Annotated in this window: 93 protein-coding genes (2 of these 93 only partly in view); 48 read left to right on the top strand and 45 right to left on the bottom strand. The window is 72.6% G+C overall.

Annotation, left to right across the window (positions count from 1 at the left end; translation table 11 throughout):
- Nucleotides 1-1,220: the 5' portion of an FAD-dependent oxidoreductase gene (locus tag ACSU6L_RS07395; protein WP_437054743.1), read on the bottom strand. It extends 436 nt beyond the left edge of the window; the window shows 1,220 of its 1,656 coding nt (coding positions 1-1,220); its start codon is at nt 1,218-1,220; its stop codon lies beyond the left edge, outside the window.
- The gene (locus ACSU6L_RS07390; protein ID WP_073942463.1) at nt 1,217-1,786 is read right to left on the bottom strand and encodes a DUF5987 family protein; all 570 of its coding nucleotides are present in this window, start codon (nt 1,784-1,786) and stop codon (nt 1,217-1,219) included. Before ACSU6L_RS07390 ends, ACSU6L_RS07395 begins: the two co-directional genes overlap by 4 nt.
- Nucleotides 1,787-2,171: 385 nt before the next feature.
- Between ACSU6L_RS07390 and ACSU6L_RS07385 the strand changes: the two genes are divergently transcribed.
- A complete protein-coding gene (locus ACSU6L_RS07385) occupies nt 2,172-2,888 on the top strand; it encodes a helix-turn-helix transcriptional regulator (protein WP_073942727.1) in 717 nt (238 codons plus the stop codon).
- Between the two features lie 60 nt (nt 2,889-2,948).
- On the opposite strand, the gene ACSU6L_RS07380 is transcribed toward ACSU6L_RS07385, so the two are convergent.
- From ACSU6L_RS07380 to ACSU6L_RS07370, 3 genes are all read right to left on the bottom strand, one after another.
- A complete protein-coding gene (locus ACSU6L_RS07380; RefSeq protein WP_437064806.1) occupies nt 2,949-4,244 on the bottom strand; it encodes a cytochrome P450 in 1,296 nt (431 codons plus the stop codon).
- Between the two features lie 65 nt (nt 4,245-4,309).
- Nucleotides 4,310-5,290, bottom strand: coding sequence for a DUF1702 family protein (locus tag ACSU6L_RS07375; RefSeq protein ID WP_437054741.1), 981 nt, complete (start codon nt 5,288-5,290; stop codon nt 4,310-4,312).
- Between the two features lie 45 nt (nt 5,291-5,335).
- Nucleotides 5,336-6,328: a DUF1702 family protein gene (locus ACSU6L_RS07370; RefSeq protein ID WP_437054739.1), complete on the bottom strand. Its 993-nt coding sequence runs from the start codon at nt 6,326-6,328 to the stop codon at nt 5,336-5,338.
- Nucleotides 6,329-6,508: 180 nt separating this feature from the next.
- Between ACSU6L_RS07370 and ACSU6L_RS07365 the strand changes: the two genes are divergently transcribed.
- From ACSU6L_RS07365 to ACSU6L_RS07340, 6 genes are all read left to right on the top strand, one after another.
- Entirely contained in the window at nt 6,509-7,309 is an 801-nt protein-coding gene (locus ACSU6L_RS07365) for a TIGR03084 family metal-binding protein (RefSeq protein WP_437054737.1), read from the top strand.
- A gap of 385 nt (nt 7,310-7,694) precedes the next feature.
- A complete protein-coding gene (locus tag ACSU6L_RS07360; RefSeq protein ID WP_437054735.1) occupies nt 7,695-9,683 on the top strand; it encodes a CRTAC1 family protein in 1,989 nt (662 codons plus the stop codon).
- A complete protein-coding gene (locus ACSU6L_RS07355) occupies nt 9,680-10,681 on the top strand; it encodes a hypothetical protein (protein ID WP_437054733.1) in 1,002 nt (333 codons plus the stop codon). The genes ACSU6L_RS07360 and ACSU6L_RS07355 overlap by 4 nt, the downstream gene beginning before the upstream one ends.
- A complete protein-coding gene (locus ACSU6L_RS07350; RefSeq protein ID WP_437054731.1) occupies nt 10,678-16,548 on the top strand; it encodes a type I polyketide synthase in 5,871 nt (1,956 codons plus the stop codon). The genes ACSU6L_RS07355 and ACSU6L_RS07350 overlap by 4 nt, the downstream gene beginning before the upstream one ends.
- 7 nt (nt 16,549-16,555) lie before the next feature.
- Nucleotides 16,556-17,056: an acyl-CoA thioesterase gene (locus ACSU6L_RS07345; protein WP_437054729.1), complete on the top strand. Its 501-nt coding sequence runs from the start codon at nt 16,556-16,558 to the stop codon at nt 17,054-17,056.
- A 4-nt stretch (nt 17,057-17,060) separates the two neighbouring features.
- A complete protein-coding gene (locus tag ACSU6L_RS07340) occupies nt 17,061-17,621 on the top strand; it encodes a flavin reductase family protein (protein WP_079186896.1) in 561 nt (186 codons plus the stop codon).
- An 83-nt stretch (nt 17,622-17,704) separates the two neighbouring features.
- On the opposite strand, the gene ACSU6L_RS07335 is transcribed toward ACSU6L_RS07340, so the two are convergent.
- Complete coding sequence (locus ACSU6L_RS07335) at nt 17,705-18,310, bottom strand: TetR/AcrR family transcriptional regulator (RefSeq protein WP_437054726.1); 606 nt, start codon at nt 18,308-18,310, stop codon at nt 17,705-17,707.
- A gap of 122 nt (nt 18,311-18,432) precedes the next feature.
- Here ACSU6L_RS07335 and ACSU6L_RS07330 point away from each other — a divergent pair, with 122 nt between their 5' ends.
- Nucleotides 18,433-19,776, top strand: a complete 1,344-nt coding sequence (locus ACSU6L_RS07330) for a carotenoid oxygenase family protein (protein ID WP_437054724.1) — start codon at nt 18,433-18,435, stop codon at nt 19,774-19,776.
- Nucleotides 19,777-19,782: 6 nt separating this feature from the next.
- Here the strand turns inward: ACSU6L_RS07330 and ACSU6L_RS07325 are convergent, their stop codons facing one another.
- The 13 genes from ACSU6L_RS07325 to ACSU6L_RS07265 all read right to left on the bottom strand — a co-directional run bounded on the left by ACSU6L_RS07325 (nt 19,783) and on the right by ACSU6L_RS07265 (nt 34,616).
- The gene (locus ACSU6L_RS07325) at nt 19,783-20,322 is read right to left on the bottom strand and encodes a carboxymuconolactone decarboxylase family protein (RefSeq protein ID WP_437054722.1); all 540 of its coding nucleotides are present in this window, start codon (nt 20,320-20,322) and stop codon (nt 19,783-19,785) included.
- A 104-nt stretch (nt 20,323-20,426) separates the two neighbouring features.
- Entirely contained in the window at nt 20,427-20,969 is a 543-nt protein-coding gene (locus ACSU6L_RS07320) for a hypothetical protein (RefSeq protein WP_437054720.1), read from the bottom strand.
- Nucleotides 20,966-21,526 (bottom strand): hypothetical protein, encoded by a 561-nt coding sequence (locus ACSU6L_RS07315; protein ID WP_437054718.1) that lies wholly within the window; start codon nt 21,524-21,526, stop codon nt 20,966-20,968. The genes ACSU6L_RS07320 and ACSU6L_RS07315 overlap by 4 nt, the downstream gene beginning before the upstream one ends.
- A gap of 82 nt (nt 21,527-21,608) precedes the next feature.
- Nucleotides 21,609-22,763 carry a putative PEP-binding protein gene (locus tag ACSU6L_RS07310; protein WP_437054716.1) on the bottom strand — a complete coding sequence of 385 codons (1,155 nt, stop codon included), beginning with the start codon at nt 22,761-22,763 and terminating at the stop codon, nt 21,609-21,611.
- A gap of 51 nt (nt 22,764-22,814) precedes the next feature.
- Nucleotides 22,815-24,683, bottom strand: coding sequence for an FAD/NAD(P)-binding protein (locus ACSU6L_RS07305; protein ID WP_437054714.1), 1,869 nt, complete (start codon nt 24,681-24,683; stop codon nt 22,815-22,817).
- A 188-nt stretch (nt 24,684-24,871) separates the two neighbouring features.
- On the bottom strand, nt 24,872-25,375 hold the full coding sequence (locus ACSU6L_RS07300; RefSeq protein ID WP_437054712.1) for a hypothetical protein: 504 nt from the start codon (nt 25,373-25,375) through the stop codon (nt 24,872-24,874).
- A gap of 527 nt (nt 25,376-25,902) precedes the next feature.
- Nucleotides 25,903-26,622, bottom strand: coding sequence for a DUF2306 domain-containing protein (locus tag ACSU6L_RS07295; protein ID WP_437054710.1), 720 nt, complete (start codon nt 26,620-26,622; stop codon nt 25,903-25,905).
- Between the two features lie 52 nt (nt 26,623-26,674).
- On the bottom strand, nt 26,675-27,451 hold the full coding sequence (locus ACSU6L_RS07290; protein WP_437054708.1) for an SDR family oxidoreductase: 777 nt from the start codon (nt 27,449-27,451) through the stop codon (nt 26,675-26,677).
- A 22-nt stretch (nt 27,452-27,473) separates the two neighbouring features.
- Nucleotides 27,474-28,997 carry an FAD-binding oxidoreductase gene (locus ACSU6L_RS07285; RefSeq protein ID WP_437054706.1) on the bottom strand — a complete coding sequence of 508 codons (1,524 nt, stop codon included), beginning with the start codon at nt 28,995-28,997 and terminating at the stop codon, nt 27,474-27,476.
- A complete protein-coding gene (locus tag ACSU6L_RS07280; RefSeq protein ID WP_437054704.1) occupies nt 28,994-29,935 on the bottom strand; it encodes an O-methyltransferase in 942 nt (313 codons plus the stop codon). Before ACSU6L_RS07280 ends, ACSU6L_RS07285 begins: the two co-directional genes overlap by 4 nt.
- On the bottom strand, nt 29,925-31,241 hold the full coding sequence (gene hppD / locus ACSU6L_RS07275) for a 4-hydroxyphenylpyruvate dioxygenase (RefSeq protein WP_437054702.1): 1,317 nt from the start codon (nt 31,239-31,241) through the stop codon (nt 29,925-29,927). Before hppD ends, ACSU6L_RS07280 begins: the two co-directional genes overlap by 11 nt.
- On the bottom strand, nt 31,238-33,019 hold the full coding sequence (locus ACSU6L_RS07270; protein WP_437054700.1) for a non-ribosomal peptide synthetase: 1,782 nt from the start codon (nt 33,017-33,019) through the stop codon (nt 31,238-31,240). Before ACSU6L_RS07270 ends, hppD begins: the two co-directional genes overlap by 4 nt.
- Nucleotides 33,020-33,041: 22 nt before the next feature.
- On the bottom strand, nt 33,042-34,616 hold the full coding sequence (locus ACSU6L_RS07265) for a 4-hydroxyphenylacetate 3-hydroxylase family protein (RefSeq protein WP_437054698.1): 1,575 nt from the start codon (nt 34,614-34,616) through the stop codon (nt 33,042-33,044).
- Between the two features lie 197 nt (nt 34,617-34,813).
- Here ACSU6L_RS07265 and ACSU6L_RS07260 point away from each other — a divergent pair, with 197 nt between their 5' ends.
- Complete coding sequence (locus ACSU6L_RS07260) at nt 34,814-36,151, top strand: extracellular solute-binding protein (protein ID WP_437054697.1); 1,338 nt, start codon at nt 34,814-34,816, stop codon at nt 36,149-36,151.
- A 57-nt stretch (nt 36,152-36,208) separates the two neighbouring features.
- Here the strand turns inward: ACSU6L_RS07260 and ACSU6L_RS07255 are convergent, their stop codons facing one another.
- Complete coding sequence (locus ACSU6L_RS07255; RefSeq protein ID WP_437054695.1) at nt 36,209-37,585, bottom strand: condensation domain-containing protein; 1,377 nt, start codon at nt 37,583-37,585, stop codon at nt 36,209-36,211.
- 192 nt (nt 37,586-37,777) lie between these two features.
- Between ACSU6L_RS07255 and ACSU6L_RS07250 the strand changes: the two genes are divergently transcribed.
- The 6 genes from ACSU6L_RS07250 to ACSU6L_RS07225 all read left to right on the top strand — a co-directional run bounded on the left by ACSU6L_RS07250 (nt 37,778) and on the right by ACSU6L_RS07225 (nt 43,883).
- Nucleotides 37,778-39,016: an acyl-CoA dehydrogenase family protein gene (locus ACSU6L_RS07250; protein WP_437054693.1), complete on the top strand. Its 1,239-nt coding sequence runs from the start codon at nt 37,778-37,780 to the stop codon at nt 39,014-39,016.
- Nucleotides 39,017-39,276: 260 nt separating this feature from the next.
- The gene (locus tag ACSU6L_RS07245) at nt 39,277-40,662 is read left to right on the top strand and encodes an FAD-binding oxidoreductase (protein ID WP_437054691.1); all 1,386 of its coding nucleotides are present in this window, start codon (nt 39,277-39,279) and stop codon (nt 40,660-40,662) included.
- Between the two features lie 116 nt (nt 40,663-40,778).
- Nucleotides 40,779-41,138 (top strand): YciI family protein, encoded by a 360-nt coding sequence (locus ACSU6L_RS07240; protein ID WP_437054689.1) that lies wholly within the window; start codon nt 40,779-40,781, stop codon nt 41,136-41,138.
- A 93-nt stretch (nt 41,139-41,231) separates the two neighbouring features.
- Complete coding sequence (locus ACSU6L_RS07235; protein ID WP_437054687.1) at nt 41,232-42,422, top strand: acyltransferase family protein; 1,191 nt, start codon at nt 41,232-41,234, stop codon at nt 42,420-42,422.
- Nucleotides 42,423-42,456: 34 nt separating this feature from the next.
- Nucleotides 42,457-43,674 carry a cytochrome P450 gene (locus ACSU6L_RS07230; protein WP_437054685.1) on the top strand — a complete coding sequence of 406 codons (1,218 nt, stop codon included), beginning with the start codon at nt 42,457-42,459 and terminating at the stop codon, nt 43,672-43,674.
- Between the two features lie 11 nt (nt 43,675-43,685).
- Nucleotides 43,686-43,883, top strand: a complete 198-nt coding sequence (locus ACSU6L_RS07225) for a ferredoxin (protein ID WP_437054683.1) — start codon at nt 43,686-43,688, stop codon at nt 43,881-43,883.
- A gap of 232 nt (nt 43,884-44,115) precedes the next feature.
- Here the strand turns inward: ACSU6L_RS07225 and ACSU6L_RS07220 are convergent, their stop codons facing one another.
- The 7 genes from ACSU6L_RS07220 to ACSU6L_RS07190 all read right to left on the bottom strand — a co-directional run bounded on the left by ACSU6L_RS07220 (nt 44,116) and on the right by ACSU6L_RS07190 (nt 52,101).
- Nucleotides 44,116-45,660 (bottom strand): MFS transporter, encoded by a 1,545-nt coding sequence (locus ACSU6L_RS07220; protein ID WP_437054681.1) that lies wholly within the window; start codon nt 45,658-45,660, stop codon nt 44,116-44,118.
- 116 nt (nt 45,661-45,776) lie between these two features.
- Nucleotides 45,777-47,030, bottom strand: coding sequence for an RNA polymerase sigma factor (locus ACSU6L_RS07215; protein ID WP_437054679.1), 1,254 nt, complete (start codon nt 47,028-47,030; stop codon nt 45,777-45,779).
- 187 nt (nt 47,031-47,217) lie between these two features.
- On the bottom strand, nt 47,218-48,006 hold the full coding sequence (locus ACSU6L_RS07210) for an SDR family oxidoreductase (RefSeq protein WP_437054677.1): 789 nt from the start codon (nt 48,004-48,006) through the stop codon (nt 47,218-47,220).
- A 94-nt stretch (nt 48,007-48,100) separates the two neighbouring features.
- Nucleotides 48,101-48,469, bottom strand: coding sequence for a YciI family protein (locus ACSU6L_RS07205; RefSeq protein ID WP_073942495.1), 369 nt, complete (start codon nt 48,467-48,469; stop codon nt 48,101-48,103).
- Between the two features lie 167 nt (nt 48,470-48,636).
- Nucleotides 48,637-49,653 (bottom strand): alcohol dehydrogenase catalytic domain-containing protein, encoded by a 1,017-nt coding sequence (locus ACSU6L_RS07200; RefSeq protein ID WP_437054675.1) that lies wholly within the window; start codon nt 49,651-49,653, stop codon nt 48,637-48,639.
- Nucleotides 49,650-50,888, bottom strand: a complete 1,239-nt coding sequence (locus tag ACSU6L_RS07195; protein ID WP_365518086.1) for a cytochrome P450 family protein — start codon at nt 50,886-50,888, stop codon at nt 49,650-49,652. The genes ACSU6L_RS07200 and ACSU6L_RS07195 overlap by 4 nt, the downstream gene beginning before the upstream one ends.
- Before the next feature lie 37 nt (nt 50,889-50,925).
- Complete coding sequence (locus tag ACSU6L_RS07190) at nt 50,926-52,101, bottom strand: acyl-CoA dehydrogenase family protein (protein ID WP_437054672.1); 1,176 nt, start codon at nt 52,099-52,101, stop codon at nt 50,926-50,928.
- 206 nt (nt 52,102-52,307) lie between these two features.
- On the opposite strand from ACSU6L_RS07190, the gene ACSU6L_RS07185 reads away from it, so the two are divergent.
- The 4 genes from ACSU6L_RS07185 to ACSU6L_RS07170 all read left to right on the top strand — a co-directional run bounded on the left by ACSU6L_RS07185 (nt 52,308) and on the right by ACSU6L_RS07170 (nt 57,010).
- Entirely contained in the window at nt 52,308-52,724 is a 417-nt protein-coding gene (locus tag ACSU6L_RS07185; RefSeq protein ID WP_437054671.1) for an SgcJ/EcaC family oxidoreductase, read from the top strand.
- Between the two features lie 40 nt (nt 52,725-52,764).
- Nucleotides 52,765-54,156 (top strand): FAD-dependent oxidoreductase, encoded by a 1,392-nt coding sequence (locus tag ACSU6L_RS07180; RefSeq protein ID WP_437054669.1) that lies wholly within the window; start codon nt 52,765-52,767, stop codon nt 54,154-54,156.
- An 11-nt stretch (nt 54,157-54,167) separates the two neighbouring features.
- Nucleotides 54,168-55,325: an epoxide hydrolase family protein gene (locus tag ACSU6L_RS07175; protein WP_437054667.1), complete on the top strand. Its 1,158-nt coding sequence runs from the start codon at nt 54,168-54,170 to the stop codon at nt 55,323-55,325.
- 89 nt (nt 55,326-55,414) lie between these two features.
- A complete protein-coding gene (locus ACSU6L_RS07170) occupies nt 55,415-57,010 on the top strand; it encodes an outer membrane protein assembly factor BamB family protein (RefSeq protein ID WP_437054664.1) in 1,596 nt (531 codons plus the stop codon).
- A gap of 75 nt (nt 57,011-57,085) precedes the next feature.
- Here the strand turns inward: ACSU6L_RS07170 and ACSU6L_RS07165 are convergent, their stop codons facing one another.
- The 11 genes from ACSU6L_RS07165 to ACSU6L_RS07115 form a co-directional block, all read right to left on the bottom strand.
- Nucleotides 57,086-58,486: an alkaline phosphatase family protein gene (locus tag ACSU6L_RS07165; RefSeq protein ID WP_437054662.1), complete on the bottom strand. Its 1,401-nt coding sequence runs from the start codon at nt 58,484-58,486 to the stop codon at nt 57,086-57,088.
- Complete coding sequence (gene eboE / locus ACSU6L_RS07160) at nt 58,483-59,586, bottom strand: metabolite traffic protein EboE (RefSeq protein ID WP_437054660.1); 1,104 nt, start codon at nt 59,584-59,586, stop codon at nt 58,483-58,485. Before eboE ends, ACSU6L_RS07165 begins: the two co-directional genes overlap by 4 nt.
- Nucleotides 59,583-60,443, bottom strand: a complete 861-nt coding sequence (locus tag ACSU6L_RS07155; protein ID WP_437054658.1) for a TatD family hydrolase — start codon at nt 60,441-60,443, stop codon at nt 59,583-59,585. Before ACSU6L_RS07155 ends, eboE begins: the two co-directional genes overlap by 4 nt.
- A complete protein-coding gene (locus ACSU6L_RS07150; RefSeq protein ID WP_437054656.1) occupies nt 60,440-61,069 on the bottom strand; it encodes an EboA domain-containing protein in 630 nt (209 codons plus the stop codon). Before ACSU6L_RS07150 ends, ACSU6L_RS07155 begins: the two co-directional genes overlap by 4 nt.
- A 2-nt stretch (nt 61,070-61,071) precedes the next feature.
- Complete coding sequence (locus ACSU6L_RS07145; protein WP_437054654.1) at nt 61,072-61,938, bottom strand: sugar phosphate isomerase/epimerase family protein; 867 nt, start codon at nt 61,936-61,938, stop codon at nt 61,072-61,074.
- A complete protein-coding gene (locus ACSU6L_RS07140) occupies nt 61,935-62,855 on the bottom strand; it encodes an SCO3242 family prenyltransferase (RefSeq protein WP_437054652.1) in 921 nt (306 codons plus the stop codon). The genes ACSU6L_RS07145 and ACSU6L_RS07140 overlap by 4 nt, the downstream gene beginning before the upstream one ends.
- Complete coding sequence (locus ACSU6L_RS07135) at nt 62,852-64,015, bottom strand: inositol-3-phosphate synthase (protein WP_437054650.1); 1,164 nt, start codon at nt 64,013-64,015, stop codon at nt 62,852-62,854. Before ACSU6L_RS07135 ends, ACSU6L_RS07140 begins: the two co-directional genes overlap by 4 nt.
- A gap of 58 nt (nt 64,016-64,073) precedes the next feature.
- Nucleotides 64,074-65,363, bottom strand: coding sequence for a PQQ-dependent sugar dehydrogenase (locus ACSU6L_RS07130; protein WP_437054648.1), 1,290 nt, complete (start codon nt 65,361-65,363; stop codon nt 64,074-64,076).
- A 158-nt stretch (nt 65,364-65,521) separates the two neighbouring features.
- Nucleotides 65,522-66,769, bottom strand: a complete 1,248-nt coding sequence (locus ACSU6L_RS07125; protein ID WP_437054646.1) for an LLM class flavin-dependent oxidoreductase — start codon at nt 66,767-66,769, stop codon at nt 65,522-65,524.
- 152 nt (nt 66,770-66,921) lie between these two features.
- Nucleotides 66,922-67,101 carry a hypothetical protein gene (locus ACSU6L_RS07120; RefSeq protein WP_437054644.1) on the bottom strand — a complete coding sequence of 60 codons (180 nt, stop codon included), beginning with the start codon at nt 67,099-67,101 and terminating at the stop codon, nt 66,922-66,924.
- Nucleotides 67,098-67,307 carry an ATP-binding protein gene (locus tag ACSU6L_RS07115; RefSeq protein WP_437054642.1) on the bottom strand — a complete coding sequence of 70 codons (210 nt, stop codon included), beginning with the start codon at nt 67,305-67,307 and terminating at the stop codon, nt 67,098-67,100. The genes ACSU6L_RS07120 and ACSU6L_RS07115 overlap by 4 nt, the downstream gene beginning before the upstream one ends.
- A 21-nt stretch (nt 67,308-67,328) precedes the next feature.
- Here ACSU6L_RS07115 and ACSU6L_RS07110 point away from each other — a divergent pair, with 21 nt between their 5' ends.
- The 3 genes from ACSU6L_RS07110 to ACSU6L_RS07100 all read left to right on the top strand — a co-directional run bounded on the left by ACSU6L_RS07110 (nt 67,329) and on the right by ACSU6L_RS07100 (nt 71,699).
- A complete protein-coding gene (locus ACSU6L_RS07110) occupies nt 67,329-68,510 on the top strand; it encodes a GNAT family N-acetyltransferase (RefSeq protein WP_437054640.1) in 1,182 nt (393 codons plus the stop codon).
- Between the two features lie 310 nt (nt 68,511-68,820).
- Nucleotides 68,821-70,740, top strand: a complete 1,920-nt coding sequence (locus ACSU6L_RS07105) for an ABC transporter ATP-binding protein (RefSeq protein WP_437054638.1) — start codon at nt 68,821-68,823, stop codon at nt 70,738-70,740.
- 470 nt (nt 70,741-71,210) lie between these two features.
- Entirely contained in the window at nt 71,211-71,699 is a 489-nt protein-coding gene (locus ACSU6L_RS07100) for a GNAT family N-acetyltransferase (protein WP_437054636.1), read from the top strand.
- A 227-nt stretch (nt 71,700-71,926) separates the two neighbouring features.
- Here the strand turns inward: ACSU6L_RS07100 and ACSU6L_RS07095 are convergent, their stop codons facing one another.
- Entirely contained in the window at nt 71,927-73,612 is a 1,686-nt protein-coding gene (locus tag ACSU6L_RS07095) for a ribonuclease J (protein WP_437054634.1), read from the bottom strand.
- 436 nt (nt 73,613-74,048) lie between these two features.
- Between ACSU6L_RS07095 and ACSU6L_RS07090 the strand changes: the two genes are divergently transcribed.
- The 6 genes from ACSU6L_RS07090 (at nt 74,049) to ACSU6L_RS07065 (ending at nt 78,389) form a co-directional block, all read left to right on the top strand.
- Nucleotides 74,049-74,207, top strand: a complete 159-nt coding sequence (locus ACSU6L_RS07090) for a hypothetical protein (RefSeq protein ID WP_437054632.1) — start codon at nt 74,049-74,051, stop codon at nt 74,205-74,207.
- A gap of 370 nt (nt 74,208-74,577) precedes the next feature.
- Nucleotides 74,578-74,781 carry a cold-shock protein gene (locus ACSU6L_RS07085; RefSeq protein ID WP_014670069.1) on the top strand — a complete coding sequence of 68 codons (204 nt, stop codon included), beginning with the start codon at nt 74,578-74,580 and terminating at the stop codon, nt 74,779-74,781.
- Nucleotides 74,782-75,235: 454 nt separating this feature from the next.
- A complete protein-coding gene (locus ACSU6L_RS07080; protein ID WP_437064805.1) occupies nt 75,236-75,562 on the top strand; it encodes a transposase in 327 nt (108 codons plus the stop codon).
- A gap of 13 nt (nt 75,563-75,575) precedes the next feature.
- Nucleotides 75,576-76,883, top strand: coding sequence for a bifunctional 3-oxoadipate enol-lactonase/4-carboxymuconolactone decarboxylase PcaDC (gene pcaDC, locus ACSU6L_RS07075; RefSeq protein ID WP_437054630.1), 1,308 nt, complete (start codon nt 75,576-75,578; stop codon nt 76,881-76,883).
- Nucleotides 76,884-76,916: 33 nt separating this feature from the next.
- Nucleotides 76,917-77,552, top strand: coding sequence for an MBL fold metallo-hydrolase (locus tag ACSU6L_RS07070; protein WP_437054628.1), 636 nt, complete (start codon nt 76,917-76,919; stop codon nt 77,550-77,552).
- A gap of 57 nt (nt 77,553-77,609) precedes the next feature.
- Nucleotides 77,610-78,389: an exodeoxyribonuclease III gene (locus ACSU6L_RS07065; protein WP_437054626.1), complete on the top strand. Its 780-nt coding sequence runs from the start codon at nt 77,610-77,612 to the stop codon at nt 78,387-78,389.
- An 18-nt stretch (nt 78,390-78,407) separates the two neighbouring features.
- On the opposite strand, the gene ACSU6L_RS07060 is transcribed toward ACSU6L_RS07065, so the two are convergent.
- Complete coding sequence (locus ACSU6L_RS07060) at nt 78,408-80,207, bottom strand: GDSL-type esterase/lipase family protein (protein ID WP_437054624.1); 1,800 nt, start codon at nt 80,205-80,207, stop codon at nt 78,408-78,410.
- A 132-nt stretch (nt 80,208-80,339) separates the two neighbouring features.
- Between ACSU6L_RS07060 and ACSU6L_RS07055 the strand changes: the two genes are divergently transcribed.
- Nucleotides 80,340-80,747: a DUF6278 family protein gene (locus ACSU6L_RS07055; RefSeq protein ID WP_437054622.1), complete on the top strand. Its 408-nt coding sequence runs from the start codon at nt 80,340-80,342 to the stop codon at nt 80,745-80,747.
- Nucleotides 80,748-81,069: 322 nt separating this feature from the next.
- On the opposite strand, the gene ACSU6L_RS07050 is transcribed toward ACSU6L_RS07055, so the two are convergent.
- Nucleotides 81,070-82,638, bottom strand: coding sequence for a CocE/NonD family hydrolase (locus tag ACSU6L_RS07050; protein WP_437054620.1), 1,569 nt, complete (start codon nt 82,636-82,638; stop codon nt 81,070-81,072).
- A 114-nt stretch (nt 82,639-82,752) separates the two neighbouring features.
- On the bottom strand, nt 82,753-83,508 hold the full coding sequence (locus tag ACSU6L_RS07045; protein ID WP_437054617.1) for a hypothetical protein: 756 nt from the start codon (nt 83,506-83,508) through the stop codon (nt 82,753-82,755).
- A 116-nt stretch (nt 83,509-83,624) separates the two neighbouring features.
- Between ACSU6L_RS07045 and ggt the strand changes: the two genes are divergently transcribed.
- The 4 genes from ggt to ACSU6L_RS07025 all read left to right on the top strand — a co-directional run bounded on the left by ggt (nt 83,625) and on the right by ACSU6L_RS07025 (nt 89,761).
- Nucleotides 83,625-85,433 carry a gamma-glutamyltransferase gene (gene ggt / locus ACSU6L_RS07040; protein ID WP_437054615.1) on the top strand — a complete coding sequence of 603 codons (1,809 nt, stop codon included), beginning with the start codon at nt 83,625-83,627 and terminating at the stop codon, nt 85,431-85,433.
- 124 nt (nt 85,434-85,557) lie between these two features.
- Nucleotides 85,558-87,012, top strand: coding sequence for a hypothetical protein (locus ACSU6L_RS07035; RefSeq protein WP_437054613.1), 1,455 nt, complete (start codon nt 85,558-85,560; stop codon nt 87,010-87,012).
- 110 nt (nt 87,013-87,122) lie between these two features.
- Complete coding sequence (locus ACSU6L_RS07030) at nt 87,123-88,412, top strand: AAA family ATPase (protein ID WP_437054611.1); 1,290 nt, start codon at nt 87,123-87,125, stop codon at nt 88,410-88,412.
- 143 nt (nt 88,413-88,555) lie between these two features.
- Complete coding sequence (locus ACSU6L_RS07025) at nt 88,556-89,761, top strand: vWA domain-containing protein (protein WP_437064804.1); 1,206 nt, start codon at nt 88,556-88,558, stop codon at nt 89,759-89,761.
- Between the two features lie 51 nt (nt 89,762-89,812).
- Here ACSU6L_RS07025 and ACSU6L_RS07020 read toward each other — a convergent pair whose 3' ends face one another.
- Together ACSU6L_RS07020 and map are read right to left on the bottom strand one after the other, a co-directional pair.
- Nucleotides 89,813-92,347, bottom strand: coding sequence for an ATP-dependent Clp protease ATP-binding subunit (locus ACSU6L_RS07020; RefSeq protein WP_437054610.1), 2,535 nt, complete (start codon nt 92,345-92,347; stop codon nt 89,813-89,815).
- 188 nt (nt 92,348-92,535) lie between these two features.
- A complete protein-coding gene (map, locus tag ACSU6L_RS07015; protein WP_437054608.1) occupies nt 92,536-93,303 on the bottom strand; it encodes a type I methionyl aminopeptidase in 768 nt (255 codons plus the stop codon).
- 33 nt (nt 93,304-93,336) lie between these two features.
- Here map and ACSU6L_RS07010 point away from each other — a divergent pair, with 33 nt between their 5' ends.
- The 9 genes from ACSU6L_RS07010 (at nt 93,337) to ACSU6L_RS06970 (ending at nt 104,690) form a co-directional block, all read left to right on the top strand.
- A complete protein-coding gene (locus tag ACSU6L_RS07010) occupies nt 93,337-93,600 on the top strand; it encodes a helix-turn-helix domain-containing protein (RefSeq protein ID WP_437054606.1) in 264 nt (87 codons plus the stop codon).
- A gap of 114 nt (nt 93,601-93,714) precedes the next feature.
- Nucleotides 93,715-95,592: a hypothetical protein gene (locus ACSU6L_RS07005; protein WP_437054604.1), complete on the top strand. Its 1,878-nt coding sequence runs from the start codon at nt 93,715-93,717 to the stop codon at nt 95,590-95,592.
- A 158-nt stretch (nt 95,593-95,750) separates the two neighbouring features.
- Nucleotides 95,751-96,593 (top strand): nitrilase-related carbon-nitrogen hydrolase, encoded by an 843-nt coding sequence (locus ACSU6L_RS07000; protein WP_437054602.1) that lies wholly within the window; start codon nt 95,751-95,753, stop codon nt 96,591-96,593.
- Nucleotides 96,590-97,876: an aspartate aminotransferase family protein gene (locus tag ACSU6L_RS06995; RefSeq protein WP_437054600.1), complete on the top strand. Its 1,287-nt coding sequence runs from the start codon at nt 96,590-96,592 to the stop codon at nt 97,874-97,876. The genes ACSU6L_RS07000 and ACSU6L_RS06995 overlap by 4 nt, the downstream gene beginning before the upstream one ends.
- 23 nt (nt 97,877-97,899) lie before the next feature.
- Nucleotides 97,900-99,465 (top strand): PucR family transcriptional regulator, encoded by a 1,566-nt coding sequence (locus tag ACSU6L_RS06990; protein ID WP_437054599.1) that lies wholly within the window; start codon nt 97,900-97,902, stop codon nt 99,463-99,465.
- Between the two features lie 164 nt (nt 99,466-99,629).
- Nucleotides 99,630-100,472, top strand: coding sequence for a nitrilase-related carbon-nitrogen hydrolase (locus tag ACSU6L_RS06985; protein ID WP_437054596.1), 843 nt, complete (start codon nt 99,630-99,632; stop codon nt 100,470-100,472).
- A 106-nt stretch (nt 100,473-100,578) separates the two neighbouring features.
- Nucleotides 100,579-101,982 (top strand): dihydropyrimidinase, encoded by a 1,404-nt coding sequence (hydA, locus tag ACSU6L_RS06980; RefSeq protein WP_437054594.1) that lies wholly within the window; start codon nt 100,579-100,581, stop codon nt 101,980-101,982.
- Between the two features lie 11 nt (nt 101,983-101,993).
- Nucleotides 101,994-103,016 (top strand): TIGR03842 family LLM class F420-dependent oxidoreductase, encoded by a 1,023-nt coding sequence (locus tag ACSU6L_RS06975; RefSeq protein WP_437054592.1) that lies wholly within the window; start codon nt 101,994-101,996, stop codon nt 103,014-103,016.
- Nucleotides 103,017-103,142: 126 nt separating this feature from the next.
- On the top strand, nt 103,143-104,690 hold the full coding sequence (locus ACSU6L_RS06970) for an NCS1 family nucleobase:cation symporter-1 (protein ID WP_437054591.1): 1,548 nt from the start codon (nt 103,143-103,145) through the stop codon (nt 104,688-104,690).
- Between the two features lie 19 nt (nt 104,691-104,709).
- Here the strand turns inward: ACSU6L_RS06970 and ACSU6L_RS06965 are convergent, their stop codons facing one another.
- Nucleotides 104,710-105,375, bottom strand: coding sequence for a hypothetical protein (locus ACSU6L_RS06965; protein ID WP_437054587.1), 666 nt, complete (start codon nt 105,373-105,375; stop codon nt 104,710-104,712).
- A 236-nt stretch (nt 105,376-105,611) separates the two neighbouring features.
- On the opposite strand from ACSU6L_RS06965, the gene ACSU6L_RS06960 reads away from it, so the two are divergent.
- From ACSU6L_RS06960 to ACSU6L_RS06935, 6 genes are all read left to right on the top strand, one after another.
- Nucleotides 105,612-107,627 (top strand): outer membrane protein assembly factor BamB family protein, encoded by a 2,016-nt coding sequence (locus ACSU6L_RS06960; RefSeq protein WP_437054585.1) that lies wholly within the window; start codon nt 105,612-105,614, stop codon nt 107,625-107,627.
- Nucleotides 107,628-107,684: 57 nt separating this feature from the next.
- A complete protein-coding gene (locus ACSU6L_RS06955; RefSeq protein ID WP_437054583.1) occupies nt 107,685-109,949 on the top strand; it encodes an outer membrane protein assembly factor BamB family protein in 2,265 nt (754 codons plus the stop codon).
- Between the two features lie 42 nt (nt 109,950-109,991).
- Entirely contained in the window at nt 109,992-112,166 is a 2,175-nt protein-coding gene (locus tag ACSU6L_RS06950) for a protein kinase domain-containing protein (protein WP_437054581.1), read from the top strand.
- 75 nt (nt 112,167-112,241) lie between these two features.
- A complete protein-coding gene (locus ACSU6L_RS06945) occupies nt 112,242-113,336 on the top strand; it encodes a fatty acid desaturase family protein (protein WP_437054579.1) in 1,095 nt (364 codons plus the stop codon).
- A gap of 61 nt (nt 113,337-113,397) precedes the next feature.
- A complete protein-coding gene (locus tag ACSU6L_RS06940; RefSeq protein ID WP_437054577.1) occupies nt 113,398-115,224 on the top strand; it encodes a gamma-glutamyltransferase family protein in 1,827 nt (608 codons plus the stop codon).
- Between the two features lie 100 nt (nt 115,225-115,324).
- Nucleotides 115,325-115,343: the 5' end (the start) of an inositol monophosphatase family protein gene (locus tag ACSU6L_RS06935; RefSeq protein WP_437054575.1), read on the top strand. Its footprint extends 827 nt past the window's final position; the window shows 19 of its 846 coding nt (coding positions 1-19); its start codon is at nt 115,325-115,327; the stop codon falls past the right edge of the window.

Genomic DNA, 115,343 nt, shown 5'->3' with positions numbered 1-115,343 from the left:
CCTCGGCCGAGCATCTGCTGCGAGATCCGGACCGCGTTCCCGGTGGGCGGCGGCGGACCGAAGACGCCCTCGTTGTCGTCCTCCACCATCGTGAAGATCGTCAGCCAGGAGCGCCAGCGCCGGACCAGCTCGGTCTTCTCCACGCCGAACCACGTGGGGCCCTGGGCGTCGGGCACCTGGGCGAGGATGGTGCCGAAGCCGGGCGGGAAGTACAGCTGCTCCAGGGAGAACCGGGAGTGCTCGGGCAGCCGGCCGTCGAGGTTGTCCCAGCTCGCCACGACCGGGCCCTTGCCGATCTGGTTGGCGAGGTAGGCGGTGCCGTCGCCGCGGTCGAGGCCGAGGAGGTCGCGGGCGCGGTCCTCGTCGACTACGGCGGTGTTGAGCCGTTCACCGTTGCCGGAGAAGTACCGGCCGACGGCGTGCGGCATGGCGCCGAGGTCGGCGGCGGAGCGCTGCAGGATGACGGGGGTGGCGCCGGCGCCTGCGGCGAGGACGACGATCTTGGCGTCGATGGTGCCGCTGCCGTTGTGCACCCGGTAGTCGGTGTCGTCGACGACGTTGTAGTGCACCCGGTAGCCACCGCCGTCGGTGCGGGTCAGTTTCTGCACCTCGTGCAGTGGCCGGATCTCGGCGCCGTGGGCCAGCGCGGCGGGCAGGTAGTTCAGCAGCAGCGACCGCTTCGCGTCGAACCGGCAACCCGCCATCATCCAGTTGCAGTTGGTGCACTTCGCGGTGTCGACGGCGGTGGGCACGGGGTTGGCGGTCCGCCCGGCGTGGTCGCAGGCCGCGGCGAACAGCCCGCCGGCGTAGGTGACGTCCTGCCAGCTCTGGGTGGTGACCGGCAGGGCGTCGCTGACCACGTCGTACCAGGGGTCGAGCGTGTCGCGGTTGATCGAGGAGGGCCACATGCGACGGCCGATGCTGCCGGTGCGGTCGAAGACGAAGCGCGGCGCGCGGGGCATCGCCGCGAAGTAGACGACACTGCCGCCGCCGACGCAGTTGCCGCCGAGCAGGCTCATGCCGTCGCCGACGACGAAGTCGAAGATGCGGGTGTAGGAGGACCCCAGGAGGAAGTCGTGCTCGAAGTCATTGGATTCCAGCCACGGCCCGCGTTCGAGAACGGTGACTTTCGCGCCGCCCGCCGCCAGGTGGTACGCGGCGATGGCACCGCCGAAGCCACTGCCCACGACGAGTACGTCGGTGCGTTCGGTGCCGTTCATGCCAGGCTCCCGGAAGGAGTGGTGTCGGGGTGGAGGCGGGCGAGCGGACGCCCGTAGGAGAAGTCGGGGAAGCGCCACAGCCCGTCGGGATCCGGGGCGGCGAAGCCCATGGCGGCCAGCCCCGGATGGCCGGCGGCCATCGCCTCGGTGGTGTGCAGATGGGCGCCGGTGTCGAAGGCCATGTTGCTGAACAGGGCGAGGCTGACCCACAGATCGCGCTCGGGGTGGCCGGGCGCCGTCAGCGCGGTCACCAGGCCGGTGCGGTCGGCGAAGGACAGGGCCACGAACGGGGGCACCTCGGGGTCGAGGGAGATCGCTCGCTGGGCGGCGAGGGCCACGGCGTGGCCGTTGAGCGCGTGGGCGAGGTCCTCCAGGGATTCGGCCAGACCGGTCGCGGGGTTCTGCAGCAGTTCGAGGGCGCCCGCCGCGACGGCGCCGGGGCCGGAGGTGGCACCGGCGACCGCACGGTCGTCCGGATTTCGCTTCTCTCCCGGGACTATGGTGTCGGCGAAGGCTTCCAGTGTGCTAATTGTGTCCTGTTTCGGGGCTGGTTGATCCAGTCGCATCGCTGTACCTTTTCGGCCTGTGGGACGTCTAAGCATCCTGTTGGTTGAATTTGATTCCAGCGGGTGCTGCACTGCTGTCGATGGTCCACGGTCCGCGTGGTGGGGGGCATCTCTGTCATTGCTGTCGGCGAGGCACCGGGCAAAGTGGCGGTATATTCCCGCAGCATGTACCGGCCAAACATCAACGGCCTTCTTGTTCGGGCGCTGATCGGCCGCTAATAATGACATTCGGCGGAGCCGCTTCCGCTTCAGAGACGGTCGCTGCAAGCGCCACCGGCCCAGGTTCTGTCCATCGGCATTTCGTCTCGGCTTCGGAGGACAAATGGCTAGTACAGGGTGCGCGGTCACGGGGATCGAAAGGGCGGTGGAGCGGTCGATCGAAGACATGAAGAGAAGGCTCTCGGAGCCGCTGAGCATTGATGACATGGCGCGTTTTGCCATGTATAGCAAGTTCCACTTCTCGCGGGAGTTCCAGCGGATCACCGGTATCTCTCCCCGGCGTTTTCTCTCCGCGTTAAGGATCCAGGAGGCCAAACGACTCCTGCTGACCACCAGCATGACCGTGACGGAGATCAGTTCCACGGTCGGTTACAGCAGTGTCGGCACATTCAGCTCGCGCTTTGCGAGCAGTGTCGGTCTGCCGCCTTCTGCATACCGCAGACTGGGTGGGTTCGTACGCAAGGTGAACGCCGCGGAAAGGGGCGGGGCCGGAGGGTCGGTATACGGCGCGGTGAGCGCCCCGGTGGGTGCCGACCCGGGCCTCATATACCTCGGCCTGTTTCCCACCAGAGTGCCGGAGGGAAAACCCGTCAGCTGTACCGTGCTGAGCAGGCCGGGCCCATTCGAGATACGGGACGTGCCGATGGGCGCGTGGTACTTGCTGGGGCACTCGGTGCCGGCCTCCGCCCATGAGGCGCTCACCGACGACCAGGCAGTCCACGTCGGTTCCGTCGGCCCCCTCGAGATACTCCCCCGAGTGGCACGTCATCGCATCGATTTCCGGCTGCGCGAGGTGAGTGTGCTGGACCCGCCGGTGCTGATGGCGCTCCAGCGGGTACGGTCGGGCACCTTCACGGCCAATCTGGTCAAGGCGGCCGGGTGACCGGCCGGGTGCGGTGGAGCGACTCCATCGCACCCGGCGCATGCCACGGCGTACCGTTCCTCACCGCACCGTACGGACCGTCACCCGCAGCCCGCCGCGCACCCCGAGCGACAGCATCGGCTCCGGGGCCACGCGAAGACCGGCCACCTTCTCCAGACGGAGCTCGCGGCACAGCAGTGCCACCGTGAACACCGCCTCCATCAGCCCCAGGCTGCTGCCGACACACACCCGCGGGCCCGCGCCGAACGGGATGTGCGCGTAGCGCGGGCGGTCACTCCGCTCCCCGGGCGTGAAGCGCTCGGGCCGGAACTGCCCCGGCGCCTCCCAGAAGTCCGGATGCCGGTGCAGGGTGTAGGGGCAGATCAGGACATCCGCGCCGGCCGGGACGTGATAGCCGCCGATCTCGTCGGCGGCCTGCGCCTGCCGGGGCAGGATCCACACCGGCGGATACAGCCGCATGGCCTCCTCGACCACCATGGCCGTGTAACTCAGCGCGCGCAGATCCTCGTGGCGCGGCAGCCGGTCGCCCAGAACCTGAACCGCCTCCTGGTGCAGCCTGTCCCGCACCTCCGGGTGACGGTCGATCAGGTAGCAGGTCCAGCCCAGGGTCGAGGCGGTCGTCTCGTGGCCGGCCAGCAGCAAGGTGATCAGCTCGTCCCGCAGCCGCCGGTCGCCGACCCGCGGGTCCGGCTCCGCGCGCACCGAGGCGATCAACCGGGACAGCGCGTCGTCCCCCTGCCCGATCGCACCCCGCGCGATCCGCTCCGCCGCCAGCTGCTCGACCACCCGCTGCAGTCGCGCCCGGGCCCGCCGGAAACGCATCTGGTGCGGCAGCGGGATCCACATCGGCACCGCGCCCATGGTGACCATCTCGAACATGGCCTGTTCCTGGACCGCCTCGAAGGCATGGCCGAGGTCGGCGAACTCGTCCAGACCCGTGTCGAGCAGCGTGCGGCCCAGCACGCCCAGCGTCAGCCCCGTCAGCTCCCGCGTCAGGTTCACCGGGCCGCGCCCCTCGTACCGGCGCAGCCGCTCGACCAGCGCCGCCGCCTCCTCGGCGACCGCCCCCGCCTGCTGGGCGATCCGCCGGTGCTGGAAGGCGGGCTGGATGACCTTGCGCTGCCGGCGCCACAGGTCGCCCTCGCTGGTCAGCAGCCCGTCGCCGAGGGCGCGCCGGGACTGGGCCAGACCGATGCCCTTGTGGTAGTTGGCGGCGTTGTCCGCCAGCACGTGCTTGGCGTGGTCGGGGTGGTTGAAGAAGTACAGCGTCTTCGGGCCGAGGGACAGCCGCACCGCGTCCCCGTACCCGGCGGCGGCCGTCATCATCGCCAGGCGGTCCCCGGCCAGTTGCCGCATCAGGGACGGCACGGCACGCAGCGGCGGCGACGGGGGGACCCGCCGGTCCGCACGGGTCACGGCGGTCACCGGTGCTCCGTCCCGGCGGCGATCCGTTCGGCGATCGCCCGCCGCCACAGTTCGTACGCCGGCAGGGGCCCCGACCCGGCGGCCTCCCGCGGCCGGACCTCCTGGGTGATGCGGGCCGCCTCCTCCGGCTCCATGCCGCACAGCACCCGGGTGGCCTCCGCCGTGTGCGGCACCAGCAGCCCGGCGCGCAGCCGCGCCTCCGCGGCGAACGCGCTGCCCTGCGCCAGCGCGCCCCGGTGCGGCCCCGCCTGCTCCCGCAGCAGCGCCAGCTCCTCCTTGTCGCACCCACCCGCGTACGTGGCGGCGAGGCCCGCGCCGCTGTAGAGATCGGCGCGGCGCTCCTTTGGGAAACCCTCGATGGTGGACGCGACGAGACCGGCGTCGGTGCCGCACACGAACCACAGGGCACGGCCGACGCCCTGGTCGATCGCCTGGCCGGTGTAGGACGGGAAGTCGTGCGCGGGCCACGGGAACCGCTCGTCCCGGTACTTGCGGTGCACGTACTTGTCGGTGCGGAAGTACGCCTGGTGGAAGCCGTACCCGTCCAGGACCAGCCAGCGCAGCAGCGGATCGAGCGAGTCGACGTCCGCCCACCGGAAACGCGGCAGCCGGGCCATCGCCCAGCCGATGCCGACGTACACCATGTAGACGTGCGCGCCGCCGCGGCCGGCCAGCAGCCGCTCGACGCCGTTCCGGCCGCCTCCCGGCAGGCCGTCGCGGACGGCGTACCCCATGCCCGCGCCCTCGTAGGCGAACCCGCGGAACCGCTCCGGGATCGCCTCCAGGTGCTCCTCGGCCTCCGCCGTACCGCCGGCGGCCATGGCATGGCCGTAGCCCTCCAGGAACCGGCTGCCGATCGTCTCCAGCAGCTTCTGCGCCTCCGGCGTCTTCCGGTGGAAGCCGCGCGTCTCCAGCAGGGTCTCGGTCACGCTCGGCGTCAGCAACCGGCGCCGCAGCCTGCCCATGGTGCTCGGCATGGAACTCCCCTTCTTGTCGGCTGTCCCTGGGCGTGCGCCGAGGTGCTATCGGCGGGCGGCCACTTCGGGACGGAAGTGAGCACGGATCGCGCGCCGCCAGTGCTCGTAGGCCGGGACCTGGCCCGGGCCACCCGCCGGCGGGGCGCTGTCGTCGGCGAGCGCCACGGCCGCCTCCACCGACAGGCCGGTCAACGCCCGCGTCGCCACGGCCGTGTGCTCCGGCACGAACCCGGCGAGGTCGCGGGCCCGGACCGCGAACACCGCTCCCTGCGCCAGCTCCGGCACATGCCGCCCGGCCAGCCGCCGCAACTCGGCGAACGTGTCCGCGCCGCAGCCGCCGGCGAACGCGGAGGCCAGCCCAGCGCCGCTCCACAGGTCGGCCTGCCGGTGCTCGGCGAACGCGCGGATCGCGGCGTCGACGCGCTCGGGCCGGGCCCCGTGGATGAACCACAGGGCGCGGCCGATGCCCTGGTCCACGGCGCGCGGGAAGTAGTCGGGCGCGCCCTGCCACGGATGACTCGCGGGCACCCGCTGCTCGTCGACCCAGCGGCGGGTGTGGAAATAGGCCAGGTCGAACCCGTAGCCGTCCACCGCGAGCCAGCTCATCACCGGGTGGAACGGCTGGTCGGTGAGATCGGGCAGCACCTTGCCCCACAGCACGCGCGGCAGCCGCGCCATGGCGAAGCCGACGCCGATGTAGGCGAGGAGGATGTGCGGGCGGCCGGGGCCGTCCAGCAGCCGACGGGTGCGGTGGCCGCGGCGGCCCATCACGTCCAGCACGGTGAGCGCCATGGTGGCGCCCTCGTAGCCGAAGCCACGCTGCTCGGGATCCAGGAGCTCCAGACGGTGCGCGATGTCCTCGACGCCGCGTTCCTCCATGGCCCACTCGAAGCCGCACACGACGGCGCGCGGGACGTCCTGGAGACGAGCGGCGGGACTGCCGGCGGGCAGCGGCGGGAAGCCGCGCCGGGCGAACGACACCTCGGCCAGTTCGGGGGCGAGCAGTACGCGCCGGAGCGATCTCAGAGTCCTCGCCACATTTCCCTCCACGAACGACTCGACTGCCACACCATCATCGGCACCCAGGGGACACCGGTGCTTCTTCACGGTTGCGCCTCCCGCCGGGCCGCGCGCCAACAGCACGGTCGGAGAAGTGGACGCGCCCCGCCTCGTCTGAGACTGGGCCCCGCGACAAGCCGCCCGGAGAGAGGACGAGGCATGACACAGCACAGGGACCCCTACGGCGATCTGGTGGCGGAGGGCGACGCCCTCGACGCCCTGCTCGTGGATCTCGACGAGGCCGAGTGGGCGCGGCCGACACCGGCCGAGGGATGGACGGTCCGGCACCAGGTCGGCCACCTGACCATGGTGTTCGGCATGGCCGAGAAGGCCGCCGGGGACCCCGCCGCGTTCAAGGAGTTCGTCGCCAAGGTCACCAATTTCGACCAGGCCGTCCAGCAAGGACTCAAACCGTATCTGCCCCTCGACGGCAAGCAGTTGCTGGACGCCTGGCGGACACAGCGGGCGGCGACCGAGCGGGCGCTGCACGGCGTGCCCCCGGCGCAGCTGGTGCCGTGGCTGGTCCGGCCGATCCCGGCGGCGGTGCTGGCGGCGGCCGGGATGATGGAGATGTTCGCGCACGGCCAGGACGTCGCCGACGCCCTCGGAGTCACCCGCGAGTACACCGACCGGATCCGGCACGTGGCCGAATTCACCGCGATCACCTGGCAGTTCGGCTACCAGTCGCACGGCCTGCCGGAGCCCGGCGAGGGCTTCCGTTTCGAACTGACGGCGCCCTCGGGCGAGGTGTGGACGCTCGGCGTGCCCGACGCGGAGCAGAGGATCACCGGACCCGCCGTCGACCTGTGCCTGCTCGCCACCCGGCGCCGGCACCGCGACGACCTCGCCCTCACCGCGTCCGGACCGGACGCCGACCAGTGGCTGGACATCGCCCAGGCGTACCGCGGCCCGGCCGGTCCCGGGCGCAAGCCCGGCCAGTTCGCCACGCGGGCCCGCTGAGCACGGCCGGCGGGCCGGAGAGTTCGTGTCACCCGGAACCGGGTGACACGGACACCGCCCCGCGGGGGAGCGCCGGAAACCGACGGGGGGCGCATTCCACAGGCGCACGGAAATTCGCGCCCCGAGAGCATGTGAACAGAATCCCAATTGATTCCACAAGCCGCATTCAAAAGGCCGGCGGTGACGAGTCCCGGGCTGTGGCCGAGGATTTTCGCGACGGCCCGCCCGCGGCGCTTCTTCGAGCTTGCCGACTGCCCTGACGTGCGCAGTCCCGGCTAGCAAGCCGGGAGATGCCGACCGCACGGTAATCCCGGATCGTAGCTGTGGAATCAAATCTCGATTCGCACGCCGACCCTGACATCCACCAGAGAGAGGGGGGAGCACCGTGGCGTACAGCCAGCGGATTCGCAGGCTTGTGCCGGGGCTGGTGACGGTTCTCATCGCGGCAACACTGTTCTTCGCGACCCGGGAATCGGTCGCCGCTCCCGACGGCACGAAGGTGGCCGCCGCCTACCGCTTCAAGGAAATGCCCATCGCCATGCCGCCGGGCTACGACAAGCTGCCCAAACGCACCGTGCGCGAGGTCAACCCGGCCTACGAGAAGATCCGTTCCTGGATCTCGTCGGTGGGCGCGAGCATCGCGATCAACGACGTCACCGGCAACGGCCGGGCCTCCGGCATGTGCATCGTCGACACCCGGACCGACCAGGTCACGGTGACGTACACGCCCACGGCACGAAAGGCCGACCGGTTCACGCCGTTCCTCCTCGACGCCGCGCCGCTGCCGGTGGACAACACCATGGCACCGACCGGCTGCACCTTCGGGGACTTCAACGCGGACGCGCGCATGGACATCCTGGTCAGCTACTGGGGACGCACCCCGATCCTCTTCCTGGCCCGCTCCGACGCGCGCACACCGTCGAACAGCGCCTACGTGCCGCGTGAGCTGGTGCCCTTCCAGTCGCGGGACGGCAAGTACCACGGCCCGCGCTGGAACACCGACGCCGTGCACGTCAGCGACCTGGACGGCGACGGCCATCCGGACATCGTCATCGGCAACTACTTCCCCGACTCCGACGTCCTCGACCCCCACGGCCTGAAGAACGTCGTGATGAACGACTCGCTGTCCCGCTCCGAGAACGCCGGCGGCGACCGCGTGCTGCGCTGGACGTCCGCCACCTCGGGCACCGAGCCCACCGCGCACTACACCGAGGACTCCAAGGCCATCCCGTACGACGCCGCCACGGGCTGGACGCTGGCCATCGCCGGCGCCGACCTGACCGGTGACGTCCTGCCGGAGCTGTACATCGCCAACGACTTCGGCCACGACCACCTGCTGTACAACCGCTCCCGTCCCGGGCAGATCCGGTTCACCGAGGCGGTCGGGGAACGCACCCCCTCCACACCCAAGTCGTTCGTGCTCGGCAAGGGCTCCTTCAAGGGCATGGGCGTCGACTTCGGCGACCTGGACCGCACCGGCCGCTTCGACATGGTGGTCAGCAACATCACCGCGGCGTGGGGCCTGGAGGAGTCCAACTTCGTCTGGAAGAACCGCACCTCCGACGAGGCGGAGATGGAGCGCAAACTCGCCGACGGCGTCGCCCCGTTCACCCAGGAGGCCCGCGAGTACGGCCTGGCGTGGACCGGCTGGAACTGGGACGTCAAGATGGGCGACTTCCGCAACTCCGGCAACCAGGACGTCGTCCAGACCGACGGCTTCGTCAAGGGGGAGATCGACCGCTGGCCGTGGCTGCAGGAGATGGCCATGGCCAACGACCTTCTGCTGTCCAACCCCGCCATGTGGCCCAACGTGCAGCCGGGCGACGACATCGCCGGGGACGACAAGCTGGCGTTCTACGCCCGCACCGACGACGGCACCTTCGCCAACATCAGCGAGCAGCTCGGCCTCGCGGTGCCCACCCCCACCCGCGCCCTGGCGACCGGCGACACCACCGGCACCGGCGCGCTGGACCTCGCCGTGGCCCGGCAGTGGGGACAGCCCGCCTTCTACTGCAACACGTCCCCGGAACTCGGCAACCACCTCACCCTGAACCTGGTGCGGCCCTCCGAGGACCCGGCCGCGAAGGGCTCCGACGACGGCCTGTCCGGCGCCGGCACCCCCGCCTACAACGCCACGGTCCGCGCCACCACGCCCGACGGCACGGAGATCGCACAGCTCGACGGCGGCAGCGGCCACAGCGGCTTCCGCAGCTTCGAGGTCCGCTTCGGACTCGGCTCCTACGACGGACCCGTGAACCTGGACATCCGGTGGCGTGACGCCGACGGCAACGTCCACCAGCAGGAACGCCGCCTCGACCCCGGCACCCACACCCTCATGCTCACCGGCGACGCGCAGGAGGTACCGAGCACATGACCGCGACGGTGACCCAACCCGCCGCGGGGCAGGCACCGCAGGCCGGCGCGCCGCGCCCGGCCGGCAAACCCGACCCGCGCTATCTCGCACTGCGCAACTTCGCGATCTCCATCAGCGTGTTCAACGTCTTCGGCTACACCCTGCTCGGTTTCGAGCAGCCGTGGCTCTGGCCGATCCTGGCCGTGCTCTGCGGCTACGCCACCGAGATCGGCCTCGAACTGATCAGCGCCTGGGCGTACAAGCGCGCCCCGCGCTTCCGGGGCCGGGGCGTCCGCGGGGTCTACGAGTTCCTGCTGCCCGCCCACATCACCTCGCTGGCCGTGTCGATGCTCACCTACGGCAACGACCTGTTCCTGCCGGTCCTGTTCGGCGTGGTCGTCGGCGTCGGCGGCAAGCACGTGTTCCAGGCGCCGATCGCGGGCCGGATGCGGCACTTCATGAACCCGTCGAACTTCGGCATCACCGTCTCGCTGCTGTGCTTCGGCACCTGGTTCAGCATCGCGCCGCCGTACCAGTTCACGGAGAACGCGAACAATTTCTTCCGGATGGCCATCCCGCTGATCATCGCGACCGCGGGAACCGTCATCAACGCCATCCTGACCAAGCGCGTCGCGCTGATCGTCGGCTGGCTCGGCGGCTTCGCGATCCAGGGCGTGATCCGGCACTTCGTCTGGGACGTCGCGGTCTACTCGGCGGTCGGCACGATGAGCGGCGTCGCCTTCGTGCTCTTCACCAACTACATGATCAGCGACCCGGGTACCACGCCGACCAAGGCCCGCAACCAGTTCATGTTCGGCGCGTCGGTCGCGATGGTCTACGGGGTGATGATGCTCTTCAACGTCGTCTACACGCTGTTCTTCGCCACCACCGCGGTGTGCGCCCTGCGCGGCATCGGCTGGTGGGTGGCCCACCTCAGGCAGCGCCGCCGCGAGCGGAACGCCGCCGTGCCGTCCGCGACCGCGGGCACGGCCACCGGATCCGAGGCGGTGGCGGCATGACCGGAGCGCCGTCGCGTATCGCCGTCGTCGGGATGGCGTGCCGCTATCCCGACGCCGAGACGCCCGAGCAGCTGTGGCAGAACGTCCTGGCCGGGCGGCGCGCCTTCCGCCGCCTCCCGGACGAGCGGATGCGCCACGAGGACTACTACTCGCCCGACCCCGCCGCCCCCGACCGCCACTACGCACGCAAGGCGGCCGTCCTGGAGGGGTACGAGTTCGACCGCGTCAGGCACCGCGTCGCCGGCAGCACCTTCCGCGCCACGGACATGACGCACTGGCTGGCCCTCGACACCGTCGCGCGGGCCCTGGAGGACGCGGGGTTCCCCGACGGCGGGGGCCTGCCGGCGGCCACCACCGGCGCCGTCCTCGGCAACAGCCTGACCGGTGAGTTCAGCCGCGCCAACCTGATGCGGCTGCGCTGGCCGTACGTCCGGCGCACGGTCGGGGCGGCGCTGCGCGAGCAGGGCTGGTCGGACAAGGAGCTGGCCGAGTTCCTGGCCGGTCTGGAGGAGCGGTACAAGCAGCCGTTCCCGCCGATCGACGAGGACAGCCTGGCCGGCGGCCTGGCCAACACCATCGCCGGACGCATCTGCAACCACTTCGACCTCGGTGGCGGCGGGTTCACGGTCGACGGTGCCTGCTCCTCCTCGCTGCTGTCCGTCGCCACCGCGTGCGACGCGCTGGCCGCCGGGAAGTGGGACGTGGCCATCGCGGGCGGTGTGGATCTGAGCATCGACCCGTTCGAGGTGATCGGCTTCGCCAAGACGGGAGCCCTGGCCACCGGCGAGATGCGCGTCTACGACCGCGGCTCCAACGGCTTCTGGCCCGGTGAGGGCTGTGGTGCCGTGGTACTGATGCGGGACGAGGACGCCGTGGCGCAGGAACGTTTCCGTTACGGGGTGATCGCCGGCTGGGGCTGGTCCTCGGACGGCCGCGGCGGCATCACCCGCCCCGAGGCGAGCGGCCACCGCCTCGCCCTCGACCGGGCTTACCGCTCCGCCGGGTTCGGCCTGGAGACCGTCTCCTACCTGGAGGGCCACGGCACCGGTACCGCCGTGGGCGACGCCACCGAGCTGCGCGCCCTGTCCGAGGCCCGCCGGGCCGCCGACCCGGACGCGCCGCCCGCCGCCCTCGGCACCGTCAAGGGCAACATGGGCCACACCAAGGCCGCGGCCGGGATCGCCGGCCTGCTCAAGGCACTGCTCGTGGTGCGCCACCAGATCATCCCCCCGGCCACCGGCCACCACGACCCGCACCCCGAACTGCTCGGCGAGCGGCCCGCGTTGCGGGTGCCGCGCCAGGCCGAGGCGTGGCCCGACGGCGCCCCGAGGCGAGCCGGGGTCTCCTCGATGGGCTTCGGTGGCATCAACGCGCACGTCGTCGTCGAGCACGCCGACGGGGTGCGCCGCACCGCCCTGCCCCGGTCCGCCGTCCGCCTGGTCCGCTCCCGCCAGGACTGCGAGCTGCTCCTGGTCGACGCGGACGACACCGCCGGACTGCGCGGGCGGCTGGCCGGGCTCGCCGCCCTCGCCGGACGCCTGTCCTACGCCGAACTCGCCGATCTGGCGGCCTCGTTGCAGGCCGAGCTGGCGGGCCGTGCGGTCCGGGCCGCCGTCGTCGCCTCGTCGCCGGAGCAGGCGGAGGAGCGCTTCACGGAGCTGCTGGCGCGGGTCGACGGGGGTGCGCGCACCGTCGTCGAGCCGGCCGGCGGGCTGTTCCTCGGCCGCCGTACCGACGTACCGCCCCGGATCGGATTCCTCTTCCCCGGGCAGGGCGCCGGCCGCGGCGGCGACGGGGGCGCGCTGCGCGCCCGCTTCGCCGCCGTCGACGAGCTGTACCGGGACCAGGCCCTCCCGGTCGGCGGCGACCAGGTCGCGACCGAGGTCGCCCAGCCCCGGATCGTCACGGCCTCCGCGGCCGGGCTGCGCGTGCTGGCGATGCTCGGCATCACCGGCACGTCCGCCGCGGGCCACAGCCTGGGCGAACTGACGGCCCTGCACTGGGCCGGGGCGATGGACGAGGCCGGGCTGCTGCGCACGGCGGCGGCGCGCGGCCGGGTGATGGCCGAGGCCAGCGACGGCGGGGGCGCGATGGTGAGCATCGCCGCGGGCCCCGCGTCGGTGGAGCCGCTGCTCGCCGGTGAGCCCGTGGTGATCGCCGGGTACAACGGGCCCCGCCAGACCGTGGTCTCGGGGCCCGCCGCCGCCGTCGAGCGGGTGAGCGCGCGGGCCGTCGCCCAGGGGCTCGGCGCGCAGCGCATCAACGTCTCGCACGCCTTCCACTCGGCCGCGGTCGCCCCGGCGGCGCGCGCGTTAGCCCGGCATCTGGCGGAGGAGCGGCTCGCGCCCCTGGAACGGCGGGTGGTCTCGACGGTCACCGGCGCGCCGCTCGCCCTGGACACCGACGTGGCGGAGCTGCTGTCCCGTCAGGTCCTCGCGCCGGTGCGGTTCACGGAGGCGGTGCGGGGTGTGGCGGCCGAGAGCGAGCTGCTGCTGGAGGTCGGCCCGGGGCGCATCCTGAGCGGTCTCGCCGCGGAGACGGTGGACGTTCCGGTGATCGCCCTCGACACCGACGGCAGGTCCCTCACGGGGCTCTTCCAGGGGGTGGCCGCGGCGTGGGTGCTCGGCGCCCCGGTGCGCCACCGGGAGCTGTTCCGGGACCGCTTCACCCGGCCGCTGCCGCTGGACAAGGAGTTCCGCTTCCTGGCGAGCCCGTGCGAGTCGGCACCGGACGGGGACCTGCCGCTCCCGGCGGACACCGGGACGGACCCCGTCGCCGCGGCGGCCGTACGGCCGCCGGCCGCGGACTCCGCCGAGGACGGCGCGAGCACGCTCGACATCCTGATGCGGCTGGCCGCGGCCCGTGCCGAGCTGCCGCCGTCGGCCGTCTCGCCGGACACCAACCCGCTGGACGAGCTGCACCTCAGCTCGATCACGGTCGGCCAGATCATGAACGACGCGGCCCGTGAACTGGGCGTCGAGGCCATCGCCACGACCTCGGCGTTCGCCACGTCCACGCTGGCCGAACTGGCGGCCCTGCTGGACGAGCTGTCCGGCACGGCCCTGCCGTCCGACGCGGACCGTACGACGGCGGCGGCCGGTGTGGCGCCGTGGGTCCGCGCGTTCTCGGTCGACCTGGTCGAGGCCGCACCGGCGGCCGTGGCCGGGCAGGCCGCCTCCGCCGCTGGCGACGGGGCGGACTGGGCCGTGTTCGCACCCGAGCGGCATCCGCTGGCGGGGCCGCTCGCGGCGGCGCTGCGCGACGCCGGGCTCGGCGGGGGCGTGCTGCTCTGTCTGCCCGCCGACTGCGACGACGAGCACGCCGCGCTGATGCTCGCCGCCGCCCGCGCCGCCCTGCACCCCACCGCGCCGGCCGCCCGGTTCGTCGCGGTCGGCGACCGGCGCGGGGCCGCCGGGCTGGCCAAGACGCTCCACCTGGAGGCGCCCGCCACCGCCACGACGGTGGTCACGCTCCCGCTCAACAGCCTGTCCGACGTGGCGGGGCTGGTGCGCCGGGTCGTCGCGGACGTCGCGGGGACCAGCGGGTTCAGCGAGGTGCACTACGACGCGGCGGGCATCCGCCGGGTGCCGGTGCTGCGGGCCCTGCCGCCCGTCGACGTCACCGGCACAGGCAGCGGGGCCCGGGTCCCGCTGACCGTCGCCGACGTCCTGCTGGTCACCGGCGGAGGCAAGGGCATCACCGCCGAGTGCGCCCTGTCCCTCGCCCGTGAGTCCGGCTGTGCGATCGGTCTGCTCGGGCGGTCCGACCCCGAGACCGACCGGGAGCTCGCCGCCAACCTCGGCCGGATGGCGGCCTCGGGCGTCCGCTTCCACTACGCCCGAGCCGACGTCACCTCGGCCGGTGACACCAAGGCCGCCGTGCAGGAGATACGTGAACGGCTCGGCCCCGTCACCGCCGTGCTGCACGGCGCGGGACGCAACGAACCGCGCGCCCTCGCCGACCTCGACGAGGCGTCGTTCCGCCGCACCCTCGCCGTCAAGATCGCCGGGCTGGAGGCGGTCCTCGCCGCCGTCGACCCGGCGGACCTCAGGCTGGTCGTCGCGTTCGGCAGCATCATCGGCCGCGCCGGACTGCGCGGCGAGGCCGACTACGCCACCGCCAACGACTGGCTGACGGAGCGGATCGCGCGGCTGCGCCGGGACCTGCCCGGCTGCCGGTGCGTCTCGCTGGAGTGGTCGGTGTGGTCCGGCACCGGGATGGGGGAGCGGCTCGGGGTGCTCGAGTCGCTGCTGCGGGAGGGCATCGAGCCGATCCCGGCCGACGAGGGCGTCGCGATGCTCCGGCAGGTGCTGGCCGACCCGGACATGCCCGACACCCTGGTCGTCATGGGCCGCGCCGGCGGCCTGCCGACCCTCACCCTGGAGGAGCGCGAACTGCCGCTGCTCCGGTTCGTGGAGGGCGTCCAGGCCCACTACCCCGGCGTCGAACTCGTGGCCGACTCCGAGCTGTCCGCCGCCACCGACCCCTACCTCGCCGACCACCTCCTCGACGGCACCCTGCTGCTGCCGGCGGTGCTCGGCATGGAGGCCATGGCGCAGGCCGCCGCGGCGCTCACCGGCCGCACCGGCGGCGACGCGGTGCCCGTCCTGGAGGACGCCGAGTTCCTGCGTCCGGTGGCGGTGCCACCGGACGGTACGACCACCGTGCGGGTGGCCGTGCTGGCCACCGGCCCCGACACGGTCCGCGCGGTGATCCGCAGCAGCGAGACGGACTTCCGCGCCGACCACTTCCGCGCGGTGCTGCGCTACGGGCCGCGCCCGCTGCCGGCGGACGGTCCGGTCCCGCCCGAGGGCGTGCCCCCGACGCTGGACCCGGCGCGGGAGATGTACGGGCCGGTGCTGTTCCAGGGCGCCCGCTTCCAGCGGCTGCAGGGCTACCGGCACCTCGCGGCCAAGGAGTGCGTCGCGGACATCTCGACGTCCGCCACCGCGCCCTGGTTCGCGGGCTTCCTCTCGCCCGACCTGGTGCTGGCCGACCCGGGCACCCGGGACGCGCTGATGCACTCCATCCAGGCGTGCGTGCCGGACGCGACGCTGCTGCCGGTCGGCATCGAGCGGCTGCACCTCGCCGACCCGGCCACGGCGGCCGCCGGCGACCGGGTGGTCCTGCACGCCGTCGAGCGCTCCCGGGACGGCGACACCTACGTCTACGACCTCGACGTCCGCGACGAGCACGGCGCGGTCGTCGAGCGCTGGACGGGCCTGACGCTGCGTGCCGTCCGCAAGCTGGACGGGTCCGGCCCCTGGGAGCCCGCGCTGCTCGGCCCCTACCTGGAGCGGCGCGCCGAGGCGGTGCTGTCCGCGCCGGTGCGGATCGCCGTCCACCCGGACGGGGACGACGCCGACGGCGGCCGGGACGCGCGGCGGGCCCGCACCGCCCACGCCCTCGGCCAGGCGCTCGGCCGCCCGGTGACGCTCAGGCACCGCCCGGACGGGCGTCCCGAGGTGGACGGCGGCCCGTACGTCTCCGCCTCCCACGGCGCCGGCGTGACCCTCGCCGTGGCGGGGGACCGGCCGGTCGCGTGCGACGTGCAGCGCGTCGGCACGCACGGCCCGGACGACTGGGAGGGGCTGCTGGGCGCCGGCGGGTTCGCGCTGGCCCGGCTGATCGCGGCCGAGCACGGCGAGGACCTGCCGCTCGCCGCGACCCGGGTGTGGGGCGCCGTCGAGTGCCTGCGCAAGAGCGGCCGGGCGCACGTCGAGCTGACCGTGGACGGCGGCCCCGGGGCCCCGGAGCGGTGGGTGGTGCTGCGGTGCGGCGCGGCCCGGATCGCCACCGTCCCGGCCGTCCTGCGCGGCGCGCCGGAACCGGCGGTGTTCGCCGTGCTGACAGAGAAGGAGGGGTGAGAGACCGATGGGCGCAGAACGCCCCTACTACGAACTGCGTCACCTGGTCGGCTTCGAGGAGACCAACCTGGTGGGCAACGTCTACTACGTCAACTACGTGCGCTGGCAGGGCCGGTGCCGGGAGATGTTCCTGCGCGACCGGGCCCCGGACGTGCTGGAGGACATCCGGGGCGACCTGAAGCTGTTCACGCTCTCGGTGGGATGCGAGTTCTTCGCCGAGATCACCGCGTTCGACCAGCTCTCCATCCGGATGCGGCTGGAGGACCTGACGCAGACGCAGATCGGGTTCACCTTCGACTACGTGCGGCTGCGCGGCGAGGACGGGGCGGTCGCCGAGGACCTGGTCGCCCGGGGCCGCCAGCGGGTGGCCTGCATGCGCGGTCCCAACACCGACACCCGGCCGACCCGGGTGCCCGAGGCGCTGCGCCGCGCGCTGGAGCCGTACGCGCTCCCGGCGTCCGGCTCCGTTCCCCCCGGGCAGCTCGCGGCGACCGCGGGCGGGGGGTGACGGCATGGACGACGGCCGCGCGGACGGTCCGCGCACGCCCGCCCCGGACGGGGCGCCGGCCGCGCTGCTGGAGAACCATCGCCGCGCACTGCGGGGTGTGCTCGGCTCCTTCGCGACCGGCATCACCGTCCTGACGGCGGGCCGGGAGCTGCCGAGGGGCATGACGGCGAACTCGTTCACCTCGGTCTCGCTGGACCCGCCGCTGGTGCTGGTGTGCGTGCTGCGCACGGCGGCGCTGCACGACCTGGTGCTGGACGAGAAGGCCTTCGCGGTATCCGTCCTCGCCGCGGGGCAGGAGCCGATCGCGCGCCGCTTCGCGGACCGTGCGCGGCCGCGCGGCGCGCGCGAGTTCGAGGCGGTGGACACCGAGCCGGGCCGCCGTACCGGCGCCCCGATCCTGTCGGGCGCGCTGGCCTGGCTGGAGTGCGGGCTGGAGGCGGTGTACGACGGCGGGGACCACTCCATCCTGCTCGGCGCCGTGCTCGACGCGGGGCGCGGGCCGGACACCGACGCCCTGCTGTTCTACGGGGGCGCCTTCCACCGTCTGGCGCCCTCCACCGTCTGAGACAGGAGCAGGGAGCCACACCCGTTCGGGCCGCGGTCGCCGTTCGCGACGACCGCGGCCCGACGGCGTTCACGCCCTCGCGGTCACCTGGCCCCGACGGGTACGCCGAGGCGTTCGAGGGAGCGCCGGGCCCGTGCCGGGTCGTCGCCCGCGCCCACCAGCAGCCCGTACACCTGCGCGGCGAAGCACCGGTCCGCGTCGTACGGCCGGACCAGGAAGCCGCCCAGCTCCAGCGTCGCCAGCCCGTGCAGGGCGATCCACATCTGATGGGCCACCAGCCGCGCGTCGCCCTCGTGGAACCGGCCCGCCGCCATGGCCGCCGACACCGCCCGGGCCACGGGTTCCAGGGTGTAGCGGCCGTGCTGCTGGTCCTCCTCGGTGAGGCTGAACCCGCCGAATCCCACGCCGCCGAACATCACCCCGTACAGGTGCCGGTGCTCACGCGCGTTGTCGCGGTAGGCGAGCCCCAGCGCCGCGATGTCGGCCACCGGGTCGCCGCTCGCGGTGACCTCGCTCATCCGCCGGTCGAGCCGGGCGAACCCCTCGTGGACCATCGCCCGCACCAGATCGTCCATGCCGCCGAAGTGGGTGTAGACGGCGGTGGTCGAGGAACCCACCGCGGCCGCGAGCCGGCGGGTCGTCAGCGCCTGCGGCCCCTCGTCGGCGAGCAGCCGCGCGGCGGCCTCCACGAGATCGCCCCTGAGCCTCGGATTTGCCTGTCGTGGACTCACTCTTGACGCCCCCTCGGTCGTCCGACACCCTGATACGTAACCATGTTACGTAACGGCGATACGCTACGTAGGGCGGAACGATGATCGCATCGAAATCCGAACCGGTCGACCTCACCGCCGTTCCCCCCGTCGCCCGAGAGGTGGTCGTCTCAGCGCCCCCCGTACTCGGTGCGCTCCCCCCGGAGCTGGACGGCACCTTCCTCACCATCGGCCCCAACCCGCTACGACGACCGCGCGACGAGCACCTCTTCGCGGGCGACGGCATGGTGCACGGGCTGCGGCTGCGCGACGGCCGCGCCGAGTGGTACCGCAACCGCTGGCTGCGCACCGACCGCGCCGCCCGCATCCTCGGCGAACTGCCCGCCCCCGGTCCCCGGCACGGCCCGAACGACAACGCCAACGCCAACATCGTCCGCCACGCCGGCCGCACCCTCGCCCTCGGCGACGGCGGCCCGCGCCCCCTGCAGCTCGACGCCTGCCTCGACACGGTCGCCCGCGTCGACTTCGACGGAACGCTGCCCGGCGGATTCGCGGCACACCCGCAGCACGACCCCCTCACCGGCGAGCTGCACGCGGTCGCCATGTCCCACGAGCCGCCCTACGCCGCCTACCTCGTGGTCGACGTGCACGGCAGGGTGCGCCGCTCGGTCCCCGTGCCCCTGAAGCGGCCGGTGATGATGCACGCGTTCTCCCTGACGGAGCGCCACGCCCTCGTCTACGACCTCCCCGTGGTCTTCAGCCCCGCCGCCGCGGCGGCCGGCTCACGCGTCCCCTACGCCTGGAACGACGGCCACGGCGCCCGCCTCGGGCTGCTGCCGCGCGACGGCGGGCCCGACGACATCCTCTGGGTCGAACTGCCGCCGTGCTTCGTCTTCCACCCCGTCAACGCCTACGAGACGGGCCGGCACATCGTCGTCGACGTCATCCGCCACCCGCGCGTCTTCGACCGCGACCCGCACCGCCCCGGCGAGACGCCCCCCGCCCTGGTCCGCTGGACGGTGGACGCCGTCGGGGGCACGGTCGTCGAGGAACAGCTCTCCGACGCCCTCCAGGAATCCCCGGTGATCGACGACCGGGTGCGCGGCACCCGGCACCGCTTCGCCTTCACCACCGCCCTCGACCCGTCCGGCGGCGAACTGCTGGGCGGCCCGGCGCTGCTGCGCCACGACCTCGCCGCCGGACGGACCGACACCCACGCGCTGCCCCCGGGCCGCACCGCCGGCGAGGCCGTCTTCGTCCCCCGCGAGCCGTGTGCGCCCGAGGGCGACGGCTGGCTGCTGAGCATGGTCACCGACGGCCGGACGGGGCGCGGCGAGCTGATGGTCCTGGACACCGCCGACTTCACCGGCCGCCCGGCCGCCGTGGTGCCGCTGCCGGTCCCGGTGCCGCACGGCTTCCACGCTGCGTGGGTGGACGGCGGCTGAGACGCGTCAGCCGCGGCCGGTGTACCCGCGGGTGGTGATCAGCTTCGCCGCCTCGTCGAAGTAGCCCGGGTCCTCGGGCAGTTCGGTGTCGAGACCGGTGACGTAGCGGTTGAACATGCAGAACGCGGCGGCGATCAGCACGGTGTCGTGGATCTGCCGGTCGTCGGCGCCCGCCGCCCGCGCGGCGGCGACGGTCTCGGACGCGACCGGCCGCACCGGACCCCGCACCTCCGCCGCGATCCGCAGCAGCGCCCGCAGCCGCGGCGTGATCGGCGCGGTGTCCGGATCCGCGAGCACGGCGTCGACGAGGTCGTGCCCCTCCTCAAGCTGAGCGGCGGCGAACGCCCCGTGCGAAAGGGCGCAGTACGGCGTGGAGTTGAGGTGGGACGTGTAGGCGGCGATCAGCTCCCGCTCGCCGCGCTCCAGCGACAGGGGGGAGCGCAGCAGCGTCTCGGCCAGCCGGCCGAGCGGTGCCGCGGTGTCGGGGCGATGGGCCATCAGCCCGCGAATGCCGGGCTGATCGTTGTCGAGATCGATGTGCGGCACGGTGGCAGTCCTCTCCCGAGCGGAACGACACGGCCGTCGTCGACGGCCGCTTCATGCTCCGTCCCCAGCGGGGGAGCCGGCCACTCCCGGAGTGCGGAGAGGACTTACGGGAGCCGGTGCGGCTCGGCGCCCGCCAGGGTCTCCTCCCGGGTCGCGTGCTTCCCGGGGAGCGGGCCGGAGGCCTCCTTCACCGTCGCCGGGCCGGCGCGGCGGCCGCCGCCCGGTGCGGGCGGCGGCATGAGGTGGCGCTTGGCCACCAGGGCGAAGAGGGCGTAGCCGGCGAGCAGCAGCAGGCCCGTGAAGATCCATTCGCGGGAGCCTCCCGGGCCGTAGACCCGGCCCGGGAGGCCCACGTCGACGGCCGCGACCCGCCGGCCCTCCGCCAGCGAGTCGCGGCCGCGGCCGTACATCCTGACCGACTCGAGCGCGGACGTGCCGTCGGCGGAGCGGAAGGAGCCGACCCACTCGCACGTCTCGTGTCCCGGATGCCGTACGCAGGACAGCTGCCGGGCGGTGAACGTCCCGGGGACCCCGTCGGCCGTCGCCGCGCGCAGCACGTTGCCCACGTTGGGCAGCGCGACCCCCAGCAGGGCGCACGCCGCCACCAGCAGCACCAGGGACACGAAGCCCGACGGCCGTCGTGTCATGCCTCGGCCGCGCAGGTGCAGCGCGCGCCCGCGTTGTCGGCCCGGTCCGCCCGCACGTGCAGGACCATGGCGACCACCATGGGCAGGGTGACCAGCGCGTTGTAGAAGAGGTGCAGTTCCACCCGGGGCGCGAACAGCTGGACGATGCTGGTGGGCGCGGCACGGCCGGCCAGGTACGCGCCGGAGAGCGCCTGGACCAGCAGCAGCAGATGCTCGAAGTGGTGCCAGATCTGGACGCCGAGGGTGACGTTCCACCAGGTGCGCGACGCGCCGGTGAATCCCGGGCGCAGCACCACGAAGCCGACGAGCATGATCAGGGCGTACCCGTAGTGCATCCACTCCGAGGTGACCAGCCACGGGAAGGGAACCCCGAGCACCCCTCGGGCCTCGGGCACCGGCCAGCCCAGGACGTAGATCTGGACGGCCTGGGTCAGGTGCTCCGCCCAGTGGGCCAGGACGATGACGGCGAATATCCTCAGCCCGATCTTGTGGAACCGGCCGTTGAGGACGCCGATGCCGTCACGGATCCGGTACGCGGTTGCGGTGCTGGCTGACATAGGGAACCTCCCTGGTCCACGTCGCCGCCCATCCCAGCAGTCGGCCGGGCCTCAAGTCTTCTTTCTGCATGCGGAGTTGACGTCACGGGGTTTCCGCGGGCAGGAGCACCTGCAGCAGTTCGGCGGTGCACATCATGTAGCCGTCCGGGGTCGGCAGCCGCTCCAGGTAGTGGGCGAAGTCCGAGCCCAGCGTGAACACCCGCACCGGGGTGCGCGAGGCACGCGCGGCCTCCACCACGGTCCGCACCCCGTCCAGGACGGCCGGATGGCGGGTCTGGTAGGTGCCGGCCACGAGATGGTTGCTGCGGTCCGCGGCGAGATAGAACTGCACCAGGTCCTTCATGCCGAGGAACAGCTCGCTGGCGCCCGCCGCGCAGAGCGCCGGGCTGGCGTGCACCGCCGCCGGCGTCTCGACGAACGCCGACATGGGCAGGTCGGCCGGCAGTTCGAGGTGTGCCCTGAGCCGGACGAACTCCTGCTCGTCGGTGAGGAACGGGGCCGCTAGGCTCACCCGGCCCGCGTCCTCGCCGAGCCGTTCCGCGAGGAGCGTGAGCAGGGCGTGCAGGGCGTCCCGGTAGGCGGTGGAGCCGAGCAGCCAGCGTGCGCCGTGCAGCCCCAGCTCGGGGTTGGGCTCGACCGCGACCCGGGCCTGCTCGGTGACGTCCGCGGCGTGGTCGGAGCGGAGGTCGAGCATCCTCAGCACCAGCCGCTGGCCGGGCAGCAGCGCCTCGACGAAGGCGCACAGCCGGTCGGCGAGGGCCTGCCCGTAGGCCGCGACGTCGGCGGGGCCGCCCGCCAGGGCGTCGAGCGGCCGCAGGTTCGCCGCCAGGCACAGGAACTCCTCACGGATGAAGAAGGACTCGACCCGCTTCGCGTCCGGCCCGCAGGAGTTGACGGTGTGGATGTCCCGCAGGTCGGCGATGACCGCGCAGGCCGAGCCCAGGTCGTCCGGTGAGGGCGTCCTCGGGGGTGTGTCGGGGCCGACGACGACCGACTGGCTGTCCAGGTCGAGCGTCACCTCGCCGGCCAGGCCGGCGAGGTCCGCCTGGTCGACGAGGAGCACGGGAATTCCCCGGCCGCGGCAGATGGACTGCATGTGGCCGGTCAGCCCGCCCGAACCGCACACGACGGCCCGGGCCGCCAGCATCGCGTCGTACAGCCCGGCTTCGAGTCGAGGCGCGACGAGAATGGACCCCTCGAGTGGATTTCTGGTGCGGTTGCAGATTCCGCGCACCACCCGGTGCGGTCCACTGGTCAGGAGAGATCCAAGAATCCGTCGCCCGTTCAACTACTCCTCCAGGTATTCGGAGTTCTCCAGGTCCAACTCCCGACGCAGCTGCCGTGGAGTCACGGACACGTCGGTGAGTCGTTCGACGGCAGCCCGGTTGACGACCACCCTCAGCAGACGGCGGCGCCGGGAAGCATCCTTCGGAAGGACCGGAAGTTCGCCGATGGACCGAATGCAGGTGTCCAGCCGGGAATCCAGCAGTTCCCGCTCATTCCGAGAACGTGTGGCGAGCCTCCGCACCTCCAGAAGTACAGCTTCTTCCCAGCGCGCCCGGACCGCATCCTCTGTATTGCTGACAAGGCGTACGAACGGTGAATGGTTTTGAGCCGGACCGTCGCCGGATTCCAGTCTCTCGAGCACCCGCGCGGCGACCGCTATCGACTGGTTCTTGATGGCGGCGAGATTGAAGGCGAACGCACCGGTCCGGCCGTTCCGCACGATCTCGTCGCCCTCCCTCGGCACGCCGACCGCCGAGAGCGGGCCGGCCGGCCTGCCGTCGCGGCCGAGCAGAGCCCCCTTCGCGTCGACCTCCACGCCCCGTCCGGTGCGGTCGTGGGGTACGGCGATCCCCTTGCCGACGAGATTCCGCCAGAGCGGCTGACGGGCCTTGCCGTAGTCCCATTCCCTGCCCACGTTGCACACGACCAGGTCGGCCTCGATGCGGTGCGGTCCCTCCGGGGCCGCGACCGAGACGGCCAGCCGCCCGGACGCCGCCGGTCCGATCCCGTCCACCCTGCCGACGACCACCCTCACCGACCCGTCCGCGGCGGCCATCGCGCGCTCGATGACGGCCATCGTGTACTCCACCGCACCGACCCGGAAAGCGGCTATCGCGGTGCTGAATTCGTCCAGCAGGCTCCGTAATTCCGCGGAGGGAATACGCTCGATGATCTCGGGAAGATACGGCTCCCACGCTTTCGCAACCCGCTCCGCGACCACCGCCGGGGCGATTTCTGGATGGTGCCGGGCGACCGACGCGCACGCCGCCTCCCACTCGTTCCGCACCCGGGCGAGAAACGCTTCGCGGCCGCCGTACGGCGCGAGTAACGATTTCGGACAGGGTAGTCGTAAGACTTCGTGTTCGTGGCCGTCCGGATACGTGCGGAAGATCGTCCCGCTTCTCGAGATCAGATGAATGGGGCCGGTGTGGCCCTGGCGCAGCAGAAGGCCCGCCGAGTCATATGCGCTCAGCACGGTGCCGACGATCGCGACGGTCGCCTCGGGCGGAAGTTCCGTGAGTTTTCGGACACCGGCCGCGGAGTACGGATTCCGCACGAAGGACGGGTGGGTGAGCACCTCGGTGGCGAACGGCGGCTCCTTGAGTTCGAGACCGGTCGCGAGCACGACGTGATCGGCGGGCATCACCTCGCATTCCGGCTCGCGCCCGTCCTCGGTCGCCCGCCGCACGGTCACGTCGGCGCCCGAGGGGCGTACGTCGACGTCCACCGCCTCGCCGTCCTCCTCGACGAGCACGACGCCGGGAGCGGCCTCCCGCGCGGCCTCGGCCAGCCGGTCGTTCAGGTAGTCCTGGAAGATCCGCCGGGGTGCCGGACCCTGCTCGGCGAACTCCAGCCCGGCCCAGGGGGCCGGCCAGTCCCGGCGGTCGGCCTCGGCGTTCGCCCAGCGGACGAAGTCGAGGACGTCCTCCCGGAACACCGACATCCGGCCCGCCTGGATGTTGAAAACGTGGTCCCAGGGATTGCCGTCCCGGTGGTAGGCGATGCCGGCGGACCGGTAGTCGGAGCGCCGTTCGAGCAGGACGATCTCGACAGGCCGGCGCGCGAAGCGGAGCAGACGAATCGCCGTGGCGGTGCCGGCCAGGCCGGCACCGACGATCAGCACCCTCGGTCGGTTGCCCGTTCGACTCACAGTGGATCCCTCCCCGTCGAGCGATGCGAGCCCGGCCATGTGGTCCCAACCAGGCCTCGGAAAGGGGCTGTTGACGCCTCGTCAGCGGCACGGCCCGCGCACCAGGCTAGAGGGTGGAGCGGGCGCGCCGCCCGCGAAACCGGGGCGGGCCGCCGGCTGCGGCACGCCCCGGTTTCGCGCTCAAGGGATCAGGAATGGGCCGGACGATCGATCGAGATGCTGTGCCGCTGTCCGCGGGCCGGGGCGCAGAAGAGGGGAAGAACGGCGACGCCGTGGTCGGCGGCGTGCTCGATCAGCTCATGGTAGTCCCGCTCGTAGTCGGAAATGGACATGATCACAATGATGCCGGAGCCCTGGGCGGCCATGCGCTCGGCGACGGTTCTGACGGCCGTCAGCTGGGCGGCGTCGCCGTCCTCGCCCCGGATCGCCACGACGGCGACGTCGATGCCGCCGGTCCATTCCACCAGCTCGGCGGTGTACTCCTCGATCTGGCGGCGGTCGAAAAGGTCGACTTCGGCTGCTTCGGCGACCGCGCCGGCATCAATCATCCGGCGTGCGGCCGCCTCGGCCGCATCTCGTGAAGAATCTGCAAAGAAAATCAAAGAGCGCTGGCCGGCGAACGCTCTGACCAGCGCAGCGCTGTGCGCTGCCGAAGCACCGTATACCACCACCGTCTTGTCCTCGAGGAGCATTGAAAAACACTTCCTATCCATGTCCGCAGCTGCGAGAACCGCACCGCCCCGACCTTGGTAACGACGGCTACCTTCCCACGTTGCGTCGGCGGTCTTGCTCCTTTTCGGACGGCTCGCCGTGCAGCCTCCTTTCGAAAGCGAGTCGGAATGATTAGGGGAACGCTGGTTCCTCAAGTCGGGAGATGCTGGTCACAGAGGATCGTGTCGGCGTCCGGTGCGGTATGTCGGCATGTGCACGGTGGTGGCTGGGTAGTACAGGAGAGGCCGAATCAGTACCCATCGGTAATCTGCGATCCGTGTCAAGATCACACCGAGCAGGTGATCTTACGCGCCGTCGGCGTTATGCGGAGAAATCCGGGCGAGCCACGCGAACTCCGAAAAGCGCCGGATCCCCCTTCCCCGCGCCCCGCGTCAAAAGGAATCACCGGTGGTATTGAATAGCGAAGCTCCGGTCGGCGGGGTGACCCGGGAAGGTCACCCCGCCGACCGGAGCTTCGTAATTCGGTCGACCGCCTTGTTTTTCCGGGCTACCGCACCAGTTGGGCCGCCCGCGGGGCCGTGTACTCGAGCCACCAGTGGGCGAGCAGCAGGTTCATGACCCAGCTGCCCCACATGGAGAGTTCGAGGATGAACGAGAGGCTGACGTGCATGCCCGGGAAAGCCTGCATCAGCTCGGCCAGCACGCGGCCCCAGGTGGTCCCCAGGGAGATCGCGAAGCTGTAGACCATCCAGCGGCGGTGGTCGACGTACCGGCGCTGCCGCGCGGCCCGGTAGCCGAGCATCGTGGTGACGATCCACAGCACCCCCGACAGCGTCAGCCCGAACGCCCCGAAGGGGGCCTGGCTGTAGGGCACGAGGACGAAGGCCAGCACGGTCGTGGGCAGCGCGGCGGCGAAGATGTAGATCCTGCCGCTCACCCGGTGCACCCGCGGGTGGTGACGGCGCACCCAGGGCAGGACCTGGAGGAAGACCGTCACCAGCGCGAGGTTGCCGAGCACGGCGTGCAGCACCACGACCAGGAAGTGCTGTGAGAAGCCCGGGTCCAGCGGGATGCGGGACTGCTCCGGATCCCCGGACAGGTAGCGCGGGAAGGCGTACAGCAGGTTGAAGACCACGATGACGGCCAGCGCCGCCGCCCATGGACTCTGCCACCAGCTCGGCGCCGGGCCCGCCGCGCGCCGGGTGCCCGTTGCGCGGTGCCCCACCGTGGTGGTCGGAGCACCGGTTCCCTCTCTGTTCTGTGTCACCGCGGAGCCTCAACTTTCCTCTGGGGCGGGGAGTGGTTCGGGGGCATCCCGGTCAGTGGTGGAACTCGCCGGCGTTGGCGTCCAGGCAGTGACCGGTGACGGCGCGGGACATGTCGGAGACCAGGAAGAGCACCACGTCCGCGATCTCCTCCGGTTCGGGCAGCCGGCCGAGGTCGAGGGTGGCCGCGATCTCGTCGTAGATGTCCTGCACGGTGACGCCGCGCTGCCGCGCCCACTGGCCGAAGCCCTCGCGCAGGGCGTCCGCCCAGATGTAGCCGGGGGCGACGGTGTTGACCCGGATGCCCTGCGGGCCGAGTTCGGTGGCCAGGCTCTGGGCGAGGGACAGCAGGGCGGCCTTGCTCATCTTGTAGGCGCCGAAGAGCCGCTTGGAGTGGCGCAGCACCGCGGAGTTGACCATCACGACCGATCCGCGGCTGTCCGCCAGCGCGGGCGTGAACAGCCGGGTGAGCCGCAGCGCGGCGTACACGTTGGTCTCGAAGCCGGCGCGTACGTCGGCCAGGTCGACGTCGAGGAGGTCGGTCAGCGGCGGGACGGCGAAGGCGTTGTTGACGAGCGCGTCGACCCGGCCGAAGGTGTCCGTCACCACCTTGGCCAGGGCGGCGGCCGACGTCTCGTCGGTGATGTCGGTCGGCACGGCGAGGGCGCGGCGCCCGGTCTGCTGCTCGATCTCGGCGGCGATCTCCGTCAGCCGGGGCTCGGTGCGGGCGGCGAGTACGACGTCCGCCCCCGACCCGGCCGCCCGCAGGGCGACGGCCCGCCCCAGGCCCGGTCCGACTCCGGATACGACGACGACCTTGTTCTCGAGCACGGTGAACCTCCGGAAGACGGACCTAGGCGGACGGGAGTTCGATCGACAGTGCGTGGCGGAAGACGTTCCGCGGGTCGTAGCGCCCCTTGATCCTCCGCAGCCGCGGGTAGTTGGCGCCGTAGTAGATCGTCGACCAGGGCACGCCCGAGGTGTTCCAGGCGGGGTCGGCCAGGTCGGCGTCGGGATAGCCGATGTACGCCCCGGCGTTGACGTCGTCGGGTACGGGCACGCCGCCGGTCCCGGCGTAGACGTCGCGGTAGAACCGGCGCATCCACGCGATGGCGGCCTCGTCCCGGTCCTCGGACTGCCAGACCCCGCCGCTGTAGACGACCTTGAGGACGGCGTCCCGCTGGACGGTGGCCGTGGCCCCGGGGGCGACCGTGTTGACCTTCCCGCCGTAGCCCGCGAGCACGACGCACGTCGTCGGATTGGACTGCTCGGGATCGGTCAGATAGCGGTGGATCACCTTGCGCTGGCGCTCGGTGAAACCCTTGCGGAGGTTGCCCGACTTGTCCTTGTAGCGGCCCTGGGGGTCGTTCGGGAAGGTGTAGGAGGGCATCCAGGAGCTGAACCAGGGGACGACCTCGGCGGTGTGCATCACCGGGGGGACGTCGACGCCCCGGGTGACGGACTCGTACTGCTCGTGGAAGACGCTCTCGGCGTCCGGCCCGTCGTGGTCGATCACCACCGTCATCCCGAACATCCCGGAACTGCGGTGGGTGGCGATCAGGTTGCTCCACAGCCCCGCCGCGGGGCTGTCGGCGTCGTCGTGCTTCTCGTACCAGGCACAGTAGTTGCGCAGCAGGGTGTCGAAGGCCTTCTCGGTCATCCCCTCCCAGGGCCACATGACGGTGCGCTTCCACACCCGGGCCGGGGCCTTGGGCAGGAGCGCGGCCGGGTCGTCGGAGTCGGCGCCCGGGGTGCGCAGCCAGTACCGCGTCACCACCCCGAAGTTGCCGCCGCCACCGCCGGTGTGCGCCCACCACAGGTCGTGGTGCGGGTCGTCGGGGTCGGCGGTGGCCACCACGGCCCGGGCCCGGCCCGACTCGTCGACGACGACCACCTCGACGGCGTACAGATGGTCGACCACCAGGCCGTCGCGGCGGGAGAGATGGCCGTAGCCGCCGCCCATGACGTGCCCGCCGGCACCGACGTCGAAGCAGGTGCCGCCGGGGACGGTCACCCCCCAGCGTTTGAACAGCGTGCGGTAGACGTCGCCCAGCGTGGCCCCAGCCCCGATCTCGATGGCGCGGCGCCGCCGGTCGTGCGCGATGCCGTTCAGCTGGGACAGGTCCAGCAGCACCGCGATCTCGGGGGCGGCGGTGAAGTTCTCGAAGCAGTGCCCGCCGCTGCGCACCGCGATCCGCTTCCCGGCGGTCACCGCGTGCTGGACCGCCGCCACCACCTCGTCGGTGTCCACGGGCAGGCACACCCGTTCGGGCCGGCCCGTGAAGCGGTGGTTGTAGCCCTGGACGAGGTTCTCGTAGCGGGCGTCCCCCGGCTCGATCACCAGCAGGGACGTCGGTTCAACGGCCGTGTCCGTCATGCTTGTTCGCGCCTTCCTGTGTCCGGTGCAGCAGACGTTCGCACGGCGGCGGCACGGCTCACATCTCGTGCCTTGCGCAGATCCTCCGACGGCCCGCCCGGCCGGCCCGGGGCGGTGAGCGACCTCGCCAGCGTGAGCGCGTCCGCGCGCACCCGGCCCCCGAGCCGCGGCCGCTGTCCGGTGTCGGAGTACTCCCTGGGCGTGGCGCCGCTGGTGCGGCGGAGCACGGTCATGCTGTTCTGCCGCAGCTTGTGGCTCTCCAGCAGGCTCAGCACCTCGAACTCGCCGGGCCGCAGCCGCTGGCTCTCGGCGATGTACCGGAGGATCGCCTCCCCCTCCGGGTACGTCATCAGATAGTGCATCACCACGATCCCGCCGTCGGGATCGATCAGCTCCCAGCAGTTCTCGAAGAAGTAGAGGCAGTCCCAGGCGTCCACCCACGCGAAGTCGATGGGTCGCCACTCTTCGGGCAGCCGCTCCACGGCGTTGCGCAGATCCGCGTTGACCACCGTCACCCGGTCGGCCAGCCCGAGTTCGTCCAGTGCCCGCGTCACCTGGGGGGCGGACGAGCCGGAGTCGGAGAAGTCGTCGATCGCGACGAGCCGGGGCCGGAAGGGTTCGAGGTACTCGGACGGCGTCAGCAGCGCGGGCTCGGCCTCCACCCACTCCTCGTCCAGCTCCCGGCCGTCCGCCAGATACGGCAGCGTCTTGCGGGCCAGCCCCTCGGTCTCGGCGGCGACCAGCTCCTCGACCTCGGCCAGCGCACGCGCGAGGTACGGGGTGGTGTGCCCCATGCCGATCTCCAGCACCCGCCGCGGCCGCACCAGATGGATCAGGGAGGCGAGGAGCGGCGCCACCACCTCGGTTCCCATGCCCGGCATCCGCAGCCGTTCGACCACGGCTCGGAACCGTTCGTCGGACGCCGCCTCACGTGGCATTGCCGGTACCCCTGCCCTGCTCGTACTCGACGGCCTGGTAGAGCGCCTTGATGTTGCCGCTGCCGAAGGAGCGGGCCCCCATCCGCTCGATGACCTCCAGGAACAGCGTGCCCTTGGGGTGCACGGACCGGGTGAAGATCTGGAACAGCTGGCCGTCGTGGTCCTCGTCGATCAGGATGTTCAGGCGCTCCAGCTCGTCGACCGAGTGCCTCAGCGGTGTCAGGCGCTGCGGCAGCACGCGGTAGTAGGCCGACGGGGTGGGCAGGAAGTCGACGCCCTGCGCGGCGAGCGTGTCCACGGACCGCACGATGTCGTCGGTGGCGAAGGCCATGTGCTGCACGCCGGGCCCGTTGTGGCTCTTCAGGAACTCGTCCAGATGCCCGGTCGCCTGGGACTGGTCCGGCGCGACCAGGGTGAAGGTGACCGCGCCGGAGCGGCTCTCGACCACCTTGGTGATCATGACCTGGTCGTCCACCTCGATCCGCTCGGTGAAGATCAGCTCGAAGTCCAGCACCGTGCGGTAGAACTCGACCGTCAGGTCCATGTCCGCGGGCTCGACGGCGATCGCGAAGTGGTCGATCTCCCGCAGACCGGAGTCCACCGGGCTGCCGCCGTCCCCGGCCGGCGACAGACCGGGCAGCGCGCGGTCGTCGCCGCCGTCCGCGCGCTGCACGAACGTATGGGTGATGTCGCCGACCCCCGAGATGGTGGCGGTGACCAGGTCGCCGTGCGTGGCCGGCGCCGACACCGGCCGGGCGCCGCGGCGGACGGCCTCCGCGAAGGCGGCGGCCGCGTCCGGGACACCGAGGGCGATGTCGGCCACTCCGTCACCGTGCTTCTCCACGTACTCCGCCCCGGGGTGTGTGGCCGCGACCGGCTCGCTCAGCACCAGCCGGACGTCGCGCCGGCCCAGCGCCACCGAGCGCGCCCCGGACGCCTCCGCCTCGCCGTCCGACCGCGCGTACACGGTCAGGCCGTAGCCCTGGGTCAGCCAGTCGGTCGCGGTCGTGAGATCGGTGACATAGAACTTCACATGGTCCAGGCCCATACCTGATAAGCCGGCCGCTTCCGTCCGTCCGCTCATCGTCGTCTCCTCCAATGTCCGCAGGCGCCGCGCGAGCGTGCGCGGCCTGAGGTCCGTCCAGTGCTCGTTCACATAGGCCAGTGCCGAGGCGCGGTCGCCCGGAGGGCGGGCCACGGTCCAGCCCTTCGGCACCTCCGCCGTGGCCGGCCACAGCGAGTGCTGGCCCTCCGCGTTGACCAGGACCGAGAACATGGCGTGCTCGTCGTCGAAGGGATCGGTCATTGTCGTGCTCCTTCCGTCCGCTCCTCCGGCACCGGTCCCGTCGGCCCCAGCAGGTCGTCCAGGCCCAGCACCGTCGGCGCGTCGAAGAACTGGGTGATCGTCAGGTCCGTGCCGAACAGCGACCGGATACGGCTGACCAGGCGCATCGCCGCCAGCGACTCCCCGCCCAGGTCGAAGAAGTTGTCGTCGATCCCGACCCGGGGCACCTCCAGCGCCGACGCGAACAGTTCGCACAGCGTCCGCTGCCGCTCGCTCACCGGCTCCCGGCCGGGGGAGTCCGCCTGCGGCCCGGGCTGCGGCAGCGCCCGCCGGTCCACCTTGCCGTTGGGGGTCAGGGGCAGCTCCGGTACGGTGACGAAGGCCGCCGGCATCATGTAGTCGGGCAGCAGCGACGCCAGGTGCGCCCGCAGGCCGGCGACGTCGACGGCGTCGCCCGCCGGCACGTGGTACGCCACGAGCCGCCGCTCCCCGGACTCCGACGCCACCCCCGTCACCGCCGCGTGACGGATGCCGGGGAAGCGTGCCAGCGCCGCCTCCACCTCGGCCGGCTCGACCCGGAAGCCCCGCACCTTCACCAGCTCGTCGGCCCGGCCCAGATACTCGAGCAGGCCGTCGTCGCCGAGCCGGACGAGGTCGCCGGTCCGGTACATCCGCTCCCCGGGGGCGCCGAACGGGTTCGCCACGAACCGCTCGGCCGTCAGATCCGGCCGCCCCAGGTAGCCGCGGGCCAGCCCGCGCCCCGAGATGTGGAGTTCACCGGCCTCACCGGCCGGCACGGCGCGCAGGTCCGCGTCGAGGACGTGCAGCCGCACGTCGTCCATGGGGCGCCCCACCGGCACCGGGCCCTGGAGCCGAAGCGGGGCCGTCATCGGCAGATGGGTGCTGAACAGGGTCGCCTCGGTCGCGCCGTACATGGCCCGCACCACGAGGTCCGGGTTGTGCTCCAGCGCCCGGCGCACCGCGGCCGGCGCGATGACGTCGCCGCCGGTGAGCACCTCGCGCACCCCGGCCAGACACCCCGGATCCTCCTCCATCAGCACCCGGAACAGACCCGCGGTCAGATGGACCCCGGTGATCCGCTCCTCGGCGATCAGCCGGCGGATGTCGGCCACGCCGAGGTCCCCCGCGGGCGGCACCGCGATGGTTCCGCCGTGCAGCAGCGGAACCCACAGCTCGTAGGTGGAGACGTTGAAGGCGTACGGCGCCAGTGTCAGCACCCGCTCGTGCCGGCCGCTCTCCCAGATCGAGTCGAGGGCCAGGCCCAGCGCCTCCTTGTGGGTGACGGCGACCCCCTTGGGCACACCCGTCGAGCCCGAGGTGTGGATCACGTACGCCAGCTGCGCCGGGTCGACCGGGACGGACGGGTTGCCCGCCGGGTACTCGGCGAGTCCCTTCTCCCCGTCGACGGTCACGACCGCCGCACCCTCCGGGACGCCGCGCCCGCGCGTCTCCTCGTCCACCAGCAGGACGGGCACGGCACAGTGATCCATGATCGCCTGCATGCGGGGCAGCGGGTACGCGGTGTGCAGCGGGAGGTAGCAGCCACCGGCCTTGAGCACGGCCAGGATCGCCACCACCACGTCCACGGACCGCTCCATCAGCACCGCGACCGGCGTCTCGGTGCGCACCCCGAGCTGTCCGAGCCGGTGGGCGAGCCGGTTGGCCCGCTCGTCCAGCTCCCGGTAGGTCAGACGGTGTCCGGCGGACGAGAGCGCGACGGAATCCGGCGTCCTGAGTGCCTGTTCGGCGAAATGCCCGTGGAGGGAAGGGGAAGCCATGGTCTTCTCCGATGTGTGGAAATCAGCTGTCGAGAAGGTCCTGGACGGACTGCCGCAGGTCGGGGAACGAGGAAAGGTCCGGCACGGTCCATCCGTCGAGGTCGTACTCCGCCATGCACTCGTCGACGAGCGCCTTGTAGGAATCCACCTGTCCGTGGGCCAGCTGCGAGAACAGCAACTCGATCCGGGTGTTCTCGTGGTTTCCCGCGTAGTTGCGCTCGTAGAGTTCATGGCGCCCGCCGAACTCGCTGCCGACGGCGTCCCACAGCAGTTTCATCAGCTTGACGCGCTCGACCGCCTCGACACCGCCGGAACCGCGGACGTACTTGTCCAGGTAGGGCCGGATCTCCGGATGGGCGAAATCCCTGGCACCGGAGTTCACATAGATCAGCCCGCTGGCCACGTCCTGCAGCACGATCTCCCTGATCCGGGGATAACCCACCTGCATGAACCAGCGGTACGCCAGTCCGTACTGCGGGTTGGGCAGCACCGCGCCGTTGTGCCAGTCGACCGGGTTGCGGGCGGCGGCGTCCGACAGCCCCCAGAACAGATTCCGCCAGGCCAGCACCTCGCCGATACGGCTCTGCACACCCCGGAAGTCACTCGTTCCCGTGATCTCCAGGGCCTTCATCAGTAGGCCGGCGATGAACTCCAGCTTCACCGCGAGCCGGGTGCAGCCGTGGAAGGTGAAACGCTCGATGAAGCCCGACTGGCCGGTGAACATGCGGATCTTCTCCGGCTGGCCGTAGACGAAGACGTTCTCCCAGGGGATGAGCACCTTGTCGAGCACCAGGATGGTGTCGTTCTCGTCCAGCCGTGAGGACAGCGGATAGTCGAAGGGGCTGCCCGTCGCCGCCGCCGTCGCCGTGTAGGACGTGCGGCAGATCAGCTTCATGCCGGGGGCGTTCATCGGCACCGTGGCGACCAGCGCGAACCTGCGGTCCTTGATCGGCAGACCGTAGTGGGCGATGAAGTTGTAGTGCGTCAGCGCCGACCCGGTCGCCACCACCTTCGCCCCGGACACCACCAGGCCGGCGTCCGTCTCCCGCTCCGCGTGCACGAACACGTCGGCCACCTGGTCCGGCGGCAGGGAGCGGTCGACCGGCGGGTGCACGATCGCGTGGTTCCAGTACAGGACCTTCTCCTGCGACTCCGCGTACCAGCGGCGCGCGTTGTCCGCGAACGGCTCGTAGAAGTCCGCGTTCGCGCCGAGCGTGCCGAGGAACGACGCCTTGTAGTCGGGGCTGCGGCCCATCCAGCCGTAACTCAGGCGCGCCCAGGCGGCGATGGCCTGCTGGGCGCCGACCAGGTCCTCGCTGCTGCGGGGCGTGGTGAAGAACCGGTGGGTGAAACCGTCGCTGCCGGAATCGGTCGGCGACGTCAGCACCGGGCGCTGCCGCGGATCGTGCAGGGCGTCGTAGAGCCGGGCGACCATTCGGGCCGGATTGTGGAATGCGGGATGTTCGGTGACGTCCTTGACGCGCTCTCCGTAGAGGTAGATCTCGCGGTCGTCGCGGAGGCTGTCGAGATATTCCCGACCGGTCAACGGGCGGGTCTTCCGCCCGTCCCCGCCACTGCTGTCGCGACCCTCGGCCATCAGACGCCTCCTCATGCCGCCGCCTCGAAGGAACACCTCAGAGCGTGGCATCCCGAACGGCCGCCGGGCTTCTCCCAGCATGCGCGGCCGAACGCCGTGACCCGGCCGACTCGGCAGTCTCGAAGATGCTCCGGCGGGGGCCGCTGCAAATCATGGGCAGGGCCCGTCCGGCAAGACCTCCGAAGGAGAACACCGGAATGCGGAACCGCATCGACATTGACATCTGGGTGCCGCTCTACCCGTTCATGCCGTACTTCCTGGACCGGACCCGTGAGTTGGCCGGACAGTTCGTCTCGGCCCATCCCGAATACCGGATCCGGGTCACCGGAAAGGACTGGTTGTCGCTGCCCCAGGCCGTGCACGACGCGGCCCGCGAAGGTGCCGCTCCGACCGTCGCGCAGTACTTCTACACCTCGACCCAGGAAGCCCGCGACGCCCGCGGACCGGACGGTGGACCGCTGTTCACCCCGGTCGAGCGGGCGATCGCGGGCCGCACCGAGATCCTCGGCGAACCCGTGGTCCTCGACGACGTCACCCCGGCGGCCCGCCGGTACTACACCTTCGACGGCGAGGTGGCGGCCATGCCCCCGCTCACCTCGACCACCCTGCTCTACGCCAACACCGACCTGCTGGCCCGGGCCGGGATCGACGACGTCCCCGAGACCTGGTCGGAGCTGGAGGCCGCCTGCCGGGCCGTCGTCGCCCTGCCCGACGGTCCCGCGTACGGGGCCAACTGGCCCAACCACGGCTGGTTGTTCCAGCAGGCCGCGGCCCAGCAGGGCGCGCTGCTCGCCGACCACGACAACGGCCGCTCCGGCCGCGCCGAGACCATGGCACTCGACTCGGAAGCGATGCTGGCCTACTTCCACTGGTGGCGACGGCTGCACCGGGACGGGCTGTACCTCTACCGCGGCAGGCCCACCGCCGAACGGAGCGACTGGGACGCCAACTTCCGCGCCTTCGCCGAGCAGCGGGTCGCCTTCACGCTCACCACCTCGGTCGAGGCCGAGCGCATGATCGGAGCCGGCCGCGACGGCGGCTTCACCGTCCGGGCCTGCCGGATGCCCTACAACGAGCAGGTGCCCTACGCCGGCAACGTGATCGGCGGGGACGCCCTCTGGCTGCGGTCCGGCCTGGACCCGGACACCCTCGACGGGGCGCTCGCCTTCATGCAGTTCCTCAACGCGCCGAGGGCCGCCGCCGACCGGCACCGGGACACCGGCTTCATCGCGGTCACCGACGGCGCGATCCGGCTGCTCGACGAGGAGGGCTGGTTCAAGGAGAACCCGCACTTCCGCACCGCCCTGGACCAGCTCGCCGCCAACGACGGCTCACCGGCCGCGCAGGGCGCGGTGCTCGGCGACTTCGCCGGGATCCAGGACGTACTGACCCGGGCCATGCACGACGTCCTGGTCTCCGACGTGGACGTGCGCGACCGGCTGGCCCGGGCCAACGCCCAGGCCCAGCGGGTGCTGGAGGACTACGACGCGGGCTGCCGCGGGATCCGCCCCAAGGGCCCGATCCGGGTGGGCTGACCGGACGAGGCGCGGGGCGGCCGGACCGGCCGCCCCGCACCCGTCCTCCCCTCGGAGCTACGGCGCGCCCGGCAGGTCCAGTGGCGCGTCCGGCGCGCCGACCACCTCCGACAGGATCTGCCGGAACCGGTCCACCATCGCGGCCACCGAACTCTCGTCGTACAGGTTGCTGTTGTACTGGATGCCCGCGACGACGTCACCGGCCGGATCGAGGTTGAGCGTCCACAACGCGCCGTTCGGCACGTCCGAGCACACCGGCTGGGAGTCCAGCCGGCGCCGTATCTCGGTGTACTCGACGTCACCGATCCGCTCCCCGTCCAGCACGAACGGGAACGGGAACACCTGGAAGACACACGCGGCGCGGTCGTCCTCCATGACCGGCTCCATCAGCTCCGGCGCCTGCGCCAGGATCTGCACGAACGGGATGTCGTGCGAGTACGCCTCCAGGCAGCTGGCCCGCACCCGGGCGACGACCTCGCGGAAGTCCCGGCAGCCGGCCAGCTCGGTGCGCAGCGGCAGCAGGTTCAGGAACGGGCCGACCGTGTGCTGGAACTCCTCCCGCTCGCGCCCCGGCGAGAAGGTCGGCACCACCACGTCGGTGCTGCCGCCGGTCCGCCGCACCAGGAGCGCGAAGGCGCCGAGCAGCACCATGAAGGGCGTACTGCGCAGGGACCTCGCCAGCTCCAGCGCCCGCGACACCAGGGGTGCGTCGATGGTGAAGCGGTACACCGCCGTGGTCTCCGGCAGCCCGGACGACTTCGGCCGGTCCGTGGGAACGGACATCACGCGGGCGCCCGCGAGCTTGTCCCGCCAGAAGTCCCGCGACCGCTGCGCCGCCTCGCTCTCGGAGAACTCCCGCTGCCAGGCCACGAAATCCCGGTAGGGGAGAGCCGGCGGCGGCTCGGGTACGGCGCTGCCGCGCCGCGCGGCATAGCGCAGCGCCAGATCGCGGATGATCCGCCGGACCGACCAGCCGTCGGCCGCGCTGTGGTGCACGATGAGCGCCAGAACCGCGGTCTCCTCGTCGAAGCGCAGCAACGTCGCCTTGAACAACGGCAGTTCACGCGCGTCGATGGTGCCGGACTCGACCTCGGTCACCAGCCGCAGCGCGGCCCGGTCGCGGGCGTCCGCGTCCAGGCCGGCCGCCGCCTCGCGCACTTCCAGCCGCCCCGGCATCGGCGGGTGGACCCGCTGGTACCACTCGCCGGCGTCGCGGACGACGACCGTGCGCAGCGCCTCGTGCCGCGCCACGACATCGTCCAGCGCCTGCCGCAAGGTGTCGACGTGCACCTTTCCGCGCAACCACCAGCCATGGACGATGTGGAACCGCGGACCGAACGGCCCCTCGTCGTCACCCCGGTCGAATCCGTAAAGGAATTCCTGGTTGAAGGAGAGCGGAATCCGGCCGACGGATTCGCCGGCCTGTGGCTTCATGTCAGGGCTCATGGGGGTTTCGTCCTCCCGCCGGGAACGGCCGAACTTTCCGGGGAACCCTAGCCGCCGGCAATTCACCGGGGTTTCTTCCGGCATGCTGGCAATCCGAGAGATGTGCCGTCGCACCGCCGCGTGTGACCGTGGCTGCCAGCCCATCCATCCATGGCAGAACGGCTAAGGAGCTGCGCTGGAATGACGGCCGCCACGATTCGCGCTTCCGAACCGCCCTCCCCGCCCGAACCCGATGTGACACCCGCCGAGATCATCGCCAGGGCGGAGGCGATCGCGCCCACGCTCGTGGCCCGCCAGGCCGAGACCGAGCAGCGCACCTACTACGCCCAGGACACCCATGAGGCGTTCGCCGGCGCCGGCTTCTACCGCATTCTGGTGCCCCGGCGCTACGGCGGCTACGAGTTCGGCATCGACACCTTCCTGCGGGTGGCGACGGCACTCGCCCGCGGCTGCCCCTCGACCGGGTGGATGTTCTGCCTCGGCGCCACCCACGCCCTCCCGGTCGCGTCGTTGTTCGACGAGCGGGCCCAGGCCGAGCTGTTCCGCCAGGGTGACTTCATCTGCCCGGCGACCATCGTGCCGAGCGGCACGGCACGGCGGACCCCGGACGGGGACTGGGAGATCGACGGAACCTGGAAGTACTGCTCGGGATCGCCGTACGCGACCCACTTCCTCGGCCACGTCCTCACCGCCGGCGACGACGGTGAGCCGCCGGCGCCGATGCTGTTCGTCGCCCCGCGCAGCGCGTTCCGCCGGCTCGACGACTGGGGCGGCCAACTCGGCCTCAAGGGCAGCGGCTCGCACAGCATCGTCCTGGAGAACGCGACAATCCCGGCGCACTACACGCTGCCCGGTACCCACATGAGCGAGGTCGACACCAGCCGGGGCACCCCCGGCAGCCGGCTGCACGGCAACCCCGAGTACGGCGGCGGACCCCTCAGCTTCATGCTGCTGGAGGTCGCCTCGCTCGCGGTCGGCATGGCCCAGGGCGCCCTCGACGCCTACGAGGAGCTGATGCGCTCGCGGACCACCCTGTTCCCGCCGGTCACGACCCGCGCCGAGAACCCCGACTACCAGTACTGGTACGGCGAGGCGGCCGGGCTCGTCACGACCGCGGAGGCCGCCGTCCGGCAGGCGGTCCAGCAGTGGCACGAGCTGTGCGCCGCCGGTCCGGGCGCCTTCAGCCGGGAGCACGACCTGCGTCTCGCCACCCTGTGCCGCGAGGTGATCCGGATGTGCTGGCGCGCCGTGGAGGGCCAGCTGTTCCCCACGGCCGGTTCCAGCGCGGTCCGGGAGGGCGAGCGCGTCGAGCGGGTCTGGCGCGACCTGTCCACGCTCCACAGCCACGCCGGGGTCGGCGTCCTCCTGAGGTCGGTGACCACCCGGGACCTGGCCCGCGCCCGGTTCGGCATCGCCTAGGGGGTGTCTTGCCGATCATGCCGGGCTCGCGGCGCCTGGTGCCGCGCCTCGCCGCGTTGTCGTCGGTCCCCGATTCCCCCAAGCTCTCGGCTCCGCTCGAGCAGGGAGGGACCCCCATCGCATCGGCTCCCTCCTCCGCCTTGCGATGCACGGCACCAGACGCCGCTCCCTGATCCGGCCTGATCAACGAGACACCCCCTGGAGCCCGCCTCCCCGACAGCCCCCGCCCAGGCCCAGCCATCCACGAAGGGAACCGTCGCATGACCCGGACCGAGCCGCCGGCCCTGACGATCGCGCGCCCCGGACAGGCGCCGTTCGCCGCGGCGACCGCCGTGTTCAACCTGGCCGCCCCGGTCCGCCCCGCCGCGGCGGTCACGGTCCGCACCGCCGAGGAGGTGCGGGCCGCCGTGCGCCACGCGGTGTCCGAACGACTGTGGGTGCGACCGCTCACCAGCGGCCACGCCTCCTCCTCCGCCCGCCCGATGCGCGACTCGCTGCTGATCCGCACCGAGCCGGCGGGACCGGTCGAGATCGACGCCGCCGCCCGCACGGCCCGCGTCCCGGCCGGGACGCGCTGGGGCGCCGTCGTCGAGGCGGCGGCCGAGCACGGACTGGCGGCCGCGCACGGCACGTCGGCGACCGTCGGAGTCGTCGGCTACCTGCTGCGCGGCGGCATCGGCGTCTACGGGCGGCACACCGGGCTCGGCGCCAACACCGTCCGGGCGGTCGAACTCGTCACCGCGGACGGAGCGATGCTCCGCGCCGACGCCACCTCGGACCCCGAGCTGTTCTGGGCGCTGCGCGGCGGCGGGGGCGGCTTCGGCGTGGTCACCGCGGTCGAGATCGAGCTGTTCCCCGTGACGCGGGTGATCACCGGTGCGGCGTTCTGGCCCGCGGCGCACGGCCAGGAACTGTTCACCCGCTGGGCCCACTGGACCCGCGACGCGCCCTCGACCGTCACCACGGCACTGCGGGTGATGAACCTGCCGGACGTGCCCGGCATCCCGCCACAGCTGACCGGGGGACCGGTGGTGTGCCTGACCGGCACCGTGCTCGGCCTCACCGGCTACGACGAGGCGACCGCCCGGCAGTGCGCCGAGGACCTGCTCGGACCGCTGCGTGGTGTCGCCGAGCCGCTGCTCGACACCTGGGGCGTCGCCGCGCCGCCCGCCGTGGCCGCCGCCCACATGGACCCGCCCGACCCCGTGCCCGTGGCCGGTGACCACCTGCTGCTCTCCTCGCTCGACCCGGACGGCATCGACACCTTCCTCCGGCTGCTCGGTGAGGGATCGGACTCGCCCCTGGTCAACGCCGAACTGCGGCAGCTGGGCGGCGCGTTCGCGGCGCACCCGCCGAACGGCGGTGCGCTGAGCCGCCTCGACGCGGCGTTCGCCTTCACGGCCGGCGGGCTGGTGACCGACCCGGCCGCGCGCGCCGCGATCGAGGCCCACTGCGCCAAGGTCCGCTCGGCCCTCGCCCCGTGGGACACCGGGTGGACCGCGCCCACGCTGGTCGAGCGGCTGGACCAGCCCCAGCGGCACCTGTCGCCCGAGGCGGTCACCCGCGCGGACGGCGTCCGCCGCCGCGTCGACCCGGCCGGTATCTTCCGCCACGACATCCCTCCGGGCGCCTCGGCCCGGTACTGAGAAACGGATCAACGCGGGGCCCCGGCGATGTCGAATCCCGGCCATCGGCACCGACTTACAGACGAGTGACGTCTGTAGGGGGCGTCCGGGACGTCAGGAGCGCAGGTGTGAAGTACATGCTGATACTGCACATGGACCCCGCCGCGTGGGACGCCCTCGCGGACGACGCCCGCGAGGAGTTCGTGCAGGGACACCGCGCCTTCCACAAGAGCGTCGCGGAGGCGGGCGAGCTGGTCGCCGGACACACCCTCGCCCACGTGTCGCAGAGCACGGTGGTCCGGGTGGCCGACGACGCCGTGTCGGTCTCCCACGGTCCGCTTCTGGCCAACCCGGTCCAGTTCTCCGGCTTCTACCTGATCGATTGCGAAACCGCCGAACGGGCCCACGAACTGGCCGCCCTCCTGCCCGAGGCCCGGATGGCCGGGCTGGGCATCGAGGTGCGGCCGATCATGCTGCCGTCCGGCATCGAGATGTGACCTGGCGGGCGCGCGCCGACGTGGCGGCGCGCGCCCACCGGGGGTTCGAACCGTGTCGCCCAGCCGTCCATGACCTGGAGAAAGAGGTTGCACATGAGTTCGCCGTCAACGGCCCCACCGAGAACACTGCGCTCGCTGGAGGGCCTGCGGGCCATCGCCGTGATCTTCGTCTTCCTGAGTCACGCCCTCGTCCTCGGGGCCTTCACCGACCAGGACGCCTTCTCCGTCCTCAACACCCTGACCGGTGAGGGGCGCATCGGATTCCTCGCGGTGTCGTTCTTCTTCGTCCTCAGCGGATTCGTGCTCACCTGGTCGGCCAAACCGGGGCAGACGGCGGTCGGCTTCTGGCGGCGCAGGCTGATGCGCATCGGCCCCTGCCATCTGCTGATCGCCGTCATCGCGCTGAGCCAGTTCGCCGCCGCGGGCGAGACGATCCGATGGGGTCCCGCGGTGGCCAACCTCTTCCTGGTGCAGAACTGGTGGCCCGAACAGGACCTGATCATGTACCAGTTCAACGGCGCCACCTGGACACTCGCCGTCGAGCTGCTGTGCTACGCCTTCTTCCCCCTGCTGCTGCGGCTGGTCAACCGGCTCAGCACCCGGGCGCTGTGGTACGGCGTCGGCGGCCTGGGCCTGACCGCCATCCTGCTGCCGGCGGTCAGCTACCCGCTGCTCTCCGGGTTCCCGCCGAGCGAGTTCTACCCCGCGGGCTCCTGGCCGCAGCTGTGGGCGCTGTACTTCTTCCCGCCCGTCCGGTCGATCGACTTCATCATCGGCATGTTCCTCGCCCGGATCGTCGCCACCGGACAGTGGCCGAAGATCCGGATCATGCCGGCCGTCCTGGTCAACCTCGGCGTCTTCCTCCTGCTGTTCCACCTGCCCATCCCCTTCGGGATCGCCGCGCTCTACCCGCTGCCGACGGCGATGCTGATCGGCGCGCTGGCCACCCGCGACCTGTCCGGCAAGGGCACGTTGCTCAGCGGGCGGTTCATGGTGTGGCTCGGGGAACTGTCCTTCTCCTTCTACATCATCCACCTCACCGTGATGTTCGCCGTGCACGCGGCGTTCGCGGGCGACCTGGTGGGATACGCCCATGCGTACACCCGGACGCCGTTCGGCACGGCGACCGCCGTCGCGTTCATCATCGGTCTCTACGCCCTGTGCGTCGCCCTCGCCTGGGTGGTGAGCAACACCGTGGAGCGGCCCGCCATGCGGCGGTGGAGCCGCCCGGCGTCGCAACGCGCCCCCCGCCGGCCGGAACCGGCACCCCAGCCCCAGCCCTGATCCCTGAGCATCCCCCCCACGATCGGAGACCGTCATGGCCGACGCGGCCGACATACCCGAGTCCACCGACCACCCGTCCTACCCGATGCGCCGGACGTGCCCGTACACGCTGCCGGACGGATACCGCCGACTCCGTGAACGCCCGACCATGGGCAAGGTCCGGCTGCCCAGCGGCCGGCTCGCCTGGGCCGCGACCCGCTACGAGGACGTCAAGGCCATGCTGGGCGACAACCGGTTCAGCTCCGACCTGCGCCACCCGGGCTACCCGGTGATGATGGACCACCAGGTCCCCGCGCCCGAGTTCTCCACCTCGCTGGTGGGCATGGACCCCCCGGAGCACACGCTGGCCCGGCGCGCGGTGGCCAACGACTTCACCCCGCGCAGCGCCAGACGGCTGCGGCCCCGGGTCCAGGAGATCGTGGACGAGTACATCGACCGGCTCCTGGAGGGGCCCCGGCCCGCCGATCTCATCGAGGCGTTCGCCAACCCGGTGCCCCTGCTGCTGATCTGCGAGCTGATCGGCGTGCCGTTCGCCGACCGCGACTTCTTCCTGCGGATCTCGCACACCGTCATGAACGCCACCACGCCCGAGGCCGGCGTCGAGGGCATGGCGGAGCTGATGGGCTACATGGACAAGCTGGTGACCGACAAGGAGCGGGAGCCCACCGACGACGTGATCGGGCGGCTGGTGGTACGGCGCGGCGAGCCGGGTGTCCCCGACCACCGCGACCTCGTCGCCATGGCGTTCATGCTGCTGATGGCCGGCCACGAGACACCCGCCAACCTCATCGGCCTGGGCGCCATGATGCTGCTCGACCGCCCGGACCTGCGCAAGGCGCTGAGCGAAGACCCGTCGCGCTGGCCGGCGGCCGTCGACGAGCTGCTGCGCTACTTCACCATCGCCGAGATCGCCAACTCCCGGGTGGCGCTGGCCGACGTCGAGATCGGCGGAGTGCGGATCGCGGCCGGCGAGGGCGTGATCGGCCTGACCGTGGGAGCCAACCGGGACCCGGAGCGCTTCCCGGACCCCGACACCTTCGACCTGGACCGCGGGGACCAGCGCAGCCTCGCCTTCGGGTACGGCGCGCACCAGTGCCTCGGCCAGCACCTGATGCGGATGGAGCTGGAGGTGGCCCTGTCCACCCTGTTCGCGCGCGTCCCCGACCTGCGGCTGGTCGACCCCGTCGAGAAGCTGCGGTTCAAGGAGGAACACGTCAACTACGGCCTGCACGCGCTGCCGGTCACCTGGTGAGGGGGGAGCGCATGCGGATCCGGAGCAACCGGCACACCTGCATCGGCGCCGGCCGCTGCCACCTCGCGGCGCCCGAGCTGTTCGACCAGAGCGAGGTGGACGCCACCGTCGTCGTGCTGGTCGACCAGGTGACGGGCGACCGGCTGGAGAGGGCACGCGAGGCGGTCGACGACTGCCCGACGCGCACGCTCCACCTGATCGAGGACTAGGGGGTGTCTCGTCGATCAGGCCGGATCAGGGAGCGGCGTCTGGTGCCGTGCGTCGCAAGGCGGAGGAGGGAGCCGAGAGCTTGGGGGAATCGGGGACCGACGACAACGCGGCGAGGCGCGGTGCCAGGCGCCGCGAGCCCGGCCTGATCGGCGAGACGCCCCCGAGGCACCGGACGACCGGGAAACGCGACGACGCGGGGCCCTCGGGCCCCGCGTCGCTCATCGGGTCAGGTCACTCGCCGGCGGCCGCGCGGTTCGCCCGCTGGAAGTAGACGCCGGCCAGCACCGCCAGCAGGACGAACACGGCGGTGGAGACGGCGGCCACGGCGTTCAGCCCGCTCACGAACGCCGCGTGCGCCGAGTCCAGCAGCGCCGCGGACGCGTCGGCGCCGAGGTTCGAGGCCTCGGCGGTGGCCCCGGCGACGGTCTCCCGCGCGCTGTCCGCGGCGGCGTCGTCCATGCCCGCGGGGATCGCGTCGTCGACCTGGTGGCTGTACACCGCGGAGCCGATCGTGCCGAGGACGGCCAGCCCGAGCGCACCGCCGAGGTAGTTCGCCGTCTCCGCCATCGACGCGGCGGAACCCGCGCGCTCCGGGGGCACCGAGCCGACCACCAGACCGGTGCCGAGCGCGAACAGCGGACCCGCTCCGAGGCCGATGATCGCGGTGCCGAGCACGGGCAGCCAGGCGCCGTGGCCGTCGTTCACCACGATCAGCACCGCCGCGCCGACCGCGGACAGGAACATGCCGCCGATGATCGCGGTCCGCGGCGTGATCGCCCGGGTCAGGGCCGGCGTGGACATGGTGCCCACCGCCATGAACAGGCCCATCGGCATGAACCACAGGGCCGATTCCAGCGCCGAGTAGCCGAGCACCGTCTGCAGCTGCTGGGTGACGACCAGCGCCGTTCCCGCCAGCACCATCCCGGCCAGCGCCAGCGCGGTCAGGATCAGCGTGAACGAGCTGTTCGCGAAGAGCCGCAGGTCGAGCAGCGGGTCGTCGCCGCGCAGCTGACGGCGCACGAACAGGGTGCCGAACACACCGCCCACCACGAGCGCCACGCCCGCGGCGACGGTGCTGCCGCTGCCCAGCGAGAGCACCTTGATCGCGTACACCAGCGGGAGGATGCCCAGCAGGGAGAGCACGACGCTGGTGATGTCCAGGCGCCGGGCCTGCTCGGGACGGAACTCCGGCAGCAGCACGGGCCCGGCGATCAGCACCACCGCCGCGACCGGCACGGCCAGCAGGAACACCGCGCCCCACCAGAACGGGACGAGCACCACGCCGCCCAGCACGGGCCCGATGGCCGCTCCGGTGAAGGTGCAGGTGGCCCAGATCGAGATGGCCTTACCGCGCTGGCGGTCGTCACGGAAGATGTTGGTGATCAGGGCGAGGGTGGAGGGCATCAGCGTGGCGCCCGCCATGCCCTGCACGCCGCGCGCCACGATCAGCATGATCGGGCTGGTCGCCCACGCGCAGGCGAGCGACGCCAGCGCGAACACGGCCATACCGATCATGAGGAGCCGACGGCGTCCGATCCGGTCGCCGAGCGTGCCCATGGTGATCACCAGGCCGGCCACCATGAAGCCGTACGCGTCGGTGATCCACAGCTGCTGGACGTTGCTCGCGCCCAGGTCGGCGGTGAGTTCGGGCAGCGCCAGGAGCAGGACGTTCGCGTCGAGCGCGACCAGCAGCGTCGGAAGCGCGAGGACCGCGAGCGCCCACCAGGGCCGTGCTCCGGTTTGTGTGGGGCTGGTCGCCGCCGCAGTGACGGTCATGTCGAGTTCGTCCTCTCGCTCGTCAGAGTGTCGTTCATGACGTCGTCGGAGCGGGGAGCGGAATATTGCGCTCGATCGCGGAACTTTTTTGCCGGGAGGTCCGCGCGGCGCCGAAATCACCCGTTCGGCTTACCCAGACGGTCCGCCCGGGACTCCAGGAAGCGCCGCTCCGGGAGGCTGGCCGTGCGCCGCGCCGCCTCCCGGTAGTTCTCGCGGGCCGCGTCGTGGTCGCCGGCCATCTCCAGCAGATGGCCGCGCACGGCGTGCAGCCGGTGGTGGTCGGCGATCCGGTCGTCCTCGGCGAGGGGGCGGAGCAGGTCGAGACCGGCCTGCGGGCCGTGGGCCATGGCCGCCGCGACGGCGTGGTTCAGGGTGACCATGGGATTCGGGGACACCTGTTCGAGGAGGCGGTACAGGATGACGATCTGGCGCCAGTCCGTCTCGTCGGCGCTCGGCGCCTCGGCGTGCACCGCGGCGATGGCGGCCTGCAACTGGTAGGGCCCCATCGGCCCGCGGGCGAGCGCCTCGGCGGTGAGCGCGATGCCCTCCTTGAGGGCGGCCGCGTCCCAGCGGGTGCGGTCCTGCTCGGCGAGCGGGATGAGGTTCCCGTCGTCGTCGGTACGCGCGGGCCGCCGGGCGTCGGTCAGCAGCATCAGCGCCAGCAGACCCGTCACCTCCGGGCTGTCCGGCAGCGTGCGGCGCAGCGCGCGCGTCAGCCGGATCGCCTCGCGGGTCAGCTCGACCTGGTGCAGATCGGCTCCGGAGGTGCTGGTGTACCCCTCGTTGAAGATCAGGTAGAGCACGTGCAGGACCACGCCGAGCCGCTGCGGCCGGTCCTCGGGCGGCGGCAGCTCGAACTCCGCGCCCGCCGCCCTGATGCGCTGCTTCGCGCGGCTGATGCGCTGCGCCATCGTCGCCTCCGGCACCAGGAAGGCGCGGGCTATCTGGCTGGTGGTCAGACCCCCGCACGCCCGCAGCGTCAGCGCCAGCTGGGACGACGGGGACAGGCTCGGGTGACAGCACAGGAAGAGCAGGATGAGCGAGTCGTCCTGGTCCGACGGGTGGAGCTCGGCGGGCCCGAACTCCACCGGCTCGTCCGCGCGGACCATGGCCGCCACGGTCGCCTCCCGGCGCCGGCGGGCGATGTCGCTGCGGGCGCGGTCGGCGAGCCTGCGGTGGGCGACCCTGGTGAGCCAGCCCAGCGGGTTGTCGGGGACGCCGTCCTTGCGCCACTGCACGATCGCGTCGAGCAACGCGTCCTGCGCGGCGTCCTCGCACTCCTCGAACCGGCCGTAGCGGCGGACCAGCGTGCCCACCACCTGGGGGATCAGCTCCCGCAGCGGCGTGCCGACCTCGGTGTCGCGGTTCACCGGGATGCCCGGCGAGGAGCCGGGAGCGCGGAGCGGAGAAGGGTTACGGCAGTCATACGAACTCGGACCATCCCCTGTCGAGCGGCTCGCGGCACTGCCGATCGCCCGGCAGCCGGTGCCGACACCGTACCCCAGGGCGACCGGGCGATGTGCCTGTGAACCCGCGAGAGCTCGGAGGATGGCCGAGTCAGTGGTGGTACTCGCCGCAGTTGACATCGAGGCAGTGACCGGTGACGGCGCGCGCCATGTCCGACGCCAGGAAGATCACCGCGTCGGCGGTCTCCTCGGGGCTCTGCAGACGGCGCAGGTCCATGTCGGCGGCCACCTCGTCGTAGCCCTCCTGGAGCGACATGCCGCGCGCGGCGGCGAGTTCCCCGATGAAGCCCTTCACCTTGTCGGTCCACATCGGGCCCGGCGCCACCGTGTTGACCCGGATGCCCTCCGGGCCGAGCTCGGTGGCCAGGCTCTGGGCGAGCGCCAGCAGCGCCGACTTGGCGATCTTGTATGCGCCGCAGGCCCGCTTGGAGTGCCGCAGCACCGAGGAGTTGACCATGACGATCGAGCCGCGGCTGTCGCGCAGCGCCGGCGTGAACAAGCGGGACAGCCGCAGTGCGGCGTAGACGTCCACCTCCATGCCGAGGCGGATGTCGTCCAGCGAGGTGTCGGCGAGCTCGGTGTGGGGCGGTTCCACGAGCGCGTTGTTGATCAGGGCGTCGACCCTGCCGAACGAGTCGAGCGTGGCGGCGACGAGCGCCTCGGCGGCGGCCTGGTCGGTGATGTCCGTCGGCACCGCCAGCGCGCGGCCCCCGGCGTCCGCCACGGCCTTGGCGACCTCGTCGAGGTAGGGCGCGGTACGTGCCGCGAGCACCACGTCGGCCCCGGCCTCGGCGCACCGCACGGCGAGTGTCCGGCCGAGCCCGGAGCCCACACCCGACACGACGACGACCTTGCCGCGAAGCAACTCGGGAACCTTCATCTGCGTACGTCCTCTCGAAAGCTCGGCACAGAGCGGGCGGACTCCGGGGGAGGCAAGCGGGGCCCGGGGGCGCGACGGCCCCCGGGCGGGGGAGTCACGCCGACGCGTCCTCGCTGAAGATGATCGGCCGGACCTCGATACCCAGACCCTCGACCGCGGCGTCCGGGATCATCGCGGCGACCTCGTGCGCGCGGTCCCGGTCCTTGACCTCGATGACGTAGTAACCGCCCATGAGTTCCTTGGACTCGGCGTACGGACCGTCGGTCACCGCCGGCACACCGCCGCGCACGCGCACCACGGAGCTGTCGTCCGCCCCGCCCAGGGCCACGGTGCCCACGAACTCGCCGGTCTCCTTGATCTTCGCCATGAACTCGCCGTGGCCCTGGAACACGGCGTTGCGCTCCTCCTCCGACAGGGCGTCCATGACCTCGGCGTTCGGGTACATCATGATCAGGTACTTCACGGTGCTGCTCCTTGCTCACGAGAGGCGTCCAGCGCGCCTCTTCACCTCTTCGTCGGTGCCGAAGCGCGGTTCTCTACATCGGCGGGAGAAATTTTTTCGCGCGGTGGATCACGCGTCCAAACGGACGCGCCCGGCCCGCCGCGCGATGGCGCGAACCGGCCGCCGGATCAGTACGTGACGACCGCCCGGAACCGGACCTCGCCGGCCGCCGCCCGGTCGACGGCCTTCGCGACGTCCTCCTTCGGGAACACCTCGACGAGCGGTGTGACCGATCCGCGCGCGACCATGTCGAGGGCCTCCGTCAGATACCGCAGGCCGTTGTGCGTGGCGCCGATGACCTGCTGGCGGAGCGACCAGAACGGGCTGCCGGGGGCGATGGTGAACGAGTCGTTCGGGTCGATCGTGGCCAGCACGATCCGCCCGCCCGGCCGCAGCCCCTGGAGGGCGTCGGTGGCGGACCGGTAGGAGATGCCGGTGACGAGGATGACGTCCGCGCCGCCCGCGTCCCGCAGTCCGGCGCCGTCGGCCACCACGGTGCCGGCGCCCAGCTGCGCGGCCAGGTCGTGCTTGTCGGGCGAGCCGGTGACGGCCACCGTGTCGAAGCCGCAGGCGTGCGAGAACTGCACGGCCAGGTGCCCGAGCCCGCCGATGCCCAGCACGGCGACCCGCTCGTGGGGCTGGGGCCGGGCCGCGCGCAGGGCGCTCCACGAGGTGTAGCCCGCGCACAGGACCGGCGCGGCCGCCGTGTAGTCGAGGCCGTCCGGGAGCAGCACCGTGCTCGCCGCCTTGACGCACAGGTACTCGGCGTGCCCGCCCTGGGTGTTGAGCCCGGTCATCACCGACGCGGCGCAGTTCATCCCCGACTGCCCGGTGAGGGGCAGGTTGCGGCGGCAGTAGTCACAGCGTCCGCAGGTCTCCTGCACCCATGTCGTCCCCACCCGGTCGCCGACCCGCCGGCCGGTCACTCCGGGGCCCAGTGCCACGATCTCGCCCGCGGCCTCGTGACCGGTGACCGCCGGACTGAAGGGCGGGAACGGGAAGACGCCCTGTGCGGTCCAGACGTCGTTGTGGCAGATGCCGCAGGCGCGCACCCGGACCAGGACCTCGCCCGGCCCCGGCTCGGGCGTCGGGACCTCGCGGATCTCCCAGGCGGCCTTCGGCGCGGGGATGACGGCGGCCTTCATCCGCGGTCTCCCTCCGGTCCGAGGCGCACCGGCAGCGACTCCAGCCCGTTCATGATGAACGTGCTCTGCGGCTTGATCTGCTCGGGGCGTACGGCGAGTTCGAGGTCCGGGAAGCGCCGGAACAGCGCGGGCAGCGCGATCTGGAGTTCGGCGCGCGCCAGCGGCATGCCGATGCAGCGGTAGATGCCGTGCCCGAAGGCGAGGTGGGTCTTGTCCTCCCGGGACAGCTCGAACCGGTCGGCGCCGGCTCCGTGGACCGACGGGTCCCGGCCGATCGCGGCGAACGCGACGAGCACGGGCTCGCCCTGCCGTATCGTCACACCGCCGAGCTCCACGTCCTCCGTGGCGAACCGGAACGGCAGATGGGCCACCGGGGCCTCGGCGCGCAGCGTCTCCTCGATCACGTCGTCCCAGGACGCCTCCCCCTTGCGCACCAGCTCGTACTGGTCCGGGTGGGTGAGCAGCGCGTGGACGGCGTTGCCGATGAGGTTCATCACCGGCTCGGTGCCCGTCGCGAGCATCAGGTGCAGGGTGCCCACGAGTTCGGACGGGCTCAGCCGGCTCCCGTTCGCCTCCTGGGCGGCGATCAGGTCGCTGGTGAGGTCGTCGCCGGGGCTGCGGCGCTTGCGTTCCACGAAGTCGTGCATCTGCTGGTGCCAGCGCTCGACGTTCGCCGCCGCCTCCTCGGGGCTGGTCGTGGTGTCGACGTTCACCTCACCGCCGCGCAGCAGTTCGGCGCGTTCCTCCTCGGGGACGCCGAAGAGGTCGGAGATGACCCGGGCGGGCAGCGGATGGGCGAAACGCCGCTTCAGGTCCACGGGCTCGCCGGGTGCCACGCCGGCCAGCTCGTCCAGCAGCTCAGCCGTCGCCCGCTCGATCATCGGGCGCATCGCCTCGACCCGGCGCGGTGTGAACGCCTTGGCCGTCAGCCGCCGCAGCCGGCTGTGGTCGTTGCCGTGCGCCGTCGTCAGGTTGTCCATCAGCACCCACCCGATCAGCGGGAAGTCCTCGCCGATCTCGCCCCGGCGGAACGCGGGCCAGTGCTTGCGGGGGTCCTTGGAGAACCGCGGGTCGCCGAGGACCCGCAGGGCGGCCTCGTAGCCGGTCACCGACCAGGCCGGTACCGACCCGGGCAGTTCGATCCGGGCCACCGGGCCCCGGCGGCGCAGCGTGGCCAGCTCGGCGTGGATGTCGGAGCCGGTACGGTCGATGACGAGCGGGGGATGTTGGGTCACAACGGCCTCCGGAGATGAGGGCGCAAGCCCGCGTCGGCTACACGTAGAGGGTGTTCGGCTCGAGCCCGCAGGCGACCCGCCCGTACAGCTCGAAGTTCGTGTTCGGGTGCAGGATCGCGTGCAGGTTGAGCGTCTGGACGTCGCGCTCGATGCGCTGGATCGGCACCGTGGTGAAGACCGACGAGCCGCCGCTGGCGTCGTTGAGGATGTCCACGGCCTCCTTGGCACGCCGGCAGACCGACCCCAGGTCGAGCCGCACACGGGCGCGCTCCTCCAGCGTCCACGGCTTGCCGGCGGCGGCGTTGGCGTCCACCAGGTCGGCGGCGCGCCGGGCGTGGAACTCCGCCTCGTCGATCCTGGTGACGGCCTCGGCGACCTGGAGGTGCGTCACGGGCGCCTCGGCCTGGTTCTCGTACGTGGTGTAGGTGATCTTCCGGCCCGGCAGCCGCTCGAAGAAGTTCTCCTTGGCGGCGCGGGCCAGCCCCACGGCGGGCGCGGAGATGGTGGCGCAGGCGGTGGCCATGAACGGCGCCCGGAACACCGGCGAGTCGGCGTTGGCCTGCGAGCGGTGCTGCCCCTGCAGGACCGGGCCCATGGGCAGGACGCGCGCCTCGGGGACGAACAGGTCCCGGGCCACCGTGGTGACGCTGCCGGAGGCGCGCAGGCCCGCCGTGTGCCAGTCGTCGACGATCTCCAGGTCCGCGACCGGGATCGCCACCATGACCGGCTGCGGGCCCTCCGGGGTGAGCAGCACCGCCGCGTTCGTGTTCCACGAGCTGTGCAGCACACCCGAGTTGAACGACCACTTGCCGTTCAGCAGGACGCCGCCCTCGGCCGGCACGGCCGTCGCGGTCGGGCTCAGGATGCCGGACACCCGCACGCCGGGCTTGGCGAAGATCTCGTCCTGGACCTCGTCGGGGAACAGCCCGGCCATCCAGGTGCTGATCGCGAAGACCGACATGACCCAGGCGGTGGAGCCGTCGCCGCGGCCCAGCTCGGCGATCACGTCGACCACCGTGCGCATGTCGGACTCGTAGCCGCCGTACCGGGTGGGAACCCGCAGGTTCAGCAGCCCGGACTCGGTCAGCGCGTCGAGGGTCTCCTCGTGGAGGCGCCGGTTCTCCTCCCCCCACAGCGCGTTCTTCTGCAGCAGCGGCACCAACTCCGCCGCGCGGTCGATCAGTTCCTGCCGGGACGGGATTTCGTTCGGCATCAGCGGGTCTCCTCCGGGACGACATGGCCGGGTGATCGGCCCCGTCGAGGCTGGCATCCGGGCGGAGCACCCGCATCTCCCTGGTTGCGGCGCCCCGCGCGGCCGGGCCGTCCGTGACCGGGCGCAATCGGGAAGATGCAGCCCGCCGTGGCGGCGTGTGAGCCTGACCGTCGTCCGGAAGTCGACCGCTGCCGAAGGAGAGACCCATGGCCGCCACCCCGTCGTTGGACACCGGCGACACCGCCGCGCTGCGCGCCGTCCCGCAACACATCATCGAGGCCTGGGCGGAGCACGACGCCGACCGGTTCGCCGAGGTCTTCACCGAGAACGCGACCCTGATCCTGCCCGGCGACGTCTTCCTGACCAGCCGTGAGGAGATCCGGGCCTTCATGCGTGAGGCCTACTCCGGCGCGTTCAAGGGGACCCGGGTGACCGGCGAACCGGTGTCGGTCCGGCTGCTCGGGCCCGGCGTCGCCGCGCTCGTCACCCGGGGCGGGGTGCTGGCCCCCGGGGACACCGAGCCGGCGCCCGCCCGTGCGATCCGCGCGACCTGGGTCCTGGTGAAGGAGGGCGCCGACTGGCGCATCGCCTCCTACCAGAACACCCCCATAGCCGCCGCGTGACCGGGTCCGGCGGGCAAATCCGCGGAAGGAGGTACCGGCGATGGGCCGCCATGTAGGGGATCGCGCGGTCGTGCTCGGCGGCAGCATGGCCGGGCTGCTGGCCGCCACCGTACTGACCGAGTCGTACACGGAGGTCCTGGTCGTCGACCGGGACCGGCTGGACGGCGTCACCGAGGCACGGCGCGGCGCCCCGCACGGACGCCACGCGCACGGCCTGGTGGCCCGTGGCCAGCAGATCTTCGAGGAACTGTTCCCCGGACTGACCGAGGAACTGAGCGCGGCGGGTGTCCGGCCGGGTGACTTCGGCAGCGCCATCCGCTGGTACTTCAACGGCCACCGGCTCGCGACCGGCCACTCGGGACTGCTGTCGGTGCCCGCGACGCGGCCGGTGCTGGAGTACCACGTCCGCCGCCGGGTCCAGGACATGCCCCAGGTCACCTTCCTGGAGGGATACGACATCCTCGGCCTGGAGACCTCCGTGGACCGGCGCCGGGTCACCGGCGCCCGCGTCCAGCGCCAGGACGGCGGATCCCCCGAGGTGCTGGCGGCCGACCTGGTCGTCGACATCACCGGACGGGGCTCGCGCACCCCGGTCTGGCTGGAGGAGCTCGGCTACGCGCGCCCCGAGGAGACCAGGATCAAGATCGACCTAGCCTACACCACCCGCCACTTCGCCCTGGACACCGACCCGTTCGGCAAGGAGCTGGCGATCATCCCGGTGGCGACCCCCTCGCATCCGCGGGGCGCGTTCTTCTACCGGGTGCCCGGCGACGACGGCCAGGTGCAGCTGTCGCTGACCGGCATCCTCGGTGACCATCCGCCGTCCGACCTGGACGGGTTCCTCGCCTACACCCGGTCACTGCCGGTGCCGGACATCTACGAGGCCGTCCGCCGGGCCACCCCGACCCTCGACTCGGGAACGTTCAAGTTCCCCGCCAGCGTGCGCCGCCACTACGAGCGGCTGACCCGCTTCCCGGAGAACTTCCTGGTCATGGGCGACGCCGTGTGCAGCTTCAACCCCGTCTACGGGCAGGGCATGTCCGTCGCGGCACTGGAGACGCTCGCCCTGCGGCGGCAGCTGAGGTCCGGCACACCCGGCTTCCGGCGCTTCTTCCAGGAGGTCGCGACCGCCGTCGACGCGCCGTGGGAGTTCGCAGCCGGCGCCGATCTCGGCTACCGCGGCGTCGAGGGACACCGGACGCCCCGCATCCGGATGGCCAACGCCTACGTCGACCGGCTGCACCGCGCCGCCACCCACGACGCCGAACTCACCAACGCGTTCATCCGCGCCGCCGGTCTGATCGACCCCCCCGCCGCGCTCATGCGGCCCAGGACCCTGTTCCGCGTCCTGCGCCACTCGTTCCGCCGCCCGGCGGGCGCGGCCACCCCCGCCACCTCCGAACCGACCCAGGTCGTACGACGGCCCAGCTGAGAGGCGTTGCCATGCGTCCCTTCCATATCGCTGTCCCGCAGGATGCCGTGGACGACCTGGAGCGCAGGCTCGCCGCCACGCGCTGGCCCGACGAGCTGCCCGGCGCGGGCTGGCAGCGAGGCGTCCCGGTCGGCTACCTGAAGGAACTCGCCGAGTACTGGCGCACCGGCTTCAAGTGGCGCCGGGTCGAGGAACACCTCAACGCGTTCCCGCAGTTCCTCACCGAGATCGACGGCGTCGACATCCACTTCCTGCACATCCGCTCGCCCGAGCCGGACGCCATGCCGCTGATCGTCACGCACGGCTGGCCCGGCTCGGTCGCCGAGTTCCTCGACGTGATCGGGCCGCTGACCGATCCGCGCAGCCACGGCGGGGACCCCGCCGACGCGTTCCACCTGGTCATCCCCTCACTGCCCGGCTACGGCTTCTCCGGCCGTCCCCGGGAGGCCGGGTGGGACACCGCGCGGGTCGGCCGCGCCTGGGCCGCCCTGATGGAACGGCTCGGCTACCGGCGCTACCTCGTCCAGGGCGGCGACTGGGGCATGCCCGTCTCGCTGCGCACGGCACTGGCCGACCCCGAGCACGTCGCGGGCGTCCACCTCAACATGCTCGCCACCATGCCGCCACAGGACCCGGCCGAGTTCGCGCGGCTGGACCCCGAAGACCGGGCCCGGCTGGAGTTCGCGGCCCACTTCGAGCAGGACGGCGCCGGGTGGCGGAAGATCCAGTCCACCCGTCCGCAGACCCTCGCCTACGGACTCACCGACTCCCCGGTCGGCCAGCTGGCCTGGATCGTCGAGAAGTTCAAGGAGTGGACGGCGGCCGAGTCGGCGGCGGAGATCCCGGTGAGCCGCGACTGGCTGCTGACCAACGTCTCGATCTACTGGTTCACCGCCTCCGCCGGCCCGAGTGCCCAGCTCTACTACGAGTCCAACCGGCTGGACGCCGACTTCCTCCGCACCTGGGCGGGCCCGTGGCCGCTGGCCATGCCCGCCGGGGTGGCCGTGTTCCCCGACGACGCGGTGCGGCCGATCCGCCGCTGGGCGGAGCGGATCCTCCCCACGCTCACCCACTGGTCCTCCTTCGACCGGGGCGGGCACTTCGCCGCCCTGGAGCAGCCGGACCTGTTCGTCGGCGATGTCCGGGCGTTCGCGCGCACGCTGCGCTGAGCCCGCGGCCGTCCATCCCACCCGGGACAGCAAGAGCACTTCGACCAGCCCGGATCCATGGACCGGCACCGGGCGGAAATGAGGCCGGCTTGACAGCCAACACAGACAAAGGCGCCCGCGGGACCCGCCGGGGCAGACAGATCACGGGAGGCCGGATCACCCTGACCGGGCTGGCCGTCCTCGCCCTGCTCGTCGGATCGGGATACACCGGTCCGCAGAGCGCCGGGGCACAGGCGGAGGAACCGCCGGCCTCGTCCCGGCACGGGCGGGCGACCGACTGGCCCATCGCCAACGGCGACCTCTCCAACACCCGGGCCACCACCCGGACCCCGATCAACTCCAAGAACGTCGACGACCTGAAGGTGAAGTGGCGGCTGCCGCTGAAGGGCAACCCCACCTTCGCCGGCCTGATGGCCTCCAACCCGATCGTGGTGGGCTCGACGGTCTACGCCATCGACCTCAACTCGAACATCTACGCGGTCGACAAGGAGACCGGCAAGGTCCGCTGGAAACGCGAGTTCGAGGACCCCAACGTCGGCCCGAACGGCGTCGCCTACCGCGACGGGCTGCTCCTCGGCACCACCTTCACCAGCGCCTTCGCCCTGGACGCGCGGACCGGCCGCACCCTGTGGACGAGGAAGCTGATCGACGCCGGCAAGGGCGGCATCGACGTCGCCCCCCAGGTCTACGGCGACACCGTCGTGGTCAGCACCGTCCCGTCGACCTTCGGCGAGTACGTGGCCGGCACGATGGGCATCGTCTGGGCCCTCGACATCGCCACCGGCGAACCCAAGTGGAGCTTCAACACCGTCAAGGACGGCGACCTGTGGGGCCACCCGGAGATCAACTCCGGCGGCGGCCTGTGGTTCCCGCCCGCCATCGACAAGAAGGGCCGGATCTTCCTGGCCGTCGGCAACCCGGCGCCCATGCCCGGCACACCCGAGTACCCCAACGGCTCCAGCCGGCCGGGCCCCAACCTGTACACCAACTCCCTGGTGGCCCTGGACGCCCGCACCGGGAAGCTGCTCTGGTACCAGCAGGCCCTGCCGCACGACATACGCGACTACGACCTCCAGATCTCGCCCATCATCACCACCGTCCCGGTCCGGGGTGTGAAGACCGAGGTCGTGATCACGGCGGGCAAGATGGGCAAGGTCTTCGCCTACCGCGCCGACGACGGCAAGCCGCTGTGGACCCGTTCGCTCGGCATCCACCAGAACGACGTGGGCCCGCTGCCGAACGAACCGGTCACCATCTATCCGGGCGTCCTCGGCGGGGTCGAGACACCGATGGCCGCCGCGCGGGGACGGGTCTTCGTGCCCTGGGTCGACCTGCCGGCCGAGATGAGCGCCACCGGTGGCATGACCTACCCGGGCACGGACGGGGGCCGCGGCGGACTCGCGGCGCTCGACACGAGGACCGGCGAGGTGCGCTGGAAGGTCGATCTGCCGCAGATGCCGCTCGGCGCCGCGACCGTCGCCAACGACGTGGTCTTCTGCAGCACCTACGACGGCCAGATCTTCGCCTTCGACACGCGTACCGGCGACACCCTGTGGCGAACTACCGCGTCGGCCGGCATCAACTCCTTCCCCGCCATCAGCGGCGACACGCTCCTGGTGGGCGCGGGCGTCGCCGGTGACTCGAAGGACGCGCGGCCCGAACTGATCGCCTACTCGCTGGACTGAGCGCCACCACAGAGCACGAGTGAGCGTCCGCACCGGCCGGTGCGGACGCTCATCTCTTCCAGGAGGCCGGCAAGCTCACTCGCGAGCCGCGGACGGCAGTCCCTGAAGCCGCAGCACCAGGTCCGCCACATCGACCGCGCGGACCTCGCCGGCGGACGTCAGCTCGGGCCGCCAGTCCGGTTCGGAGCAGAGCACGACGGGGCCGTCGGACGGCGAGTCCGGGAGGCGGCCGTGCGACCCGCGGACGCAGGACGGGTCCAGCGGCACCGCGTTCATCGTGTAGCGCAGGCCCAGCTTCTTGCGGGCCAGACCGATCGCCGCCTTGGCCCTGACCAGCCGGTCCGCCGGGTCGAAGAACAGTTCCGCCGGGTCGTAGCCCGGCTTGCGGTGGATCTCGACCGAGCGGGCGAAGTCGGGCGCCCGGGCGTCGTCCAGCCAGTAGTAGTAGGTGAACCAGGAGTCCGGCTCGGCGACCACGACCAGCTCACCGGAGCGGGGATGGTCCAGCCCGTACGCCGCCTGCTCCTCGCGGCCCAGTACCTCGGCCACGCCGGGCAACCGGGTGAGCAGGTCGCGCACCTTCGGCACGTCGGCGCCGTCGGCGACGTACACGTGCGCGGTCTGGTGGTCGGCCACGGCGAACGCCCGCGACGCCCACGGGTCGAGGTACTCCATCCCCGCCTGCTCGTACACCTCCAGCCAGCCGTCGCGGCGCAGCGCCCGGTTGACGTCCACCGGGCGGTCGACCGGGGTGATGCCGTACTCGCTGAGCGCGACCACGGCCGCGCCCTCCTCGTCGGCCTGTTCCAGCAGCGGCGCGAGTTCCGCGTCGACGGCGCGGGCGGCGGCCGCGGCCTGCGGGGAGTGCGGGCCGAAGCGCTGGAGGTCGTAGTCCAGATGCGGCACGTAGACCAGCAGCAGGTCGGGGCGCTCGTTGCGCAGGATGCGGCGGGCCGCCGTGATGATCCACCGGCTGGAGGCCAGCCCGGCGGTCGGCCCCCAGTACCGGAACAGCGGGAAGGGGCCCAGCTCCGCGGTGAGCCGGTCGTGCAGCGCGGGCGGCCGGGTGTAGCAGTCGGGCGACTTGCGTCCGTCGGCGTGGTAGACGGGGCGCGGGGTCACGAGAACGTCGGTGGAGGCGCCCATGGCGTACCACCAGCAGACGTTGGCCGCGCGGTAGCCGGGACGCGCGGCGCGGGCGGTCTCCCACAGCTTCGGGCCCTGGACCAGCCGGTTGTGCTGCCGCCACAGGTGGACCTCGCCCAGCTCGCGGAAGTACCAGCCGTTGCCGACGACTCCGTGTCCGGCGGGCAGCCGCCCGGTGAGCAGCGTGGACTGGACGCTGCACGTCACGGCGGGCAGGACGGTGCGCAGCGGCGCGGACCCGCCCCGCGCGGCGAGGCGGGACAGGTTCGGCATGTACGGCAGCAGACGCGGCGTCAGCCCGACCACGTCCAGGAGCACCACGGGCCTCATGTCCCCTGCCCTCCGATCGGCAACTCGCGCTGCGCCCAGGCGAGTTCTGCGGCGATCCCGTCCACGGGGTCGGATCCGTCCGGCAGCACCTGCCAGGTGTACGTCTCCACCTCGACCACGGCCGGCTCCCGTACGGCCGCCACGGCCCGGCGCAGCACCTCGGTGGTGCTCCGCAGCGGACGCGCGGGCGCGGCGTGCAGCGGGATATGGAAGTGCACCCGCCACGGGCCCCGGCCGGGCAGCTCGTCCAGCGCCTGCGGAAGGTCGTCGGCGGCGAGCACCCGGCCCTCGTCGCCGAGCTCCCGCACCTGGTGGAGGTACCGGGGCTCGGCGTACCCGGCGAGCAGCCGGCGGGCCTGCGGGTCGCGGGGGTCGTCGACGTGCAGGGCCGCGGACGCCTGGACCTTCACGACGGCGAGGCCGGCGCGCTCGATCGAGGCGACGGCCTGTTCCGGGTCGGCGAAGGAGACCGCGAGATGGGCCGTGTCCAGGCAGATCCCGACGACCTCGGGGTCCACCCGGGGCGCGAGCCAGCGCACGGCGTCCGCGACGGTGTCGAGGACGCAGCCCGGCTCCGGCTCGACCGCGAGCCGCAGCGGGCGCCCGGCCTGCGCGGACGCCTTGCGCAGCTCGCCCGCGGTCCACCGCAGCGCCGACTCGGCGGCCCGGTCGGCGGTGGGCGGCCAGGGCGTGCGCCAGCCGAGCGGCAGCGTGGACAGGCTCCCGCCGTCGGCGTCGTCGGGCAGCAGCCCGGCCAGCACGTGCGCGCAGTCGGCGGTGTAGCGGGCCCGGGCCGGATCGGTCCAGTCCGGGCGGTACACGGTGTGCTTGACGACCTCCTGGTGGAAGCCGCCGTAGGGGAACGCGTTGAGGGTCAGCACCGCCAGGCCGCGGGCGTCCAGCTCGGCGCGCAGCCGGCGCAGCGCGGCCGGGTCGGCGGCCAGTTCCGCGGCGGCCTCCGCCGCCAGCCAGAGCCCGAGGCCGAGCCGGTCGTGCCCGAGCCGTTCGCGCACCGGGACCGCGTGGGTGTCGAGCTGACGGAGAACACCGGCCACGTCCTCGGCGGGGTGGACGTTGGTGCAGTAGCACAGCCGCGTCACGACTGGCCCCGCAGCACCGAGTTGCCCTCGTACAGGGCCGCCCCGGTGCCGTCGTCCCGCTCCACGTCGAGGACCAGCCGCCCGCTCTGCCCGTAGAACTCGACCGGGTTGCGCCAGAGCACCCGGTCGACGTCGGCCTCGCCGAACCCGGCCGCCAGCATCGCCAGGCCGACCCGGTGGGTCTTGAGCGGATCCGAACGGCCCCAGTCGGCCGCCGAGTTCACCAGGATCCGGTCCGTGCCGTACTCCTCGAGCACGGCGACCATGCGGTGCTCGTCCATCTTCGTCTCGGGATAGATGGAGAAGCCCATCCAGCAGCCCGAGTCGGCGACCATCCGCACCGTGACCTCGTTGAGGTGGTCCATCAGCACCGCGCCCGGGTCGATCCCGGACTCCCGCACCACGTCCAGGCTGCGGCGGGTGCCGACCCGCTTGTCCCGGTGCGGGGTGTGCACCAGGACCGGCAGCGACCGCTCGGCGGCGAGGGCCAGCTGGCGGGTGAAGGCCTCGTCCTCCGCCGCGGTCATCGAGTCGTAGCCGATCTCCCCGACCGCGACCACGCCGTTCTTGCCGAGGTAGCGCGGCAGCAGGTCCAGCACCTCCGCGCAGCGCGGGTCGTTGGCCTCCTTCGGGTTCAGGGCGATCGCGCAGTTGTGGCTGATGCCGAACTGCGCGGCCCGGAAGCGCTCCCAGCCGATCAGGCCGTCGAAGTAGTCGACGAAGGACGTCGGTCCGGTGCGGGGCTGGCCGAGCCAGAACGCGGGTTCCACCACGGCCCGCACACCCGCCGCGTGCATGTTCTCGTAGTCGTCGGTGGTCCTGGAGGTCATGTGGATGTGCGGATCGAAGATTCTCATCGGAACTCGTCCTCTCCTCGCGACGGCACCGGGGCGGGCGGTACGGCGACACCGAGCAGCGCCCGCAGGTCGGGGCCGATCTCCCGCCCGGCGGCCCGGCGTTCCTCGGCCAGGTCGTGGGCCATCCGCAGCAGCTCGGCGTCGGCCCGCCGCTCCAGGTCCGCCACCGCCGCCAGCGGCACCCCGGCGAACAGGCACTTCAGCACGCCGTGCCGCCACGCCGGCTGGTCCAGGTGCGCGGCGGCGAACGGTCCCATCGCCGCCGCGACCAGCCGCGGGTCGTTGCTGCGCAGGCCGTCCGCGACCAGCGTCAGCCCGAGCCGGACCGACGAGGCGGGCAGCACCGGCAGAGCGCGCAGCACCCCGCGCCGCTCGGCGTCGTCACCGTGCCGGTAGAGCCGCTCCGTCTCGCTCTCCAGCTCCCCTTCCGGCAGCACCTCGGCCAGCACCGCCAGCAGCCGCGCCCGGGCCCGGTCGTCGTCGGTGCCGAGGACCAGCGCGTCGGGGCCGGTGCCGTGCCGCACGGCGGGCCGGCCCGCCAGCGGGAACTCCTCGTGGATGGCGGAGGGCCGCTCCCGGACGCGGCGCTCCGCGGCCGCGAGCCGGTCGTCCCGTGGTGCGTCCATGGTCAGCGCGCTCCCCTCGTGGACGGCACCGGCGCCCCGTCGCGGGCCCGGCGCAGCGCCGCCATGGCGTCGGCGGCGACCAGGGGCGCGGCATGGCTGTGCCGGGGCAGCTCGACGGCGGCGACACCGCGGTAGCCGATCCCGTCGAGGGCGGCCAGCGTGCCGGCGAGGTCCAGCTCGCCCCGCCCGAACTCCAGGTGCTCGTGCACACCCGGCAGCATGTCGTCCAGCTGCACGTTGAACAGCAGCGGCCCGGCCCGGCGCACGCACTCGGCCGCGTCGACCGGCTCCACCGCGACGCAGTGCCCCACGTCCAGGGTGATGCCCAGCGGCTCCGGCTCGCCGAGCGCCCGGCGCAGCTCCAGCGCCTCGTCGAGCCGCTGGACGACCATGCCGGGTTCCGGCTCCAGGGCGAGCCGAACGCCGCGCCGCCCCGCCTCGGCCAGGACCGGCTCCAGATGCCGGATCATCCGGCGGCGGTTGTCCGGCCCCGGCACGCCCGGTTCGCCCACGCCGGACCAGAAGGACACGCAGGAGGCGTCCAGGGACTGGGCGATCCGTACGGCGCGCCGCAGGAAGTCGATCCGCGGCCCGGCCTGCTCCGAGACCAGGGTGGGATGGTGCTTGCGGGACGGGTCGAGCAGATAGCGGGCGCCCGTCTCCACCACACAGCGCAGGTCCAGCGACGACAGCAGCGCCGCGAGCCGGTCGGTGGCGCGGGCCAGGCCGGGCGCGAAGGGGTCGAGGTGGTGATGGTCGAGCGTGAGGCCGATCGCGGTGTAGCCGAGGTCGGCGATGACCCGTACCGCGTCGTGCAGCCGGTGGTTCGAGAAGCCGTTGGTTCCGTAACCCAGGTCGAACGAGTTCATGTCGGACTCCGTACCGAGGACAGCCGCCGGACGAGGGGCAGGACGCCCAGCACCAGCGCGGCGGCGCCGAGCGAGCCGGACCGTGCGGCCAGCGCGGCCTGGAGCGGCACCATCCCGTGGATCCCGGCCACCGTGGCGGTCCGTACGGCAGCGGCTTCGACCGGGCCGTCGGCGGTGGGCCGGGCGCGGGCCGCCGCGAGCTGAGCGGTGGCCGTGGTGCCCGTGTGGACGAGGGCGCACAGCACGGAAGCGGTCCGATGCCGGGCGGAGGACGCGGGTCCGCCGCAGGCCAGGGCCGCGGAGAGCAGTGTCGTGGTCAGCGCCACCCGGACGTCGGCGCGGCGCCCGCCGTGGACCTCGCCCCGGGAGAGCGCCGTCACCCCGAACGTGTGGGCCGCCATCGCCAGCGCCGGTGTCCGCGCGGACGGCCCGCGCCCGGCCCCGGCGCCGAGCAGGACGTCGAGCGCGCGGCAGGCCGCCATGCCCAGCGGCGCGGCCCGGGTCGGCTTGAGCACGGTGTCGTACGCCCAGATCGCCGCGGTCAGCGGCACCGCGACGCGCAGCGCGTCCGAGCCGCCGGCGAAGGCGGCCAGGGCGAGCCCGGCGCCACTGAGCAGGGCGGCCCCGGCGAGGGCCGCCCCCGGCGTGATCCGTCCCGACGGGACGGGCCGCTCGGGGCGTTCGGCCGTGTCCACCTCGCGGTCGGCCCAGTCGTTGAGGGCCATGCCCGACCAGTACAGGGTGGCGGAGGCGAGCGGCAGCGCCAGCCGCCGCCCGCGCAGCGGACGCCCCGCGGCGGCGGCCCCGGCCACCGCGTCACCGAGCACGGTGAGGGCGGCGGGCGCGCGGACCAGCTCCAGCCAGTCGGCCGGCCGGCGGACCCGGCCCGGCGGCCCGGGCCGTGTCCGAGCGCTCACCGGGACACCGCGAGGCGCCGCACCCAGGCCACCAGGTCCCGTTCCTGCTCCGCGAGCCGGTGCTCGTCGCTGCCGACCGGGTCCTTGAAGAAGAAGGCCAGCGCCCCCAGCGGCCCGGACTCACCGGCGGCGTGCGCGCCCGCCACGAGCCGGGCGAGGTCCAGGACCAGCGGTGCCGCCAGCGCCGAGTCGTGGCCCTGCCAGGTCAGCTGGAGGCTCATCCGGGTGCCGAGGAAGCCCTCGAAGGAGACGTGGTCCCAGGCCACCTTGCGTTCCCCGAGGTCGGGCACGTAGTCGATGTGCAGCGGCGCGTCCGCCTTGCCGCCGAGCAGCGCCTCCAGCCCCCGGGACTTGGCGGCCAGCTTCCCCGCCGCGCGGCCCTCCAGGGCGAGGTTCGCGCCGTCGCCGCCGCCCAGCAGGTTGGTGCCCGCCCACGACCGGACGTGCAGTCCACGGGCCACGAACATCGGCGCCAGCGCGCTGCGCAGCAGGGTCTCGCCGGTCTTGCCGTCGCTGCCCGCGTACGGCAGGTCCCGGCGGTTCGCCAGTTCGACGACGGCGGGGAGGCGCAGCCCGGGGGAGGGCGTGAAGTCGACGTAGGGACAGCCGGCCGAGAAGGCCGCGTAGGCCGCCAGCGCGCTGGGCGGCAGCACCCGCCGGCCGGGAGCGGCGAGCGCGCGGTCCAGGGCGGCCAGGTCGGCGTGCTCGGGCAGCGGGCGGACGGGGGGTTCGGTGCTGGAGACGTTGACGACCACGACCCGGTCGAGGGCGTGGGCGCGCCGGAACTCCGCGATGTCGGAGGCGAGGTGCTCGGCGGCGTCGATCTGGCGGGCGGGCCCGTCGACACCGTCGTACCCCGGCCGTATCTCGCGGTCGGCGGCCTCCAGTTCGCCGGCGACCGCCGCCGGCAGCCGGGCCGGCAGCACACCGGCGGCGGCCAGGTCCTCGGCCCGCTTGCGCAGCGGGGTCCGGGATATGTCGTGGCCGCCGACGACCAGCTCGGACCAGCCGGGGAAGACGGCCGGGTCCGGGTCGAGACGCTCGCTGACGGATCCGGTGGCCGGGGACAGCCCCGCCCTCAGCGCGGCGAGGCCGCAGACGGCGGTGGTGGCCACCGAGCCCCTGCCGCCGATCAGCCACAGACCGCTTCTGCCTTTCATCGTGCGACTCCCTTTCACAACCGGGTGAGCGATGACGTCCCGAAGCCCGCGGGCCGGCTCAGCCGCCGGTCCGGGAGGGCCGGTCCCAGCCGTCCCAGCGCAGCAGCCGGCCGGTGCCGGCCTTGGCCTCGACCCCGTGGTCGGACATCTCGAACGCGCCGAAGTCGAGGACGAACAGCGCCGGATCGCCGGGCGCGAACCCGACGTCGATCGGCCGGTGCAGGTCGGGCTCGTCCGGCAGACCGCGGGTGGACCAGCCGTCCGGGTCGACCATCAGCAGATGCCGGCCGAGCTTCGGCCCGCCCGGCGGGAGCGTCATCGGTGCCTCGTCCCCGAACAGCGTCACGACCAGCTGCCCGGCGAGCGGTGAACTCGGCGGCGCGACGGCGAACTTCGTCGCCGCGACGTGCGCCTCGAAGTCGAGCACGGGACGCTCCGGACGCGGCAGCCGGTCGTGGCCGGCGAGCAGGAACGTCGGCTGGGGGCCGCGCTCCGGCTTGAACCGCGGGTCGGTCACCGGGATCCCACCGACGAAGTCCGGCCAGCCGTACCAGGCGCCCTCACGCACCTCGAGCAGCAGGTCGGGCGCGTTGCCGATGGGCCGGCTGCCCCGGTCGTCCGCGCCCTGGTCCACCGCGAGCAGCCGGCCGTCCGGCAGGAACCCGAGCCCGAAGGCGTTGCGGATGCCCCAGGCCACCAGCTCCAGGTTCCCGCCGTCCAGGTCGCAGCGCATGACGGAGGCGGTGCAGGGCAGCGCCGCCTCGATCCGCTGACCGGGCCGGGTGGGAGTGCCGAACGGCACGAACGCGCCGGTGACGGCCTGCGCGTCGGGGGCGCCGCTCAGCGGGTCGCGGGTGGTGACGTTGACGCCCGTCAGCTCCACGTCCAGACCGGGAAGGTCGTACGAGTGCGGGAGCCGGCCCAGCCAGCCCAGCTCGTAGGCGTCCAGTCCGATGATCCCCAGGTTGGACATCGCTCCCTGGGCGAAGTACAGCTTCTCGTCGGGGCCCACGACGGCCATGCCGACGTGGTAGTTGCCGGGACCGGGCAGGCCGTCGACGATGACGGTGCGCCGCCGGTCGGGGCCGATCCGGGTGATCCGCCCGGCACCGCCCTCGGACACGTACAGGAAGCCCTCGTGCCACAGCAGCCCGGTCACCGGCTGGGCCAGCCGGTCGGCGACGAGCCGGCGGTCGGTGCCGTCCGTGCCCAGGCGCCAGATCCGGCCGCCCGGCGCGGCGCCCCCGAACGGCAGCCCCGACTCGGCCACATACACTCCGTCGTCGTTGTCGAAGGCGAGGCTGGTCGGGAAGTCCAGCCCGTCGGCCACTGCGGTCGGTGCAGACACGAAGGCTCCTCCAGAGGGTGCGCCCGGACGGCGGCGATCGGCGGAAATCAGAGATTCGCGGGAAAAGCGGGCCGGCACGGCCTCACTCGGGAGACCGCCCGCACCCGGCGTGCTCGAACGCCTGGGCGGCGGGACGGAATCCGCGGGCGGCGCACCGGTCAGGCGGCCACCTCGTCCAGGCCGGACTTCGCGGCGGAGAACAGGTCGGGTGCCACGTCCCGGGCCATGGCGGTCGCCGACTGCCAGCCGATCTCGTGCGTGTTGCCGACGCCACCGCACAGCAGCACGAACCGCTTGAACCCGGCGGACACCAGCGCGTCCAGCTTCGCCTTGACCGTCTCGGCCGACCCGACGAGCGCGAACGGATTCCTCAGGTAGGAATCCGCGGGAGCCTCGAACACCCCTTGCACGCCGGTGTCGCCCTCCTTCGCGAGCGTTTCCAGCGCGCCCTCGGCGGGAGACGCCCCGGCCAGCCGTGCCAGATGCCCGCCCGCGGCGGCGACGTGCGAGGCGAAACCGTCGCGCACGAGCTCGGCGGCTTCCATATCGGTGTCCGCGACGACGGTGAAGCAGCTCGCCGCGACATTCGACATGGACAATTCGTGCCCGTTCTCCTGCCCGATCTCGAAATACCGGTGCAGGCGCGTGACCATTTCCTCCACGCTCACCTTCGACATCCCGCCGGCGGCCGGGTCGAGGTTGAGTCCCGTGAACACGTTCCAGCCGCGGCGGGCCGCGGTGGCGAGGGATCCGTCCGTCTCCGCCGCCACCCACAGCGGCACGCGCTGCTGGACGGGCCGGGGCCACACGGTGACCCTGGCGGTCTCCAGCTCCTGCGCGAAGGGCGCCAGCGCCGGCGTCAGGTCGGCCTTCGGCACCGGGTGGTCGATCCCGTTGAGGACGCCGTCGATGAGGTCGGCCGCGTGCTCGAAGGCGGCCCGGTCACCGCGCCGGCCGAGGCCCACCTCGAGCCGCCCGCCGGACAGCACGTCGATCATGGCGAACTGCTCGGCCAGGTGCAGCGGATTGTGCAGCAGGGCCAGGTTCACGCCCGAGATGATCCGCGCCCTCTTCGTCCGCGCGGCGAGCGCGGCCAGCATGATGTTGGGGTGGGTGACCAGTGAGGACGGGCCGAAGTGTTCCGGCATGCTGAGCCCGGCGTAGCCGAGCCGCTCCGCCTCGACACAGTGGTCGAGATAGGTCTCGTAAAGGTGGGCCCCGAGTCCGGCGTCCCACTTCTCCGGGTCCGTGGACCCCGGCGGCGCGTAGGTGAGGTTGTCCCAGTAGATGAACTTGACGTTTTCCGAGTCGTCGCCGATTTGGCTCATTCCGCCAACGCCCCTCTGTTCGCAGTAAGGACCGTCCTGGACGTGCCTCAATTTATCCGCGCGGTGGGGACCGGCCATCTTCCATATTGCCCAGGGGACTTCACATGGCGGCGGGTGTCCGGTGAGTCTCACACATGCTCGTGACACGACGAAGCCCCGGCAGGCGAACACCACCGCGCCGGGGCTTCTGCCGTTGCGTGCGTCAAGCGTCGCGGTCCCGCAGTCTCTCCTCACGGGTCGATCACCCGCAGCCGCTCCGGCCGCCGCGACGTCCACCGGCCCGGCCCGCACTCCGGCCGCAGCACCCACGTGACACCGCCGCGCACGTCCGCGACGACGCCGCGCCGGCCGGCGTCCTCGTCATGGATCAGGTCACCCACCCACGCGCGCCGCTTCTGCTCGCCGGTCATCCGTGTCCCTTCCCGTGCAGTTCCGCCCACACCCGTTTCCCCCACGGCAGCGGCTCGGCGCCCCAGTGCTGCGCCGGCGTCGCCACGAGCGTGAGACCGCGTCCGCCTTCGTCCTCGGGACCCGGCACCTTGCGCACCGGCGGGGCCTTCGAGAAGTCCACGACGCCGACGCGCACGCACGCCGTCCCGGGCCTGACGACAACCACCTGGACGGATCCCCGCCGGGCATGCCGGACCGCGTTCGACACCAGTTCGGTTCGGAGAGGGCGATCCAGGTGGCCATGGGGTCGCCGGCGCCGGCTGCCTGCCGCGGTTCCCGCGGAAAGGAAGACAGACCGGCCGGGACCTCGATCCTCGGGTATGCCGCCGGACCGTTCGCCTCGCCTGCGCGGCACCGCCGTGGTGCGATGGAACGGGGGCGGGAAGGAGAGAGAGCGATGGCCCCACCAGCAGCGGAGCGCAAGACTAGCGCGGCCCCAGTGTCAGTCCGCCCGCTGGGTGAGCCGGACCTGGACCGGGCCGATGAGATCTGCAGGATGGCCTTCGGGACGTTCCTCGGGGTCCCCGCCCCCTTCGGGACCGTCGACTACGTCCGCACCCGCTGGGCGGCAGATCCGCGTGCGGCGTTCGCGGCGACGGTCGAGGGCGAGCTCGCCGGATCGAACTTCGCCACCAACTGGGGCAGCGTCGGTTGTTTCGGCCCGCTGACCGTGCGTCCGGATCTGTGGGACCAGGGCATCGGCAGGCGTCTGATGGAGCCGGTCATGGACTGCTTCGACGCCTGGGGGAACCGCCACCTCGGCCTGTTCACCTTCTCGCACAGTCCCAAGCATCTTGAGCTCTACCGCCGGTACGGTTTCTGGCCTCGCTTCCTCACAGCCATCATGAAGAAGCAGGTCGCAGACGGTGCCGCGGTCCCCGGCCGGGTGCTCTACGGCGAACTGCCCGCCGCCGAGCGGCCCGACGCGCTGAGCCGCTGTCGCGCACTGACCGGAGCCGTGTACGAGGGCCTGATCCTGGAACGCGAGATCGTGGCCGTGCACGCGCAGGGACTCGGTGACACCATCCTGCTCCATGGTGCCGGCTCGGAGCTCGATGGCCTGGCCGTCTGCCACTGCGGAGCCGGGTCGGAGGCGGGCACCGACGTGTGCTTCGTCAAATTCGGCGCCGTACGTCCTGGTCCGGAGGCCGCTGACCGGTTCGAGCGACTGCTTGACGCGTGTGAGCGGCTGGCCGCCGAGCGCGGACTGGGTGAGTTGGATGCCGGAATGAACCTGGGGCGCCCGGATGCATACCGGCGCATGATCGACCGCGGTTTCCGCACTTGGTTGCAGGGCGTGACCATGCACAGGCCCAACGAACCCGGATACAGCCACCCCGACGCGTATGTGATCGACGACTGGCGCTGAGACCACCGCCGCGCTCGGCCGGCCAGGAAGGCCCTGAGCCCGGGAGCCCTTTCCTGGTCGGACCCATCCTGGTGGGTGACGCCTGTCGTTGACGGCGCGCGGCTGCGGACCTCGATCACGGGTCCGCCGCCTTCGTGCAGGCCCTGAACTGCGACGACGACTACACCGAGTACCGCAAGCTCACCATCGGACACGTCCGCCGCGTCCGCTGGACGCAGCGCTGTCCGGTTCTCGCCAGTCCGCGGTAAATGCCTGGACTGAGAACCTCCCCTGACGGGAAACTTCCGACTTCCGAACCTCCGGGAGTGTGATGGGGACAACAGATACGCGAGGGCCGACGCCGGGCAGGAGCGCGGTCGTTCTGGCACTGCGCCGCTACGGCCGGGAGCTGATGCGACTACGACTGCTGGCCCTGCCCGCGTTGCTGCTGCCGGCCGTGGGCAACATCGGCATCCGCTATGTCGCCCCCCTGCTGATCGCCAAACTGGCAGGACAGGCCGCCGACGACGGCGGCCTCACCCTCGCCTCGGCGCTGCCGTACGTGGTGGGCTTCGGCGTGACGATGCTGCTCGCCGAGGCGGTGTGGCGGGTCGGGCAGCACTGCCTGAACCGGGTGGACGCCCTCGGCATGGAACACCTGTACGTCAGCGGCATGGACGAACTCCTCGCCAAGGACGCGGCGTTCTTCCACGACAACTTCGCCGGCTCCCTGACCAAACGGGTGCTGAGCTTCGGCAAGCGCTTCGAGGACTTCGTCGACACGGTGACGTACCGGATCGTGGGCAGTCTCGTCCCCCTGGTGTTCGGTGCCGTGGTGCTGTGGAGCTACGAACCGATGCTCGTCGCCGGCCTCCTGGTGATGATCGCGCTGACCGTGGTGGCCGCGACACCGCTGATCCGTCGCCGGCAGCGGCTCGTCAACGACCGTGAGGCGGCGATCGCCCGGGTCTCCGGCCACGTCGCCGACAGCCTCGTGAACATGGAGACCATCCGGGCGTTCGCGGCCGAGCGGCGGGAGGCCGACGAACATCGCCGCCGTGTCGCGGACTCCCGGCGCCTGACGCTGAGGTCGTGGGACTATGGAAATCTGCGCGTCGACACCCTGATCGCCCCCATGTCCGTACTGACCAACGTGCTGGGTCTGTTGGTCGCCATCGCCCTCGGTGGCTCGGGCCAGGGAGTGGAGGAGGTCGTCGTCGCTTTCACCTACTACTCCAACGCGACCCAGATCATGTTCGAGTTCAACCAGATCTACCGGCGTCTGGAAAGCTCGATGACCGAGGCCGCGCAGTTCACGGAGCTGCTGCTGGATCCGCCCACCGTGCTCGACCCGGCGAAACCCGAACCACTCGCACCGCGGGACACCGGCATCCGCTTCGAGGCCGTGACCTTCGCCCACGCGGGTGCGAAGCCGATTTTCCGGGGACTCGACCTGGACGTCCCCGCAGGTGCACGGATCGGTCTGGTCGGCAGGTCCGGCGGCGGCAAGACCACACTCACCCGGCTCCTGCTGCGGATGTCGGACATCGACGACGGACGCATCCTGATCGGTGGTCAGGACATCAGCCGGCTGCGTCAGACCGACCTGCGCTCACTGATCGCCTACGTCCCGCAGGAGCCCGCCATGTTCCACCGCAGCCTGCGGGACAACATCGCCTTCGCCCGGCCCGGCGCCACCGACGACGAGATTCACGCGGCGGCCGTGGCCGCGCACGTCACAGAGTTCGCCGACCAACTCCCCGACGGCTTCGCCACCCTGGTCGGGGAGCGGGGAGTCAAACTCTCGGGCGGCCAGCGCCAGCGCGTCGCCCTCGCCAGGGCCATCCTGCGGGACGCCCCGATCCTGCTGCTCGACGAGGCGACCAGCGCGCTGGACTCGGAGAGCGAGATCCTCGTCCAGGACGCCCTGTGGCGGTTGATGGACGGGCGTACGGCCCTCGTGGTCGCCCACCGTCTGAGCACCGTCGCCGGCATGGATCGTCTCGTCGTCCTCGATCGCGGAAGCGTCGTCGAGCAGGGCACCCACGAGGAGCTGCTCGCGGCGAACGGTGCCTACGCCAAGCTGTGGCAGCACCAGTCGGGCGGCTTCCTCGGCGAGAGCACCGAGTCGGCCTTCGGACGCCCGGTCCCAGGAGCCGTCCTCAGCGGGCTGCCCGGACCGGCCGAACCGGCGCCGGACGGGGACCGCACAGCGTCGTCGCACGCGCGTACGGGCACCGGGTCCACGTAACCGAGTCGGTTTCCGGACATCCTCGACCGCAGGGACCGGCCGACGGAGCAGTCGGGAGGGAGGGCATTCCCTCTCAGTCGATCATTATGGTCCGGGGGAGTCGACGCAGTCTGTGATAGGCGCGTGAGAGCGGCGTTCGACGAAAAGCCCCGCAGGCGCTGCCCGGCGAGGGTTCCGAGTGGGTGGGTTTACGAGCCAGGCCGTTACGTTCGCTCTTGCAAAGTCCAACGTCTGTGAAGGCGATTGCGGCACAGCCTGTCCCCTCGGGGCTGCGCGGAGCGCGGGGAAGGGACCACGGGGATCCCGTGCGCGGCCTGTTCATGGCCGGCTGCCGGCGAGCGACCGATTCGGCGGCAGTGACGTGGCTGATCGCGGCTTGGTCGAGAGGTTCCCGGGAGCAGTGCAGGAACGCCTTCCCGAGCAGTCGACCCGCCGCACGAAGGTACTCTCCGGTGCGAAATACTCTCCCGATGAGTTCACGTACTTCCCCGACAAGCCGGCCGATCACGATACGGAGGGCCGTCGCGCGGGATGCCAGACGGCTCACGCGGCTCGTGCGTGGCTCAGGCGCCTACGAGGGCAAGTACGCAGCCGCAGTCGCGGGCTACCGGGTCGGTCCTGATTACATCGAGGCCCACCGCGCCTTCGTAGCCGTCGGCGCCGAAGAGCATGGAGGCCGGGTCCTCGGGTTCTACTCGCTCGTCCTCGCTCCACCGGAGCTCGACCTGCTGTTCGTCGCTGACGAAGCCCAAGGGCAGGGCATCGGACGACTGCTCGTCGCGCACATGCAGTCCGAGGCCCGTGCCGCCGGGCTCGACCGGGTCAAGGTCGTGTCGCATCTGCCCGCCGAGGACTTCTACCACCGCGTCGGTGCAGTGCGGACCGGGACCGCGCTCGCGAACCCGCCCGCCGTGCCCTGGGACCGTCCCGAATTCCAGTTTCGCATTCCTTCGGAATGACGCGGTGTGCCGCTTCGCAGGGCACCGGGTTCGCCTGCATGGTGGCCGGCATGCAGGAGCCGCTGGACGCTGAGCGCTCCGTGTGCGCCGTCGTCCAACACATTGTCCGATGGCCGTCACGTCCTCCTGCCGGAGACCGCCCCGCAGCTCTCGGACTGACTCCCGTGCCCGACCTTGATGCCGGCGGGGCCGCGACCGGAACGGGGACCGTGCTGCCGCGCTGTGGCTCAGGCGTCGATGATGACGGGGATGATGAGGGGCTTGCGACGGTGGGTGCGGAACGCCCAGTTCGCCACGGCGCGGGCGACGAGTTGTTCGAGTTGGTGGGCGTCCCCGACACCTTCCTCGGCCGCGGTGGCCAGGGTCTTCTCGATGACGGGGATGACGGGCTCGAAGGTGGTGTCGTCGTGGACGAAGCCACGGGCCAGGAAGTCGGGGGCCTCGGCGAGGGCGCCGGTGTCCGCGTCGACGATCGCCACCACCGTGACGACGCCTTCGGCGGCGAGGGTGAGGCGGTCCTTGAGGGAGGCTTCGGTGGCGCCGCCGACTTCCATGCCATCCACGTAGACGTTGCCGGCGGGGACCTTGCCGGTCACGGACGCGCGCCCGTCGACCAGGTCGACGACGACGCCGTCCTCCGCGATGACGACCCGCTCGGGGTCGACACCGGTACGGATGGCGAGGTCGGCGTTGGCCCGCAGGTGGCGCCATTCGCCGTGCACGGGCATGACGTTGCGGGGTTTGACGATGTTGTAGCAGTAGACGAGTTCGCCGGCGCTGGCATGCCCGGAGACGTGCACCTTGGCGTTGCCCTTGTGGACCACGTGGGCGCCCCACCGGGTGAGTCCGTTGATCACCCGGTAGATGGCGTTCTCGTTGCCGGGGATGAGGGAGCTGGCGAGCAGGACGGTGTCGCCCTTGCCGATGCGGATCATGTGGTCGCGGTTGGCCATCCGTGACAGCGCGGCCATCGGTTCGCCCTGGGAGCCGGTGCACACCAGAGTGATCTTGTGGTCCGGGAGCTTCTCCAGCTCCCTTGTGCTCACGACCAGACCGGACGGGACCTTCAGATAGCCCAGGTCACGGGCGATGCCCATGTTGCGGACCATCGACCGGCCGACGAAGGCCACCTTGCGGCCGTGCTGGTGGGCGGCGTCCAGGACCTGCTGGATGCGGTGCACGTGGCTGGCGAAGCTGGAGACGATGACCCGGCGCGGCGCGGTGCGCATCACCTGCTCGATCGCTGGGTTCAGCTCCCGCTCGGAGGTGGTGAAGCCGGGTACTTCGGCGTTGGTGGAGTCGGTGAGGAACAGGTCCACGCCCTCCTCGCCGAGTCGGGCGAAGGCGCGAAGATCGGTGATGCGGTCGTCGAGAGGGAACTGGTCCATCTTGAAGTCGCCGGTGTGCAGCACCATCCCGGCCCGGGTGCGGATCGCGACCGCGAGGCTGTCGGGGATGGAGTGGTTGACCGCCACGAACTCGCAGTCGAAGGGCCCGAAGCCGCGCCGGTCGCCCTCCCGCACCCGCACCGCGCGCGGCCGGATTCCGTGTTCCTTGAGCTTGGCCTCCAGGAACGCCAGCGTCAGCTTGGAGCCGACGACGGGAATGTCGGACCGCTCGCGCAGCAGGTACGGCACGCCGCCGATGTGGTCCTCGTGGCCGTGGGTGAGTACCACGGCCACGATGTCGTCCAGCCTGTCCCGGATCGAGGTGAAGTCCGGCAGGATCACGTCCACGCCGGGCTGGGTCTCCTCGGGGAACAGCACGCCGCAGTCGACGATGAGCAATTTGCCCGCGTGCTCGAAGACGGTCATGTTGCGGCCGATCTCACCCAGGCCGCCCAGGGCGATGACCCGCAGCCCTCCTTCGGGAAGGGGCGGGGCGGCTTTCAGCTCGGGGTGCGGATGACTCATACCCTGACGGTACCCGCAGAGCGGGACGGGTGATCCATTGCCTGTGCGATCTCCTTTCACCGGCGGAGCGGGGCACCCGCAGTGGGTGCCTCGGCACGATCGGATCACGCCGGGTCGGCCAAGGCGGCGAAAGCGGACAGGAAGAAGGCCCGTTCAGGCCGACCAGATCGACCCGCACACCGGTACCGGCCGGAGCGTCATGGTCACCGGTCCGGCCACCCCGATCACCGCCCACTGGAGGTGGTCCCTCAGGGGGACTCCTCCTCCCCTGGGCCGATATGGACGTGGACCGCGTCGTCGGCATTCTCGCCGAGCTCGTCACCGGCTACCGCCTTCAACGCTGGTCGCGCCCCAAGCAGGTTGTGACAGGCTCTCCGACCCTGGAGCGCCGTTGGCAGGGTCGCCGCTCTGGCCCGCGCCGGAGCCCGCTGCGAGAGTGGCCGTCTCATCGAACGCCGGCCGCGCCCGCCTGGAGCAGGCAGTGCCGACCCACTCCGGTATCGGCCGCGGCCTTGTCTTCGATCGCCTTGAGCGCGAAGGCGTCGACGTGGCCGAGCTCGCGGCCGTCTGGCAGCGCGTGGACCAGCCGACCTGATCCGCGTTCGTGTGGGGAGGGGCCGGTCACGCATGATCGGTGAGGCCCACCCGGAAAACAGTCGGCGGCGGGGAGAGGCCATGCCTCGCCGCCGCCTTGTGCAGAAGAAGGGCACGAAACTGCTGGATCACCACCGGCCGAGCCTCACGGGCGATCCAGCCCCTTCGTTCCGGTCGGGATGCTGGCGCGTTTTCGCTGGCGGCTTCCGTAATGCCGGTATAGCGTTGTGATCAGCAGTCGTGGTTCCGAAGTTCCGTTCGCCCGTGATCGCCATCACGGGCGTTCTTGCTGTTCAGCGCCTCTCCGGACCAGGGCGATCACCTCCCGGTCGCGCAGGGTGCGTGCCCGGTTTCCCTCAACGGAGGCAGTCATGGCCAAGGGCACAGTGAAGTGGTTCAACAGCGAGAAGGGCTTCGGCTTCATCGAGCAGGAGGGCGGCGGCCCCGACGTCTTCGCCCACTACTCCAACATCGCCAGCCAGGGCTACCGCGAGCTGCAGGAGGGCCAGAAGGTCGAGTTCGACGTCACGCAGGGCCAGAAGGGCCCGCAGGCTGAGAACATTCGCCCCGCCTGATCGCGCGCCCCGGTAAGGGCCCGGCATCCCGGCTTCGGGACGCCGGGCCCTCACCGTCTGCCGCAGTGGTCAGCGGGCCGGAGCCGATCGGTGTCTCGCGTGTCCCAACCGGCCCGACCGCACGGCCCGCCGGTTGCTCGGCAAGTCGGACCCGATCGACGCACATCCGCCGCGCGGGCCGTGCTCAGCGGTCACGCCCGGGCCCGGGCGAAATCCGGCGAAGGTCCGGTGCACAGCGCCCGGACGCTCAAGCCCACCAAGGAATCCGCGGTCGAGGCCCGCACCCGGGCGATCAACCAGCCCAAGGCCGTCCTGGTCATAGCCGACCCGCCCTGCGAGAGCGGTTGTCGAGCTTGGGCAATGCCGACTTGTCCCGCACCTGCGCGCGCCTCGGCCTACGTGAGGTGAGGGCGACGATGACGTGGTGGCCCGGGCCACCCACACGACGTTGCGCATGCCGGCCGAGCGCATCGAACAGCTCACCACGCAGATCGATGAGCTGAACCAACGCCTGACCCGGCTCGGTCGAACGCCATGCCACGCAGCCGCCGGCGCCAGTGGGTATTGGTCCGGACAGTGCCGCCGCCCTGCTGATCACGATGGGGACGATCCCAGGCGGCTGGGCACTGGGGCGTCGTTCGCTGCGTTGTGCGGGGTCAGCCCGGTCGAGTATTCGTCGGGCCTTCGGGCCTCGCGCCGACGATATGCCGCCCGAGAGGTCTTCAACCTGGTCAAGAAGGTATCCAGCGTCCCCCGTCATAGGGGCGTCCGTGATACGTGAGAGGGTCTGACGCGTGAGTGACACACCACCGAACACCCTGCAATACCGCTTCGACGGGCCAGAAGACGCCCCGGTTCTGATCCTGGGTCCCTCACTGGGTACGACATGGCACATGTGGGACCGGCAGGTCCCGGAGCTGGCCGAGCAGTGGCGCGTCTGCCGGTTCGACCTTCCGGGCCACGGCGGTGCGCCCGCCTACCCCGCGGGCTCCGTCACCGAGCTCACCGCCCGGCTGCTCGCCACGCTCGACGGCCTCGGCGTGCAGCGCTTCGGCTTCGCGGGCTGTGCCCTCGGCGGCGCGATCGGCGTCGAGCTGGCCCTGTGCCACCCGGAGCGGCTGGCCTCCCTGGTGCTGATCGCGGCCTCCCCCCGCTTCGGCACGGCGGACGAGTTCCGCCAGCGCGGGGTCGTCGTCCGCACCAACGGCCTGGACCCGATCGCCCGCAGCGCGCCCGACCGCTGGTTCACCTCCGGCTTCGCCGCCGCGCAGCCCGCGATCACCGACTGGGCGGTGCAGATGGTGCGCACCACCGACCCCGGCTGCTACATCGCCGCCTGCGAGGCGCTGGCCACCTTCGACGTACGGCCGGAGCTGGGCCGGGTCGGCGTGCCGACGCTGGTGCTGGTCGGCTCCGAGGACCAGGTCACCGGTCCCGCCGAGGCCCGCACCCTGGTCGCCGGGATCCCCGACGCCCGGCTCGCCGTCGTCCCCGGCGCCAGCCACCTCGTCCCCGTGGAGCAGCCCGCCGCGGTCACGGACCTGCTGGTGACCCACTTCTCCACCGCCTGGCAGCCGATCGCCGACCCGGGCACCGGCCAGACGGCCATCCCCGCCGCCCCGGTCAAGCCGGCCCTCGCCGCCGTGCCCGCGCAGGCCCCGCCGATCGCGCCGATCGCCGAGATCGCCCCGCCCGCCGCCCAGCCGCAGGCCGTGGGCCGGCCCGACCCGTACGACGCCGGGATCAAGGTGCGCCGGGAGGTCCTCGGCGACGCGCACGTGGACCGGGCGCTGGCGCAGGCCGACGAGTTCTCCGGGGACTTCCAGGAGTTCGTCACCCGCTACGCCTGGGGCGAGATCTGGGACCGCCCGGGCCTGGACAGACGGACCCGCAGCTGCATCACCCTCACCGCCCTGGTGGCCGGCGGCCACCTCGACGAGCTGGCCTCCCACACCCGCGCCGCGCTGCGCAACGGGCTGACCCCGGCCGACATCAGGGAGGTGCTGCTGCACGCCGCGGTGTACTGCGGCGTACCGGCGGCGAACAGCGCGTTCAGGGTGGCGCAGGAGGTCATCCGGGAGGAGACCACCCCCCAGGAGTGAGCGGGCGTCCCGGGCGGGCGGGAGGATGGGGCCATGAAGCTCACAAAGATGTCGCACGCCTGCGTCCGCCTCGAGAAGGACGGGCGCGCGCTCGTCCTCGACCCCGGCGGGTTCACGGAGGCGGACGCCGCCGTCGGCGCGGAGGCGATCCTGGTCACCCACGAGCACCCCGACCACTTCGACGAGGGCCGGCTGCGGGCCGCCCTGGACGCGAACCCGGCCGCCGAGATCTGGACCCTGAAGTCGGTCGCGGAGCAGATCTCGGCGGCGTTCCCGGGGCGGGTGCACACCGTCGGCCACGGCGACACGTTCACCGCGGCGGGCTTCGACGTGGAGGTCCACGGCGAGCTGCACGCGGTGATCCACCCGGACATTCCGCGCGTCACCAACGTCGGCTACCTGATCGACGGCGGCAGCGTCTTCCACCCCGGCGACGCCCTCACCGTGCCCGGCCGGCCGGTGGAGACGCTGATGCTGCCGGTGATGGCCCCGTGGAACAAGATCTCCGAGGTCATCGACTACGTCCGCGAGGTCCGCCCGCGGCGCGCCTACGACGTCCACGACGCCCTCCTCACCGACCTGGCCCGCCCGATCTACGACCGCCAGATCGGGCAGCTCGGCGGCGCCGAGCACCTGCGGCTGACGCCGGGCGACTCCGCCGAGGTGTGAGCCGCCCGACCCCCGGGCGGGACCGCGTTGTCGGTGCCGCCCGGTAGGTTGTGAGACATGCGCATCGCGACCTGGAACGTGAACTCGATCACCGCCCGCCTGCCGAGGCTGCTGGCCTGGCTGGAGAGCAGCGGCACCGACGTGCTCTGCCTCCAGGAGGCCAAGGTCGCCGAGGAGCAGTTCCCGTTCGACGAGCTGCGCGACCTCGGCTACGAGGCTGCGGTGCACGCCACCGGCCGCTGGAACGGGGTGGCGGTGCTCTCCCGTGTCGGCCTGGAGGACGTGGTCAAGGGCCTGCCCGGCGACCCCGGCTTCGACGGCGCGGTCGAGCCCCGCGCCGTCTCCGCCACCTGCGGCCCGGTCCGCGTCTGGTCGGTGTACGTGCCGAACGGCCGCGAGGTCGAGCACCCGCACTACGCGTACAAGCTCCAGTGGTTCGAGGCCCTGAAGGCGGCCGTCGCGGGCGACGCGGGCGGCAGCCGCCCGTTCGCCGTGCTCGGCGACTACAACGTGGCGCCGACCGACGACGACGTCTACGACCGGGCCGCCTTCGAGGGCTCCACCCACGTCACCCCGGCCGAGCGCGCCGCCCTCGCCTCCCTGCGCGAGGCGGGCCTGAACGACGTCGTCCCGCGCCCCCTGAAGTACGACCACCCGTTCACGTACTGGGACTACCGCCAGCTCTGCTTCCCCAAGAACCGCGGCATGCGCATCGACCTGGTCTACGGCAACGCGCCGTTCGCCGAGGCCGTCAAGGACGCGTACGTGGACCGCGAGGAGCGCAAGGGCAAGGGCGCCTCGGACCACGCGCCGGTCGTCGTCGACCTGGACGTGTAGGGCGGGTGGGACCCGCGGTCACAGCAGCCGCAGGTCCACCGACCCGGCCAGGGCCGCGAGGCCCGTGTCGCCGGGGTGCAGATGGTCCCCGCTGTCGTAGGCGGGCAGCATCCGGGACGGCCGCTCGGGGTCCCGGATCACCGCGTCGAAGTCGAGCACGCCGTCGAACACCCCGGCGCCGCGGATCCAGTCGTTCAGGGCGACCCGCTCGGCGTCGGCGGCGGTGGTGCACCGGGCCTCGCCCTCGCAGGGCAGGACGGTCGCCGCCAGCACCCGCAGCCCGCGCGCGTGCGCCCGGTCGGCGATCTCCCGCAGCCCGGCGGCCACCTGCTCCGCGCTCGCGCCCCAGCGCACGTCGTTCACGCCCTGGAAGACCACCACGGTCCGCGCCGAGGTCTGGGCGAGGACGTCCCGGTCGAGCCGGTGCACGGCGCTCACCCCGCCCGTGTCGGTGGACACCCCGTCGCCGGGGTAGCGGTCGCCGACCACGCGGTTCGCCGAGATGCCCTGGTTGAGCACCCCGTAGTCCGGCACCTCCCGCTGGGCCAGTAGCCGCCGGGCCAGCGCGTCGGGCCAGCGCCGGTTGGCGTCCACGGTCGACTTGTCGCCGTCGGTGATCGAGTCGCCGAGCAGCACCACCGACCCCGGCCCGCCGCCCACGTCCACCCCGGTGAGCAGCGGCCAGCTCGTGATGACCGTGGTGTACGCGGCCGCCGAGCCGTCTGCCGCGTGGTCGCCGGCCTCGCTGACGTACGACCGCTGCTGTGCCAGCCGGTGCACCGGCGCCGCCGGCACGGTGCCGGGGAGGTGGAAGCTGACCAGCAGGTTGGTGTCCGGCGGCACGTCGAAGTCGACCGGGTCGGTCCAGGCCTGCGCGCCCGCCGGGATCTCGACGCCCGCCGCGCCCCGGAACCTCAGCGGCACCGGGGTGCCGCGCGCCGCCGCGCCCGACGCCTGCACGGCGACCGTGGCGCCTCCGATCCGGACCGGCGCGGTGGCGAAGGTGTTGTCGAAGCGCAGCCGCACCCGTGGGCCGCCCGCCGAGGTGTGCACCACCAGCCGCAGCGTCCGGTCGGTCCACGGCCCGACGGCCGGATACCCGGCGGTCGCGGTCGCCCAGCTGCCGGTCCAGCCGGCGGTGCCGGCCCGCACCGACACCGCGAACACATGGAGTCCGGCCGCGCTCGGCAGTGTCACGGAGGTGACCTGGCGGCCCGGCACGATCGGCACCGTCACCACGTACAGCCGCGCCTTCTCGGAGAGTTGGCCGCCCGGAGTGTTGATGTGCGGCAGGGCCACCGCCTTGGTGGCGAGCGGGCCCCGGCGCCAGTCGGGCGCGGTGAGCAGATACGGGGAGGCGGAGCCGTCGGCGTACCCGACCGTGCCGGAGCCGGTCACGTCCTGCCCGGCGCTGCCCGCGACCAGGAAGGCGAGGGCGTCGCCGCGGCCGTGTACGCGGACCTTCTGTCCGCCGGCGACGACGTTGTCCGGCTCGCCGGGCGCCGGACGCGCCCAGGTCAGCCGGGCGCCCTGCACGGTGAGCGCACGGCCGCGCGTCCAGCCCGCGGCGGTGAGGTCCGCCGCCGACAGGGAGGCGCCGCTGCCGTCGAAGTCCGCCTCGGCGGGGCGGGCGTCGTCGCTGACGGCCGTGTTGTCGAACAGCCGGGTGATCGGCTGCGGCCCGGTCCGCCGTTCGTCCTCGGCTCCGGCGGCTGCGGTGGGTACCGTCACCGCGCACAGGAACAGGACGACCACGAGCCCGCGGAACCCTCGGCGCACCAACCGGACCTCCCGACACAGCAGACACGGACACCGCATCGTGAAGCTAGGCAGGCGTCAGGGACCCGTCAACGAACGGTGCGTCAACACGGCGTGAAACCGCCCGCAGGCGTGGTTTGGAGGGGGCGCGCCCGGTGGTGCGTCCGAGGGTGTGAGTGACAGGCTGGGCATATGAACATCCCTTTCCTGGGCAACCGGCGCACGCGGCGAGGGGCTCCCGATCCCGAGGGCATCGCCGGACTCCTGGCCGAATGCGAGCTGCTGCGCTCCCAGGCGGGGCGGGCGGGGGTCCGGCTCGACGACACGGTCGCCTCGCTGGAGGCGCTGGACCAGGTGGTGCCGCGCTGGCGGGACGACGCGGAGACCCTGCCCTGGCTGGGCAACGACGCAGGTCTGTACCTGGGCACCGTCGTGGTGCGGACCGTGCCGGGCGCCGCCTGGGGGTTCCGGTCCGACGGGCAGCCGGTCGTCCGGCTCGCCTCCGGGCGGGAGGTCGACGTGGTGGCCGCCGGACAGGAGTGGGCGGCCAGCGGGGTGCCCGAGCTGTCGCAGCTGTATGCCGAGGTCGCGGAGGCCTGAACAGGCCTGCTGACGTAAATACGGCTTATGCCCGAAAGGTGCGTGTCGCTCCTTAACTCCCTTCTGTGATGGATAGTTTCGGCAGCCGGACAGAGCCGAGAGTGGGGACCCCGAGCATGGTCGTCGATCCGTTGACCGAGCCGCGTGATGTCGACGAAGGGGGCGGATGAGTCCTCCACGGGCGAGCCCGCCGCACCGGACGTCGACTACGATGTGCCGTTCGTCCCCGTGGTGATGGCGGGCTCGCCGTTCCGCGTAGGGAGGCGTGGACCGTGAGGGGGCAGCGGTACCCAGAGCCGGGCCGTCCGGCCGCGGCCGCCGATCACTGCTCGCGCAACGGCACCGACACGTACGACGGGTCGGCCGCCGGCGAGGAGAAGGTCAGCCGTGCGCCGGACGGGTTGTGCTCGACGTAGAGCGGGTCGACCGTGTCGACGACCAGGGCGAGCCGGTGCCCCGCCGGGACGTCGTAGGCCGTGGAGAACAGTTCCAGGTCGACGGTGAACGGCTTTCCGGGCGTCCGTCCGTGGAAGGTGTACGGCGCGTTGCTGACCAGCTTGCCGAGGCCGAGCGGGCCCACGTCGTAGAGGTAGGCGACGAGGGTTCCGCTCTCCTCGGTCGGGGTGACCGTGGTGTGCAGGTCGGCGGTGCCGCGCACCTGCTGGGCGGTGGCGTACTTCTCCGACTGCCAGACGGCGGCCCAGCGGCGGGGGAGCAGGGGGATCGAGGCGGTCGGGGGGACCCGGGCGAGCTGGTCGAGGATGCCGGACAGGAAGACGATCCCGCCGTCCGCTCCGGAGTTGACGTTGGTGTGGATCGTGGTGCTGCCGCCGAGGGCGATCTTCCGTTGGGTCGCGGCGACCGACTTCCAGTCGGGGTAGTCCTCGTAGCCGCCCGACGAGCGGGGCTTGAGCCGGACCGGCTGTTCACGGTCGATGCCGTTGTCCTCGCCCTTGAGATGGTGGTCGAACCAGCGCTCGGTGTCGGTCCACACGTCGTTGGGCAGCCCGAGCAGGCCGGTCGCCTCGGCGGTGGCGTGGTCGCCGGGGCGCAGCTGGAGTCTCTTCGGACCGGTCAGCTTCTCGTAGAAGTCGGCGTACTGGTTGGGCGGGAAGATCGTGTCGCCCCAGGCGTTGGCGAGCATGACGGCCGTGCCGTGGTCGTTGATCCGGTCGACGTGGGCCGCGGGGGAGCGCTTGGCACCCCAGGCGATCATCTCGTCCTCCTTGTCGAGGTTCGACGCGAAGAAGTCCTTGAAGATCTGCTGGAGTTCGGCGCTCGGGCGGCCGGTGATCCACCCCGCGCCCTGGAGCAGGGCGGCCGCCTGGGTGTGCTGGGTGCGGCCGGAGTAGATCGAGTCGATCAGGTCGGCCCAGCCGCTGAGCGCGGCGACCGCCTTGACCCGCTCGTCGTGCGCGGCGGTGAGCAGGCTGATGCCGGCGCCGTAGGAGACGCCCGCCATGCCGACGTTGCCGGCGTCGGACGGGGTGTGGGCCAGCGCCCAGTCGATCACCTTCGAGGCGTCGGCTATGTCGGGCGGGCCCGCGACCTCTATGTGGCCGCCGGACTGCCAGAACCCGCGCACGTTGTAGGTGACGACCACATACCCGGAGTCGGCGAGCCGCTGCGCCTGGGCCAGGTACTCGATCTGGGGCGTGGCCCAGCTCGTGGGGAGCACGATCAGCGGGTAACGGCGGGAGCCGTCCGCGCCGGCGGGCGTGACGACGTTCGCCTTGAGCGTCGTGCCGCCGTCGCCGGTGATGTCGACGAACCGGACGCCGGTCGGCGCGGCGTGCGCGGCCGGCGCCGCGGTGAGGACGCTGCCGGCGATCAGGGTCGCGGAGACGGCGCCGACGGCGGTCGTGCGCAGGGCCTTGCGATGGTGTCCCACGGGTCACTCCTCACTCGTGTCAGTGCAAAGTGACCCGACGGTAACCTCGGCTGCTTACCAGGGGTAACCTATCGGTGAGTTACGTGAAAGTAACAATCATTGAAGGGCGGATCGCTAGGAGGCGCGGTGCGAGGTCCGGGGCGCCGCCGCCGGAAGCGGGGCCTGCGCCGCCCGCGTCACGTCCGCCACCAGCTCCACCACGTCCGGGCCGTACGCCTGGGAGTTGACCACCTTCAGCAGCAGCACGAACGAACCCGTGCCGTGCTTGCGGGACAGCCGCTCGTGGTGCCGGGCCAGATAGCGGGTCGCCGCCTGGTTGGTGATCGCCCGCTGTCCGCAGAAGAGGAACACCGGGCGGGCCTTGCGGTTCTGGCCGTCCGTCAGCCGGGCCAGCAGCACGTACTCGGTGCGGCCCGGCTCCAGACGGTAACGCTCGGAACCGATCTGGAACGCGCCCCGGTCCGGACCCGGCTCCGCGTCCACGTTGACCCGCACGCCCGGCAGCATCGCCGCCATGTGCGCCGTCATCCGCCGATTGGACGCCGGCCCGCCCACACAGAACTCGGTGCGCTCGCCGAAGCCCGGCTGCGCCGTGTCCTGCGTGACGATCTGGACGTGCGCGCCGCACTCCTTGACGAGCGCCGACAGCTCCAGCAGCGCGAAGACGTCGAAGCGGTGCACGGCCGGTTCGGCGGCGGCCGGGTCACGGTTGACGACGAGCAGGGACTCCGCGTTGTCCGGCAGCCCGAAGAACGCCTGCTTGCGGCGGAGCTTCCGCTTCCAGAGGTAGGTCCGGGCGAGCCAGCCCAGGGCGGCGCTGATCCCCGCCGCGATCACACCCAGGACCATGTTGCGCACGTCGTCAGTCATGGGCGCGCATGCTAGCGGGCCGCGGCAAACCCGTGTTCGACACCCGCGAGTTGCGCTCCTGACGGGGCCATGCGGATGGATTAGGCTGCGCGGACGGTCCCAGACTGGAGGTGCGGATGCGTCGCCCTGTCGTGCGGAATCTGACGGTCCTGGCGGTGTCGGCCGCCGTGGTGTCGGTGGGAGCGGCCGCCCCGCCCGCCCCGGCCGCCGAAGAGATCCCGGCCACCGAGAAGGTGCCGGTCGCAGTCGGCCACGGCGGTGCCGTGGCCAGCGTCGACCCGGACGCCTCCGCCGCCGGCATCGAAGTGCTCAGGAACGGCGGCAACGCCGTCGACGCGGCCGTCGCCACCGCCGCCGCGCTCGGCGTCACCGAGCCGTACTCCGCGGGCATCGGCGGAGGCGGCTACTTCGTCTACTACGACGCCAAGTCCCGCACCGTGCAAACGCTCGACGGCCGAGAGACCGCGCCGCTGACCGCCGACTCCGGTCTCTTCCTGGAGGACGGCAAGCCCATCCCCTTCACCGAGGCCGTCAGCAGCGGCCTCGCCGTCGGCACCCCCGGCACGCCCGCCACCTGGCGGACCGCGCTGGACAGATGGGGCAGCGAACGGCTCGGCACCCTGCTCAAGCCCGCCGTACGGCTGGCCCGCGACGGCTTCACCGTCGACGCCACCTTCCGCGCGCAGACCGCCGCCAACGAGACCCGGTTCCGCCACTTCCCGGACACCGCCGAACTGTTCCTGCCCGGCGGCCAACTCCCCGTCGTCGGCTCGACGTTCAAGAACCCCGACCTCGCCCGCACCTACGAGGAACTGGCCCGCAAGGGCGTCGGCGCGCTCTACCGCGGCGACCTCGCCGACGACATCGTCGACACCGTCAACAAGCCGCCCGTGGACCCGGGTTCGAACTGGAACGCCCGCCCCGGCGACCTCTCCGCGAAGGACCTGGCGGCCTACCGCGTCAAGCACCAGGCACCCAGCAAGACGTCGTACCGCGGGCTCGACGTCTACTCGATGGCGCCCTCCTCCTCCGGCGGCACCACGGTCGGCGAGGCCCTCAACATCCTGGAGCGGACCGACCTCTCCGAGGCGAGCGACGCCCAGTACCTGCACCGCTACATCGAGGCCAGCCGGATCGCGTTCGCCGACCGCGGGCGCTGGGTCGGCGACCCCGCCTTCGAGGACGTACCGACCAAGGAGCTGCTGTCGCAGCGGTACGCCGACTCGCGCGGCTGCCTCATCAAGGACGACGCGGTGCTCACCAGCCCGCTCGCGCCGGGGGACCCGCGCGACCCGGTGGCCTGCGGCGCCGGCGGCACGGCGGCGCCTACGACGTACGAGGGTGACAGCACCACGCACCTGACGGTCGCCGACAAGTGGGGCAACGTCGTCTCCTACACCCTCACCATCGAGCAGACCGGCGGCAGCGGCCTCACCGTGCCGGGCCGCGGGTTCCTCCTCAACAACGAGCTGACCGACTTCTCCTTCGCCCCCGCCAACCCGGCCGTCCACGACCCGAACCTTCCCGGCCCCGGCAAGCGGCCCCGGTCGTCGATGTCGCCGACGATCGTGCTGGACCGCCACGACCGGCCGGTCGTCGCGCTCGGCTCGCCCGGCGGCGCCACCATCATCACCACCGTGCTGCAGACCCTGACCGGGTTCCTCGACCGCGGCCTGCCGCTCGTCGACGCCATCGCCGCACCGCGCGCCAGCCAGCGCAACGCAGCCCGGACCGAACTCGAACCCGGCCTGTACGACAGCGCCCTGCGGACCGAACTGGAGGGCATCGGCCACGCCTTCCGGCCCAACCCGGAGATCGGCGCCGCGGCCGGCGTACAGCGACTGCCCGGCGGCAAGTGGCTCGCGGCGGCCGAGACGGTACGGCGGGGCGGGGGCTCGGCGATGGTCGTGCGGCCGGCGTCCTAGACCGCGCCGCGAGGCCGGCCGGGGTAAGGGTCTGACAGATCGTCTTCGGGACGGCTACGATGTCCGCGATGATGAACTTCTCCTCATACGGATTGGAGGACTCGTCCGCGCAAGGTGAGTGCTGATGGCACATCACTTCGCGAACGAGATTCCCTCCCGGCTGTCGATGTGGCAGCGCGTGCGTGAGTACGCCGTGCCACCGTCCATGATCGAGACCGCGACCGCACGGCGTGCGGTCGGTGACTGGGCGGGGGCCTGTGCCGCCGCCCGGATCGACGTCGACCTCGATCTGCGCGCCGTGCGCGACCGCCACGGCACCGACCTCGTCCACCGCCTCCGCGCGGACCTGCGCCGACTGGCGCCGGACCTGCTGCGCTGGCACATGCCCCGAATCGCCCCCGACGGGCGGCTCCGGCCCGGCCTCACCCTCTCGCTGGCCCGTTACCGCGGTTCCGGCGCCACACAGCTGGAACTGGTGGTGCGGACACCGCCCGCCTGGGCGGACGCCGGACAGCGGATGTCCCTGGCCCTGTGGGAGGGCTCCGCGCACGGCGCCCCACGGCACCACCCGCACCCGCACCCCGAGCGGCGTTTCCGGCTCGACCTGCACCGGCACCTGTGGGACGCCGCGCGCAGCGGCGAACTGGCGTGGCGGTGCCGCACGGACGCGGCCCCGCCCCCGCCTTCGCCCGGCCTGCCCGCCGAACCCGACGCCCCCTGGGCGACGGGGCGTTGGGCCGCCGAGGCGGAACTGCTGCTGCGGGCCGAAGGGCGCCCCCGCGGGGCGTTCGCCGTGCGGCTCGGCGCCCGCAGCCGCGCCGTGCTCGAACTCGTCGCTCCCGACGACAGTCATGCCCCGGTGTTCCGGCCGGTGCGCGAGGAGCCGCCACCGCAGGAGGCCGCGGCGCTTCCCCTGCTGCCGGAGGCGGCGGCCCGGGTCCTGCCCGATCTGGAACTGCTGCGGGCCGGGCTCGTCACGGCCGAGCGGCTGCATCCGCTCGTCGCCGCGGCGCTCCCGGCGTACGACCGGACACCGGACGCCGGCCCCGCCCCCGGCCCCGCCCCCGAGCCCGGTGACCCGCACCGGGTGGAATGCCGGGGCGCGGTCCACCGGATCGCGCTGCGGGACGGGACGCTGACGGCGGTCGACCACGACCCGGTCGAGCTGCGCAGGGAGGAGCTGCTGGTGGCGCTCGGCGGGCCGGCGCTGCCCTGCCTGCGCGCGATCGACGCGGTGCACCGCAGCCCGGAGGCGCTTCCGGCCGTCCGGGAACGGCTTCGCCACGGCGATGTCACCGGGGCGCTGGCCGTGGTCGAAGGGCTGCTCGGTCCCGCCGCCGTCCTGCGCGACGGGCCGCTGCGGGACGAACTGGAGTCGGCCGCGGCCCGCCGCGTCGACCACGGGCTCTTCCGCTCGGGGCTGGTCGCCGTGCACCCCGCCGCCGACGCGGCGCACGGCGGGACCGCCGAGGGCGGGGAGCACGCGGAGGCCGGCCACCGCCCCCGGCTCGACCGCCATACGCCTCACCTGATGCGCCGCAAGCGCACCGGCCGGGGCCGGCCCCGCACCGCCTGCTGACCACCGCGGAAGTCCCGCACCCACACCGCGCACAAGTGCGTCGTACGCCCCCCAAGACCTCCGGCCGGGCCCGTCCCGTGCCGTTCCTTCTCCCACCCCAGGTGATGACCATGACTCCCGGCATCCTGTCGTCCGCCGCCGCCCCCGCTCCCGCTCCCGGTGAACCGACGACCGGCGCACAGCTCGCCCTCGCCGACGACCTCCTCGGCCTGCTCCGCACGACCACCACCGAACCGCGCCCCGACGAGCAGCTCGAAGCGCTCACCCTGGCCGTCGCGGCCGACCTGCCCGTGCTGCTCTGGGGCGAGCCGGGCATCGGCAAGACCGCCGCCCTGACCCAGCTCGCCGCCTCCCTCGACCTGCCCCTGACGACCGTGATCGCCAGCGTCCACGAGCCGTCCGACTTCTCCGGGCTGCCCGTCGTGGGCGACGACCCGGCGGTGCAGGGCGTGCCGATGGCGCCACCGCAGTGGGCCGTGGAGCTGGTGCGGGCCGGGCGTGGCCTGCTCTTCCTCGACGAACTGTCCACCGCCACCCCGGCCGTCCAGGCCGCACTGCTCCGGGTCGTCCTGGAGCGGAGGGTCGGCGCGCTGCAACTGCCGCCCGGAGTGCGGATCGTGGCCGCCGCCAATCCGCGCGCGTCGGCGGCGGACGGATGGGAGCTGAGCCCGCCGCTGGCCAACCGGTTCGTGCACCTGTACTGGGTGCACGACCGGGACGTGGTGGTGCGCGGGCTGGGCGGGGTCTGGCCGCGCGCGGAACTGCCCCGGCTGGTGCCGGAACGGCTGCCGGAGGCGGTGGCCCTCGCCCGGCGCGCGGTCTGCGGCTTCCTGGAGGTCCGGCCGACGCTGATCCACCGGCTGCCCAGCACCGAGACGCGGCGCGGCGGTGCCTGGCCCTCGCCCCGCAGCTGGGAGGCCGCGCTGACGCTGCTGGCCTTCGGCACGGCGGCCGGTGTCTCCCGCGACGTGCTCGCGCTGCTGGTGCGGGGCGCGGTGGGGGACGGCCCGGGGCTCGAACTCCTCGCCCACCTCGACCGCATGGACCTGCCGGACCCGGAGTCGCTGCTCGCCGACCCGGCCCGTGCGGAACTCCCCGAGCGGGGCGATCTGCGCCAGGCGGCGCTGGAGGCGGTGGTCGCCGCCGTCGGGGCACGCCCCGAACGGGACCGGTGGGAGGCCGCCTGGGCGGTCCTGGTCCGCGCCCTGGAGACCGGCGCACCCGACCTGCTGGTCGCCCCGGCCACGACCCTGGCCTCGCTGCGGCGCGACGACTGGGAGGTGCCGGAGACGGTGGAGCGGCTGGCCTCGGTGGTCGGTCTCGCCCGGCGCGCCGACCGGTCGGTGCGGCGGGCCGAGGCGGCGGGCCACGCCGGGCGCGCGACGGCGGCGAGCCGATGACGGGGACCGCGAAGCGCCCGGGGCCGCGCCCGCTGCCACGCCCGATGTCCCCGCCCCCGCGGCCCCGCCCGGTGCGGGCCGTCCCGCCGACGCCGCCGGCCGGCTCCGAGGGGCCCGCCGACCGGCCCGGACTCCCGCTGGACATGGAGAAGCTGCTCGCCGCCCGGCTGCACGCGGTGAAGGTCCGTCCCTACCTGGCCCACGCGCTGTTCGCGCTGCACGTGGTGGAGGACCGGTCGGTGCCGACGATGGCGGTGGACGCGCACTGGCGCTGCTACGTCTCGCCCGGCTTCGTGGCGCGCACCCCGGTGGAGGAACTGGCCGGCGTGTGGGTGCACGAGGTGTCCCATCTGCTCCGCGACCACCACGCGCGGGGCGAGCGGTACGCGCGCGAGCACGAGGAGCACGGGCCGGGCGAGCGGCTGCGGCGGAACATCGCCGCCGACTTCGAGATCAACGACGACATCTACGGCGACGGTCTGCCGATGCCCGTCGGGGCGGTGCTGCCGTCGCTGCTGCGGCTGCCCGACGGGCTGCTGATGGAGGAGTACCTGCGCCGGGCGTCGATGTCCTCCCTCGCCTCGGACCTGGCCTGGCTGGACTGCGGCAGCGGCGCCGACGGGCAGCAGCGGCCGTGGGAGCTGGGGCCCGACGGGGCCCACGGGCTGACCAGACAGCAGCGCGACGCGGTCCGCTTCCGGGTCGCGGAGGGCATCAAGGGCAAGCCCGGCGACGCGCCGGAGGGATGGCGCCGCTGGGCGGACGAGGCCTTCCATCCGCCGCAGCCGTGGCGGCAGCTGCTGGGCGCGGCGGTCCGCTCGGCGGCCGGGGCGCCGGGAGCGGGCGAGAACCACAGCTACCGGCGCCCGTCCCGGCGCTCGGCGAGCGTCCCCAAGGTGGTGCTGCCGAGTCTGCGCCGTACGCCGCCCCGGGTCTGCGTCGTCATCGACACCTCCGGGTCGGTGAGCGACGCGGAGCTGGGCAGCGCGCTGCTGGAGGTGGCGGCGATCTCACGCGCGGTGGGAGGGCGGCGCGACCTGGTCTCGGTCGTCTCCTGCGACGCGGCGGCCGGGGTCGCCGTCCCGATCTGCCGCGCCGAGAACATCGAGCTGGTCGGCGGCGGAGGCACGGACCTGCGCTCCGGGTTCGCCCGGGCGCTCCGCGCCGCGCCGCGCCCGGACGTGATCGTCGCCCTGACCGACGGCCAGACCCCGTGGCCCTCCGCGCAGCCGCCCTGCCGCACCGTCGTCGGCCTCTTCCCCCGTCCCGCCCGCGCCGTCGACGAGGAGAACCCGGACTACGTGCCGGACGCCCCACCGCCCTGGGCCCGCGTGGTCACCATCGGCTGAGGAGGCGCCGGGCACGGAGCCGACGGTCTGGTCGGCCAGACGTCCGACCGTCTAGCCGACCGGTGTCCGCTCCGGACGGAAGTCGAGCCGTCCGCCCGACACGTCCACCGTGACCCGGTCGCCTTCCTTCACCCGGCCGTCCAGCAGCAGCCGGGACAGCCGGTTGTCGACCTCGCGCTGAATGGTGCGGCGCAGCGGGCGGGCGCCGTACTCCGGCTCGTAGCCCTGCCGGGACAGCCAGTCCACGGCCGCGTCGGTGAACTCCACCGACACGCCCTGGGCGGTGAGCAGCCGCCGGGTGTGCTCCAGCAGCAGGTTGGTGATCCGGTGCAGCTGGTCGGCGGTGAGCTGGCGGAACACCACGATCTCGTCGATCCGGTTGAGGAACTCGGGCCGGAAGTGTTCGCGCAGCGGCCGCAGGATCTGCTCCCGGCGGGCCTCCTCGTCGGCGTCCCCGCCGCCCGGCCCGAACCCGATCGAGGCGCCGCGCCGGATGATCGCCTCCGAGCCGAGGTTGCTGGTCATCACGATGACCGTGTTGGTGAAGTCCACCGTCCGGCCCTGCGAGTCGGTGAGCCGGCCGTCGTCCAGCACCTGGAGCAGGATGTTGAAGACGTCCGGGTGCGCCTTCTCCACCTCGTCGAGCAGCAGCAGCGAGTACGGGTGACGGCGCACCACCTCGGTGAGCTGCCCGGCCTCCTCGTGCCCGACGTATCCGGGCGGGGCCCCGACCAGCCGGCTGACCGTGTGCCGCTCCTGGTACTCGCTCATGTCCAGCCGGACCATCCGGTCCTCGCTGCCGAACAGCGCCTCGGCGAGCGCCCGGGCCAGCTCGGTCTTGCCGACGCCGGTCGGGCCGAGGAAGAGGAAGCTGCCGATCGGCCGGTCGGGGGAGGAGAGCCCGGCCCGGGAGCGCAGCACCGCGTCCGAGACGACCCGTACGGCCTCCTCCTGGCCGACCACCCGCTCGCGCAGATGCTCCTCAAGGCCCAGCAGCCGGTCCTTCTCCTCCTCGGTGAGCCGGCTGACGGGGATGCCGGTCAGCCGGGACACCACCTCGGCGATGGCCTCCGAGGTCACCTCCAGGTGCTGGCCCTCGTCGGCCTCGCCGTCCCCGGCGGCCTCGGTGATCCGCTGCTTGATCTCGGTGATGCGGTCGCGCAGCCGCATCGCCTCCTCGTACTGCTCGTCCGCGACCGCCTGCTCCTTGTCCAGGGCCAGCTGCTCGGCCTCCCGTTCCATGGCGCGTACGTCCGTGCCCTTGGTGCGGGCGCGCAGCCGCACCCGCGCGCCCGCCTGGTCGATGAGGTCGATCGCCTTGTCCGGCAGCCGCCGGTCGGTGAGATAGCGGTCGGACAGCTCCACGGCGGCCACCAGCGCCTCGTCGCTGTAACGGACCTGGTGGTGGGCCTCGTAGCGGTCGCGCAGGCCGCGCAGGATCTCCAGGGCGTCCTCGGTGGTCGGCTCCGGCACCAGGATCGGCTGGAAGCGGCGGGCCAGCGCCGCGTCCTTCTCGATCCGGCGGTACTCCTCCAGCGTGGTGGCGCCCACGATGTGCAGCTCACCGCGCGCGAGCGCCGGCTTCAGGATGTTCCCGGCGTCCATCGAGCCGCCCTCGCCGCCCCCGCCCGCGCCGACCACGGTGTGCAGCTCGTCGATGAAGATGATCAGCTGGTCGGAGTGGGTGCGGATCTCCTCGACGATGTTGTTCATCCGCTCCTCGAAGTCACCCCGGTAGCGGGTGCCGGCGACGACCCCGGTCAGATCGAGGGCGACCACCCGGCGGCCGAGGAGGACGTCCGGGACGTCGGCCTCGGCGATCCGCTGGGCCAGCCCCTCCACGATGGCGGTCTTGCCGACGCCCGCGTCACCGATCAGCACCGGGTTGTTCTTGCCCCGGCGGGACAGCACCTCGATGGTCTGCTCGATCTCGTCGTCCCGGCCGATCACCGGGTCGATACGGCCCCGGCGGGCCTGGTCGGTGAGGTCCCGGCCGTACTTGTCGAGGGTGGGCGTGCCGGTCTGCCGCGGCCGTTCGGCGCGGGGCGCCGGTCCCGCCTCCGCCGTCTCGGGCGACAGCCCGCCGGGGGAGAACCGGGCCGCGTTGAGGATGTGCCCGGCCGCCGAGTCGGGATTGTTGGCGAGCGCGCTGAGCACGTGCTCCGGGCCGATGTGGCCGGCGCCGGTCGCCCGGGCCAGGTCGTGCGCGTCGAGCAGGGCGCGCTTGACCGCCGGGGTGAGGGACAGCGAGGTCGGCGGCGGCGCGCTGCCCTCCGGGAACTGGACCGGCCCGGAGCGCTCGTCGATCTCAGAGGCGAGGGAGTCCGGGTCCGCGCCCGACCGGCTGAGCAGACTTCGGGTGGGCTCCGCGGACAGCGCCGCGCGCAGCAGATGCTGGGTGTCGAGGTCCCGGCTGCCGTGCTCGGCGGCGTACTGCGCCGCGCCGCGCACCAGTTCCCTGGCGGGCTGGCTGAGCAGTCGGCCGATGTCTATCTGGCGCGGGCCGGGGCGGGGGCCGCCGAAGAAGCGGGCGAGGAATTCTCCGAAGGCGTCGTAGCCCTCAGGTCCGGTGAAACCGCTGGTCATGGCGTTCCCATCCGGCGTCCCTGCGCGGGTCGGGGGACGCCCTCGCTGATCGACGTGCCGGAGCCGGGTAACCCGGGCGGGAGCCGGTTACACACGTGGGCGCGCGCTCGTAGAACACCTTCGCACGAACAATCGGAGGGGGCACCTTCAGCCGGACCGTGCGGGAGCCCCCGACGGCTACCGGCGGCTCAGCGGGCCGTCAGGACGCGGGGCCCCGAGTCCGTGATCGCCACCGTGTGCTCGACGTGGGCGGCGCGCGAGCCGTCGTGGGTGCGCAGGGTCCAGCCGTCCGGGGCCGCGTAGTAGGTGTCGCCGCCGCCGGCGACGAGCATGGGCTCGATGGCGAGGACCATGCCGTGCCGCAGCCGGAGCCCGCGTCCCGGTCGGCCCTCGTTCGGCACCGGCGGGTCCTCGTGCATGTGGCGGCCCACGCCGTGTCCGCCGAAGCCGTCCGGGACGCCGTACCCGCCCGCCCGGCACACCGAGCCGACGGCGTGCGCGATGTCGCCGACGCGGTTGCCGACGACGGCCGCCTCGATGCCCGCGGCGAGGGCGCGCTCGGCGGTCGCGATCAGGCGGAGGTCGGCGGGGCGGGGCGTGCCGACGGTGAAGCTGATCGCCGAGTCGCCGACCCAGCCGTTCAGCTCGGCGCCGAAGTCGAGGGAGACCAGGTCGCCGTCGCGCAGGCGGTAGGTGGTGGGGATGCCGTGCACGATCGCGTCGTTCACCGAGGCGCACAGGACGGCGGGAAAGGGGGTCGGGGCGAAGGAGGGGCGGTAGCCCAGGAAGGGCGAGGACGCGCCGGCCTCGCGCAGCACCTCGCGGGCGAGGGCGTCCAGTTCGAGCAGGGAGACGCCGACGTCGGCGGCGTCCCGTGCGGCGGTCAGGGCGCGGGCGACGACCTGGCCCGCCTCGTACATGGCATCGATCGAGGAGTCCGTCTTCAGTTCCACCATGCCAATTACTATACCGGTATTAGAATGGGTGCCATGGTGCGCACCCCACTCACCCCAGAGGAACGCGAACGCGGCGAACGGCTCGGCCGGCTGCTGCGCGAGGCCCGCGGCGGCCGCAGCATGACGGAGATCGCGGCACACGCGGGCATCTCCGCGGAGACGCTGCGCAAGATCGAGACCGGGCGGGCCCCGACCCCGGCGTTCTTCACGGTGGCGGCGCTGGCCGGCGTCCTCGGGCTGTCCATGGACGAGCTGGCCGTGGCCACGGCCGTCACCGCCGAGTCCGCGGTGGCCTGAGGGTCCCGCGCCCCCGCCGAAAACTCCCCGTAGCGAGCCTGTAACACGGCTCGTGTTGGCTACGACGGATCCGGATACTCCGGTTGATACTCCGGCGACGCGGGGGAACGAGCGATGGCATCGGATCAACTCCCGGACGCGGTACGGGAGTTCGCGTCCTACCTGGACGGCCTGCTGGCGCGGCTCGACCAGGGCGGCGGATGGTGCGCGGTGTTCTGGCGGCGCGACCCGGACGGCATGCGGGCCTGCCTGGACGGGCGGGAGGTCCCGCCCTGGGACGTCGTGGAGGCACTGCTCCAGGACCTCGCCGCGGAACACGGCCCCGAGGCCGCCGCCCCCGCCAAGGACACGGCCCGCTCCCTGTACGCCGCCGCCCTCGCCGCGCACGACGCGCGGCCCGGCGCGCGCGAGATCCTCGGCGACCGGCTCGACGTCATGCTCCGCGAACAGAAGTACGCCGCCGAACGCCTCACCGAGCTGGGCCGCTTGCTCACCGAGGCCACCACCCGGCAGGCCGCCGACGCCCTCCGCCTCGACCTCGCCTGGGCCCGGGACGACCACACCCGCGCGACCGCCCGCTGCGCGGAACTGCGCACCCGCCTGGCCGGCCTGAACCAGCACGCCTCGACCGGGCCGGCGTATGACACCCGTGCGGGGGCGGCGGAGGCCACGGAGACCGGCACCGCGCGTCCTACGACGGGGCCGGCGCCACAGCCGGGGCCCGGCACTCCGGGCTCCTGGGCGTCCGCCGCGCCCCACTCGACGGCGGGGGCGCCTCGCCTGCGGCCCACGACGCCGGCTTCGCCGGCAGCCTCTGGTGCTGGTCACGGGGTGGCGGGGGAGCCGTATCCGCCGTCCGGCGCCTCGAATCCCGGGGCGCCCGCCCCACACCCGCGCCCGCGCCACGAAGCAGGCGCTTCCGCGCCGGGTTCCGATGCCGCTCCGGGACCGGTCTTCGGCGCCGGGCCCGCTGCGCACCCGCGCTCCGCAGCAGACGCTTCCGCGCCGGGCTCCTACACCGCGCCCGCGTCTGCCTCCGGCGCCGAGCCCGCCCCGCACCCGTACTCCACATCAGCCGCCCCCGCTTCCGCACCTGGGTCCTACCCCGCCCCCGCCCCGCACGCCGCACCACCGCCGGCCTTCGACGCCCCGCACGCCGCACCACCGCCCGCCCTCGATCGCACGTCCACCCCCACCGGCGCCCCGACCTCCACGCCCCCCGCAAACCCCACCCCAACCCCCGTTCCCACCCCAACCCCCACCCCCCGCAAACGCCGCCGAGGCGGTGCCCGGTTCGCCGGGGCCGGGGAGGACGACGTCGCTCCCGTCGTCGTGCCGCCCAGCCCCGCGCCCCTGGCGCCCGCGCCGGTCGAGCGGGCCGGGCGGCCGGTGCCGCGTGGGGCGCGCTTCGCGGGGGTGGGGGACGGCGGGACCGAGGCGGTGGTGCGGGAGCCGGCGGACGCGGGGGCGGCCGGGGCGGTCGCGGGGGTCGTCGAGGCTCTGGTGTGGTTGCGGGGTGAGGGGCGTGGCGGGGAGGCGCACGTGGTGCTGGCGGAGGTCGCGTACTGGGCTCCCGCGCGTTTCCCGCTGCTCGCCGCGGAGATGGAGCGTGCCGGGCTGGCGGCCGACTGGGCGACGCTGTTGTGGGAGATCGGCTCGCTGCCCGCCGACCGGCTGGTCGCCGTCGCCGACGTGCTGGCCGCGGCCGGGCGGAGCGCGGACGGGCAGCAGGTCCTGCGGCAGGGCGTCGCGCGCCCGGCGGCGGAGATCGGGCAGGCCGTGCTGGGCCTGGTCGGCGAGGGGCGCCGCCGTGAGGCGCACGCCCTGCTGGACGCGTATGTCGGTGTCCGCACTCCCGAGGAGGCCGCCCGCAGCGCCGCCCCCGGTCCGCAGACCTTGGTCCCGCTGCTGCTGGAGGCCGCCGGCCGGGTCTCCGCCGACCGGCACCGCGATCTCGTGCACGCGCTGCGCGTGGCCGGGGTGACCGCCTGACGGGCCGCGCCGATCACCCACAGGAGTGTGAAACAGGGCCGACTTGGCGGGTTGCCGACGATGGTCTTGGCAAGGCCTTCCCCTAGGCATACGTTCGTCCCTCTACGGCCTGTTTCTACGGGCGTAGAGGCTCTGACGTCCCGTCGAAGGAGCAGCTCATGGCCAACGTCGTACGCGCCGCCCTGGTCCAGGCGACCTGGACCGGCGACACGGAGTCCATGGTGGCGAAACACGAGGAGCACGCCCGTGAGGCGGCCCGCCGGGGAGCGAAGGTCATCGGCTTCCAGGAGGTCTTCAACAGCCCGTACTTCTGCCAGGTCCAGGAACCCGAGCACTACCGCTGGGCCGAGCCGGTCCCCGACGGGCCGACCGTGCGCCGGATGCGGGAGCTGGCCCGCGAGACCGGCATGGTGATCGTGGTGCCGGTGTTCGAGGTCGAGCAGTCGGGCTTCTACTACAACACCGCCGCCGTGATCGACGCCGACGGCTCCTACCTCGGCAAGTACCGCAAGCACCACATCCCCCAGGTCAAGGGCTTCTGGGAGAAGTACTACTTCAAACCGGGCAACCTCGGCTGGCCCGTCTTCGACACCGCCGTGGGCAAGGTCGGCGTCTACATCTGCTACGACCGCCACTTCCCGGAGGGCTGGCGCCAACTCGGCCTGAACGGCGCCCAGCTGGTCTACAACCCGTCGGCCACCCACCGCGGGCTCTCCTCCTACCTGTGGCGGCTGGAGCAGCCCGCCGCGGCCGTCGCCAACGAGTACTTCGTCGCCGCGATCAACCGCGTCGGCCGGGAGGAGTACGGCGACAACGACTTCTACGGCACGAGCTACTTCGTGGACCCGCGCGGGCAGTTCGTGGGGGAGACCGCCAGCGACAGCGAGGAGGAGCTGGTGGTCCGCGATCTCGACTTCGACCTGATCGAGCAGGTGCGGCAGCAGTGGGCGTTCTACCGCGACCGCCGCCCCGACGCGTACGAAGGGCTGGTGCGGCCGTGACCAAGGACCTGCTGGGACGGCACCGGGCCGTCATGCCGGAATGGCTCTCCCTCTACTACGAGGACCCGATCGAGATCACCCACGGCGAGGGCCGGTACGTCTGGGACGCGGCCGGCCGCAGGTACCTCGACTTCTTCGGCGGCATCCTCACCACGATGACCGCCCACGCCCTGCCCGAGGTGACCAAGGCGGTGAGCGAGCAGGCCGGGCGGATCCTGCATTCCTCAACCCTGTACCTGAACCGCCCGATGGTCGAACTCGCCGAGCGCGTCGCCCAGGTGAGCGGCATCCCCGACGCCCGCGTCTTCTTCACCACCTCCGGAACCGAGGCGAACGACACGGCGCTGCTGCTGGCCACCACCTACCGGCGCAGCAACACCGTCCTCGCGATGCGCAACAGCTATCACGGCCGCTCCTTCTCCGCCGTCGGCGTCACCGGCAACCGCGGCTGGTCCCCGACCTCCCTGTCCCCGCTGCAGACCCTGTACGTGCACGGCGGTGTCCGCACCCGCGGCCCGTTCGCCGCGCTCGACGACCGCGCGTTCATCGAGGCCTGCGTCGAGGACCTGAAGGACCTGCTCGGCCACACCCGCCCGCCCGCCGCGCTGATCGCCGAGCCCATCCAGGGCGTCGGCGGCTTCACCTCCCCGCCGGACGGCCTGTACGCGGCCTTCCGCGAGGTGCTGCACGAGCGCGGCGTGCTGTGGATCGCCGACGAGGTGCAGACCGGGTGGGGCCGCACCGGCGAGCACTTCTGGGGCTGGCAGGCGCACGCCCGCAGCGGCCCGCCGGACATCGTGACCTTCGCCAAGGGCATCGGCAACGGCATGTCCATCGGCGGGGTCATCGCCCGCTCCGAGATCATGAACTGCCTGGACGCCAACAGCATCTCCACGTTCGGCGGCACCCAGATCACCATGGCCGCGGGCCTCGCCAACCTCACCTACCTGCTGGAACACGATCTCCAGGGCAACGCCCGGCGGGTCGGCGGGCTGCTCATCGAACGGCTGCGGGCCGTCGCCGCGCAGCTTCCGCTGGTCCGGGAGGTGCGCGGGCGGGGGCTGATGATCGGCGTCGAGCTGGCGAAGCCCGGCACCGGCGAGGCCGCCCCGGAGGCCGCGGCGGCCGTGCTGGAGTCGGCCCGCGAGGGCGGGCTGCTCATCGGCAAGGGCGGCGGGCACAACACCAGCGCGATCCGGATCGTCCCGCCGCTGTCCCTCACGGTCGCGGAGGCCGAGGAGGGCGCCGCGATCCTCGAACAGGCTCTGAGAAGCGTCCAGTAGTCACCGAGTGGGGGAACGTCGCCATGGCCACAACCCTGCAGCCCTGGGAATCCCTGGAGCCCGCGCTGTCGGTCCGCCAGGTGCTCACCCTGGAACGGGTGCTGGCCGGCGAACCCGAGGTCGTGGCGGGCGCCGACCGGCTCGACCGGCCGGTGCGCTGGGTGCACGTCGCCGAGGCCGACGACGTCGGGGTGATGCTCAGCGGCGGCGAGATGGTGCTCACCACCGGCGTGCTGCTCGTCGGCGACGAGGAGAAGCAGGCCGAGTACATCCGCTCCCTGCACCGCGCGGAGGCCGCGGCCGTCGTCCTCGGACTGGGCCGCGCCTTCCCCGCCCCGCCGGACGTGATGCGGCGGGCCGCCGAACGGTGCGGGCTGCCCCTGGTCGTGCTGCACCGGCCGTTCCCGTTCGCCCAGCTGACGGAGGAGGTGCAGTCCCGGCTGGTGCGCCGCAACTTCGCCGCCGTCAGCCTCTCCGAGGCGGTGCGGACCACCCTCACCGGGCTGATCACCGCGGGCGCCCCGCTGCAGCGGCTCCTCGACGAGATCGCCCGGCACAGCGGCTGCCCCGTCGTCGTCACCAACCTCGCCCACCGGGTGCTGGCCACGGCGGGCGAACGCCCCGCGGTCGACGACGTGCTGCGCGACTGGGAACGCATCGCCCGGCAGGCCGGAGGCCGGGAAGGCGACGGCTGGATCCGCGCCGAGCTGGGCGGACGGGGCGAGCGGTGGGGACAGCTCGTGCTGTGCGGCCACCGCGGCGACACCGCCGCCGGCCGGCTGCTCGCCGACCGGGCCGCCGAGGCCCTGGTCCTGCACCGGATGCTCGGCGGCGCCGCCCACAGCTGGGAGGAGCAGTCCGCCCAGAGCCTGCTCACCGACCTGGTCGGCGGGACCGTACCGGCCCGGCAGCTGCTGCCCCGCGCCCGCGCCGCCGGACTGCCCGTCAACCGGCGGACCTTCGTCCCGCTGGTCGTCCGCGACGGCGATCCGGCCCGCCTCGACCGGGTGCTGCGCCTGCTGGGCCTGCCGGGGCTGGCTGCCGAGCTGGCCGACGGGGCCGCCGCCGTGCTGCTCAGCCTGGCCCGCGACCAGGACGCCGAAGCGCTCACCGGGCACTTCGCCGCCCGGCTGGGCCAGCACGGCCGGCCCGCCGTGGTGGCCGCCGCCGACGCGCGCACCGACTGGGACGACGTCCCCGCCGGGCTGCGCGAGGCCCGGCATGTCGCGGACGCCGTGGCCGGGTCCTCGGCCGCCCTCGACCTCCCGGCGGTCGTCCGCCTGAAGGACGTACACCTGCGCGGCCTGATCCGGCTGCTGCGGGACGACCCGCAGGTGCAGTCGTTCGCCGAGCGGGAGCTGGACGGGCTGCTCGGCCTCGGCGACGACGGTCTGCTGGCGGTGCTGCGGACGTATCTGGCCACCGGCCGCAACAAATCCCGCACCGCCCAGCTCCACCATGTCTCCCGGCCCGCGCTCTACCGCCGCCTGGAGGCGATACAAACCCGCCTCGGTGTCGACCTCGACGACTTCGAGCAGGCCGCCTCGGTGCACATCGCGCTCCTCGCGCATGACGCGCAACAGCGGTGAAACATGGAACTACCTGGGAAAACGGCGGTGAAACATGGGCTCGTCGCAACGTGACACGGTGGCACGCCGCCCGCCCGCAGACGTGACACGGTGCACCTCAAAGCGGGCGGCCGGGCTCCCTACGCTCACGGCACACCGAGCTACCGGAGCGACCGGAGGTCCCGATGAGCCGAGTGATCCGCGCCGCCGTCTTCCAGACCGCCTGGACCGGCGACAAGGAGTCGATGATCCGGGTGCACGAACAGGCGGCCCGCGACGCCGCCGCGCAGGGCGCCCGAGTCCTGTGCTTCCAGGAGCTGTTCTACGGGCCGTACTTCTGCCAGGTCCAGGACCCCGCCTTCTACGAGTACGCCGAGCGGATCCCCGAGGGGCCGATCGTGCGGCGCTTCCAGGCCCTCGCGAAAGAGCTGGGCATCGTCCTCGTGCTGCCGATGTACGAGGAGGAGCAGCCCGGCGTCCTCTACAACACCGCCGCCGTGATCGACGCGGACGGCTCGTACCTCGGCAAGTACCGCAAGACCCACATCCCGCAGGTCAGGGGCTTCTGGGAGAAGTTCTACTTCCGGCCCGGCAACTCCGGCTGGCCCGTCTTCGACACCGCCGTCGGCAGGATCGGCGTCTACATCTGCTACGACCGCCACTTCCCCGAGGGCTGGCGGGCGCTCGGCCTCGCGGGCGCCGAGATCGTCTTCAACCCGTCGGCGACCTCGCGCGGCCTGTCCGGCTACCTCTGGCAGCTGGAACAGCCGGCGGCGGCCGTCGCCAACGAGTACTTCGTCGGCGCGATCAACCGGGTGGGCGTCGAGGAGTACGGCGACAACGACTTCTACGGCACCTCCTACTTCGTGGACCCGGAGGCCCAGTTCGTCGGCGAGGTGGCGAGCGACAAGGAGACCGAACTGGTCGTCCGGGACCTCGACATGGCGAAGCTGCGAGAGGTCAGGGACCGCTGGCAGTTCTACCGGGACAGGGCGCCGGGGGCGTATTCGCCACTGACGGCACCGTAGACGCCCTTCAGGGGCGCGGGGCCGTGCTTGGCACGCGGCTGCCGCCGCGCGGGCGCGACCAGCCACAGACAACCTGCACCCGACACCCGCGAGGAGCGACCACGACATGAGCAGCCGGACCATCATCCGCGGCGGCCTCGTCATCACCGCCTCCGACGAGATCCACGCCGACGTCCTGATCGAGGACGGCCGCATCGCCGCCCTCGCCGCCTCCGGCACCCCCGCCGCCGAGGCGTGGACGGCCGAGCGGATCATCGACGCCACCGGGAAGTACGTCATCCCGGGCGGCGTCGACGTCCACACCCACATGGAGCTGCCGTTCGGCGGCACCTTCGCCTCCGACACCTTCGAGACCGGCACCCGGGCCGCGGCCTGGGGCGGCACCACAACGATCGTCGACTTCGCCGTGCAGAGCGTCGGACAGGCGCTGCGCGAAGGCCTCGACGCCTGGCACGCGAAGGCGGAGGGCAACTGCGCGATCGACTACGGCTTCCACATGATCGTCTCCGACGTCAACGACGAGACCCTGAAGGAGATGGACCTCCTCGTCGAGGAGGGCGTCACGTCGTTCAAGCAGTTCATGGCCTACCCGGGAGTCTTCTACTCCGACGACGGCCAGATCCTGCGCGCCATGCAGCGCTCCGCCGAGAACGGCGGCCTGATCATGATGCACGCGGAGAACGGCATCGCCATCGACGTGCTCGTGGCGCAGGCCCTCGCCCGCGGCGAGACCGACCCCCGCTACCACGGCGAGGTCCGCAAGGCCCTGCTGGAGGCCGAGGCCACCCACCGGGCGATCCGGCTCGCGCAGGTCGCCGGGGCGCCCCTGTACGTCGTGCACGTCTCGGCGGCGGAGGCGGTCGCCGAGCTGGCCAGGGCCCGCGACGAGGGGCTGAACGTCTTCGGCGAGACCTGCCCGCAGTATCTGTTCCTGTCGACGGACAACCTCGCCGAACCGGACTTCGAGGGCGCCAAGTACGTGTGCTCCACGCCCCTGCGCCCGAGGGAGCACCAGGCCAGGCTGTGGCGGGGCCTGCGCACCAACGACCTCCAGGTCGTCTCCACCGACCACTGCCCGTTCTGCTTCACCGGCCAGAAGGAGCTGGGCCGCGGCGACTTCTCCAAGATCCCCAACGGGCTGCCGGGCGTGGAGAACCGGATGGACCTGCTCCACCAGGCCGTCGTCGACGGGCACATCTCACGCCGCCGCTGGATCGAGATCGCCTGCGCCACCCCGGCCCGGATGTTCGGCCTGTACCCGAAGAAGGGCACCCTCGCCCCGGGCGCGGACGCCGACGTCGTCGTCTACGACCCGCACGCCGAGCAGGTCCTGTCCGCCGAGACGCACCACATGAACGTCGACTACTCGGCGTACGAGGGCAAACGCGTCACCGGCCGGGTCGAGACCGTGCTGTCGCGCGGGGTCCCCGTCGTCACCGAGCGGGAGTACACCGGACACGCCGGGCACGGCGCCTACGTTCCCCGCTCCACCTGCCAGTACCTCACCTAGGAGTGGCGCTCATGGACTTCGGACTCGTCCTGCAGACCGACCCGCCCGCCTCACGCGTCATCAGCCTGATGAAACGCGCCGAGCGCAACGGCTTCCGCTACGGCTGGACCTTCGACTCCGCCGTGCTGTGGCAGGAACCGTTCGTGATCTACAGCCAGATCCTCGCCAACACGCAGAAACTGAAGATCGGCCCGATGGTCACCAACCCGGGCACCCGCACCTGGGAGGTCACCGCCTCCACCTTCGCCACCCTCAACGACATGTTCGGCAACCGCACGGTGTGCGGCATCGGACGCGGCGACTCCGCGATGCGCGTGGCCGGCCGCAAGCCCAACACCCTGGCCCGGATCAGCGACGCCATGAAGGTCATCCGGGCCCTCGGCCGCGGCGAGGAGGCCGACCTCGGCGGCGGGACGGTCGTCAGGTTCCCGTGGATCAAGCCGGGCGCCCAACTGCCGGTCTGGATGGCGGCGTACGGGCCGAAGGCGCTGAAGATGACCGGTGAGGAGGCGGACGGCTTCATCCTCCAGCTCGCCGACCTCTACCTCACCGAGTACATGGTCAAGGCTGTCAAGGACGCCGCGGCCGCCGCCGGCCGTGATTCGTCCGAGGTGACGGTCTGCGTCGCCGCCCCGGCGTACGTCACCGAGGACGACTCGCCCGAGGCGCTGGCCCACGCCCGGGAACAGTGCCGCTGGTTCGGCGGGATGGTGGGCAACCATGTCGCGGACCTGGTCTCCAGGTACGGCGAGCACTCCTCGATGGTCCCCGACGAACTCACCGACTACATCAAGGCCCGGCAGGGCTACGACTACTCGCACCACGGGCGCAGCGGCAACCCGGACACGCAGTTCGTGCCCGACGAGATCGTGGACCGGTTCTGCCTGATCGGCACGCCGGCCGCGCACATCGAGAAGCTGAGGAAGCTGCGCGACCTGGGCGTCGACCAGTTCGCCGTCTACGACATGCACGACGCTCAGGAAGCGGTGATCGACGCGTACGGCACGCGGATCATCCCCGCGGTCAACGCCTGACCGCACACCGGAAGTTCTCCGAGGATCCGACCCCCCACACCTTGTCCCCCCTCCCCGCCGTCCCGGGGAGGGGCCCAAGGCCTCCGCACGGCCTTTCCCGTTCCCCTCCGTTCGATTGGCCTGCCCATGACCGAAACCGTTCCCACGGGGTCGCCCGCCGCCCAGCCCTCCGATGCCGAAGGCCGGATAGAACTGGCCCCCGAGGCCTTCCCCGCCGACAGCCCCTTCGCCAACGACGACCTGCGTCCCGTCCCGGTCGCGCAGCGCACCTGGACGACGTACAACTTCGCCGCGCTGTGGATCTCCATGGCGCACTGCATCCCCAGCTGGACCCTGGCCTCCGGCCTGGTCGCCCTCGGCATGGACTGGAAGCAGGCGGTGTTCACCATCGCCCTCGCCAACGTCGTCGTGCTGCTGCCGATGCTGGCCACCGGCCACGCCGGACCCAAGTACGGCATTCCCTTCCCGGTGCTCGCCCGCGCCTCGTTCGGGCTGCGCGGCGCCAACGTCCCCGCGCTCATCCGGGCCGCCGTGGCCTGCGGCTGGTTCGGCATCCAGACCTGGATCGGCGGCAGCGGCGTCTTCGCGCTCGGCTCCAAGCTCACCGGCGGCGAGTGGGAGAACGCGGGGCGGATCGCGGGCCACCCCTGGCCGCTGTGGCTGTGCTTCCTGCTCTTCTGGGCGCTGCAGATCGCGATCATCCACCGCGGCATGGACTTCCTGCGGCACTTCGAGAACTGGGCCGCGCCCTTCGTCATCGTCGGCGCGTTCGTGCTGCTGATCTGGATCGCGGTGAAGGCGGACGGATTCGGCGAGCTGCTGTCGCAGCCGTCGGAGCTGGGCTGGGGCGCCGACTTCTGGCCGGTCTTCTTCCCGTCCCTCATGGGGATGATAGGTTTCTGGGCCACTTTGTCCCTCAACATTCCCGACTTCACCCGCTTCGGCGCCAGCCAGAAGGCACAGACCTGGGGCCAGTCGCTCGGTCTGCCCACGACGATGACGCTGTTCGCGATCCTCGCCGTGCTGGTCACCTCCGGCTCCCAGGCGGTCTACGGGGAGGCGATCTGGGACCCGGTCACCCTCGCCGCCCGGGCGGACAACGCCTTCGGCCTGCTCTTCGCGCTCGTCACCGTGCTGATCGCCACCGTGTCGGTGAACATCGCGGCGAACGTCGTGTCCCCGGCGTACGACCTCGCCAACCTGGCGCCGAAGTTCATCACCTTCCGCACCGGCGCGCTGATCACCGGCGTCGTCGGCGTGCTGATCTTCCCGTGGAAGCTGATCTCCACGCCCGAGTTCTACATCTTCACCTGGCTCGGTGTGGTCGGCGGGCTGCTCGGCACGGTCGCGGGCATCCTGATCGCCGACTACTGGATCGTCCGCCGCACCGTGCTCCACCTCGCGGACCTCTACACGCCCGGCGGGCGCTACTGGTACTCCGGCGGCTGGAACTGGCGTGCCCTGGCGGCCTTCGCGGTCGGCGGGGTGCTGGCGGTCGGCGGTTCGTACTCGACGGTGGGCGCGGACGGGACGAAGTCCGGCCCGTTCCCGGCGGACGGTCTGATCCCGTTCCTCAAGCCGCTCGCCGACTACGGCTGGGCGGTCGGCCTCGCGGCCTCGCTGCTGCTGTACGTGGCGCTGATGCCGCCGCGCCGGGAGCGGGCCGCCCGCTGACGCCGGGGGCGGCGGCCGGTCAGCCCGCGCCGCCGTCCTCCAGCGCGGCCACCGCGTCCTTCGCGGCCTTGATGGCGCCCTTGTTGATCACATCGGTGGCGGGTGCCGTCCGGTTCTCGAAGTCGGAGCCGTTGTACGTCACCGTCACCAGCGCGTTGGCCGCGCGGACCAGCACCACGCCCTCACGGGTCTCCTGCTTGTCCTCGGTGGTGAGGTTCACGACGGAGTACGCCGTGTCGCCGAGGCCCGGCACCGGCCCGCCGCCGCCGCGCTCCGCCATCCGGTCCTCGTACTGCTTCTGCGCCTGCTCGTCCGAGTCGCTTATCTCGAAGGAGACGTCGAGCCACCGGTAGTCGTAGCCCTTCAGGGCGTTCCAGGAGCAGGTGCGGCGCACCGAGGTGTCCGTGGACGGGATCTCCTTCCCCGCCGGCTTGGCGCCGGGCACCAGCGAGGCGACCGTCTTCCCGGCCACGCTGTCGCACGGCGCCGGGGCGGCGGTGTACGTCTTGGACACCGCCGTGGTCGACGGCGCGGACGCGGACCGGGAGCCGGTCTCGCGCGGTGCCTTGGCCTCGGCGGGGGAGGCCGTCCCGGGCCCGGAGGTGAGGGCCCAGCCGGCACAGGCGAGCACGGCGACCGGGGTCAGTCGCGCGGTGAGGGCGAGCGGCAGGGGAAGAGAACGCACGGCGCACTTCTCGTGGGGGTCGGTGCGGAAAGGAGTCCGCACTGCGGACGGGACGACAGTGTCACACGACTCCTTGTGGGGCGGAAGTGCCAACTCGCTCCGTGCCCGCGCGGTAACTGCGGCCATCCGTCCGTGGGCTGTATATGCCCCTATGTCCCTGCGGTGGGCCGCCCACCGCCCGCGCGCGTCCCGCGCATCGCCCGCACACCGCCGTGCGCTCACCTACCATCGCGGCCATGACACCCGCGATCGCCGCCCCGGCTCCCGGCGCGCCGCGGACGCTGGGCCCGTACCGGCTGGTGGGCGTGCTCGGCGCGGGCGGCATGGGCACCGTCTATCTCGGCCTGGGCCGACGGCGGCGGGCCGCGGTGAAGACCGTGCTGCCCGAATTGCTGCGGGAGCCCGGGATACGCGCCCGCTTCCAGCGCGAGGTGACCGCCGCCGCCACGGTGCGCAGCCCCTACCTCACCCGCACACTGGACTCCGACCTGGACGGCGCGGTCCCGTGGCTCGCCACGGAGTTCGTCCCCGGACCGACGCTCGCGACGGCGGTCGAGCGGCACGGCGCGCTGCCGGTGCCCGCGGTCGGCGCCCTGGGCGGGGCGCTGGCCCGCGCGCTGGCCGCGCTGGGTGCCGCCGGGGTGGTGCACCGCGACCTCAAGCCGTCCAACGTGCTGCTGCCCGCCGACCGGCCACGGGTCGTCGACTTCGGCATAGCCCGCGTCCGCGGCGACACGACCCTCACGGTCACCGGGCAGCGGCCGGGATCCGTCGGCTACATGTCTCCCGAGCAGGTGCTGGGCGGCGAACTGGGCCCGCCCAGCGACGTGTTCACGCTCGGCGCGGTGCTGGCGTACGCCGCCACCGGGCGCCATCTCTTCCACGGCGACCACCCGGCCATGGCGAGCTTCCTCATCGCCTACGAGGAACCCGACCTGTCCGGACTGCCCGCCGCCCTCGTGCCGGTGCTGCGCCGCTGCCTGGACCACGACCCGCGGCGCCGTCCCGGCCCCGCCGAGCTGGCCGAGGAACTGGACCCCCAGGGCGCGGCACGGCGCCGTACCGCGTCCTGGCTCCCCGCTCCCGTCGCCGGCGACGCGGCCCGCCTCGAACGCGCCGCGGCGGAACTGGCTCCATCACGCGTCGACGTGACGCGTCGTCAGCTGATCGCCGGCGCCGGGAGCGCGGTCCTGCTCGGCGGCGCGGCGGCGTTCTGGTACGGCTCCCGAGGCGGAACGCGGGACGAGCCGGCGGCGGCGCCCCGCTGGACGGGGTCGCCGGGCGAGGTCCCGCCGCCGTTGTGGTCGTACCGGAAAGGCGCGGCGAAGCCGGCGTTCAGACCGGTGGCCGCCGGTCCGGTCGTGCTGACGGCACACGCCGACGGCGGTGTCGTGGCCCACGACCCGGTGTCCGGGGAGGAACGCTGGCGACGGCGTACGCGCGTCGAGGCGGTGCTCGGCGGTGCCGCTCCGGTCCTCCTGGAGGACGGCGTCCCGACCGTCCTGGACGCCGCCTCGGGACAGGTGCGGCTGCGCGTGGCAGGCGTACGGCTGTCCCGGCTGCTCGCCTCGGACGGCGGCGTGGTCTACGGCACGGGCTCCGACCGGCGGATCCACGCCCTGCGCCTGGCCGACGGCGGGCGCCGGTGGCGGGTCGCCGTGCCCTCCGAGGCGGACGGCGCGGACCTCACCGCGACAGCCGGCGGGGACCTGCTCCTGCTGGCCGGGAACGGCTCGGTCACCGCGCTGTCGGCCGCCGACGGCGCCGTGGTCTGGCGCCGGGACACCGGAGCCCGGGCCGGCGTGACCCCCGCCCTCGCCGAGAACCTCGTGGTGCTGGGCGGTGAGCGACTGACCGGTCTCGACCCGGGCGACGGCAGCCGGCTGTGGTCGGTCACCGCGGAGGAGGACGACGGATTCGGCACCCCCGCGCTCGACGACGGCCGGGTGTACGTGGTGGACGGCTCGCAGCTGCGCGCGGTCGACGCCGCCCGGGGCACCGCCTCGTGGACGGTCCTCGCGGACGACTCGCTGGCCGCCGACGCGGCCCCCGTGGTGGCCGGCTCCGGTGTGTACGCCGCGCTGCGCAACCCCGAGCGGGGAATTCTCGTCGTTCACAGGCAGCGTGCGGCCGAGCAGTACCGCTTCACCGCCGCCGGCTCCGGCGACGCCCCCTGGCGCGGCACGGCCGCCACCGGGAACTGTGTCGTGTGGCAGCGCGGCACCGCGGTGCACGCCCTGCCCGGCCTGTGACGCGACGGCAGAACCACGCGCGACGACCGAGTCCGAGAGTGTGAGGAGAACACCGCCGTGCAGCCCCTCAGAGACGAAGACCCGCGCGCCCTCGGGCCGTATCGGCTCCTGGCCCGATGGCCGCGTACCGGCACCGCGGGCACGCCTCGCTTCGTCGGGCGGGACCGGGACGGCACCACCGTGCTCGTCGTCGTCCTCCCCGAGGCGGCCCGCGCGGCGGCCGCCGCGCTGCGCGGCACACCGGTCGCCGGGGTCCCCGCCCGGCTCGGCGCCGGCCTCGACACCGAACCGGCCTGGCTCGCCGTGGCGTTGACGCCCGCGGTGGGGCTGGACGAGGTGGACGGTCCGCTGCCGGTGGCCGGCGTGCGCGCCATGGGCGGCGCCGTCGCCGGGGCACTCGCCGGACTGCACGCGGCGGGCGTCGTGTACGGCGCCGTCGCGCCCGAGGGCGTGTGGCTGACCGCGCGAGGCCCGCTGCTCCCGGCCCTGGACGCCTGCCGTGTCCACCAGGGGCCGCCCCCCGGCACCCGCCTCACCACCGCGCCCGCCCCCTATCTCGCCCCCGAGGTACTGGGCGGCGGGCAGCCCTCGCCGGCCGCGGACGTGTTCGCGCTCGGCGTGCTGCTCGCGCACACCGCCCTCGGCCGGCTGCCGTTCGGGGACGGCGCGCCGCCGGAGCTCGCCTACCGCGCCGCCCGGACCGACCCCGACCTGGCAGGCCTGCCCGACGACCTGGCCGAGGTCGTCTCCCGCGCCCTGTCCACCGTACCGGACGAGCGGCCGACGGCACCGGAACTCGCGCGGAACCCGGCACTCGCCGGGCCTGCCACGGGCGAGGACAGGCTGCCGGGCCGGGTCGTCGCCGCACTGGCCGCACGGGCACAGGAGGTCTTCGCGCTGGAGGGCGCACCGGACGAGCCCGCGCCGACGCGGGTGGAGACGGACACACCGACGCGGGCCGCCGTCACGGAGCCGCCCACGCGGGTGGCCGCGGGGCCAGCGACCGCGGCGCGGCCGACGGGAACGCTCCCGCTGCGGCCCGCGGCGACGACGCGGCGGACCCCGTCCGAACCGCCGTCCCCCACCCGGCGCGTGCTGCTGGGCCGGATGCTCGGCGGCGCCGTCGGCGCGGTGCTCGGCGGTGGCGCGGTTTTCGCCTGGACGGCGGCACGCGACGACACCCCAGACTCGGCCGGCGCCTCGGGGCCGAAGCGGCCCGCACGCGGCCGTGCCCTCACCGGACTGCCGCCGACCGCGCTGTGGCGGTACGACGACCCGACCGGCAGGACCAGGCTGGTCCCGGTGACGGCGGCGGGCCGTGCCGTCGTCGTGCAGGGCGAGTCGGCGCGCGGGCTGGACCTGACGTCCGGCAAGGCGGTGTGGCAGGTCCAGGAGCTGAAAGGCACCGCCCCCGTCTGGCAGGCCTCCGGGCGCCGGGCGCTGCTGTACACGTTCGACGGGCTCACCGTGTGCGACCTGCGGGACGGCCGGCGGGAATGGGTCGACAGCGCCTACGAGAGAGGTCTCGCGGACGACGGCCTGGAGGTGACGAAAGTGCTCGGGGTGCGCCGTGACACCGCCTGGGTGCTCCTCGGGAAGCGCACCGACCTCCAGCACCACGAACTCCACCTCGCCGCGTTCGACTTCGTCCGGCGCGAGCAGCGCTGGCGGACCCCGGTGCCCGACGGCTTCGGCGGCACCGCCGCCCTGCTCGGCGGGTCCGGCGACACCCTCGTACTCGAAGGCAAGGACGGCACGGGGCTCTCCTCCGACGAGGAGCTGGAGACGGCCACCAAGCGGTTCGCCGGTTTCGACCGGGCCACCGGGAAACACCGGTGGACGCGGTCCTTCGACGACGTCGAGCCCGACAGCCCGACGCTCACGGACGGCTCGGGGAAGCTGTTCGCGGTCGGCCTGGGCAGTCTCCACGCCAGGGACCTGACCACCGGCCGCCGGCTGTGGGAGGAGTCGACCCTGGGCGACGCCGCGCCCCTCACCCTCGACCGGGGCACCGTCTACGTCCAGGGCGGCACCGAAGTGAGCGCCTACGAGGCCCGAACCGGCCGGCGCCGCTGGCAGCGGTACATGCCGAGGGGCACAGCGAACGCCCGCGTCGGCGGCATGGCGGTCAGCGACTCCGGCCGGCTGCTCCTCGTACCGACGCCCGAGCACGTCACCGCGTTCGACACCGAGTCCGGCGAACTCGTGTGGCAGCTGTCGCCGGTGGGTCTGGAGCCGCACGACCCCTTCCAGCTGGCCGTGGTCCCGGGCGCCGTTCTCGTGGGCCAGCCGTCGGCGGTCATCGCCGTACCCACGATCTGACGGCCGATCCACCGGCCCATTCACCTCAAGGAGCGCGCTGCGATGCCGGTCAACTCCCCGATCCTCCCGCTGCTGCCGGACGACCCCGCACACGTCGCCGGCTTCACGCTGGCCGGCCGGCTCGGCAGCGGCGGCATGGGCACCGTCTACCTGGCACGGTCCGCCGGCGGGCGGCTGGTCGCGCTGAAGACGATCCACCCGGAGCTCGCGGACGAACCCGGACTCCGGGACCGTTTCCGGCTCGAGGCGGAGGCCGCCCGCAGCCTCGGCCCGCTGCACACCGCGGAGGTCGTCGACGCCGACCCCGACGCGGCGCGGCCGTGGCTGGCCACGGCGTACCTCATCGGCCCCTCGCTGCGGGACGCCGTACGGCTCGGCGGCCCCCTGCCGCAGGACACCGTGCGGGGCCTGGGCACCGCCCTCGCCGAGTCCCTCCGGGCCCTGCACCGGTCCGGGCTGGTGCACCGCGACCTGAAGCCCTCCAACGTCCTCCTCACCCCGGCGGGCCCCCGGCTCATCGACTTCGGGATCGCCCGGGCTCTCGGCGCGCGGCGGCTCACCTCCACCGGCCAGGTGATCGGGACCCCGGCGTACATGTCACCCGAGCAGGTGCGCGGCGAGGAGCACGGCCCGGAGGGCGACGTCTTCGCACTCGGCTCCGTCCTGGTGTTCGCCGCCACCGGACACGGGCCCTTCGACGGCCGGGACGGCCAGGACCCGATGGTGCTGGTCCGCGACGCCGAGCCCGAACTCGCGGACCTGCCCGCCGGGTTGCGGGACGTCCTCGCCGCCTGCCTGCACAAGACGCCGGGACACCGGCCCGAGCCGGGGCGGATCGCGGCGGCGTGGGGGCCGTTCGACGCCACGGCGTTCGCCGACACCCTGCCCGGCCCGGTGCTCGCCGACATCACCCGCAGAATCGGCGAAGTGCCCACCGCCGGAGGCGTCGCGGACGCCGGTACCCCCGCGCGAGGGGAGCCGGACAGCGCCGGTCCCGCCCCACGCACCGGCCGGCTCTCCCGCCGGGCGGTCCTCGTGGCGGCCGTCGGCGGCGTCCTGGCCACCGGCACCGCGGCCACGCTCCTCGCCGCGGGCGGGTTCGGCGGCTCCGGCGGCGGAACGCCCGCGAAGGGGAGCGGACCGGCCTCCTCCAAGGACTCCGGCGGCCGGCCGCCCGGCACGGCCCCCCGCCCTCGCTGGTCCGTGCCCCTGCGCGACGCCTACGACGACCCGATATCGGCCGACGGAGTCGCCTTCACGTCCGGCGTCGCACTCTCCGCCAAGGACGGCTCCCAGCTGTGGCGTGAGAACGCGTCGAACGTGCGCGTCGCGGCCTTCGACGGACGGGCGTACGGGATGGTCACCGACCCGGAGACCGGCGACCGCTCGTTCGGCCGCGTCGACCTGAGAACCGGCAAGGTCGCCGGCCCGGCCGGTGACCCCCATGAACTGGACGACGCGCTGTTCAACGTGATCGCCACCGACGGCGACACCGTCTACCTCCACGTCTACGACGACTTCGGTTCAGCCCTGAGCGTGTCCCGGGTCCTGGCCTACGACGTGGCGGCGCGGCGCATCCGCTGGAGCCGGCCGATCGAGGCCCACCGCGACGAGACGGGAAGCGGTCCGTTCGTCTCCGCGGTCGTGACGGGCGAGCGGCTGGTCTGCACCGACCCTGAACTCATGTTCGCATTCGACCGCCGCGGCGGCGAGCCGTTGTGGACCCGGCGGCTGCTGGACGGCGGCGACCCCCTGGACACGCTCGGCCGCCCGGTGGCATCGCGGACCCACGCCTACACCGCGGCTTCGAGCATCTGGGCGGTGGACCTCGCCACGGGCGACATCACCTGGGAACTCGAATCCGCGTCGCCGCTGGCGACCGGGTTCGCCGATCCCGTGATCGCGGACGGCGTCCTGTACGCGGTCGACAAGGACCTCACCGCCCACGACCCGCTCACCGGCGGAAAACTGTGGACGCTGCGCTCCGACCTCTACCTCAGCACCATCGCCCAGCCGGACGCGTTCAAGGGCCTGCTCTACGTCGGCACAGTGGAGGAGGGAGTGGCCGTGATCGCCGTCGACGTCGCCCGGCGCAAGGAGGCCTGGAGCCTTTCCGCACAGGCCGTGAAGTCGGAAGGGGGAGTCGACCTCGTCCACGCCGGAGGGTTCCTCTACGTCCACGAGACGCAGCGCCTGACGGCCGTCCCCCTGGACTAGGTGGGGTTTGCACCCCCTCGAAGACGGGGGCCAGACCGATTCTGCCGGGCACCGCGCGTCCGCAGACTCGAACGCATGAACACCGATCTGGCGGGCAGCCCGCCTCCCTCCGTCACGCCCCGGCCCGCTCGGCGCCCCGGGTCCGCCACCGGCAGCGACTTCGCCGAACTCAGCCGCCGTATGGCCGGGGAAGGGCTGCTCGACCGCCGGCCCCTCTACTACACGGTGCGCTTCACGCTGGTGCTGGCGGCGTTCGCGGGCACCTGGTACGCGCTGTTCGCACTCGGCGACAGCTGGCTCCAGCTCGGCGTCGCGGCCCTGCTGTCGGTCGTGCTCGCGCAGATCGCGCTGGTCTGCCACGACCTCGCCCACCGCCAGGTGTTCAGCCGGCGGGCGCCCAGCGAGATCGGCGGCCGGATCGCCGGCAACCTGCTGATGGGCATGAGCTACGGCTGGTGGATGAACAAGCACACCCGCCATCACGCCAACCCCAACCACGAGGAACGCGACCCGGACGTGTCCCCGGACATCCTGGTGTGGTCGAGGCGGCAGGCCGGACAGGCCGGCGGGCTGGCCCGGTTCGTCGGACGCCGCCAGGCGTACCTGTTCTTCCCGCTGCTGCTCCTGGAGGGCGTCAACCTCAAGTACAACAGCTTCCGCGCCCTGACCGCGCCGACGATGAAACGCCCGTTCCTCGAAGGGGCGCTGCTGGTTGCCCACTTCGCGGGCTACTTCGGGGCCGTGTTCACCGCGCTGCCGCCCGGCAAGGCCATCGCGTTCATCGCGGTGAACCAGGCGCTGCTCGGCGTCTACCTGGGCTGCGTCTTCGCCCCCAACCACAAGGGCATGCTGATGGTGACACCCGAGATGAACCTCGACTTCCTCCGCCGCCAGGTGCTCACCTCCCGCAACGTGCGCGGCGGCCGTCTCGTGGACGCGGCCATGGGCGGCCTCAACTACCAGGTGGAACACCACCTGTTCCCGAGCATGCCCACCCCCGCCCTCACCCGTGCCGCCGAGATCACCAAGGAGTTCTGCGCGGAGAAGGACATCCCCTACTGCGAGGCCGGCCTGCTGCACTCGTACCGCGAGGTGCTCCGCCATCTGCACCGGGTCGGCGAGCCCATCCGGGAGAGGGATCAGGGGAAAAGGCCGCCGGGCCGTCGATAGCCTGCCCGGTGTGCGCTGATCGGACCGGCCGACGCGCGTGACCAGAGAGGTGAGAGACCGGATGTTCACCACCCGCCCCACCCTCCAGGGCACCTTCGGCATGGTGTCCTCCACCCACTGGCTGGCCTCCCAGTCGGCGATGGCCGTCCTGGAGGACGGCGGGAACGCCTACGACGCCGCCGTGACGGGCGCGTTCGTGCTGCACGTCGTCGAACCGCACCTCAACGGGCCGGCCGGGGAAGTACCGATCCTGCTCGCCCCGGCCGGCGGCGAGGTGCGCGTGCTGTGCGGACAGGGCGTCGCCCCGGCCGGCGCCACGGTCGCCCACTACCGGTCGCTCGGCCTGGACCTCGTCCCCGGCACCGGACCCCTGGCCGCCGCCGTGCCCGGCGCCTTCGACGCCTGGATGCTGCTCCTGCGCGACCACGGCACCAAGCCGCTCGCCGACGTCCTCAAGTACGCCATCGGCTACGCCGAGCACGGGCACGCGCCCGTCGACAACGTCGGCGCGACCGTCGAGACCGTACGGGAACTGTTCGAAACCGAGTGGACCTCGTCGGCGGAGGTGTACCTGCCCGGCGGGAAGCCGCCCCGGCCGGGGCGCCTCTTCCGCAATCCCGCCCTCGCCGCCACCTGGAAGCGGCTCCTGGCCGAGACCGCCCGCGCGGGCGACCGCGAGGCGCAGATCGAGGCCGCGCGGGAGGTGTGGCGCACCGGATTCATCGCCGAGGCCCTGGTCCGCCAGGCGCGCCGCCCCACCCTCGACACCAGCGGCGACCGGCACACCGGCACCCTCACCGCCGACGACCTCGCCGCCTGGTCGGCCTCCTACGAGGCGCCGGTGACGTACGACTGGAACGGCTGGACCCTGTGCAAGGCCGGCCCCTGGAGTCAGGGCCCGGTCCTCCTCCAGCAGCTTGCCCTGCTCCCGCCCGAACTGCCCCCCTACGGGTCCGCCGACTACGTCCACCTGCTCGTCGAGGGCTGCAAGCTCGCCATGGCCGACCGGGAGGCCTGGTACGGCGACGCCGCCGACGTACCGCTCGACGACCTGCTGTCCGACGCCTACAACGCCGAGCGGCGGACCCTGGTCGGGCCGCGGGCGTCGTACGAGCTGCGTCCCGGCAGCCCCGGCGGACGCGTGCCGCGGATCAGCGCCCACGCGCGCGTGGAGGCCGCCGCGGAACGTGTCGGCGGTGCCGCCGGAGCGGGCGAACCGACCGTCGCGAAGGGTCCAGCCTCGCCGGTGCCGGGGGAACCGGCCGTCGGCGCCGACGGCGGCACGCGCGGGGACACCTGCCACCTGGACGTCGTCGACCGCTGGGGCAACATGGTCGCCGCCACGCCCAGCGGCGGCTGGCTGCAGTCCAACCCGGTCGTCCCCGAGCTGGGCTTCCCGCTCGGCACCCGGCTGCAGATGACCTGGCTCGAGGAGGGCCTGCCCAACACGCTCACCCCCGGCCGCCGCCCCCGCACCACCCTCACCCCGTCCCTCGCCCTGCGCGACGGCGTCCCGGTCATGGCCTTCGGCACGCCCGGCGGCGACCAGCAGGACCAGTGGCAGCTGCACTTCCTCCTCGCCGTCGCCCTGCGCGGGACGGTGCGCGGCGGCCTCGACCTCCAGGGCGCGATCGACGCCCCCAACTGGCACAACGACGGCTTCCCCGGCTCCTTCCACCCGCGCGGCATGCGACCCGGCAGCGTCACCGTCGAGTCCCGCACGGACCCGGCCGTCGTCGAGGAGCTGCGGCGGCGTGGTCACGACGTCACCGTGGGTGAGCCCTGGTCGGAGGGCCGGCTGTGCGCGGTCGCCCGCGACCCGGAGACCGGCGTGCTGTCGGCGGCGGCGAACCCGCGCGGCATGCAGGGGTACGCGGTGGGCCGCTGATCTGGTGACGGGCGCCGACGGTACGGGGGATTCATCCCGATTCCACCCCGAGTACACCGGCCGGGTGAGGATTGTCAGTGGCGCGTGGTCTCATGGAGTCATGATCGAAGAGACCGAAA

The sequence above is a fragment of the Streptomyces sp. enrichment culture genome (assembly GCF_964272855.1).
Classification (GTDB): Bacteria; Actinomycetota; Actinomycetes; order Streptomycetales; family Streptomycetaceae; genus Streptomyces.
This window is presented reverse-complemented; position numbering and strand designations above follow the sequence as displayed.

Bases quoted from the DNA above. Each gene is read 5' to 3' on its own strand.
- ACSU6L_RS07390 (WP_073942463.1), bottom strand. From the start codon at position 1,786: ATGCGACTGGATCAACCAGCCCCGAAACAGGACACAATTAGCACACTG.
- ACSU6L_RS07385 (WP_073942727.1), top strand. From the start codon at position 2,172: ATGAAGAGAAGGCTCTCGGAGCCGCTGAGCATTGATGACATGGCGCGT.
- ACSU6L_RS07380 (WP_437064806.1), bottom strand. From the start codon at position 4,244: ATGCGGCAACTGGCCGGGGACCGCCTGGCGATGATGACGGCCGCCGCC.
- ACSU6L_RS07375 (WP_437054741.1), bottom strand. From the start codon at position 5,290: ATGCCGAGCACCATGGGCAGGCTGCGGCGCCGGTTGCTGACGCCGAGC.
- ACSU6L_RS07365 (WP_437054737.1), top strand. From the start codon at position 6,509: ATGACACAGCACAGGGACCCCTACGGCGATCTGGTGGCGGAGGGCGAC.
- ACSU6L_RS07355 (WP_437054733.1), top strand. From the start codon at position 9,680: ATGACCGCGACGGTGACCCAACCCGCCGCGGGGCAGGCACCGCAGGCC.
- ACSU6L_RS07350 (WP_437054731.1), top strand. From the start codon at position 10,678: ATGACCGGAGCGCCGTCGCGTATCGCCGTCGTCGGGATGGCGTGCCGC.
- ACSU6L_RS07345 (WP_437054729.1), top strand. From the start codon at position 16,556: ATGGGCGCAGAACGCCCCTACTACGAACTGCGTCACCTGGTCGGCTTC.
- ACSU6L_RS07340 (WP_079186896.1), top strand. From the start codon at position 17,061: ATGGACGACGGCCGCGCGGACGGTCCGCGCACGCCCGCCCCGGACGGG.
- ACSU6L_RS07330 (WP_437054724.1), top strand. From the start codon at position 18,433: ATGATCGCATCGAAATCCGAACCGGTCGACCTCACCGCCGTTCCCCCC.
- ACSU6L_RS07320 (WP_437054720.1), bottom strand. From the start codon at position 20,969: ATGACACGACGGCCGTCGGGCTTCGTGTCCCTGGTGCTGCTGGTGGCG.
- ACSU6L_RS07315 (WP_437054718.1), bottom strand. From the start codon at position 21,526: ATGTCAGCCAGCACCGCAACCGCGTACCGGATCCGTGACGGCATCGGC.
- ACSU6L_RS07300 (WP_437054712.1), bottom strand. From the start codon at position 25,375: ATGCTCCTCGAGGACAAGACGGTGGTGGTATACGGTGCTTCGGCAGCG.
- ACSU6L_RS07285 (WP_437054706.1), bottom strand. From the start codon at position 28,997: ATGACGGACACGGCCGTTGAACCGACGTCCCTGCTGGTGATCGAGCCG.
- ACSU6L_RS07280 (WP_437054704.1), bottom strand. From the start codon at position 29,935: ATGCCACGTGAGGCGGCGTCCGACGAACGGTTCCGAGCCGTGGTCGAA.
- hppD (WP_437054702.1), bottom strand. From the start codon at position 31,241: ATGACCGATCCCTTCGACGACGAGCACGCCATGTTCTCGGTCCTGGTC.
- ACSU6L_RS07270 (WP_437054700.1), bottom strand. From the start codon at position 33,019: ATGGCTTCCCCTTCCCTCCACGGGCATTTCGCCGAACAGGCACTCAGG.
- ACSU6L_RS07265 (WP_437054698.1), bottom strand. From the start codon at position 34,616: ATGGCCGAGGGTCGCGACAGCAGTGGCGGGGACGGGCGGAAGACCCGC.
- ACSU6L_RS07260 (WP_437054697.1), top strand. From the start codon at position 34,814: ATGCGGAACCGCATCGACATTGACATCTGGGTGCCGCTCTACCCGTTC.
- ACSU6L_RS07255 (WP_437054695.1), bottom strand. From the start codon at position 37,585: ATGAAGCCACAGGCCGGCGAATCCGTCGGCCGGATTCCGCTCTCCTTC.
- ACSU6L_RS07250 (WP_437054693.1), top strand. From the start codon at position 37,778: ATGACGGCCGCCACGATTCGCGCTTCCGAACCGCCCTCCCCGCCCGAA.
- ACSU6L_RS07245 (WP_437054691.1), top strand. From the start codon at position 39,277: ATGACCCGGACCGAGCCGCCGGCCCTGACGATCGCGCGCCCCGGACAG.
- ACSU6L_RS07240 (WP_437054689.1), top strand. From the start codon at position 40,779: ATGCTGATACTGCACATGGACCCCGCCGCGTGGGACGCCCTCGCGGAC.
- ACSU6L_RS07235 (WP_437054687.1), top strand. From the start codon at position 41,232: ATGAGTTCGCCGTCAACGGCCCCACCGAGAACACTGCGCTCGCTGGAG.
- ACSU6L_RS07230 (WP_437054685.1), top strand. From the start codon at position 42,457: ATGGCCGACGCGGCCGACATACCCGAGTCCACCGACCACCCGTCCTAC.
- ACSU6L_RS07225 (WP_437054683.1), top strand. From the start codon at position 43,686: ATGCGGATCCGGAGCAACCGGCACACCTGCATCGGCGCCGGCCGCTGC.
- ACSU6L_RS07220 (WP_437054681.1), bottom strand. From the start codon at position 45,660: ATGACCGTCACTGCGGCGGCGACCAGCCCCACACAAACCGGAGCACGG.
- ACSU6L_RS07210 (WP_437054677.1), bottom strand. From the start codon at position 48,006: ATGAAGGTTCCCGAGTTGCTTCGCGGCAAGGTCGTCGTCGTGTCGGGT.
- ACSU6L_RS07200 (WP_437054675.1), bottom strand. From the start codon at position 49,653: ATGAAGGCCGCCGTCATCCCCGCGCCGAAGGCCGCCTGGGAGATCCGC.
- ACSU6L_RS07190 (WP_437054672.1), bottom strand. From the start codon at position 52,101: ATGCCGAACGAAATCCCGTCCCGGCAGGAACTGATCGACCGCGCGGCG.
- ACSU6L_RS07185 (WP_437054671.1), top strand. From the start codon at position 52,308: ATGGCCGCCACCCCGTCGTTGGACACCGGCGACACCGCCGCGCTGCGC.
- ACSU6L_RS07180 (WP_437054669.1), top strand. From the start codon at position 52,765: ATGGGCCGCCATGTAGGGGATCGCGCGGTCGTGCTCGGCGGCAGCATG.
- ACSU6L_RS07175 (WP_437054667.1), top strand. From the start codon at position 54,168: ATGCGTCCCTTCCATATCGCTGTCCCGCAGGATGCCGTGGACGACCTG.
- ACSU6L_RS07165 (WP_437054662.1), bottom strand. From the start codon at position 58,486: ATGAGGCCCGTGGTGCTCCTGGACGTGGTCGGGCTGACGCCGCGTCTG.
- ACSU6L_RS07155 (WP_437054658.1), bottom strand. From the start codon at position 60,443: ATGAGAATCTTCGATCCGCACATCCACATGACCTCCAGGACCACCGAC.
- ACSU6L_RS07150 (WP_437054656.1), bottom strand. From the start codon at position 61,069: ATGGACGCACCACGGGACGACCGGCTCGCGGCCGCGGAGCGCCGCGTC.
- ACSU6L_RS07145 (WP_437054654.1), bottom strand. From the start codon at position 61,938: ATGAACTCGTTCGACCTGGGTTACGGAACCAACGGCTTCTCGAACCAC.
- ACSU6L_RS07135 (WP_437054650.1), bottom strand. From the start codon at position 64,015: ATGAAAGGCAGAAGCGGTCTGTGGCTGATCGGCGGCAGGGGCTCGGTG.
- ACSU6L_RS07125 (WP_437054646.1), bottom strand. From the start codon at position 66,769: ATGGCCGGTCCCCACCGCGCGGATAAATTGAGGCACGTCCAGGACGGT.
- ACSU6L_RS07120 (WP_437054644.1), bottom strand. From the start codon at position 67,101: ATGACCGGCGAGCAGAAGCGGCGCGCGTGGGTGGGTGACCTGATCCAT.
- ACSU6L_RS07110 (WP_437054640.1), top strand. From the start codon at position 67,329: ATGCCGGACCGCGTTCGACACCAGTTCGGTTCGGAGAGGGCGATCCAG.
- ACSU6L_RS07105 (WP_437054638.1), top strand. From the start codon at position 68,821: ATGGGGACAACAGATACGCGAGGGCCGACGCCGGGCAGGAGCGCGGTC.
- ACSU6L_RS07100 (WP_437054636.1), top strand. From the start codon at position 71,211: ATGAGTTCACGTACTTCCCCGACAAGCCGGCCGATCACGATACGGAGG.
- ACSU6L_RS07095 (WP_437054634.1), bottom strand. From the start codon at position 73,612: ATGAGTCATCCGCACCCCGAGCTGAAAGCCGCCCCGCCCCTTCCCGAA.
- ACSU6L_RS07085 (WP_014670069.1), top strand. From the start codon at position 74,578: ATGGCCAAGGGCACAGTGAAGTGGTTCAACAGCGAGAAGGGCTTCGGC.
- ACSU6L_RS07080 (WP_437064805.1), top strand. From the start codon at position 75,236: ATGCCGGCCGAGCGCATCGAACAGCTCACCACGCAGATCGATGAGCTG.
- ACSU6L_RS07070 (WP_437054628.1), top strand. From the start codon at position 76,917: ATGAAGCTCACAAAGATGTCGCACGCCTGCGTCCGCCTCGAGAAGGAC.
- ACSU6L_RS07065 (WP_437054626.1), top strand. From the start codon at position 77,610: ATGCGCATCGCGACCTGGAACGTGAACTCGATCACCGCCCGCCTGCCG.
- ACSU6L_RS07060 (WP_437054624.1), bottom strand. From the start codon at position 80,207: ATGCGGTGTCCGTGTCTGCTGTGTCGGGAGGTCCGGTTGGTGCGCCGA.
- ACSU6L_RS07055 (WP_437054622.1), top strand. From the start codon at position 80,340: ATGAACATCCCTTTCCTGGGCAACCGGCGCACGCGGCGAGGGGCTCCC.
- ACSU6L_RS07045 (WP_437054617.1), bottom strand. From the start codon at position 83,508: ATGACTGACGACGTGCGCAACATGGTCCTGGGTGTGATCGCGGCGGGG.
- ggt (WP_437054615.1), top strand. From the start codon at position 83,625: ATGCGTCGCCCTGTCGTGCGGAATCTGACGGTCCTGGCGGTGTCGGCC.
- ACSU6L_RS07035 (WP_437054613.1), top strand. From the start codon at position 85,558: ATGGCACATCACTTCGCGAACGAGATTCCCTCCCGGCTGTCGATGTGG.
- ACSU6L_RS07030 (WP_437054611.1), top strand. From the start codon at position 87,123: ATGACTCCCGGCATCCTGTCGTCCGCCGCCGCCCCCGCTCCCGCTCCC.
- ACSU6L_RS07025 (WP_437064804.1), top strand. From the start codon at position 88,556: ATGGAGAAGCTGCTCGCCGCCCGGCTGCACGCGGTGAAGGTCCGTCCC.
- ACSU6L_RS07020 (WP_437054610.1), bottom strand. From the start codon at position 92,347: ATGACCAGCGGTTTCACCGGACCTGAGGGCTACGACGCCTTCGGAGAA.
- map (WP_437054608.1), bottom strand. From the start codon at position 93,303: ATGGTGGAACTGAAGACGGACTCCTCGATCGATGCCATGTACGAGGCG.
- ACSU6L_RS07010 (WP_437054606.1), top strand. From the start codon at position 93,337: ATGGTGCGCACCCCACTCACCCCAGAGGAACGCGAACGCGGCGAACGG.
- ACSU6L_RS07005 (WP_437054604.1), top strand. From the start codon at position 93,715: ATGGCATCGGATCAACTCCCGGACGCGGTACGGGAGTTCGCGTCCTAC.
- ACSU6L_RS07000 (WP_437054602.1), top strand. From the start codon at position 95,751: ATGGCCAACGTCGTACGCGCCGCCCTGGTCCAGGCGACCTGGACCGGC.
- ACSU6L_RS06990 (WP_437054599.1), top strand. From the start codon at position 97,900: ATGGCCACAACCCTGCAGCCCTGGGAATCCCTGGAGCCCGCGCTGTCG.
- ACSU6L_RS06985 (WP_437054596.1), top strand. From the start codon at position 99,630: ATGAGCCGAGTGATCCGCGCCGCCGTCTTCCAGACCGCCTGGACCGGC.
- hydA (WP_437054594.1), top strand. From the start codon at position 100,579: ATGAGCAGCCGGACCATCATCCGCGGCGGCCTCGTCATCACCGCCTCC.
- ACSU6L_RS06975 (WP_437054592.1), top strand. From the start codon at position 101,994: ATGGACTTCGGACTCGTCCTGCAGACCGACCCGCCCGCCTCACGCGTC.
- ACSU6L_RS06970 (WP_437054591.1), top strand. From the start codon at position 103,143: ATGACCGAAACCGTTCCCACGGGGTCGCCCGCCGCCCAGCCCTCCGAT.
- ACSU6L_RS06960 (WP_437054585.1), top strand. From the start codon at position 105,612: ATGACACCCGCGATCGCCGCCCCGGCTCCCGGCGCGCCGCGGACGCTG.
- ACSU6L_RS06950 (WP_437054581.1), top strand. From the start codon at position 109,992: ATGCCGGTCAACTCCCCGATCCTCCCGCTGCTGCCGGACGACCCCGCA.
- ACSU6L_RS06945 (WP_437054579.1), top strand. From the start codon at position 112,242: ATGAACACCGATCTGGCGGGCAGCCCGCCTCCCTCCGTCACGCCCCGG.
- ACSU6L_RS06940 (WP_437054577.1), top strand. From the start codon at position 113,398: ATGTTCACCACCCGCCCCACCCTCCAGGGCACCTTCGGCATGGTGTCC.